The organism is Enterobacter sp. HSTU-ASh6, from assembly GCF_026319105.1.
Classification (GTDB): domain Bacteria; phylum Pseudomonadota; class Gammaproteobacteria; order Enterobacterales; family Enterobacteriaceae; genus Enterobacter; species Enterobacter sichuanensis.
Map to the genome: position 1 here is coordinate 1 of NZ_WSPD01000015.1, position 106,699 is coordinate 106,699.

108 protein-coding genes, 1 tRNA gene, 1 other RNA gene and 9 pseudogenes are annotated in these 106,699 nt (G+C 51.1%); 93 read left to right on the plus strand and 26 right to left on the minus strand.

The window, feature by feature from the left end; all coding sequences use genetic code 11:
- The 52 genes and pseudogenes from GM298_RS17145 to GM298_RS17385 form a co-directional block, all read left to right on the plus strand.
- Window positions 1-518: bacteriophage T4 gp5 trimerisation domain-containing protein (locus tag GM298_RS17145; protein WP_416347242.1), on the plus strand; the 518-nt coding region annotated here is incomplete at its 5' end.
- Window positions 511-1,005: a hypothetical protein gene (locus GM298_RS17150; protein WP_266154688.1), complete on the plus strand. Its 495-nt coding sequence runs from the start codon at window positions 511-513 to the stop codon at window positions 1,003-1,005. The genes GM298_RS17145 and GM298_RS17150, both read left to right, overlap by 8 nt.
- Window positions 1,006-1,072: 67 nt before the next feature.
- Entirely contained in the window at window positions 1,073-1,636 is a 564-nt protein-coding gene (locus GM298_RS17155) for a hypothetical protein (protein ID WP_266154690.1), read from the plus strand.
- 3 nt (window positions 1,637-1,639) lie between these two features.
- Window positions 1,640-2,716, plus strand: coding sequence for a hypothetical protein (locus GM298_RS17160; RefSeq protein ID WP_266154692.1), 1,077 nt, complete (start codon window positions 1,640-1,642; stop codon window positions 2,714-2,716).
- Between the two features lie 60 nt (window positions 2,717-2,776).
- A complete protein-coding gene (locus GM298_RS17165) occupies window positions 2,777-3,217 on the plus strand; it encodes a DcrB-related protein (protein ID WP_025760310.1) in 441 nt (146 codons plus the stop codon).
- 3 nt (window positions 3,218-3,220) lie between these two features.
- The gene (locus GM298_RS17170) at window positions 3,221-7,606 is read left to right on the plus strand and encodes an RHS repeat-associated core domain-containing protein (protein ID WP_266154696.1); all 4,386 of its coding nucleotides are present in this window, start codon (window positions 3,221-3,223) and stop codon (window positions 7,604-7,606) included.
- Window positions 7,603-8,082, plus strand: a complete 480-nt coding sequence (locus GM298_RS17175) for a hypothetical protein (RefSeq protein ID WP_259566168.1) — start codon at window positions 7,603-7,605, stop codon at window positions 8,080-8,082. Before GM298_RS17170 ends, GM298_RS17175 begins: the two co-directional genes overlap by 4 nt.
- Window positions 8,083-8,107: 25 nt before the next feature.
- Window positions 8,108-9,286: pseudogene (locus GM298_RS17180) on the plus strand (RHS repeat-associated core domain-containing protein); the annotation flags it as partial.
- Between the two features lie 6 nt (window positions 9,287-9,292).
- Entirely contained in the window at window positions 9,293-9,649 is a 357-nt protein-coding gene (locus GM298_RS17185) for a hypothetical protein (protein WP_047958882.1), read from the plus strand.
- Between the two features lie 221 nt (window positions 9,650-9,870).
- Window positions 9,871-10,165, plus strand: a pseudogene (locus GM298_RS17190) (YciI family protein).
- A 101-nt stretch (window positions 10,166-10,266) separates the two neighbouring features.
- Window positions 10,267-11,108 (plus strand): annotated as a pseudogene (locus GM298_RS17195) (RHS repeat-associated core domain-containing protein); the annotation flags it as partial.
- Window positions 11,108-11,368 (plus strand): hypothetical protein, encoded by a 261-nt coding sequence (locus tag GM298_RS17200; RefSeq protein WP_059387181.1) that lies wholly within the window; start codon window positions 11,108-11,110, stop codon window positions 11,366-11,368. The pseudogene GM298_RS17195 and the gene GM298_RS17200, both read left to right, overlap by 1 nt.
- A gap of 427 nt (window positions 11,369-11,795) precedes the next feature.
- Window positions 11,796-11,993 (plus strand): hypothetical protein, encoded by a 198-nt coding sequence (locus tag GM298_RS23375; RefSeq protein ID WP_072049167.1) that lies wholly within the window; start codon window positions 11,796-11,798, stop codon window positions 11,991-11,993.
- Between the two features lie 82 nt (window positions 11,994-12,075).
- Complete coding sequence (locus tag GM298_RS17205; RefSeq protein ID WP_229293898.1) at window positions 12,076-12,768, plus strand: Imm43 family immunity protein; 693 nt, start codon at window positions 12,076-12,078, stop codon at window positions 12,766-12,768.
- Window positions 12,769-12,955: 187 nt separating this feature from the next.
- On the plus strand, window positions 12,956-13,474 hold the full coding sequence (locus tag GM298_RS17210; protein WP_224752844.1) for a hypothetical protein: 519 nt from the start codon (window positions 12,956-12,958) through the stop codon (window positions 13,472-13,474).
- 229 nt (window positions 13,475-13,703) lie between these two features.
- Complete coding sequence (locus GM298_RS17215) at window positions 13,704-14,024, plus strand: hypothetical protein (RefSeq protein ID WP_228117518.1); 321 nt, start codon at window positions 13,704-13,706, stop codon at window positions 14,022-14,024.
- A gap of 102 nt (window positions 14,025-14,126) precedes the next feature.
- On the plus strand, window positions 14,127-14,228 hold the full coding sequence (locus GM298_RS17220; RefSeq protein ID WP_266154817.1) for a hypothetical protein: 102 nt from the start codon (window positions 14,127-14,129) through the stop codon (window positions 14,226-14,228).
- An 81-nt stretch (window positions 14,229-14,309) separates the two neighbouring features.
- Window positions 14,310-14,627, plus strand: a complete 318-nt coding sequence (locus GM298_RS17225; RefSeq protein ID WP_266154700.1) for a hypothetical protein — start codon at window positions 14,310-14,312, stop codon at window positions 14,625-14,627.
- 2 nt (window positions 14,628-14,629) lie between these two features.
- On the plus strand, window positions 14,630-15,079 hold the full coding sequence (locus GM298_RS17230) for a hypothetical protein (protein ID WP_266154701.1): 450 nt from the start codon (window positions 14,630-14,632) through the stop codon (window positions 15,077-15,079).
- Window positions 15,080-15,281: 202 nt separating this feature from the next.
- Entirely contained in the window at window positions 15,282-16,070 is a 789-nt protein-coding gene (locus tag GM298_RS17235) for an Appr-1-p processing protein (RefSeq protein ID WP_047958877.1), read from the plus strand.
- A gap of 87 nt (window positions 16,071-16,157) precedes the next feature.
- Entirely contained in the window at window positions 16,158-16,559 is a 402-nt protein-coding gene (locus GM298_RS17240) for a hypothetical protein (protein ID WP_126801766.1), read from the plus strand.
- 147 nt (window positions 16,560-16,706) lie between these two features.
- A pseudogene (locus GM298_RS17245) lies at window positions 16,707-17,223 on the plus strand (HNH/endonuclease VII fold putative polymorphic toxin); the annotation flags it as partial.
- A 3-nt stretch (window positions 17,224-17,226) separates the two neighbouring features.
- Window positions 17,227-17,616: an Imm50 family immunity protein gene (locus tag GM298_RS17250; RefSeq protein ID WP_266154707.1), complete on the plus strand. Its 390-nt coding sequence runs from the start codon at window positions 17,227-17,229 to the stop codon at window positions 17,614-17,616.
- A gap of 390 nt (window positions 17,617-18,006) precedes the next feature.
- Window positions 18,007-18,613 (plus strand): annotated as a pseudogene (locus GM298_RS17255) (RHS repeat domain-containing protein); the annotation flags it as partial.
- A 381-nt stretch (window positions 18,614-18,994) separates the two neighbouring features.
- Window positions 18,995-19,468, plus strand: a complete 474-nt coding sequence (locus GM298_RS17260) for a hypothetical protein (RefSeq protein WP_266154710.1) — start codon at window positions 18,995-18,997, stop codon at window positions 19,466-19,468.
- Between the two features lie 107 nt (window positions 19,469-19,575).
- A pseudogene (locus GM298_RS17265) lies at window positions 19,576-19,971 on the plus strand (RHS repeat protein); the annotation flags it as partial.
- Between the two features lie 445 nt (window positions 19,972-20,416).
- The gene (locus tag GM298_RS17270) at window positions 20,417-20,887 is read left to right on the plus strand and encodes an Imm26 family immunity protein (protein WP_266154711.1); all 471 of its coding nucleotides are present in this window, start codon (window positions 20,417-20,419) and stop codon (window positions 20,885-20,887) included.
- A gap of 95 nt (window positions 20,888-20,982) precedes the next feature.
- On the plus strand, window positions 20,983-21,150 hold the full coding sequence (locus GM298_RS17275; RefSeq protein ID WP_323138638.1) for a DUF6386 family protein: 168 nt from the start codon (window positions 20,983-20,985) through the stop codon (window positions 21,148-21,150).
- Window positions 21,147-21,815 carry an HNH endonuclease gene (locus GM298_RS17280; RefSeq protein WP_262746495.1) on the plus strand — a complete coding sequence of 223 codons (669 nt, stop codon included), beginning with the start codon at window positions 21,147-21,149 and terminating at the stop codon, window positions 21,813-21,815. Before GM298_RS17275 ends, GM298_RS17280 begins: the two co-directional genes overlap by 4 nt.
- Window positions 21,816-21,898: 83 nt before the next feature.
- Entirely contained in the window at window positions 21,899-22,069 is a 171-nt protein-coding gene (locus tag GM298_RS23380) for a hypothetical protein (RefSeq protein WP_416347243.1), read from the plus strand.
- A gap of 8 nt (window positions 22,070-22,077) precedes the next feature.
- A complete protein-coding gene (locus GM298_RS17285) occupies window positions 22,078-22,275 on the plus strand; it encodes a hypothetical protein (RefSeq protein ID WP_266154715.1) in 198 nt (65 codons plus the stop codon).
- Between the two features lie 129 nt (window positions 22,276-22,404).
- A pseudogene (locus GM298_RS17290) lies at window positions 22,405-23,450 on the plus strand (RHS repeat domain-containing protein); the annotation flags it as partial.
- Window positions 23,450-24,451 (plus strand): hypothetical protein, encoded by a 1,002-nt coding sequence (locus tag GM298_RS17295; RefSeq protein ID WP_266154717.1) that lies wholly within the window; start codon window positions 23,450-23,452, stop codon window positions 24,449-24,451. The pseudogene GM298_RS17290 and the gene GM298_RS17295, both read left to right, overlap by 1 nt.
- A 255-nt stretch (window positions 24,452-24,706) precedes the next feature.
- The gene (locus tag GM298_RS17300; protein ID WP_266154718.1) at window positions 24,707-24,976 is read left to right on the plus strand and encodes a hypothetical protein; all 270 of its coding nucleotides are present in this window, start codon (window positions 24,707-24,709) and stop codon (window positions 24,974-24,976) included.
- 8 nt (window positions 24,977-24,984) lie between these two features.
- Entirely contained in the window at window positions 24,985-25,503 is a 519-nt protein-coding gene (locus GM298_RS17305; protein ID WP_266154720.1) for a hypothetical protein, read from the plus strand.
- Between the two features lie 137 nt (window positions 25,504-25,640).
- Window positions 25,641-26,111 carry a hypothetical protein gene (locus tag GM298_RS17310; protein WP_266154722.1) on the plus strand — a complete coding sequence of 157 codons (471 nt, stop codon included), beginning with the start codon at window positions 25,641-25,643 and terminating at the stop codon, window positions 26,109-26,111.
- Window positions 26,112-26,203: 92 nt separating this feature from the next.
- The gene (locus GM298_RS17315) at window positions 26,204-26,632 is read left to right on the plus strand and encodes a DUF6386 family protein (RefSeq protein ID WP_266154819.1); all 429 of its coding nucleotides are present in this window, start codon (window positions 26,204-26,206) and stop codon (window positions 26,630-26,632) included.
- 250 nt (window positions 26,633-26,882) lie between these two features.
- A pseudogene (locus GM298_RS23385) lies at window positions 26,883-27,008 on the plus strand (RHS protein); the annotation flags it as partial.
- 73 nt (window positions 27,009-27,081) lie between these two features.
- Window positions 27,082-27,438 carry a hypothetical protein gene (locus GM298_RS17320; protein WP_073961520.1) on the plus strand — a complete coding sequence of 119 codons (357 nt, stop codon included), beginning with the start codon at window positions 27,082-27,084 and terminating at the stop codon, window positions 27,436-27,438.
- 224 nt (window positions 27,439-27,662) lie between these two features.
- On the plus strand, window positions 27,663-28,019 hold the full coding sequence (locus GM298_RS17325) for an SMI1/KNR4 family protein (protein WP_023292198.1): 357 nt from the start codon (window positions 27,663-27,665) through the stop codon (window positions 28,017-28,019).
- 130 nt (window positions 28,020-28,149) lie between these two features.
- Complete coding sequence (locus GM298_RS17330) at window positions 28,150-28,575, plus strand: hypothetical protein (RefSeq protein WP_266154723.1); 426 nt, start codon at window positions 28,150-28,152, stop codon at window positions 28,573-28,575.
- A complete protein-coding gene (locus GM298_RS17335) occupies window positions 28,572-29,027 on the plus strand; it encodes an immunity 26/phosphotriesterase HocA family protein (RefSeq protein ID WP_266154725.1) in 456 nt (151 codons plus the stop codon). Before GM298_RS17330 ends, GM298_RS17335 begins: the two co-directional genes overlap by 4 nt.
- 78 nt (window positions 29,028-29,105) lie before the next feature.
- Window positions 29,106-29,588, plus strand: a complete 483-nt coding sequence (locus GM298_RS17340; protein WP_266154727.1) for an SMI1/KNR4 family protein — start codon at window positions 29,106-29,108, stop codon at window positions 29,586-29,588.
- A gap of 64 nt (window positions 29,589-29,652) precedes the next feature.
- Window positions 29,653-29,973, plus strand: coding sequence for a hypothetical protein (locus GM298_RS17345; RefSeq protein WP_071994458.1), 321 nt, complete (start codon window positions 29,653-29,655; stop codon window positions 29,971-29,973).
- Window positions 29,974-30,603: 630 nt separating this feature from the next.
- The gene (comJ, locus tag GM298_RS17350; RefSeq protein WP_266154729.1) at window positions 30,604-31,086 is read left to right on the plus strand and encodes a competence protein ComJ; all 483 of its coding nucleotides are present in this window, start codon (window positions 30,604-30,606) and stop codon (window positions 31,084-31,086) included.
- 411 nt (window positions 31,087-31,497) lie between these two features.
- On the plus strand, window positions 31,498-31,899 hold the full coding sequence (locus GM298_RS17355; RefSeq protein WP_266154731.1) for a hypothetical protein: 402 nt from the start codon (window positions 31,498-31,500) through the stop codon (window positions 31,897-31,899).
- 150 nt (window positions 31,900-32,049) lie between these two features.
- Window positions 32,050-32,295, plus strand: coding sequence for a hypothetical protein (locus tag GM298_RS17360; RefSeq protein WP_024907057.1), 246 nt, complete (start codon window positions 32,050-32,052; stop codon window positions 32,293-32,295).
- 144 nt (window positions 32,296-32,439) lie between these two features.
- Window positions 32,440-32,922 (plus strand): hypothetical protein, encoded by a 483-nt coding sequence (locus tag GM298_RS17365; RefSeq protein ID WP_266154736.1) that lies wholly within the window; start codon window positions 32,440-32,442, stop codon window positions 32,920-32,922.
- 26 nt (window positions 32,923-32,948) lie between these two features.
- Window positions 32,949-33,425 (plus strand): hypothetical protein, encoded by a 477-nt coding sequence (locus GM298_RS17370; protein WP_061714950.1) that lies wholly within the window; start codon window positions 32,949-32,951, stop codon window positions 33,423-33,425.
- A 44-nt stretch (window positions 33,426-33,469) separates the two neighbouring features.
- The gene (locus tag GM298_RS17375) at window positions 33,470-33,850 is read left to right on the plus strand and encodes a hypothetical protein (protein WP_266154742.1); all 381 of its coding nucleotides are present in this window, start codon (window positions 33,470-33,472) and stop codon (window positions 33,848-33,850) included.
- Window positions 33,851-33,866: 16 nt separating this feature from the next.
- Window positions 33,867-34,232 (plus strand): hypothetical protein, encoded by a 366-nt coding sequence (locus GM298_RS17380; RefSeq protein WP_266154744.1) that lies wholly within the window; start codon window positions 33,867-33,869, stop codon window positions 34,230-34,232.
- Between the two features lie 99 nt (window positions 34,233-34,331).
- Window positions 34,332-34,625 (plus strand): YciI family protein, encoded by a 294-nt coding sequence (locus GM298_RS17385; protein WP_266154746.1) that lies wholly within the window; start codon window positions 34,332-34,334, stop codon window positions 34,623-34,625.
- 53 nt (window positions 34,626-34,678) lie between these two features.
- Here the strand turns inward: GM298_RS17385 and ychF are convergent, their stop codons facing one another.
- On the minus strand, window positions 34,679-35,770 hold the full coding sequence (gene ychF / locus GM298_RS17390; RefSeq protein ID WP_020690896.1) for a redox-regulated ATPase YchF: 1,092 nt from the start codon (window positions 35,768-35,770) through the stop codon (window positions 34,679-34,681).
- Between the two features lie 126 nt (window positions 35,771-35,896).
- Window positions 35,897-36,481 (minus strand): aminoacyl-tRNA hydrolase, encoded by a 585-nt coding sequence (gene pth / locus GM298_RS17395; protein ID WP_023336005.1) that lies wholly within the window; start codon window positions 36,479-36,481, stop codon window positions 35,897-35,899.
- A 274-nt stretch (window positions 36,482-36,755) separates the two neighbouring features.
- Between pth and ychH the strand changes: the two genes are divergently transcribed.
- Window positions 36,756-37,031, plus strand: coding sequence for a stress-induced protein YchH (gene ychH, locus GM298_RS17400; protein WP_008499505.1), 276 nt, complete (start codon window positions 36,756-36,758; stop codon window positions 37,029-37,031).
- Between the two features lie 121 nt (window positions 37,032-37,152).
- Window positions 37,153-38,211: a MerR family transcriptional regulator gene (locus tag GM298_RS17405; RefSeq protein ID WP_266154751.1), complete on the plus strand. Its 1,059-nt coding sequence runs from the start codon at window positions 37,153-37,155 to the stop codon at window positions 38,209-38,211.
- Here the strand turns inward: GM298_RS17405 and dauA are convergent.
- The 4 genes from dauA to lolB all read right to left on the minus strand — a co-directional run bounded on the left by dauA (window position 38,197) and on the right by lolB (window position 42,551).
- Window positions 38,197-39,876, minus strand: coding sequence for a C4-dicarboxylic acid transporter DauA (gene dauA / locus GM298_RS17410; protein WP_045286259.1), 1,680 nt, complete (start codon window positions 39,874-39,876; stop codon window positions 38,197-38,199). The genes GM298_RS17405 and dauA overlap by 15 nt on opposite strands.
- Before the next feature lie 124 nt (window positions 39,877-40,000).
- Window positions 40,001-40,948: a ribose-phosphate diphosphokinase gene (gene prs / locus GM298_RS17415; RefSeq protein WP_003856663.1), complete on the minus strand. Its 948-nt coding sequence runs from the start codon at window positions 40,946-40,948 to the stop codon at window positions 40,001-40,003.
- 125 nt (window positions 40,949-41,073) lie between these two features.
- Window positions 41,074-41,943 carry a 4-(cytidine 5'-diphospho)-2-C-methyl-D-erythritol kinase gene (ispE, locus tag GM298_RS17420; RefSeq protein ID WP_266154756.1) on the minus strand — a complete coding sequence of 290 codons (870 nt, stop codon included), beginning with the start codon at window positions 41,941-41,943 and terminating at the stop codon, window positions 41,074-41,076.
- Window positions 41,940-42,551, minus strand: a complete 612-nt coding sequence (gene lolB / locus GM298_RS17425) for a lipoprotein insertase outer membrane protein LolB (RefSeq protein WP_047958856.1) — start codon at window positions 42,549-42,551, stop codon at window positions 41,940-41,942. Before lolB ends, ispE begins: the two co-directional genes overlap by 4 nt.
- Window positions 42,552-42,752: 201 nt before the next feature.
- Between lolB and hemA the strand changes: the two genes are divergently transcribed.
- The 6 genes and pseudogenes from hemA (at window position 42,753) to kdsA (ending at window position 47,797) form a co-directional block, all read left to right on the plus strand.
- On the plus strand, window positions 42,753-44,009 hold the full coding sequence (gene hemA, locus GM298_RS17430) for a glutamyl-tRNA reductase (RefSeq protein ID WP_025756524.1): 1,257 nt from the start codon (window positions 42,753-42,755) through the stop codon (window positions 44,007-44,009).
- Between the two features lie 41 nt (window positions 44,010-44,050).
- Entirely contained in the window at window positions 44,051-45,133 is a 1,083-nt protein-coding gene (prfA, locus tag GM298_RS17435) for a peptide chain release factor 1 (protein WP_025756525.1), read from the plus strand.
- Entirely contained in the window at window positions 45,133-45,963 is an 831-nt protein-coding gene (gene prmC, locus GM298_RS17440) for a peptide chain release factor N(5)-glutamine methyltransferase (protein ID WP_266154763.1), read from the plus strand. The genes prfA and prmC overlap by 1 nt, the downstream gene beginning before the upstream one ends.
- A gap of 11 nt (window positions 45,964-45,974) precedes the next feature.
- Window positions 45,975-46,064, plus strand: a pseudogene (locus GM298_RS23390) (siroheme synthase); the annotation flags it as partial.
- Window positions 46,065-46,096: 32 nt separating this feature from the next.
- Window positions 46,097-46,906, plus strand: a complete 810-nt coding sequence (gene sirB1 / locus GM298_RS17450) for an invasion regulator SirB1 (RefSeq protein ID WP_014832276.1) — start codon at window positions 46,097-46,099, stop codon at window positions 46,904-46,906.
- Between the two features lie 36 nt (window positions 46,907-46,942).
- On the plus strand, window positions 46,943-47,797 hold the full coding sequence (gene kdsA, locus GM298_RS17455; protein WP_025756528.1) for a 3-deoxy-8-phosphooctulonate synthase: 855 nt from the start codon (window positions 46,943-46,945) through the stop codon (window positions 47,795-47,797).
- A 115-nt stretch (window positions 47,798-47,912) separates the two neighbouring features.
- Here kdsA and chaA read toward each other — a convergent pair whose 3' ends face one another.
- Window positions 47,913-49,013, minus strand: a complete 1,101-nt coding sequence (gene chaA, locus GM298_RS17460; protein ID WP_014832275.1) for a sodium-potassium/proton antiporter ChaA — start codon at window positions 49,011-49,013, stop codon at window positions 47,913-47,915.
- Between the two features lie 270 nt (window positions 49,014-49,283).
- Here chaA and chaB point away from each other — a divergent pair, with 270 nt between their 5' ends.
- Together chaB and GM298_RS17470 are read left to right on the plus strand one after the other, a co-directional pair.
- On the plus strand, window positions 49,284-49,514 hold the full coding sequence (chaB, locus tag GM298_RS17465) for a putative cation transport regulator ChaB (RefSeq protein ID WP_025756529.1): 231 nt from the start codon (window positions 49,284-49,286) through the stop codon (window positions 49,512-49,514).
- 177 nt (window positions 49,515-49,691) lie between these two features.
- A complete protein-coding gene (locus GM298_RS17470; protein ID WP_128339107.1) occupies window positions 49,692-50,387 on the plus strand; it encodes a gamma-glutamylcyclotransferase in 696 nt (231 codons plus the stop codon).
- 30 nt (window positions 50,388-50,417) lie between these two features.
- Here the strand turns inward: GM298_RS17470 and GM298_RS17475 are convergent, their stop codons facing one another.
- From GM298_RS17475 to GM298_RS17485, 3 genes are all read right to left on the minus strand, one after another.
- Window positions 50,418-50,657, minus strand: a complete 240-nt coding sequence (locus GM298_RS17475; protein ID WP_010432930.1) for a DUF1883 domain-containing protein — start codon at window positions 50,655-50,657, stop codon at window positions 50,418-50,420.
- 211 nt (window positions 50,658-50,868) lie between these two features.
- Window positions 50,869-52,653 (minus strand): methyl-accepting chemotaxis protein, encoded by a 1,785-nt coding sequence (locus GM298_RS17480; protein WP_128339106.1) that lies wholly within the window; start codon window positions 52,651-52,653, stop codon window positions 50,869-50,871.
- 106 nt (window positions 52,654-52,759) lie between these two features.
- Window positions 52,760-53,113: a DsrE/DsrF/TusD sulfur relay family protein gene (locus tag GM298_RS17485; protein WP_025756532.1), complete on the minus strand. Its 354-nt coding sequence runs from the start codon at window positions 53,111-53,113 to the stop codon at window positions 52,760-52,762.
- A 72-nt stretch (window positions 53,114-53,185) separates the two neighbouring features.
- Here GM298_RS17485 and nasR point away from each other — a divergent pair, with 72 nt between their 5' ends.
- On the plus strand, window positions 53,186-54,370 hold the full coding sequence (nasR, locus tag GM298_RS17490; protein WP_128339105.1) for a nitrate regulatory protein NasR: 1,185 nt from the start codon (window positions 53,186-53,188) through the stop codon (window positions 54,368-54,370).
- A 109-nt stretch (window positions 54,371-54,479) separates the two neighbouring features.
- Here nasR and GM298_RS17495 read toward each other — a convergent pair whose 3' ends face one another.
- Entirely contained in the window at window positions 54,480-54,602 is a 123-nt protein-coding gene (locus GM298_RS17495; RefSeq protein WP_266154768.1) for a hypothetical protein, read from the minus strand.
- On the opposite strand from GM298_RS17495, the gene GM298_RS17500 reads away from it, so the two are divergent.
- The 6 genes from GM298_RS17500 (at window position 54,601) to GM298_RS17525 (ending at window position 65,532) form a co-directional block, all read left to right on the plus strand.
- On the plus strand, window positions 54,601-55,848 hold the full coding sequence (locus GM298_RS17500; RefSeq protein ID WP_266154770.1) for a CmpA/NrtA family ABC transporter substrate-binding protein: 1,248 nt from the start codon (window positions 54,601-54,603) through the stop codon (window positions 55,846-55,848). The two genes, GM298_RS17495 and GM298_RS17500, sit on opposite strands and share 2 nt — an antisense overlap.
- A gap of 2 nt (window positions 55,849-55,850) precedes the next feature.
- The gene (gene ntrB, locus GM298_RS17505) at window positions 55,851-56,729 is read left to right on the plus strand and encodes a nitrate ABC transporter permease (RefSeq protein ID WP_266154772.1); all 879 of its coding nucleotides are present in this window, start codon (window positions 55,851-55,853) and stop codon (window positions 56,727-56,729) included.
- A gap of 9 nt (window positions 56,730-56,738) precedes the next feature.
- Entirely contained in the window at window positions 56,739-57,527 is a 789-nt protein-coding gene (locus GM298_RS17510; protein WP_045286270.1) for an ABC transporter ATP-binding protein, read from the plus strand.
- 10 nt (window positions 57,528-57,537) lie between these two features.
- On the plus strand, window positions 57,538-61,527 hold the full coding sequence (gene nirB, locus GM298_RS17515) for a nitrite reductase large subunit NirB (protein WP_266154773.1): 3,990 nt from the start codon (window positions 57,538-57,540) through the stop codon (window positions 61,525-61,527).
- A complete protein-coding gene (locus GM298_RS17520; RefSeq protein WP_266154774.1) occupies window positions 61,524-64,001 on the plus strand; it encodes a nitrate reductase in 2,478 nt (825 codons plus the stop codon). Before nirB ends, GM298_RS17520 begins: the two co-directional genes overlap by 4 nt.
- Before the next feature lie 124 nt (window positions 64,002-64,125).
- Complete coding sequence (locus GM298_RS17525; protein WP_266154775.1) at window positions 64,126-65,532, plus strand: YchO/YchP family invasin; 1,407 nt, start codon at window positions 64,126-64,128, stop codon at window positions 65,530-65,532.
- 3 nt (window positions 65,533-65,535) lie between these two features.
- On the opposite strand, the gene narL is transcribed toward GM298_RS17525, so the two are convergent.
- Window positions 65,536-66,186: a two-component system response regulator NarL gene (narL, locus tag GM298_RS17530; protein ID WP_008499531.1), complete on the minus strand. Its 651-nt coding sequence runs from the start codon at window positions 66,184-66,186 to the stop codon at window positions 65,536-65,538.
- Window positions 66,179-67,975 (minus strand): nitrate/nitrite two-component system sensor histidine kinase NarX, encoded by a 1,797-nt coding sequence (narX, locus tag GM298_RS17535; protein WP_266154777.1) that lies wholly within the window; start codon window positions 67,973-67,975, stop codon window positions 66,179-66,181. The genes narL and narX overlap by 8 nt, the downstream gene beginning before the upstream one ends.
- A gap of 309 nt (window positions 67,976-68,284) precedes the next feature.
- On the opposite strand from narX, the gene GM298_RS17540 reads away from it, so the two are divergent.
- From GM298_RS17540 to narI, 5 genes are all read left to right on the plus strand, one after another.
- The gene (locus GM298_RS17540) at window positions 68,285-69,679 is read left to right on the plus strand and encodes a NarK family nitrate/nitrite MFS transporter (protein WP_095449167.1); all 1,395 of its coding nucleotides are present in this window, start codon (window positions 68,285-68,287) and stop codon (window positions 69,677-69,679) included.
- Window positions 69,680-70,062: 383 nt separating this feature from the next.
- On the plus strand, window positions 70,063-73,806 hold the full coding sequence (locus GM298_RS17545) for a nitrate reductase subunit alpha (protein WP_095451162.1): 3,744 nt from the start codon (window positions 70,063-70,065) through the stop codon (window positions 73,804-73,806).
- The gene (gene narH / locus GM298_RS17550; RefSeq protein WP_266154780.1) at window positions 73,803-75,338 is read left to right on the plus strand and encodes a nitrate reductase subunit beta; all 1,536 of its coding nucleotides are present in this window, start codon (window positions 73,803-73,805) and stop codon (window positions 75,336-75,338) included. The genes GM298_RS17545 and narH overlap by 4 nt, the downstream gene beginning before the upstream one ends.
- Window positions 75,335-76,045, plus strand: coding sequence for a nitrate reductase molybdenum cofactor assembly chaperone (gene narJ / locus GM298_RS17555; RefSeq protein WP_025756544.1), 711 nt, complete (start codon window positions 75,335-75,337; stop codon window positions 76,043-76,045). The genes narH and narJ overlap by 4 nt, the downstream gene beginning before the upstream one ends.
- Window positions 76,045-76,722 carry a respiratory nitrate reductase subunit gamma gene (gene narI / locus GM298_RS17560; protein ID WP_266154782.1) on the plus strand — a complete coding sequence of 226 codons (678 nt, stop codon included), beginning with the start codon at window positions 76,045-76,047 and terminating at the stop codon, window positions 76,720-76,722. Before narJ ends, narI begins: the two co-directional genes overlap by 1 nt.
- Here narI and GM298_RS17565 read toward each other — a convergent pair.
- The gene (locus tag GM298_RS17565) at window positions 76,719-77,615 is read right to left on the minus strand and encodes a DMT family transporter (protein ID WP_266154824.1); all 897 of its coding nucleotides are present in this window, start codon (window positions 77,613-77,615) and stop codon (window positions 76,719-76,721) included. The genes narI and GM298_RS17565 overlap by 4 nt on opposite strands.
- Before the next feature lie 107 nt (window positions 77,616-77,722).
- On the opposite strand from GM298_RS17565, the gene GM298_RS17570 reads away from it, so the two are divergent.
- Window positions 77,723-78,166 (plus strand): Lrp/AsnC family transcriptional regulator, encoded by a 444-nt coding sequence (locus GM298_RS17570; RefSeq protein WP_025756547.1) that lies wholly within the window; start codon window positions 77,723-77,725, stop codon window positions 78,164-78,166.
- 107 nt (window positions 78,167-78,273) lie between these two features.
- Here the strand turns inward: GM298_RS17570 and GM298_RS17575 are convergent.
- From GM298_RS17575 to GM298_RS17590, 4 genes are all read right to left on the minus strand, one after another.
- A non-coding RNA gene (locus tag GM298_RS17575) (RtT sRNA) lies at window positions 78,274-78,404 on the minus strand.
- 46 nt (window positions 78,405-78,450) lie between these two features.
- Window positions 78,451-78,535 (minus strand) — tRNA-Tyr (locus tag GM298_RS17580).
- Between the two features lie 156 nt (window positions 78,536-78,691).
- Window positions 78,692-79,534, minus strand: coding sequence for a formyltetrahydrofolate deformylase (gene purU, locus GM298_RS17585; protein WP_014832256.1), 843 nt, complete (start codon window positions 79,532-79,534; stop codon window positions 78,692-78,694).
- 46 nt (window positions 79,535-79,580) lie between these two features.
- Window positions 79,581-80,039: a YchJ family protein gene (locus GM298_RS17590; RefSeq protein WP_047958841.1), complete on the minus strand. Its 459-nt coding sequence runs from the start codon at window positions 80,037-80,039 to the stop codon at window positions 79,581-79,583.
- A gap of 114 nt (window positions 80,040-80,153) precedes the next feature.
- Here GM298_RS17590 and rssA point away from each other — a divergent pair, with 114 nt between their 5' ends.
- The 3 genes from rssA (at window position 80,154) to galU (ending at window position 83,270) form a co-directional block, all read left to right on the plus strand.
- Window positions 80,154-81,056, plus strand: a complete 903-nt coding sequence (rssA, locus tag GM298_RS17595) for a patatin-like phospholipase RssA (RefSeq protein WP_045286277.1) — start codon at window positions 80,154-80,156, stop codon at window positions 81,054-81,056.
- Between the two features lie 91 nt (window positions 81,057-81,147).
- On the plus strand, window positions 81,148-82,161 hold the full coding sequence (rssB, locus tag GM298_RS17600; RefSeq protein WP_045286278.1) for a two-component system response regulator RssB: 1,014 nt from the start codon (window positions 81,148-81,150) through the stop codon (window positions 82,159-82,161).
- 200 nt (window positions 82,162-82,361) lie between these two features.
- Window positions 82,362-83,270: a UTP--glucose-1-phosphate uridylyltransferase GalU gene (gene galU, locus GM298_RS17605; RefSeq protein WP_008502780.1), complete on the plus strand. Its 909-nt coding sequence runs from the start codon at window positions 82,362-82,364 to the stop codon at window positions 83,268-83,270.
- 199 nt (window positions 83,271-83,469) lie between these two features.
- On the opposite strand, the gene hns is transcribed toward galU, so the two are convergent.
- Entirely contained in the window at window positions 83,470-83,883 is a 414-nt protein-coding gene (gene hns / locus GM298_RS17610) for a histone-like nucleoid-structuring protein H-NS (protein WP_008502781.1), read from the minus strand.
- A 548-nt stretch (window positions 83,884-84,431) separates the two neighbouring features.
- On the opposite strand from hns, the gene tdk reads away from it, so the two are divergent.
- Window positions 84,432-85,046, plus strand: coding sequence for a thymidine kinase (tdk, locus tag GM298_RS17615; protein WP_025756552.1), 615 nt, complete (start codon window positions 84,432-84,434; stop codon window positions 85,044-85,046).
- 65 nt (window positions 85,047-85,111) lie between these two features.
- Here the strand turns inward: tdk and adhE are convergent, their stop codons facing one another.
- A complete protein-coding gene (gene adhE / locus GM298_RS17620) occupies window positions 85,112-87,790 on the minus strand; it encodes a bifunctional acetaldehyde-CoA/alcohol dehydrogenase (protein WP_266154792.1) in 2,679 nt (892 codons plus the stop codon).
- A 478-nt stretch (window positions 87,791-88,268) separates the two neighbouring features.
- Here adhE and GM298_RS17625 point away from each other — a divergent pair, with 478 nt between their 5' ends.
- The 7 genes from GM298_RS17625 (at window position 88,269) to GM298_RS17655 (ending at window position 96,157) form a co-directional block, all read left to right on the plus strand.
- The gene (locus tag GM298_RS17625; RefSeq protein ID WP_025756554.1) at window positions 88,269-88,916 is read left to right on the plus strand and encodes a YchE family NAAT transporter; all 648 of its coding nucleotides are present in this window, start codon (window positions 88,269-88,271) and stop codon (window positions 88,914-88,916) included.
- Window positions 88,917-89,687: 771 nt separating this feature from the next.
- Complete coding sequence (oppA, locus tag GM298_RS17630; protein ID WP_025756555.1) at window positions 89,688-91,319, plus strand: oligopeptide ABC transporter substrate-binding protein OppA; 1,632 nt, start codon at window positions 89,688-89,690, stop codon at window positions 91,317-91,319.
- Between the two features lie 84 nt (window positions 91,320-91,403).
- Window positions 91,404-92,324 (plus strand): oligopeptide ABC transporter permease OppB, encoded by a 921-nt coding sequence (oppB, locus tag GM298_RS17635; RefSeq protein WP_008502786.1) that lies wholly within the window; start codon window positions 91,404-91,406, stop codon window positions 92,322-92,324.
- A gap of 14 nt (window positions 92,325-92,338) precedes the next feature.
- A complete protein-coding gene (gene oppC, locus GM298_RS17640; RefSeq protein WP_025756556.1) occupies window positions 92,339-93,247 on the plus strand; it encodes an oligopeptide ABC transporter permease OppC in 909 nt (302 codons plus the stop codon).
- Window positions 93,248-93,258: 11 nt separating this feature from the next.
- Window positions 93,259-94,272 carry an ABC transporter ATP-binding protein gene (locus GM298_RS17645; RefSeq protein ID WP_025756557.1) on the plus strand — a complete coding sequence of 338 codons (1,014 nt, stop codon included), beginning with the start codon at window positions 93,259-93,261 and terminating at the stop codon, window positions 94,270-94,272.
- Window positions 94,269-95,273 carry a murein tripeptide/oligopeptide ABC transporter ATP-binding protein OppF gene (gene oppF / locus GM298_RS17650; protein ID WP_025756558.1) on the plus strand — a complete coding sequence of 335 codons (1,005 nt, stop codon included), beginning with the start codon at window positions 94,269-94,271 and terminating at the stop codon, window positions 95,271-95,273. Before GM298_RS17645 ends, oppF begins: the two co-directional genes overlap by 4 nt.
- 14 nt (window positions 95,274-95,287) lie before the next feature.
- Window positions 95,288-96,157 carry an ion transporter gene (locus GM298_RS17655; RefSeq protein ID WP_252086830.1) on the plus strand — a complete coding sequence of 290 codons (870 nt, stop codon included), beginning with the start codon at window positions 95,288-95,290 and terminating at the stop codon, window positions 96,155-96,157.
- Window positions 96,158-96,188: 31 nt separating this feature from the next.
- On the opposite strand, the gene GM298_RS17660 is transcribed toward GM298_RS17655, so the two are convergent.
- Together GM298_RS17660 and cls are read right to left on the minus strand one after the other, a co-directional pair.
- Window positions 96,189-96,518, minus strand: a complete 330-nt coding sequence (locus GM298_RS17660; protein WP_025756560.1) for an HI1450 family dsDNA-mimic protein — start codon at window positions 96,516-96,518, stop codon at window positions 96,189-96,191.
- Between the two features lie 33 nt (window positions 96,519-96,551).
- Window positions 96,552-98,012, minus strand: coding sequence for a cardiolipin synthase (gene cls / locus GM298_RS17665; protein WP_025756561.1), 1,461 nt, complete (start codon window positions 98,010-98,012; stop codon window positions 96,552-96,554).
- A gap of 144 nt (window positions 98,013-98,156) precedes the next feature.
- Here cls and GM298_RS17670 point away from each other — a divergent pair, with 144 nt between their 5' ends.
- Window positions 98,157-98,330 carry a YciY family protein gene (locus GM298_RS17670; protein ID WP_088244222.1) on the plus strand — a complete coding sequence of 58 codons (174 nt, stop codon included), beginning with the start codon at window positions 98,157-98,159 and terminating at the stop codon, window positions 98,328-98,330.
- A 106-nt stretch (window positions 98,331-98,436) separates the two neighbouring features.
- Entirely contained in the window at window positions 98,437-99,072 is a 636-nt protein-coding gene (gene leuE / locus GM298_RS17675) for a leucine efflux protein LeuE (protein ID WP_025756562.1), read from the plus strand.
- A 110-nt stretch (window positions 99,073-99,182) separates the two neighbouring features.
- Here the strand turns inward: leuE and GM298_RS17680 are convergent, their stop codons facing one another.
- Complete coding sequence (locus tag GM298_RS17680; RefSeq protein ID WP_266154797.1) at window positions 99,183-100,193, minus strand: tyrosine-type recombinase/integrase; 1,011 nt, start codon at window positions 100,191-100,193, stop codon at window positions 99,183-99,185.
- 96 nt (window positions 100,194-100,289) lie between these two features.
- On the minus strand, window positions 100,290-100,586 hold the full coding sequence (locus tag GM298_RS17685; RefSeq protein WP_266154800.1) for a helix-turn-helix domain-containing protein: 297 nt from the start codon (window positions 100,584-100,586) through the stop codon (window positions 100,290-100,292).
- A 135-nt stretch (window positions 100,587-100,721) separates the two neighbouring features.
- Here GM298_RS17685 and GM298_RS17690 point away from each other — a divergent pair, with 135 nt between their 5' ends.
- From GM298_RS17690 to GM298_RS17710, 5 genes are all read left to right on the plus strand, one after another.
- The gene (locus GM298_RS17690; protein ID WP_032658818.1) at window positions 100,722-100,997 is read left to right on the plus strand and encodes a regulatory phage cox family protein; all 276 of its coding nucleotides are present in this window, start codon (window positions 100,722-100,724) and stop codon (window positions 100,995-100,997) included.
- Between the two features lie 166 nt (window positions 100,998-101,163).
- Window positions 101,164-101,664, plus strand: a complete 501-nt coding sequence (locus tag GM298_RS17695) for a replication protein B (RefSeq protein ID WP_266154806.1) — start codon at window positions 101,164-101,166, stop codon at window positions 101,662-101,664.
- A gap of 66 nt (window positions 101,665-101,730) precedes the next feature.
- Window positions 101,731-101,949, plus strand: coding sequence for a DUF2732 family protein (locus GM298_RS17700; protein ID WP_266154808.1), 219 nt, complete (start codon window positions 101,731-101,733; stop codon window positions 101,947-101,949).
- A gap of 22 nt (window positions 101,950-101,971) precedes the next feature.
- Complete coding sequence (locus GM298_RS17705) at window positions 101,972-102,235, plus strand: DUF5405 family protein (RefSeq protein ID WP_266154810.1); 264 nt, start codon at window positions 101,972-101,974, stop codon at window positions 102,233-102,235.
- 1 nt (window position 102,236) lies between these two features.
- Complete coding sequence (locus tag GM298_RS17710; protein ID WP_266154813.1) at window positions 102,237-104,567, plus strand: replication endonuclease; 2,331 nt, start codon at window positions 102,237-102,239, stop codon at window positions 104,565-104,567.
- Here GM298_RS17710 and GM298_RS17715 read toward each other — a convergent pair.
- A complete protein-coding gene (locus tag GM298_RS17715) occupies window positions 104,560-105,933 on the minus strand; it encodes a UvrD-helicase domain-containing protein (RefSeq protein WP_266154815.1) in 1,374 nt (457 codons plus the stop codon). The two genes, GM298_RS17710 and GM298_RS17715, sit on opposite strands and share 8 nt — an antisense overlap.
- On the minus strand, window positions 105,930-106,699 hold a 770-nt coding region (locus tag GM298_RS17720; protein WP_323138644.1), incomplete at its 5' end, for an ATP-dependent nuclease. The genes GM298_RS17720 and GM298_RS17715, both read right to left, overlap by 4 nt.

A 106,699-nucleotide genomic window follows, 5' to 3' on the forward strand; every position in this document is an offset into this window, starting at 1 on the left:
GCCGGACAAAAGACGGCTCGGTCGACAACGCCAACGCCCTGCGGTTTGAGGACAAGGCGGGCGCGGAGCAGGTGTGGATCCAGGCCGAGCGTAATATGGATACCAGCATCAAGAATGATGAAACGCACAGCGTCGGCGGCGAGCGTAGCCATTACGTGAAGAAAAATGAGCTGCATCGCGTGGAGGCGAATCAGATCCAGGCGGTGAAAGGCGGGACTGAGATCCTGACGGGGAAAGGCAAGCTGGACGCGGCGGTGGAGCAGTACGTTATCGCTTCCGGAACAAAACTGAGGCTGGTCTCCGGTGAAAGCGCCATTGAGCTTAACGCGAACGGCAAAATTAGCCTGATCGGCAAAGAGTTTAACTTCTTTGTGGAAGGGGATGGCCATATTACGACGGGCGGTAAGCTACACCTGAATACCTCTGGCACAAAACCGGGTACCACGGCACCGGGCGCGGGACACAAAGGAGACATTGATGCGGCCGTTCAGGCGAAATTCACGACCAAAGGTGAGTAAAGCGGGAGCGGTGCTTGTCGCGTTATTAACGACGGGGATGGGTGGCGGAGACGTAAAAATAAACGATCTTTGGATCTTCGTTTCCAGGATGAGTGCTTCACTCAAAACGTTATCCGTTAAGAATCTGAGCGACGCGCCTCTGCCGTTTAAAATGATCAAAAATAATGAATATATTAACTTTTACAATACTGAAGATATCACTCTCACTGACGGAACGCACATAACCGCGATTGACTTACGTTTAAGTAAAGAACGCGACGGCGCGGCACCATTTCTCAGTTTTTCGCCCTCCGGCCGGTGCATAACGCTTGATGCCGTTAAACAGCACTACCAGCATCTGGAGTTAACTGACTATCCCCGAGGCCGCTCCGGGAATGAAGTGACCAGCTACACCGCGTCAAAAGACAAAAATGGAGAGAAAATAAGCTTTAGTTTCACTGTAAATAAACCTGATTGTCTGGACTCGGTTGTCATTAGCGCCGACTAAGACATCTCATTGTCATAAAAGGCCTTTTTCTCCTTCGGAGAACCGGGTAATAAAAATTCGATGAAAAATGATTAACGTGAAAATTCACATCCCAACATTTCTCGCTTTTACCGTGATATTTCTCTCTCTGAACTACTATGAGGTGCTTGCACACGATATACCACCGGTTTTAGTTAAACAGGATTTTACTGTGCAGCTGAAAGACCAGACGGTCTCATTGGGCGAAAGATGGACAGATGACGTTGCGCGTAAATTTGAGCTGCCGGTAGAGGGCCATTTTGTCGGTGAGGTTCCTTTTGACGAAACCCACTATAAATTCTACCAGCATCAAAAGACGGGGTTCGGCATTTATGTTTCCAATCTCTGGTGGGATAAAGCCGAACGCAGTATTGATGACTATATCGTGTCGCAGATTACGCTGACCGCAGGGGAGGGTAAAACGCCGCGCGGTATTCATGTGGGTTCATCTGCCGGGGAACTCAGCAGGGCATATGGCAATGGTCAGATTGAAAATGATGCCGGGGAACAATGGTGTTTTTATCAATTGGGTAACAGGCTGCTCTCTTTCGAGATTAAAGACGACAAGGTTGTGACAATAACAATGAATTACGACAATGGCGCCCGGGAGTAATTTGTGACCAGGAGATATTTGGCATGCGCATTGTTCACAGCGCTATTACTGGGCTCAGTTGCAACATCAGCCGCGCCTGAGCTATCGCAATATAATGCGCTCGATACCGTAAGCCGTATCGTGAACGACAGCGAAGTGAAAGAGACGCTCAGGAAGACGCTGGGTAGTGATTACGAGACGTTTATTAGCAACTTCGATGTCTTTGGCGAACCCCATGCCACCTCAGACGGAGGGCTGTTTGTTGAAGGCTGGCTAAAAGATCTTTATCTGGAAAATGCGTCCGCTTTGGTCGTTGAACCTGACGGCAAACTCTATACGGCCTGGGTCGTTCCTGAGTCAGACATTGTTCATTATCAGTCATCCGATCGTAGTCAGGTGGTGAATCCCGATATTCAGCAGTGGGCGACCAGATTCAAAGCGATGCATTTTGCAACGAACAGCCCGGCAAGACGCGCATTTGACGGGGTATGGACAGGCGAATCGGGAACCGACTCGACGTTAACCCTGCGGTTAGTGGAATCAGGCGACCGTATTTCCGGGTCTTATTGCTATATCTCTCAGAGAGGAAACCGCATCGATTGTCCTGCAGAGGATGAACGCAACCTAAGCGGTACGATTGCAGGCAATCGGGCGAACGTTAAGTTCGACTCCACGTTTGGCGGCGTAGATGGACAAGCAGTTCTGGAAATTAACGCAAGCAAAATGGAATGGCGTTTAGTGACGCCTCCTCAGAAAGGGAATTATTATGCGCCACTGCGTTATACGTTAAATAAAGCTGATCCCGTTCGTAACGCTGAAACCAGAAAGCTCGATACCGATAAGTTCACTATTTCTCTGGTAAATAAATGTGAGCGTTTCGAGAGTGAATGTAGCCAGATGTATTATCTCGGTGTACGTAAAAGTGATAACAGTACGATCGCCTTAAAAGGAAAAACACTGCAGGATCCCACAGGTAAAGTAATCGGCTCAAGCTATAAGAATAGTGAAGTTACCTATACCGTGACCTATGCACCACTGAAACTGGTTGTCAGCAAAGGCAGCCATATTTTAGTTGAGCAGCAAGGTCACTGGCTTAAATAATAAAATAGCCAGTCAAAAGTTCAACGTATCTCTCTCAATATCAATTATCCCGGATCCCCTATGAAATACACCCTCCAGGAAGGTTCATTTTCCCTTTTTCCTGCGGCCTGGCAGGATAACAGCATGAACATTATTCGCGATGACGAAAGCGGGCTGTCCGTGGTGGTCAGCCGCGGCGCTATCCCGGATGGCAGCGATTATGAGAAAGAGTTTCACCGCCAGTGGGATGTCCTGCGACCTCAAATGGGCGAGGTCGCCCAGAGCGAATTCCGGCACGTGAAAGCCGGGCCTGACGGCAAAATCACCGGTCTGGAAGTTGAAACCCACTTTGACCATAACGGGCAGCGCCTGTGGCAAAAACAGCTGGCCGTGCAGACGCCGGGCAAACCGGTATTGATGATTTTCACTCTCTCAGCACTCAGAGCATTTACCGAAGAGGACGAGGAGCGCTGGAGCGCGCTTAAGCAGAGTCTGACGCTAAACGACAACCGGAATGTGTAAGGCATGAGCGATAACAACGCGGCCCGTAAGGGCGACGAGATTATTCACTCCAGCATTTTTGCGGATATCACCAGCATTGTGGCGGAAGGTGCCGCTTATGCGGTGATCGGCGCGGCGGTGGGGGCAGCAGCTACCGTGGCGGCGCCATTGCTGGGAGCCGGTGCGGCAGCCGCAGGCGTGGCGGCGATTGGCTCCAGCTGTTTGCTCAGCGGCATCATTGGCGGCGTTCTGGCAAACGTGGCGGGGATCACAGACGATATCAGCAACGCCGCAGAGGGGTTAGGCAACGCGCTTTTCCCGCCGTCGCCTGCGGGTAAAATCACCACCGGCTCCAGCAACGTTCTGACCAATGCGCTCCCTGCCGCGCGCGCGGCAGGCACGCTGACGCCAGCAGATACCCCGTCACCTGAGCCGCAGTCACCGGGCAGCTTTGCCGATTACGCAGGCATGCTGCTTTCCGCTGCCGGACAGTTTGGCAGCGAAATGTGGCAGCCGAGCGTGGCGTCAGCCGCCGCGGGGACCTCGCCGCTGGAAGAAGACAAGGTGGCGTGCGAAAAGCACTCCGGACCGCAGTACCTGGCGGAAGGTTCAAAAAGCGTTTTCATCAACGGCCAGCCTGCGGTGCGTGCGAAAGATCGCACCACCTGTGAAGGGACCGTTTCCGATGACGTCTCCCCGAACGTGATTATTGGCGGCGACACGCTCACGGTTCGCGATATTAAAAGCGGCAAAACCCCAGGCCTGGCGCTGGGGATGATTGCGCTCTCGTTGCTGCGCGGTCGTCCGGGCAAGATTTTGAAAAACATGCCCTGCGCGCTGGCGGCAGCCGGCGGCGGGATGCTGGCCGATATGGCCGTCAATGCCGTGTTTGGCTCTTCGCACCCGGTTCACGCCGCCACCGGCGTGAAGGTGCTGAACGACGATGATGAACTCGATTTCTCGCTGCCGGGGCGCTTCCCGCTTCGCTGGCAGCGCAGCTACAACAGCCTGACCACCCGCGAAGGGCTGTTTGGCCTGGGCTGGGCTACCTCTTTTGACAGCTATCTGACGCTGGAAGAGAACAGCGCGACCTGGTTCGACGAAACCGGACGCGAGCTGAGCTTTGAACTGCCTCCTGTCGACCGGGCGTTTTACAGCATCAGCGAAGGCATTATCATCCGCCGCAATGAGAGCGGCGACGTGGCAATTGCCGACGATGACGGCGCGGTGTGGCGTCTGTACAAACCGACCCGCGCCAACCCCTCCATCCTGCGTCTGGCCTCGCTGAGCGATGAATACGGCAACGCCCTGCTGACCGAGTGGGATGAGCACGGACGTCTGGTTGGTCTTCACGATGAGCCACGGGCGATAGATGTCACCCTGCGCTATGAGGACGAACGGTTCCCGCAGCGCGTGACCGCAGCCAGCCATTTCGACGGCGACCGTACCTGGCCGCTGATGCAGTGGGGTTACGACGCACGCGGTCAGCTGTCGAGCGCGACGGATGCCTCCGGCGTCGTCACCCGCGAATACCGCTATAACGACCACTGCCTGATGGTCTGGCACCGCCTGCCGGGTGGGCTGGAGAGCGAGTACCGCTGGCAAAAATTTGACCACTGGCGCGTGGTGGAAAACCGCACCAGCACCGGCGACGGCTGCCGCTTTAGCTACGATTTGGCCGCCGGGCTGACGACCGTCGAGCACTATGATGGTCAGAAGCGTCAGCACTACTGGAATGCGCAGAGCCTGATTGTCCGCTACGTAGACGAGCGCGGTGAAAACTGGCGCTACGAGTGGGATGACAACGAACTTCTGACGCGTCGCATCGATCCGCTGGGTAACGCCGTCACCTTTATTTATGACGAGATGGGCAACCGGGTGCAGGAAATCGACGCCGACGGTAATGCCCGCACCACCACCTGGCTGGAACATCGCGCGTTGCCGTCAGCCATCATTGAAGCCGACGGCAGCGCTACCCGGTTCTGGTACGACGAACATCACGGCCTGCAGCGCGTGGTGGACCCGATGGGGCAGACGACGCTGCTGCACCGGGACGCGTTTGGTCAGGTCGTTGAGGAGGTCGATGCCGCCGGCAACAGCCGCCACCAGGAGTACAACGAGGCGGGACAGGTGGTGCGCGCGACGGACTGCTCTGGCCGCACAACCCGCTATCGCTATTATCCGCTGGGCTGGCTGGAGAGCGAGACGGGCGCTGACGGCGAAGAGACGCGCTATCGCTACGACGCCGCAGGGCGCCCGGTGCAGCTCGATCGTCCCGAAGGCTGGACGGAATCGCTCAAATGGAACGCACGCGGCCTGCCGGTGAAGCATGCCGGCGCTGATGGTAAAGAAAGCGAGTTCAGATACGATGAGGCAGGACGCTTAACCACCACGCGTAATACGCAGGGTGAGGAAGTTCGCCGCCGCTGGGACAGTCGCGGGCGTCTGATTGCCCTTGAAAACGAGAACGGCGAAGCGTATCAGTTCCGCTGGGGGCCAGACTCGCTGCTGCTGGAAGAGGTGGGGCTGGATGGCGTGGCCTCGCAATATCGCTATGACGCCTGCGGACGCACGATTTCGCGCACCTTTGCCGCCGGGCATCCGGAGGCCATCACCCACGCCTTCGCCTGGAGCGCGAGTGGCCAGCTGGTCGCCCGCACCACGCCGGAAGGACAGACCCGCTACCACTACACTCCGTCCGGGCTGTTAAGCCGGATTGGGCTGCATCCTGCGCTTGCAGCCGACGCGTGGAGCACCGAGGCAGAGCAGGAGCTTGCCTTCGAATATGACGCACTCGGTCGCGTGACGCGCGAAGCGGGCGAGCACGGTGAGCTGGCGTGGGAGTATGACGCGCTGGGCAACCGCACCTCCGTCACGCTGCCCGATGGCCGCGAGCTGAAGCAGTTCTACTACGGTAGCGGGCATCTGCTCAGCATTGCTCTCGACAAGCTGTCGGTCTCCGATTTTACTCGCGACGAACTCCACCGTGAGACCAGCCGCACCCAGGGGCTGTTGACCACCCGCAGCGAGTACGACCGCCTCGGCCGACTGCACCGCCGGGACGTCTTTACCGGCAATGCCCAGCGCCCGTCGCCGCGCCGCTGGTCCCGCCGCTGGGATTACGACTACCGCAATAACCTGGTGCGAGAAGAGCGGGACGATAACCCGTTCAGCTGGTACCGCTGGCAGTACGACAGCGCCGGGCGCCTGCTCGTTCAGGACGGCACGCTGCCTGGCCAGGAGCAGTGGCGCTGGGATGCAGCCGGTAACCCGCTGGAAGGTTCTGCTGAGAAGGTCACGCACAACCGCCTGACGCAGCTGAACGGCATTCGCTGGCGTTATGACATCCACGGCCGCACCGTGGAGAAGGATAACGGCCAGACGCGCTGGCACTACCGGTACGACGGCGAACACCGCCTGACGGAGGTTATCAGCCAGCCGCGGGATCGCAACAGGCCGCAGACGCAGGTCAGCTTCCGCTACGACCCGCTCGGACGCCGCATCAGCAAAACGCGCCAGCAGATGCTGGGCGGTCAGCCAACCGGCAAGCCGGTGACCACCCGGTTTGTCTGGGAAGGGTTCCGCCTGCTGCAGGAGCTGCGTGGAGACGTGCCGCTGACCTACGTCTACAGCGACCAGGACAGCTACGACCCGCTGGCGCGTATTGACGGCGTTGATGCCCCGGAGATCTTCTGGTTCCACTGCCAGCCCAACGGCACGCCGGAGCGGATGACGGATAGCGAAGGGCATGTGTGCTGGGAAGGCGTGAACAGCGCCTGGGGCAAGCTGCTGCGGGAAAGCGAAACGCAGTTATCAGGATATTCCCAGAACCTGCGGATGCAGGGGCAATACCTGGACCGAGAGACAGGGCTGCACTACAATCTGTTCCGGTATTATGACCCGGACTGCGGACGGTTTACGCAGCAGGACCCGATAGGGCTGGCGGGGGGGATAAACCTTTACCAGTATGCGCCGAATGCGCTGGGGTGGGTGGATCCGTGGGGGTTGAGCCGTAAATGTAAGGACCCATCTAAAGAAGCTACGAGATGGCAAGGTCAAGGTGATTACAAAGGTATAGATGTCTACAAAAACAGGAAACTGAAAAAAGGCACGATTCTGTATGCATTATATCCAAACGGTGATACTCCTCCATCATATGCAGTGACTTATCCAACCGTTAGGCAAAATAAAGGAAATGCTATAGGCTACCATGAAGCACTTCAGGTTAAAATAGATCCTCATCGTACATTAAGAACGCAAGTTAGAGCTTATTATGTAAGTGAGGATATTGATGTAGCATATGGAAGAGCATTGGCTAATGAGATATATGGTCGAGGGGGTGGGATGCAATTCTTTATCCCTGAGGAATTTAGAAATCTATTGATACCGGGGAAGGTCATTAGCATATGATTAATTTTAAAATTAACGTGGTAAATGGTAAGGTTGAGTTAGACAATAAATGTCTTTTAATACAAAGGGAGGATGAATTTATAACTTCTGATCTTTACAAATATCTTGAATCAGAAAATAAAATGCAGAAATTAATTCCCCATCATTATACAGTTAATACCGTTCTTTGGTCGGGAAAGGAATTCGAGATTATAATACAACCATTATGCTTCAGTAATTTGCCATTTACGGTGCAATTAATTTATAAAGAGGGAGTGTATTATAAAGCAATAAATGATTGGAATAAGGTTTCTAACATTGATATGCTAAATAAAGAAGTCGAATTTTTATATCAATGGGTGTCGGGTGAATATGATCTTGGCAAACCAGATGAAAAAGAAAAACATAGTATAATGTGGCACTTGGAATGGGGTGATATAACTATTTGCTATGATATTAAATCATTTAATTGCGGCATTTATTTAACGTGGAATTAACTATTAAATAAGGTTGTCATATTGTGCTGATAACCCGCTTGAAGGTTCCGCTGAGAAGGTCACGCACAACTGCCTGACGCAGCTGAACGGCATTCGCTGGCGTTATGACATCCACGACCGCACCGTGGAGAAGGATAACGGCCAGACCCGCTGGCACTACCGCTACGACGGCGAACACCGCCTGACGGAAGTCATCAGCCAGCCGCGGGATCGCAACAAACCGCAGACGCAGGCCAGCTTCCGCTACGATCCGCTCGGTCGCCGCATCAGAAAAACGCGCCAGCAGATGCTGGGCGGTCAGCCAACCGGCAAGCCGGTGACCACCCGGTTTGTCTGGGAAGGGTTCCGGCTGCTGCAGGAAGTGCACGGGGATGTGCCGCTGACCTACGTTTACAGCGATCAGGACAGCTACGACCCGCAGGCGCGTATTGACGGCGTTGATGACCCGGAGATCTTCTGGTTCCACTGCCAGCCGAACGGCACGCCGGAGCGGATGACGGATAGCGAAGGGCAGGTGTGCTGGGAAGGGGTCAACAGCGCCTGGGGCAAGCTGCTACGGGAAAGCGAGGCGCAGGTATCAGGATATTCTCAGAACCTGCGTATGCAGGGGCAATACCTGGACCGTGAGACAGGGCTGCACTACAATCTGTTCCGGTATTACGACCCGGACTGCGGACGGTTTACGCAGCAGGACCCGATAGGGCTGGCGGGGGGGATTAATCTTTACCAGTATGCGCCGAATGCGCTGAAATATATTGATCCTCTTGGCTTATCATCAACGACTTTCTATCATGCTGGTGATATTCGGGGCGAGATTAATCCTTCTATGGGGAGGCATGGATTAGATTTTAATCCTTCTAATCAAGGTGGTTTTTACGTAACTACTGATAAATCACAGGCTATTGAATGGGCAGAGCTGAGAGGACATCCAACTATAACGCAATTTGATATACCGAATTCAGAACTCGATAAACTAAATATAAAAGTATTTGAGTCTGCTGATAATGAATGGGCTAAATTTGTAACTCAGGGTAGAGCCAACACACTTGCACATAGTTATGATGCTGTAAGTGGACCAATGTTAGCAAACCCAGGTGCTGTAAAAAAAGGAGGAAAGGCTAAGCCCATAGGTTCACAGCTTGCTATTTTCTCAAATAAAGCAGCAGCCGTGTTTGATCGTTATAAAGTAAAAAAAAAGGTGTAAAGGTCAATGAATATTATCGATGGTATCCAATTCAGTAATTCTAATGAAAGTGTTATTTTTAATTACTATAGTTGGGTTGAGTTGATTAAAGCGATTATTGTTAAATATGCGAATAAAACAGAGAGTGAGGCTGAACGTATAGTATTAGCCTCTCCACTTGTTCGTATTAAGGAAAATGATTACATGTCTGTCGCTTTGCGCAGTCATGAAAGTGAGTATCATTGGGCAATGTTAATTGCTTATGGTGATCAATATTGGACAAAGGGAGTTTCTCCAGATGAACCTGACGGATACTTTGAGTGGGAAAAAGAATACAGAGAAAAAAATAATCTGGCAGAAGATAACTTTATTTTTAGTGATTAGGTTAAATAAAAAATTTAAGAAGTAATATCTTGTCAGTTTTATTGTATATTATGGCATTATTATGTTGAGGCATATAGTAATATCTCGTAGTGATCCCTTTTTAAGACTTAAAGCTCCGCTAAGAATTATAATGTAATCATATGCTATAAGTGGATTCGTCTCTGTAAAACCAACGGAAGATTTAATTATTACTTGCGATAAGACAAACTGAGAGGCAAAGGATGAGCACAGTTTACGAAGTTATTTTAGCCCTATATAAAACCACTCGAAGAAATCGACGAAGCGATACCTGCTCATGTGGAGTGGCTTAAAAAGGGGTACGCAGAGGGGATTTTCCTGACATCCGGTAGAGGGATCCCAAGAAACGGTAGTGTCATTCTCGCTAAATGCGAGAGTCTTGCTTCTCTTGAAGAGCTCTTACGCGAGGATCCTTTTCAGAGGTTAAAGCTTGCGACTGTTGAGATCATTCCCTTTGAACCCAGTATGAAGACAGAACTCTTAGACAATGTGTTTTGACCCCGCAATAAAAAAACACGCCAGGGCGTGGTTTTTTTCATTCAAGACGACTCAGACGTTGAACAGGAAGTTCATCACGTCGCCATCTTTAACGATGTAATCTTTATCGACGGGACATCTTTACCGGCAATGCCCAACGCCCGTCGCCGCGCCTCTGGTCCCGCCGCTGGTAACCCGTTAGAGGGCGCTGGAGAGAAGATTGCCCATAACCGGGTCACGCAACTGAACGGTATTCGCTGGCGCTATGACATCCACGGCCGTACCGTAGAGAAGGATAACGGCCAGATCCGGCACTACCGGTACGATGGCGAACACCGCCTGGGGCAAGCTGTTGCGGGAGAGCGAGACGCAGGGATCAGGATATTCTCAGAACCTGCGGATGCAGGGGCAATACCTGGACCGTGAGACAGGACTGCACGACAATCTGTTCCGGTATTACGACCCGGACTGCGGACGGTTTACGCAGCAGGACCCGATAGGGCTGGCGGGGGGGATAAACCTATACCAGTATGCGCCGAATGCGCTGGGGTGGGTGGATCCGTGGGGGTTAAGCCGAAGCAATACAGGGAAAAAACCAGGGCCGCAACTTCCTGGAGGAATTGCAGAAACATTTGATAAAAGCGTTTATAAAAACAGGCAGCTGAAAAGAAACGAGACTTTTTATAAATATCATGGTGTAAATAATAGAACAGGAAGAAAAATTTCTTGGCTGACAAATGAAAAATACAATTCCGAGGAGGTTTTGCGAGAAAAGCTAGCTATTCGCCATGATTGGGGTGTTAATATTACTAATGTATCAGAGTTTAGAGTTCCTAAAGGAACGTGGGTGAGTGAAGGTCCTGCTGCAGCTCAAGGGGCAGGATATCCTGGGATGGGATACCAGGCTGTGGTATCAAATCTTCCAAGAGCATGGGTGGTTAAAACTTTAAGGGTTCCCTGGTAATGAAATTGAATAACTTAAAAAATGCACTTGAAAAAATAATTTTTGAACTTAATGCCAATGGTAAACATGAATCGGCAAATTTTTTTCAAACTCGTTATGAACAGATAATAATTTTTGGAGACAAAATTCCATTTGAAATAATTGAAAGTCTGTCAACATGCAGAGCTATGGCTCAATACGCAAACTTTTCCCTCAGGGAAGAAAAGCTTTTAGATGATGTTGTTAATTACGCACTTGATATTAAAAAAATGACGCCCTGATATTAAGCAAAGAGAAGGATTGATTTTTGCGAGGTTATAATTAAGCAGCGTCTGTTTTTGAAGTGCTCACTCAAACAACAAAAAAACAGATAATTTTTAATAAAAGAACACTATTGGCTGGCTTAATATATTAAAATCAAAGCCAGCATCAATCAATTCATCTGCGTGCTGGCGAAATTAACCATCGAAGCAGTCTTGCACCATTCCTTTACAATTTCGCACACTAAATCATGATGATAGACACTGTTCTTTTGAGGATTTGTTGGCCTTATTATTTTTGAGTGCGATTAGGCTCTAAAACTGTCTGATAAGAGCTATTGCTGCATACGCGTATTGACGGCGTTGATGCCCCGGAGATTTTCTGGTTCCACTTCCAGCCGAACGGCACGCCGGAGCGAATTCTGCTCACCATGTTATACCCGTTGAGGTGTGGAAAGAGGAGCAATCATTCTTCAATAATATTGGCATCGGAAAAGACATGAACTCTGCGTTTAATGGTATTAATTTTCCAGGTAGCGCATCAGCGATGAAACAAGATGCAGGGAAATGTATGGATATCTTCCATAGCAGTAATTATCATAACTATAGTGACATTCTCCGTCGGCGCATTGCTCGTGTTGAGTAACGATATATTTCTGGAAGATTAGATGCTAAAGGGGCGAGGAGGCGGATCCAGATTGATATGAAGAATAAAATTTGGATGGGTCATGTTCCCACAAAAAAATCAGGGGAATGAATTAATGTCCTATTATGTGATCATGAATGACTTTGAATCATCACTCATGCCAAGAAATTTACAGGGCATGGTTGATGAAAGATTACAGGTTAATGAAAACTGGGAAATAGAAGGCTCTGCCTTTCCCTTCCCTTATCGAATAACAGACGATGCATGCCCAGACCATATTTATTTGTTGTGCAATAAAAATGTTGGGGCTTTGAAATTTGACTATTATAAAAAAGACTTTGGACACTTGATGGATAAGTCTTTATTTTCGATTTTTGAAAATTATAAGCACAATGTTTTTTTTGGCCGAGATATTACACCAGTTTCGATTGGGAATGGTCAAGTTCTTCGGGATGATTTTAAATATGCATATTTTCCAGGCGGCGATGTTATAGATAAGGATAAATCTATTCTCGAAGAGGATAAGTTCGGAGATACCATACCTTTTAAAATTGAATTCAAGGATGATGCACTAGAAAATGATATACTTTCGTTGAACGACACATTGTTAGGTGGTTTTATCATTGTTAAACAAGAGGTCAAGGAAGTTATAGACAGTAAAGGATTCCGGGGGCTGAAACTTGTTCCACTGGAAAATGCTTTAGACGTTTTTTGTGAAGATTATTTCTACGAAATACACTCAAATCGTAAAAGAAAGGGCAATAAACTACCTTAATATTGAAGGGTGTCGTGCCATTATTGATTCTTTGTTTTTTTTTAATGGCGCGAAGAAGTTCTTTGGATTATGAGTACATTTTTCAACTATGGATATGGTAATTTTAAGCGTAGCCAATAATGATAACTCTTAAAGAGGAATAATGCATATAAAAAATACTATCCAAGACTTTGTCAAGAAATTCAAAATGAATGATTTAAATATGGGAGAGATAGACTATGCAGACGATGAAAATGAAACTTCTTTTCCTGTAAATTTAAATGGTGAAATTCGATTTTTTTATAGCCATTTGATTTTAAATGACCACCCAACATTTGATGGCGCATTCATTATACAGATTGTTGAGCCCCAAGAGCTTAATAAAATGTTATCAGGCTGGCGAGTTCAAAATGACACGACCTGGCGCGATGAATATATAATCTTTGCTGAACGAAATGGAGATGTTCTTTTTTGTGATACCCAAAATATCACATCTCCTGTTTATGGTAGTATTCAAAAAAGAAATTTCATTATTTCCAATTCGTTAGCCGACTTTTTGGATGCTTTTTGTTCTGCCATTGAGATCGAACAAAGTAAATATGATGGTGATGCTACAGATGATGATTTTAATTTCAGAGAGGACTTTCTGGAAGATATCGATTTAATGCTAAAAAGCAAGCTTAAGGATGTTGAGGCGGAAGGTTTTAAGCAATTCTTTTTTGGCTAGGTTAATAATAAAAACTAACACTTTTAGAACCCTCCTTACTTCTGACAACATTTTTCGCTTAAAACCACTTTTATATAGGCAAGGAGGTCTCTTTTCGATTGATAATGAATAAGCATATGAAAAACGGTTTCGATAAATTTGATGAAAAAGTTACATCTCTTGTAGAAAAAGGAAACGAGTTCCATTTAAATGGGCCTCACCTAGTGAAGTTGCTGATCAGATGTGGAAAATGACAACAAAAACAGATGGTAAATCGATTATTTTCAAATTGGGTGATGGAATAAAAAAGTACTGGAGTAATATTGTTATGAATACTAAAGGAATAAATACTAGAGACGATTTTATTAAATTTCTTGAGAATTTATCTTCAAATGCCAGAAATAACCTAAGTGAGTGGGAGAGCAAAGACTTACCCTCATATTTTGAATCGATGGCATCTTGGGTTGAAGATATGGATGGATATTATTTAAATCAAAAATTACCTGTTCCAGAAAATGTTAACTGGACATTTATTGCAGATATTTTAATGGCTGCAAGAGTTTATGAATAATATTCAATAATAACTGGCCGGGAAGAGCATCAAATCTTCCCGGCTTTTTATTATTTAACGTGTTAAAAAGTATGATGGCGTCCGAATCGTTCCGATGACCCGATAGGTTTTAATGGCGGTATAAATACTTACGTTTACGCCACTAATCCGTTTAATTGGGTTGATCCATTAGGATTGAAAGCGAAGTGTGCACCGACTCGATAAAATGACCATAACCATGCGGCATTTGGTAAGCAGTGGCAAGGAAGAGGGATTTATCAAGGCCGTTATTCTTGGTCAAACACAATGCTTAAAGAAGGCGATATTGTTTATAGTGGAGCACCTGGTCAGTCAGGATTTTATTTCGACAAAGCCACTTTAGAAGCTGCTAATGGTAGTCGACAAAAATTATGGGAAAGTTTACAAGTTCTACCTCATGAAAAATATGGGTTTAGAAGTAAGATTCAGATGTATAGAGTCAAACGAGATGCTATTGCTGGTACGGGACAAGCTTTGTCACCAGATACTGAAATGTTAGGAAGCGGTGGCGGTACCCAATTCTTCCTTTCGAATTATAAAAAAGTTCTGGAACCTATTGGTCTTCCATTTGATATTGGGATGTAAAAATGAATTTTGACGCAGAAACTGGTGTTCTTAAATTTAATAAAAGGGTTCTATTAGGACCAAGAGTTACTAAGACAGAGTTGTTTAATAATACAAATGTAAGGTGGGAGGGGTGGCCTGAAAAAAAAGACAATAAAACAGTCTCATACAGAACTATCATTAAAGGTGACCATGAGTTCGGAGATATATATCTAATAATTGACTTCTTGGTTCCCAATGATCCTAACTCAATAATTCGCAGTTGGCGCTTCGCCCCAGAAAAATTATTGATGGGAAAACAGAATAGACCCGAAGGGAAAGTCACCCGATGTTTAAGGGAATGGTTCAAAACTAAATCTACTATTGTTCTTCCTGTATCAAGGGAGTGGGGACATGTTGATGCTGCTTATGACCCTCATAACCTAACAGGAACAATTCTCTGCCACTATTGCTTAGACCCTCATGAATTGTAAGTGGAGAACTGGTAAAATATATGATTCAATTGAAGTTACTTATATGACTATATCATAGTGTTTCCAATATAAATTGGACAGTTGCCATCCTAAGCGAGAAAATAAAAAGGTATAAGCCATTTTGTTGACATAGATGTTACTGGCCTGGATGTAATTGAACCCCGGAAAAATACATTCTTTATCTTAAACACAAAAGATCTTGATGTCTCCGAAAGAATTGTTAAAAGTGCGAGGAGTTGTGGTTGATGTGAAAAAATACTATAAAGGTAACGTTGATTTTATTGCAGGTGAAGGAATTATTCTCAATGAATTCATAGGGGAGGTGGCCACACGACAAATAAATATTATAGATGGCGATTGTTATGCATCTTCCTCTTTGCTTGATAAAAACGAGAAAGTTGGTTTTCTGCTGTATGATGGTAAAAAAAGCGATCTGGACTTAAGTGATACTGAAGAAATTTCGAATGAGGAATTTGAAACTTTCTGGAAAACATCAACGAGTTCATTGCAAGAAAAAAAACAAATAAAGCTCTTGTCTGGAAATGCTGTGGAACCTTTGAAAAAATCCATAGTTATTGCTCACATTGTGAATAATAAAGGGAAATGGGGTAAAGGCTTTGTTCTGTCTCTTTCAAATAAATATCCTTCTGCAAAGGAATACTATCTCAATAGCTTCAATGGAAATAACATCCCAGAATTAGGTACGGTTGATTTTGTCTTGGTTGATGCTAAAGAACAGATATTTATTGCTAATATGTATGCACAAGATGGTATTAAGAAAAATGTCAATGACAAAAACCAATACGTATGTTATGCATCCCTGGAAGTTTGTCTTGAAAAGTTATCTGACTTTGCTTTAGTAAATCGCCTTTCAGTACAAATGCCAAGAATAGGCGCTGGCCTCGGTGGAGGTGATTGGGATGTTATAGAGTCATTGATACTTAAAAAGATTTGCTATAAGATGATCGATTGCAATGTAATAATTTTATAATATAAAATGATTATTTAGTAATGCATTTTATTGAATTCGATTGTTACTTAGAAAAGGATTTTTAATTAAAAGGACAGGCGCTTGAGTATGAAAATATCTATAACAAATACTATTGAAAAAGGAAACGAGTTACACGACAGCCAAAAATACGCCGAGGCTTTAGAACAATACCAAAAGGCCTGGCAAGCCCTTCCTGAACCAAAGTCCGAATCAGAATTTGCCAACTGGATCTCTGCATGCATGTACAGCGCATATTTTGATCTTGCGGACTACGTTGAGGCAAAGAAATGGGGAGAGACGGCTTTACGGACACGTGGATCGGATATAGACACTGCACCGTTAATCGACTTGGGTATGGTCTGTTACGAGTTGAATCAATTCGATGAAGCGTATAAATATTTTAACGATGCTTATAACTACGGCAGAGAGCGTGCTTTTCAGGATAGACCTAAAAAATATCTTGAGTTCTATCTGCGTAAGAAGGCGTAAGAACAGTAATTTTTACCATTCAAAACAAACCAAACGTTAAATAAGAAGTGAAGCATTACGTCCCATTCACTATGTAATATTCTTCTCTGGCACGCATTTTCCTGCTTCCTTCGTTCCTTGTTCACCATGTTCTCGACAGACTGTCAGTATAACAGCGACGAACTCCCCCGTGAGAACTGTCGCCCCTATGACTGCTGACCACCCGCAGCGAGTACGACCGTCTCGGCCGCCTGCATCGCCTGGATGTCTTCATCGTCAACGCCCAGCGCCCGTCGCCGCGCCGCTGGTCTTGCGCTTGCATTACGACAGCGCCCGGCACCTTCTGGTTCAGGACGTCACGCTGCCGGGCCAGGAGCAATGGCGCTGGGATACGGCCGGTAACCCGTTAGAGGGCGTTGGAGAGAAGAATGCCCATTCCAGACCAGATCTGTTAGATGGGGAAGGCAACAAAATACTAAATACAAAAGGTTTACCGATAAAAACTCGACAATATGAATTTAGGGACTCAAATAACATGCCTGTTTTTATCCAGGAACATAGTTTAGGGCATGATAAAGCAACCTCAGGTCATGGTGCTGAACCTCATTTCAATGTTAGGCCGCCTCAAAATTTGAATACAGGTAGCGTTCCGGGTAGTCATGGTCATTATAATTTCGAGAGTTAATAAATGTGGTTTGACAACGCAATAGGGAAAGAAAAAATTAATTTCATGTTTGATGGGGAGTTAAGCATGGAATTAGTCGAGTTCGATGGTTTTACCTTCGAAAGGTTTTCTGATATTTCATGTCGATTTTTTACAAGAAAAATCCCATCTTGCTACCCAAAAAAATGGAAAGAGAGTGAATTTAATGCCCTTTGTATTGTGTTGACATTTGGGGATGTAGTTGAACTTGATGTTAAAGGAATGAAGGTGGGTTTTGTTTGCTCTCCTGTAATTATTTCAACAGAAAATCATAGTAAAATATCTATAACAGATGAAAAATTAAATTTCCATTGTCAATCAAAATTTCTTACAATTGAAGGTATCACACCTTATCTGGACGAGCGTTGGGATTGACGAGAATAAAGATGTAGAGCTAATAAATGCATATATGTTTTATGCACGCCATTTGAAATTTAATATTGTTTTTTTGCGTGTGTGTTATCAACGTTTAGTAAAGTATTATCCCCACTGCAATCGTTAGTCATTTACGCTGCGAGATGACCGCGAGTTGAAGCAATCCAACTACGACAGAGGGGGGATATTCAGTATGGTCACAGCGATTACGGCTTTCCTGATTTACCGTATCGTCGAGGCATCCCTCTCTACAATGTACATGTTTATGATCAGCGAAGTTAACCCTCCCGTGGGTATTAAAGTTACCTGTAATACGACTACCGCAATAACCTGGCACGGTAAGAGCGGGACGGTTGCCTGCTTGAAGGATCTGCAGAGAAGGTCACGTACAACCGCCTGACGGAAGTGATCAGCCAGCCGCGGAATCGCAACAGGCCGCAGACGCAGGTCAGCATCCGCTACGACCCGCTCGGACGCTGCATTAGCAAAACGCGCCAGCAGAGGCTGGGCGGACAGCAAATCGGCAAGCCCCTCACCACCCGGTTTTTCTGGGAAGGGTTCCGCCTGCTGCATGAGCTGCATGGAGACGTGCCGGTGATTTACGTCTAAAGCGACCATGACAGCTACGACCCGCTGGCGCGTATTGATGGCGTTGATGCCCCGGAGATCTTCTGGTTCCACTGCCAGTCCAACGGCACGCCAGAGCGGATGACGGATATCGAAGGGCAGGTGCGCTGGGAAGGGGTGAACAGCGCCTGGAGCAAGCTGCTGCGGGAAAGCGAGACGCAGGGATCAGGATATTCCCAGAACCTGCGGATGCAGGGGCAATGCCTGGACCGTGAGACAGGGCTGCACGACAATCTGTTCCGGTATAACGACCCGGACTGCGAACGGTTTACGCAGCAGGACCCGATAGGGCTGGCGGGGGGGGATAAATCTTTACCTGTATGCGCTGAATGCGCTGGGGTGGGTTGATCCGTGGGGGTTGAAATGCAAGTTAAAAAAATGACTTACTGCCTGGACAATCACATCACTTATATCAGGATGCTACATTCCGTGGCATTATACCTACTAATAGTGGAGCGGCGATCAAATTAGAAGGTAATGCGTTTACTCCACCAGGTACTCCGCACTATGAAGCTCATAAATCTTTAGAACAGTTTTGGAATCAATTTAGGAAAGGCGGCGCTTCATACCGAGAAATGCCTTCCAACCTCCAATATACTCAGGCATTGAAGCATTCACTGGAGGCGGCAGGATTACCAGCAAATCAGGTTAAAGAAGCTGTAAGGTATAGTATTCAAAATCGAATAGAACATGGTGCGCTTGGTGGCATGAACGTACCTAGGATCTCCGGAAGAATAAATCAGGTTAAAACATGAAAATATCCCAGTTAGCAATAGACAGGTTAAATAAAATTAATTGGTTTGTTAATCTTGGTATGGCGACGACACTCCTCGGGGTTATCCAAACTAAGTCCCTTAGCTTATTTATAAAAGGCTTGAAAAGTGATGAATGGGAAAGTGCCACTTTGGAGGCTGGTAATGAAATAACGGGTTTTCTCGCAAAAAAACATACTAGCAAATATCAATACTGGAACTCTTTGGTCAAAGACGCTAAGAAAGTTGTGGAGAATGATATTATCCCAAAAATCACTTTCCCACAGTCTGAGATAGTTACAATGACTGAGAGCTTAAAATGGGACCTTATGAATTTCTTGCTTGAAGATGCGTATAGTTCTCTACTACAAGAGCCATTCTTTTTTGACGGATTAATTAGTGTTTATGAAGCTGGGCATATGCCCTGTGGATGGTCAGGTACTTGGCCAGCGGGAAAACTGGTTATTTATTGATACATTGCCCGCAATAAAAAATCCACGCTAAGCTTGGATTATTTCATTCAAAACATATCAAACGTTAAACAAGAAGTTCATCACGTCGCCATCTTTAACGATGTAATCTTTATCGACGGGACATCTTTACCGGCAATGCCCAACGCCCGTCGCCGCGCCGCTGGTCCCGCCGCTGGGATTACGACTACCGTAATAACCTGGTGCGGGAAGTACGGGACGATAACCCGTTTAACTGGTACCGCTGGCAGTACGACAGCGCCGGGCGCCTGCTCGTTAAGGACGGCATGCTGCCCGGTCAGGAGCATTGGCGCTGGGATGCGGCTGGTAATCCGTTAGAGGGCGCTGGAAAGAAGACTGCCCATAACTGGGTCACGCAACTGAACGGTATTCAGTAGCGTTATGACATCCACGGCCGTACCGTAGAGAAGGATAACGGCCAGATCCGGCACTACCGGTACGACGGCGAACACCGCCTGGGGCAAGCAGCTCCGGTAGAGCGAGACGCAGGGATCAGGATATTCCCAGAACGAGCGGATGCAGGGGCAACACCTGCATTGTGAGAGAGTTGCACGACAATCTGTTCATGTATTACGACCGGCTGGCGGGGGGATAAATCTTTACCAGTATGCGCCGAATGCGCTGGGGGGGAGCCTATAGGTTTAACCGCTTGCAAAAATGGAAGCCCTAAACGGTCAGTGAGAAACATGTCATTTGCTGACTGGATTAAAAGAAAGGCAAAAGGTGGGAATAATACCCATGTGTATTTAGGATTTAGAATCACTGAAGAAGGCTAAATCGCGGTCATGCACGGAGCATAGAATAAGCAGTTATTCACAATAATTCCCATTTTGAAAATTCTATCAATAGCATAAGTCCTACAAGAAAGTTATACTCGGATGCTGTTTTGTGGGGTGGAAACTGGCTTAAAAACAATGGGATTAATGTAAAATGGCCGACAGACTTACAGTAGTGTCAGGAAATGAAAAGCAAAAAAATTGGCCAAAAGAAGGCGATGTTTTTTACTTCCAGTTAAATGATGATCGATTAGGCTATGGTATGGTCGCCCTGGGTAAAATAGATGTCGGCCCATTCAAAAATGCTATAGTTATATATATATATGACTATTTTACATCTTCGCTTCAAGAAGATGCTGTATTGGCAAAAGATAATTTGCTATTGCCACCAATTATTACTGATAATTCATGTTGGAAAAACGGTTATTTCGTAACGTTTAAAACTATCGAAACGAGCGAGGTGGATATTTTACCACAGCATTATTTTAAAAATCCTGTCAGAAATAAAATATATGATCAGCATGGAGTGCCAATTGAATCGCCGACTGAGAATATACCAGTCGGTGAAGAGTCGATTCAATTCTGTAAAAGCACTATAAAATCTATAGAAAGCTTTGTTAACTAATAGGCTAGTCCGGGGAGATATTTCCGGCCTTTGCTTACGCAATGAGAAAAATCATAAGCATACAAACAGATACTACCACTTAAGTTATTTATGATTTGATGTTATTAAAGCATAGAATAAATGAAGACGTAGATTGGTGGAGTCTTCCAGAAGATGAAGTAGAAGAGGTAAATAAAGGGAATGTATTATTTCTCAATCTTGGGGATGATGGCGCCTGTAAAGTCAATATTAAAAAAACTTCCCTAAAAACATGTTTGGAATGAGTGACGGAAAACACTTCCAGAAAGCGAACAGACAATTATATTATAAAATGAATAATGACCCATCATATAGAGCTTCCCTTGAGGAAAAATTCCCGGGAATATTTGAAAAGGTTTCACCAGGTAAGCGTGGCGCGCTCCTAAGAACAGCTCCAACAGGTTCTGGTTGGGAAACAACTTGGCATCATCATGAGCGAATTGGTGGGTTGTTACAATTGGTTGATTGGCCAGATCATAACTCAAGGCATCTGGATTATGACCCGAAAGGATATGGTGGAAGAAAAACTTGGGGGGGTCTCGATGCAGACAATTGTGAGGGTATAATGAATACATATACATCTATAGATGAATTAATAGCAAGTCTTTCTCAGTTAGAGCCTGGTGAATGGATTTATACTAATATAAATACATGGGAAGCACGGCCTGAAGGTACTCACTTCTTTTATATTCCTTGGGATTATATCCAAAGTTTGGAGAATGACGAAATATACCTTGATGAAGAGGATCTGGAAATGCCCTTAGCAGTAGAAACTTTTTCTTTGAAAGGATGGATGTTAGTCAGTTCTTTGAACTATATTGTGAAGAATAAAAATAGTGGAGGTCATGGGAATAAATGGTTTATCGATGAAGTAAATTATTATAGGGAAAATGACATATATAGAACATGATTTTAATAATGATGAGCAGTTCGCTTAATTAAGCAACCAATTCGAAATGCCTTGACAAAAGCCCACGCTCTGTCGTTTCTGGAATGCGGGGCGGAAAAGCTCCAGTAGCGCATGATACACAGTGGAGCGGGAAAAATAGATCTTATGTCATACACCAGAGAACCCCTATCCAACATGGAGGCGGGATTGATAATCAAGTAATCGTTACAACAAGATATCACCTTGACATTCAAGATCGTGCTTATCATTTTTGAGGTATAATATGCAAAGACAAGTGCTTATCGAGCTAATAAGGAAAATCCAACACAGCGAAGGGACAGAAGAAGAAGCTGATAATGACATCGACCTCCTTTGTAGAAGTGTCGCAGATCCTCAGGCAGCTAATTATATTTATTATGAGGAACTTAGCGCAGAAGAAATTGCGGATAAAATTTTAAGTTATAAACCACTTCAATTATAAGTAGTATTCGGGGGGCGTAATGAGTCCCCCATATTGAAAAAAACCATCCCAAAGCTTGGTTTTTTTTATTCAAAACAAATCAAACGTTAAACAATAAGTTCATTACGTCGCCATCTTTAACGATGTTATCTTTATCGATGGGACAACTTTACCGTCAATGCCCAGCGCCCGTCGCCGCGCCGCTGGTCCCGCCGCTGGGATTATGACTACCGTAATAACCTGGTGCGGGAAGCGCGGGACGATAATCCGTTCAGCTGGTATCGCTGGCAGTACGACAGCGCCGGGCGCCTGCTGGTTCAGGACGGCACGCTGCCCGGTCAGGAGCAGTGGCGCTGGGATGCGGCTGGTACCCCGTTAGAGGTCGCTGGAGAGAAGATTGCCCATAACCGGGTCACGCAACTGAACGGTATTCAGTGGCGTTATGACATCCACGGCCGTACCGTAGGGAAGGATAACGGCCAGATCCGCTGGCACTATCGGTACGACGGCGAACACCGCCTGACGGAGGTTATCAGCCAGCCGCGGGATCGCAACAGGCCGCAGACGCAGGTCAGCTTCCGCTACGACCCGCTGGCGCGAATTGACGGCGTGGAAGCGCCGGAGATCTTCTGGTTCCACTCCCAGCCTAACGGCACGCCGGAGTGGATGACGGATAGCGAAGGGCATGTGTGCTGGGAAGGCGTGAACAGCGCCTGGGGCAAGCTGCTGCGGGAGAGCGAGACGCAGGGATTAGGATATTCCCAGACCTGCGGATGCAGGGGCAATACCTGCATCTCGAGACAGGGCTGCGCGACAATCTGTTCCGGTATTACCACCCGGACTGCGGACGGTTTACGCAGCAGGACCCGATAGGGCTGGCGGGGGGATAAATCTTTACCTGTATGGTGCAAATAGTCTTACGCGAATAGACCTTTTAGGATTAAAACAAGAGGAAGTTATACGCTATACGAGTAAAGATGAAGCGATTGCATCAGCTTCTGAGCACGGTGGTAAAGGCGGATTGGTCCCAAATAATCGTGGTGATAAAGCCATATGGGTTAATCATGATAGCCGACCAGGATTTAACCCTGGATAAAAATATCCTTTCTCGTTTTAATGATAAAATCACTTCATTCCAGATTGAAAAGAAAGATGCTAAAGGTAATTGGAAGAAATGTGGTAAGAGGATTACGTAATGATTTTTGAAATGTTTATACATAAAATTGAACACTTCACTAATGCGAGAGCAGAGATTGAAAGTTTTGGAAAATATATCTATGTTCAGGATGAACCGGACCTTTTCCCCGTTTGTTTTAAAAAAGAAAATGGGAAGCATGTAGAGTTGAGTCGTTGGCAAACTTGCTTTCCTAAAGTTATGTTTCAGCGTGCGTTAAACAAGTTAGGCCTAAGTGAAGATGGTAAGTATGCATTTGAAGTTTTCCTTTCTCGATTAGGTTATCTATTTCAAATAGATAACCGACAGCGTATAGATAAAGATATCTTTATCTTGTTTTATATCTATCAACTGTTTTCTTTAAAAGATAACGAAGAAGATTACGCTATAAAAGCAAAAATCTTTTTTTTAAGATTTTTGTGTTTTGAAATGGGCATGGATGATGACTCTTATAATTTGCTATGCATTACTAAAGATGGGATTTGTATAAATACTTCTCAGCATGGTAATGTCTCAATATTGTCTTTGCTTGAGCAATTTTATGTGCAATTTGAAAAAAGGAAAAACTTTGAAGATATTAAGTCTATAAAACATTATCAATCATCAGTGCTGAATTTTTTGTTTGTTGCGAACAATGATATAAATCACCTGTCTTTTAATGATAAAAACTGCTACCTTTGCCATCCTGATAGTTTTATTAATACTTATGAGAAATCTAAAGAAACAATTTATAGAGCCTTGGAACAGTGTTTTGACAAGTATCAATCCACGAAGAATTTACTAATATCAAATTTCATTCTAATGAATTATTCGTATTATATTGTTAGAAATAATTTGGCTGATCTCAAAACTTTAAGAAGACATGTTTCTTCAGATATGTTTAGACAAATAATTTCCTCAATAGTGTACAGAGGTTTTTTTGTGAATGAAGACGAGATATTTAAGGTGGTTGGCAATCAATATGACATCAGCCTTGAAAAAAAAGAAGGTCGAGTACTTTTTAATTTAATATATTCGATTTAAGGCATTAATGTTAGATCACTGTCGGGGGCATTAGGTTTTGAATCTTCAAACCGCTGTAGAGCCCTCGATTCTTGAAGGCCAAACTATGGCAGGACAATAGATTTACGGTTTGCTCGTTGTAAGTTGAAAACTTGGTATCTCTCATACCGTGCCTTGGCGGATGCCTCTATTAATCGTGCGGATTATTTTCTCAACCAGAGGATACTTTATTGGAAAAAATAATTTGTTATTTCCGCCAGGTATTACGGATAATTCATGTGGGAAAAGGGTCAGTTTGTAACTTTTAAAAATATCTACATGAGCGAGGCTAATGTATTCTCCTTTAAAGTCCCTAAGCGGATGGCGGATTTAAAAGAAGAAAGTGCAATACCTCAAGTTGGTCATCGTACTAATCCGTTACATCAAGAGGGATTAATTCCTAAGCGTGTGGATCCGACAACGCCAGGTAGATCGTATGAATTACCATCAATATGGGCAGAATGGCTTGAAGAAGTAGCGATTCCAGTCTCGGGGAGTGTAAAATAGGTTATTATATGAATATTAATAAAGATGAAGAACTCCTTGTGATAATAAAGAACGAAGGAAGATTTTATTGGTTCGTGGCCTTTAAAGAAATGTGGGTTTTAGACAGAGCAAAATGGGTAGAAGATTTTGTGAGAAGTGGGATGGAAATAAACCTACAGGATATCCATAAGGAAAGATATAACATACCAGTTGTAAATGAAGAAAACGCAAAGATATTCATTGATGGTTTAATTAAAGATGCTTATTTATATAATAAGGATGATATAGCTGAGGAGTTTTATAATAGGCTTACGCAAAAAACCACCTGGTGGGATATATATGATCTAATGCCAGATTTGTTTATAGACTTTGATAATAAAAGACTATATTCCCAATATGTCGAAAGTATGCATTATCACAAATATGTTCCTGATGATTGGCAAGGTGAACTTGTAGATTTCTGCAGTGATGGATCGTTACCTCAAGATGAAATGTTTTGGATAAAAAATGAGACAGATCATAGGAGCATTGTAATCTCTAAAGGGTAAAAATATATTTCCAACATACCATTTTTTTTTAGTGTGCAATGGTAGATGCATCATGTTAATCTTTAACCATTGTGCTGAATTGTGAATGAGATGGAATTTACTATAATTTAATTCTTCTTCCGAATGGATGGGTGTAAATGATTGATTTTTATGCTGGTATTTTATCAGGGAGAGCACTAGGTAACGTGTTTTTGGGTGAAAATATAAGTAAATATATTAATGAGTTATATACCGATTTTAAGGTAAATTACTTTGATTATTTTTTGCCTGATGATGAGAAAAGGCTTGCATATATTGTAGATGACACTATCACAATCGCTACCCTTGAAGATGGAACGATCATTTCGATTGGTTGTAATGTAAGCTATAAGGGGAGGTATAATAACATATTACAAACAGGTCAAACGATGAGGCAAATAATCGACTTGACTAATAAACAACGCATTTTTAATGGTTTCATTATTATAAATGACGACTTTGGTTTTTCATTTGAGTTGCCAGCGCCTTATGATGAAATCGCAGATAGCATTGCACATGTTCCACTGGATCTCGTTCTTAATGAAATCCGTGTAGCTGATTACTCTGACTGGAATCCTCAAAAAATATAACGCTGAAATGTGAGTTGGGATTGATACTACCGATTATAACTTGACATAATAGTATTTTTAATTATTTCATAAAAGATTAAGTATTGAAAATTATGCATGCAATAATACATTTCCAAACAAATACAGCAACAATTGTGATTTATGATTTAATGTCACTAAAACATAGACTTAACGATGATGTAGATTGGTGGAGCCTTCCAGAAGATGAAGTTGAAGAAATAAATAAAGGTAATGTGTTATTTCTCAATCTTGGAGATGATGGAACCTATAAAGTCCATATTAAAAGAGATGTTGATGAATGTACCGGGTCGCTATTTTTAAACGTACCTTCTGGAAAGGTTTTCATTGGGGCGGGAGAAGATGTCACTGGCGGAGATCTTGAGCCTGACGACTCAGATGCCATTTCAGGTGAGTTTATTACTTTAGAACCTGGTAGTTACGAAGTTAAATATAAAAAGCAAGATTCAAATATTCTAATTTCCTTTGCAAAAGCAACGATTACTGAAAACTCATTAGAATAGGGAGTTTATCTTTGAATGAAAAAATAGAATAATACAAGTAGTTCATCACATAGTCATTTTAATAATTTTCTTTTTCCTTCTGCACGCACCTTGCTTGCTTTTTTGCACTTTGCTTACTCTTAACCTCAATAATCGGTTATTATATTGCGACGAATAACCCCAACCTCAGGATAGTCCCCGTAGTTGCTGACCACCCGCAGCGAGTACGACCTCCTCGGGCTTTTGCATTGTCGGGATGTTTTACCCGGCAACGAGCCGCCAGGTGCTGGGCGGACAGCCCACCTGTAAGCCGGTGACCACCTGGTTTGTCCGGGAAGGGTTCAGCCTGCTGCAGGAACTGCATGGAGACGTGCCGCTGACCTACGTCTACACTGATTTGAGAGATATAGTTTAGCGAGGTAACACAGGACTTGATGCTCATCAAGCGGGGCAAAAATGTAGGAGATAATGTGAATAAAGATGAGTTAGTTGTGAGATCATTACTTGCCGAGCTTTTAGGTGATACGCTAAATTATTATATTGATAATCTATCTGATTTATCCAAGTCAAATGGTGATGAAGATCCTTATTCGCGGGCAAGAAGTGTAATTCATAAACTATCCCCAGAAGAACAGGAGAAAATTTTCAATTTCCTTAGGTTGGTCATTGTAGATACAACTTCTACTGTTCTCGGAACAATCGATGGTTCACGTTTCCCTCCAAATATTGATGGAGATTTTAAACTTGAATATGACGGCGATGAAATACAAGGCTCCTTACAAGATGAATTAATTTCAAGATCTGAAGAGCTTGGTGTTTATAAATAAAGATTCTATCAATCTTTAACCATTGCGCTGAATATATAGAGCATTGATAAGAAAAATTGGGTTTTTATTCCATTTTTTATTATGCAATTAATGGCTGGTTAGTTTCAGGAAAGAAACAATAATTGCCCTTATTAATAATTACAACTAATTCATCAATAAATGCGAACCTAATGGAGATAATATTTATCTTAACATAGGATTTATTCATTTATAGGTAAGCCGATATGGAAAAGCAAGATTTAATTGATCAGTTAAATGAAGTTGAAAAGATTATACACACGTCTTTACCTTCTGAATATAAGCGCTTTATGATTGAGAACGTCAAAGATAGCTACTCTTATGAAATTCAACGAGCAAATGGTGGCCAGCTTTATGTTTTCAATTGTTTTGACTTGCTTGAAAGAAATAATACATACACAATTCAATCGGTGGAGCCTGACGTTTTATTGATTGGTCAAGATGGTGATTTGGGATACTTTTTGAATTTGCGTAAAGGTACTGATGAGATTTATTCTTTAGATCTTGGAGCGTTAGGAAGTCTGGACATGGATAAAGAAAGTAATAGCATATTTAGGCTATAATGTTTGATTTATTAATCATCTAGTTCAGAACATTGAAAAATCCACGTCAAATCGTGAATTTTTTTCAAAACAAATCAAATATTGAAAAGTAGTTTATCACATCGCATTTTTTAATGATATAATCTTCCCCTTGCACACCCAGCGCTGCGCCGCTGGTCCCTCTGCCTGGATTAAGATTGCCGCAATAACCTGGTGTGGGAAGAGCGGGACGATAACCCTTCACGATGAAAAGAATATTATCTATGGAGGACGTGGGGAAGCTCCAGCTCGTTTGGATAGCCATGCGAATACACCGGGTAAATCACATTTGCAACAGTTGATTATATTTGATAATAATTTGACCAAAGCGGAAATTAAATTCCTGGTACAAAGGATTATGGTTCTTAATGGTGGAGCTAAGTCAGTGATCTCCTTAAAAAATCTCATAAATAAAATCAGATCATTTAGTCCTTATAACCTAAATGCTAGCACATATGATATTGCGGGTCATAACAGTGATTGGGGTGGAAAAGTATTGAAAGATGCGTTATCAATTCTGAAAGGTAATAGCTTATGAAAGTAAAATACAAAGAGGGTGACATCTTTGTCATTCCGATGAGTAATGGGAAATTTGCGATTTGCCAGATTGTATTTGCTCCAAAAGAAAAGTTTAAGCAAGCAATAGGTTTCTGCATTTTATCATTACAGAATACGGAGGAGCTTGAAGATAACAGTTCACTGAGACCTTTATCTTTTGAAAAGTTTGGCAAAGAGATGAAGGTTGTTTTCACTGGCAATCAGAATATTAGCAAAGGCATTTGGAAAATTATTGGCCACGCTAATCTTACTGAAGAAAAAAAAGAATTAAAAATATTTAATTATGCTGGCGGCTTATATGATGGAGAGGACGAAATCAGGCGTTTATCTGTTGCTGAATATCCAAATTACACAACAATGGGGGTTTCAGGCTTTGAGCTTGTCGACAATGTTCTGATAAATACTGATCATCAGGGGAGGCGGGCTTCCTAAGCTAATTTTCATACAGCAACAGCTCATAAACACCTTAAATAAATTCGCGATTTTTTTGATCATCTGGCCAAATAATATATGAATCATTTCAGTAACTGTGAAAAAAAGATTGGACGTGCAGATATTGCTAAAAATGAAGAAGAATTATCTATTATTCTTCCTGATGATTTCATTTCACATTATCTGCAATTTAATGGTGGCACTCCTGAGAAAAGTTGGTGGGCCGATGATGAAGATTTTGAACCAGTAGAGGTGGCTGGGTTTAAACCGTTTATTTATAATAGTCAGACAAATGATGACCCTAGATCTTTAATTGATGGTTGCTATGTCAGCATGTTGGATAGGCAAGTGATCCCAAAAAACCTTTTTCCCTTCGCAAATGATTGGGGAGGGAATTTCTTCTGTCTGGATTTAGATAATTACTCAATTGTATACTTTGCTACAGATTCTTTTGATGAGTATTTGACTATGCAAGAGAATCACATAAAACTTCAAAGATACCTGACAAATTCATTTTCCATCTTTGTTAATGGATTGGTAAAAGAAGAAGATCTTTCCTAAGAAGCCATTGAATGTTAGCAATATATTCACTACAATTAATAAGGGTAAATGTAAATTGAATAAGATGCCAGATAATTCAATTGTTGTTATTGATGTGGCTGGGACTAGTATAAAAATACGTGTTTTGGGAAGTGGTTTAATTAAAAAAATGCAGGCGATAGGTTTTTCATTAAAAGATGAGTTTATGGTTATACCTGTAATTGACGAACAGAATAAACAAAGAATAATAAGACTGTTAGTTGACGAAGGTGCTCTTTTTTTATTTGGACATGGTTGGTATCCATCTGAAGTAATAGAGTATTATAAAGAACAAAACATCAAATTTGGTAAATATAAAATTATTTACTGGAGTAATAGAAATACATACCATATAGAGGAAAGATAATCCCTCATAAAATAAATCCTGGAGAGCACTAATCAACCATTTTGATAATCTTCAAAGTACAGGAAGAAAAAATACTTTTGTTTTACTGGCTGAAGGCGTTTTTTTACTTAAAATTGAAAAAGTCAAAGGAAGTGAATGTTGTCTGTAGCTTCACAGTTCATACCCTGAATACGACCAGGGTAGTATTCAACAGCTGCATGCTGAAAATAGAGTTATTAATTACGACAAGATTGATATTTTCTCAGAGGAACTATGATAAATTTGCAATCTTATAATGAAGCATTGGATTTTCTGGAATTATTTTTTCAAAAATATATTCTTGATTATAATTGCCTCCAGGATATGCAATCTATTTTAGAGGGTTGTCGAAAAGAAAAAACAGTTTCTATTCGATCTATAGACTCATGCTTTATGGTATATAGACGAAAGACTCAAGATTATAGAGTCCTTGCTCATGAGGAACAGGAGATATGGAGGCAGTTGTTCAATATATGGCAATAAATTTTTATAAGCAAAACTGGCAAGAGATGACGGATATCAAAGAGCAGTAACTGTGGTGCAGGGTGTAATATTGGTAACGTTTTTATCAGAGCAGTCAGGTGTAACGAGAATAAAAATCGAGGTAAGGTAATGAACAATAAAAACATACAAATAGTTAATCTACTGATTTCGCATAGTCAAATATTGTTACGATCCCGAGACTATGATGAGAAACTGAGTCAGTGGGGGAAAGGAAATATTTCACAAGGTGCTGTACTTCATAAGGATTATGTAATATTTGATCCATTGCCAGATGATGCATTTGGCGCAAACGTGAATATTAAAGTAGAACAATCTTTCAATTTAGATGATAATTCTCAGCGCTGCATCGTTGTGCCATTTTTTGTTACGGAACAACATAAATTACAAATAGCTTCAGCAACTGAAAAATTTGATTTAAGCTTAGGATTAAATGATAAAATTTATTCACTGTTTTATGAAGTTTGTGAAGGAGATGAAATTTATTATAATTTCACGCTCGTACCGACAAAAGAAACTGTTGCAGCTAAGTTTTTGCTAGACGATCCCTGGGGTGGAATAAAAAACCATCCTCTTAAAGAAGGTATTTTTTAAATTTAAAACTAACCAAAGAAAATTAATTTATAAAGAATCAGACGTAAAGAAGGCGATCATTATGTCGCCATCTTTAACGATGCAATTTTTCCCTTCCGCACGCAGGGCTGTTGAGCGCACGCGATGAATTCTACCGTCTCGATCGCTCATTGCCGCGTATTGACGGCGATGATGCACCGGCAGGGTTGCACGACAATCAGTTTCGGTATTTTTTGAACTGGCCGATTACACTGAGGTACAGAAATGAAGAGAGATGACAGCGCGGTCGCGTGGATCAGATATAGACACTGCACTTTCAATAGACTCCTTCACAAGGTGATTCGTGGTCGTGGGAGTCTTCTTTTGATGCATGAAGGAACATGAAATCATTCTGAAAGGACTTCTAAGAGGCTACATTGAGGCGATTTTACCATGATAAATGATGACCTTATTGAGTATGCGCGAGAAAAAATACCGGATGAAAATAGTTCTTCTCTAAATAAAAAGAATAATATTCAATGTGCATCATTTATAAACAATACTCAAGATGAGTTGCGAATAATGAAAGCGCATAAAAATAATACAAAACTTACAGGATTGAAGGTAGAAGGTCTTGATGAATTAATTATTGCTCTTGAAAGCTATGATGAAGAAACTGTCTTAGTAATTAATATCCGAACTAAGTCCTTTTCCTTTAAAATTTATTCAGATAAAAACAATACTCTACTGGGTGTTATAATCCTTAAATTAAAAAAGAAAACCAACGAAGAAATTCGATTTGGGCGAGATGTTCTTGGCATTACGACTCCTCCTCCTGACATAGAAAATGATTAGTTTTTATTGCTTAAACTGGTGTACAAACCAACCAGAATCTCCATGCGCTTGCATACATGACTCCTTTGTTAAATGGAAACACAGTTTTAGGCGCAACCAAAAGTTGGATGTGCTAAAATAAATGGAAATAAGAGCTCAGAGAAGCCTGTCATGAATTACGATTCATATAACGAAGTACTCGATTACCTCATTGTTTTTTTCAACGAAAGAGTGAATTCTTCAATTTATTTAGAAAAAATAATGACTTTGATTGAAGGATCTCGCTCAGAAAAAACGGTGATGATAAGAGCTATTTATGAAACATACATGCAGTATGTAAAACAAAATAAAGATGGCATAAAAGTTATCGCTGGGGAAAAAGAAATGTGGATTGACTTATTGCACCATTGGCAATAAGACTTTATTGCTATGTGGATATTATTGTAAATGTTATAACAAATGTGATTTTACACGGAAAATTATCGTCATATGGTTGTTATCATGTTAAGTAGACTATATCATTAAGATCTTGTTAGACAGTCAAAAGTAAAGCAGGGGAACATGATTGAATTCAATTTAAATCCGATTGCCGGTGATCTGACATTTGATGATCTTCCTTTGGGAATTGATACTGAAGAAGGATTTTGTAAGAGTGGATTATACCACGAATTAATCAAGCGAAAAGCTGTAAATAAAACCATGCCGAATCACTACCTTGTTGACTCAGTAGCGTTTTTCGACAAAGAATTTCAAGTTACTATACGCCCGTTGTGCTATGGTTTTCCTTTTATGCTTCATCTTGTTGATAAAAACAGTCAGTATTATAACGCATTAAATGACTGGAATGCGCGAGCTAATATTCACATGCTAAATGAATCAGTGAAAAGCTTATCTGATTGGCTAAAAGAATCACTCAATCTGGACACGCCTGATACCATGGAAACAGACATGATTAGGTGGCGCTTTGAATGGGGGCGGGTTTCTGTCTCATATGAGATAAAATCATTTAATCACGGGATATATTTAACCTGGAATATAATGTAGTCACTTCCAGACAAGGTGGTTTAGATATGTTAGAAATGAATTTTGATGTTAATAGTGGCTTTGTGGCTATTAACAATTACCCCCTCGAGTTAAAGGATGTTGAGACTTTTAAAAACTCCGAATTTTACATGTTATTCTCTCCGTTGAATACAATAGGCTCTTATTATTTCTCTATTGATAATATCGATTGGAAAGATCAAACTTTCATATTAGAACTGAGGCCTTCTGTGTTTTCTTTTTCTCCTTGCATATTCCTTACCAGTAAGAATGGGAATTTTTATAAAACTTTATGGGATTGGGATAAAAGAGCCAATTTGCGTAATTTATCTGAAGAAGAACAGCGCTTGACAGCATGGGTTGATAGTGAAATAACCTCACGCCCTAAACTTAAAATTAGTACGCCTCCATATGGAACTCAGTGGCATCATGAGTGGGGAAGCATTATTGTACAGTCTAATGAGAAAAGCTTCGACTGTGGAATTTATATCGAATGGAATGTTTGACTGAATGACATTATTGATTAATAAAAATTAAAAGGTTATAAAAAATGAGAATAACTAATCGACTGAAAAAGAAGGTACTAGTCCTGGATGGCATAGATAATGACTTTTTAGATTCTGGCGCAGAAATAGCATGCCCTGAATGCGAGGGAGTAATAATCTATTCTATCGTAAACTCATATGAATTTGACTCGCTCTCTGAAGAGGTAAAAAACTTTTTGGTTAAGAAAATGAGAGGTGTAAAGTTTGTTAGTGAACATAAGAAGTATATCTACGATGAAAGCCAATTATATGTTTCGAAAAACACATGTTCAAAGTGTGTAAAGGAGTTTTCTACTATATTAACGTATAAAGAAGTGCAGCCAGCCCGATACCGGGTATATCTTGTGGGGCTTTTTGAAGGTGATTTGAAACAGATCGAACTTTAAACGTTGAGGTTTACCGATGATTGAAAATCTCATTTGTATTAAAGAAAATGACCTGCTTCAGTGGGCGTGTGGTGAAAGTAACATACTGGTTAGTATGCCATTTTTAGACTCTGCAATGGTCGACTCAACACGCCAGTTAGTCTTTGCGTTAAGCGAGCCAAAGCCACTACCAACCGTTTTGACCATCTTCAATGCGCAGGGTGAAAAACTATTTTGGTCTGCACCTCCTGAAGGCGCATTTTTCTATTACTTAACTTTCAACCTGTCAAAGGAAGTGGTTGTGGTCTGTAGCTATGCGGAAAAGCAAAACGGCTGGCATGATTGGTTTTATTCCTGGGAGATGAAGCGTAACGCTTTGTCTCGATCGGGCCCTGCGTATTAACATCAAAAGCGCCAAAAAACGATAACAATAATCGGTGGCAAAAGAGGGCTGCATAAGCAGTTCCAACAAGCAGTTTAAAACAGAGCTAAGAGGCAAAGGATGAGCACGGTTTATATTGTCATTTTAACCTATATCAAACCACTCGAAGAGATTGACGCAGCAATATCTGCGCATGTCGAGTGGCTAAAAAAAGGGTATGCAGAGGGAATTTTCCTCGCATCCGGAAGACGGGTGCCGAGAAACGGTGGGGTCATTCTCGCGAAATGTGAGAGTCTTGCCTCTCTTGAAGAGCGATTACGCGAGGATCCTTTTCAGAGGTTAAAGCTTGCGACGGCTGAAATCATTCCTTTTGAACCCAGCATGAAAACAGAACTCTTAGACAATGTGTTTTGACCCCGCAATAAAAAAACCACGCCAGGGCGTGGTTTTTTTTCATTCAAGACGACTCAGACGTTGAACAGGAAGTTCATCACATCGCCATCTTTAACGATGTATTCTTTCCCTTCCGCACGCATCTTGCCGGCTTCCTTCGCGCCTTGCTCACCCTTGTAGGTGATGAAATCTTCAAACGCGATGGTCTGCGCACGAATAAAGCCTTTCTCGAAGTCGGTGTGGATTTTACCCGCAGCCTGAGGCGCAGTTGCACCCACTGGAATGGTCCAGGCACGCACTTCTTTCACGCCAGCGGTGAAGTAGGTCTGCAGGTTGAGCAGGGCATAACCAGCACGGATAACGCGATTCAGCCCGGGCTCTTCCAGGCCCAGTTCTGCCATAAACTCATCACGCTCTTCGTCATCCAGTTCGGCGATATCGGCTTCTACTGCGGCACAAACCGGAACCACGACAGAACCTTCTTTCTCGGCGATAGCACGCACCTGATCGAGGTACGGGTTATTTTCAAAACCGTCTTCGTTCACGTTGGCAATGTACATGGTTGGCTTCAGCGTCAGGAAGCTCAGGTAGCGGATGAGCTCTTTCTCGTCTTTGCTCAGATCCAGAGAACGCAGCATGCCCGCGTTTTCCAGCTGTGGCAGACATTTTTCCAGCACCGCCAACTCGGCTTTGGCATCTTTATCGCCACCTTTGGCTTTCTTGGAGATACGGTGGATCGCACGCTCGCAGGTATCAAGATCCGACAGCGCCAGCTCGGTGTTGATGACATCAATATCTTCAGCCGGGTTTACTTTACCCGCTACGTGAATGATGTTGTCGTTCTCGAAGCAGCGTACAACGTGGCCGATCGCTTCGGTCTCACGGATGTTGGTCAGGAACTGGTTACCCAGGCCTTCACCTTTGGATGCGCCTTTTACCAGGCCCGCGATGTCCACGAACTCCATGGTGGTCGGCAGAATACGCTGCGGCTTCACGATTTCCGCGAGCTGATCCAGGCGCGGGTCAGGCATTGGCACAACGCCAGTGTTAGGTTCGATGGTACAGAACGGGAAGTTCGCCGCTTCGATACCCGCTTTGGTAAGCGCGTTAAACAGGGTGGATTTGCCCACGTTTGGCAGACCGACGATACCGCATTTGAATCCCATTTCTAAATCACCTTAATATCTTGATAATCAATCCGTTAACGATAACCGATTGATGAAAAGTAAATAACTACGCCTATTATACACGTAACCCGCATCACGCGCGGTAAAAAAGCCGTACTGGATGGATTATTGCGCTTTAAAAGCGTGCAAGCGGTTTGTCGCTTTGGTTAAGCCATCTTTCAGCCAGATTTCGGTGCAGCGCGCCGCTTCGTCTACCGCCTCGTCTATCAGTTTCTGCTCTGAAACCGGGGGCTTACCTAGCACAAAACCGACAACTTTGTTTTTATCGCCCGGATGGCCGATTCCCACGCGTAAACGGTGGAAATTCGGGTTATTGCCCAGCTTGCTGATGATGTCTTTCAGACCGTTGTGACCGCCGTGCCCGCCGCCCAGCTTGAATTTCGCTACGCCTGGCGGAAGATCCAGCTCATCGTGGGCCACCAGAATCTCATCCGGATTAATACGATAAAACGTTGCCATCGCTGCCACCGCTTTACCGCTCAGGTTCATAAAGGTGGTGGGCACCAGTAAGCGAACATCCGCGCCTGCGAGGTTGATACGTGAGGTATACCCGAAGAATTTAGGTTCTTCACGCAGGGGTGCACGTAACCGCTCGGCCAGCAGATCGACGTACCATGCTCCGGCATTGTGGCGGGTCGCCGCATACTCTGCGCCGGGGTTGGCGAGGCCGACAATCAGTTTAATCGTCACGATTCAATTCCTAATGGGTTCCAGATCTGGCGCGTAGTTTACTGTCTGGCGCGCCGCTTGACAAAATTCTGCGATCGTCTCAGCGAAATACGAATAATTTCTTATTTGAACAATTAGAATTTCAAGCTGTTCAAAGCCTTATTTGTAAACTTTTGTTTGGGAGTTATCTGTAATTGTGATCATTCACGCAACTCATAAAAGGGGCGTTGTCTATACTTTACACACAAGGATTAGGGGGTTTTCCCCTGACAACCCAAAGTTCCGGAGGTGACATATGAAACGCAAAAACGCTTCGCTACTCGGTAACGTGCTGATGGGTTTGGGGCTGTTTGTGATGGTTGTCGGCGTAGGTTATTCAATATTAAACCAGCTGCCGCAGCTTGATCTCCCGCAATACTTCGCGCATGGCGCGGTTCTGAGCATCTTCCTCGGTGCGGTATTGTGGCTCGCCGGGGCACGCGTGAGCGGCCATGAGGAAGTGTGCGATAAATACTGGTGGGTGCGCCATTACGATAAACGCTGCCGTCGCGACCAGCATAAGCACAGCTAGTGCCAGGACGAAAGAACACCGAAACGACTCCCCAGGGAGTCGTTTTTTTTTGCATCAAGGGTTGACCCTCACGTAACGTAAGGCACCAGAGTGGCGGCACTGGCAAAGAAAAGGAGCAGTTATGTTGATTCAGGTGGGTGAGCTGGCGAAGCGGGCCGGCATCACCGTGCGAACATTGCACCACTATGAGCAAACAGGGGTGTTGCTGCCTTCTGCCAGAAGCGCGGCAGGTTACCGGCTTTATAACCTGGCGGATGTCCAGCGTCTGCACATGATTCAGGCGCTGGCAAAAGCGGGGCTGGAACTTGCTGAAATCAGGGATTTTCTGGAACAAAAGTCGCTGTCGTTAACGGAACTCCTCGATGCGCAAATCAGCCTGCTGGATAAGCAGTTGCGCAGCATACACACGCTGCGTGAACGGCTGGTGGATTTGCGTACCGGGCTTACCGCCGATGAGACGCCCGATCTGGAATCCTGGCTACAGACTCTGGAGTTAATGAATATGTACGATCGCTGGTTTACGAAAGAAGAGTTACAGCAGCTGCCGTTTGCCCTGCAGAAGGATGCGCTGGCGGCTATCTGGTCGGGGCTGGTTGCAGAGGTCAATACCCTGCTGGAACAGCACATACCCGTTACAGACCCGCGGGCGATGGACCTGGCCACGCGCTGGATGGAACGCCTGGAGCAGGACACGGCAGGCAAGCCGGAGTTTCTGACCCGGCTGAACGAAATGCACAGCGCAGAGCCGCAGATGCAGGCGCAAACCGGCATCACGCCGGAGATGACCGACTATATTACGCGGGCGTTTGCCGAGTCGAAGCTCATTATCTGGGAGAACTATCTCTCTGCCGAAGAGATGGCGTTTACCCGGGCACATTACTTTGACCGCATGATGGAGTGGCCGCCGCTGGTGGCGAAACTGCATCAGGCGCAGCAGGAAAACCTCGACCCCGCCTCTGACGATGCGCAAAAGCTTGCCGAAAACTGGCTGGCGCTGTTCCAGTCGTACGCGGGCGCGAACCCGGAGACGCAGCAAAAGTTTCGCGTGGCCATGCAGCAGGAGCCGCATCTGATGAAGGGAACATGGATGACGCCTGCCGTGCTTGAATGGCTCCAGCAGGCGATTGGGGTGATGATGCAGAGACGCTTCTCTGCATCAGGGGGCTCACAGATCCGCTAACGCGGCATCACGATTAGGGTAGAAGGCAAGGCGGCCAGGGATCGGCTGCACCCCCGCCCGCGCCATGGTGCGCAGAGGCTGGAACTCAAGATTACTTACCCGCAGTTCACAGCCTTCCGGCAGACGTTTCACAAAACGCTGGAAGGCGTCCAGCCCGCCCGCATCCAGCACCGGCACGGCATCCCATTTCAGGACCACTATCCGCTTGCCCGCAATGCGGGACTCCAGATCGCTGAACAGACCTTCCGCCGCGGCGAAGAACAACGGACCAATCACGCGCAGAACCAGCACATCATCTGGCACCTCCACGTTAACCGGGGAGAGGCGCGTCATCTGCGCAATACGGCGCATAAACAGCAGGGAAGCGAGCACGATCCCGACGCTGATGGCAATGACCATATCGAACAGCACGGTCAGCGACATGCAGATCAGCATGACGATGATGTCGTCTTTCGGGGCGCGGCGCAGCAGGTTTACCACCTTATGCGCCTCACTCATGTTCCAGGCCACCATCAGCAGCAGGGCGGCCATGGCGGAAAGCGGCAGCCAGGAGAGCAGCGGAGCGAGGATCAGCAGGGCTAAGATCACCAGCACAGAGTGGATTACCGCTGAAACCGGCGAGGTGGCCCCGGCGCGCACGTTGGCCGCAGAACGGGCGATGGCCGCGGTGGCCGTAATGCCGCCAAAGAACGGTGCGATGAGGTTGCCTAACCCCTGGCCGACCAGCTCGCTGTTGGCTTTGTGCTTGGTGCCAGTCATGCCGTCGAGCACGACGGCACAGAGCAGAGATTCAATCGCCCCGAGCATTGCCATGGAGAAGGCCGCAGGAAGCAGCGCGCGCAGGGAATCCCAGCTTAAGGTAAAGCTGGAGCCGGGCATGTCCCACGGCAGCACCAGCTGCGGTAACAGTTGCGGTATGCCGCTACCCTGTGAACCGTCCGCCAGAACATAGTGGAACTGCGAGCCAATGGTGGCGACATGGCCGCCGAACATATTCACGACAGCCATCACCGCGCAGCCCAGCAGCAGCGCGGGCAGATGGCCCGGCAGACGAATGCCCAGACGAGGCCAGACGATCAGCGTACCCAGCGTCACAATCCCGATGGCGGCGTCGCCCAGGTTGGCAGTTGGCAGCGCCATAAACAGCGCCCCCACTTTTTGCAGGTAGTGTTCAGGAACGTGAGCCATCTGCAGGCCCAGGAAATCCTTGATTTGCATCGTTCCGATGGTGATACCGATCCCGGAGGTGAACCCCAGCGTAACGGAAAGGGGAATGTACTCTATCAGGCGGCCAAAGCGGGCCAGGCCAAACAGAATTAAAAAGAGCCCGGACATCAGGGTGGCGACAAGCAGGCCTGCCAGACCAAACTGCTGTGAAACGGGGTAGAGGATCACCACAAAAGCGGCAGTCGGGCCGGAAACGCTGAAACGTGAACCGCCGGTCAGAGCAATGACGATCCCGGCAACGGCTGAGGTGTACAGACCGTACTGCGGCGCAACGCCGCTACCAATCGCCAGCGCCATCGCCAGCGGGATGGCGATAATGCCGACGGTGATCCCGGCAATCAGGTCACGCACAAAACGTGATGAGGTGTACTTCTCTTTCCAGCAGGCGTCGATGAGGGCGCGAAAGGGCAGAACATGTGAGGAAGTTACGTTTTTCACAATTATCTATCATCCGTATGCGCATCATCTGTCATGTGAATGGCAGGTGAAGGAGGCATTAATCATACAAATAAAACCCAGAGACAAAAAAACCCGCCGCAGCGGGTTTTTTGGCCGTGTCCGATTAGTGTTCGAACATTGCAGAGATGGATTCTTCGTTGCTGATACGACGAATCGCTTCGGCCAGCATCCCGGACAGGGTCAGGGTACGCACGTTTGGCAGTGCCTTGATCTCGTCGCTCAGTGGGATGGTATCGCATACCACCACTTCGTCAATAACGGAGTTGCGCAGGTTGTTCACCGCATTGCCGGAGAAGATCGGATGGGTCGCGTAAGCGAACACGCGCTTGGCACCACGCTCTTTCAGCGCTTCAGCAGCTTTACACAGCGTACCGCCGGTATCGATCATGTCGTCAACCAGTACGCAGTCACGGCCAGCCACGTCACCGATGATGTGCATCACCTGAGAAACGTTAGCGCGCGGACGGCGTTTGTCGATGATCGCCATGTCGGTATCGTTCAGCAGCTTAGCGATAGCACGAGCGCGTACCACGCCGCCGATGTCCGGAGAAACCACGATTGGGTTGTCCAGGTTCAGCTGCAGCATGTCTTCCAGCAGAATTGGGCTGCCGAATACGTTATCAACCGGGACGTCGAAGAAGCCCTGGATCTGCTCTGCGTGCAGGTCAACGGTCAGTACGCGGTCAACGCCAACGCTGGACAGGAAGTCAGCGACAACTTTAGCGGTGATTGGCACACGCGCAGAACGAACGCGACGGTCCTGACGGGCATAGCCGAAGTAAGGGATTACAGCAGTGATACGGCCTGCTGAAGCACGACGCAGGGCGTCGACCATAACAACCAGTTCCATCAGGTTGTCGTTTGTTGGAGCACAGGTGGACTGGATGATGAAAATATCACCACCGCGTACATTTTCGTTGATTTGTACGCTGACTTCGCCGTCGCTAAAGCGACCTACGGCGGCGTCGCCGAGGGAAGTGTACAGGCGGTTGGCAATACGTTGTGCTAGTTCCGGGGTGGCGTTACCAGCAAAAAGCTTCATATCAGGCACGAGAAGAACCTCAGGCATGCGTCCAGTGGTGGATAGCGTTCGCCGTAAACTGTGCGGGCCAGGCAAAGGCTATCCAGGCGGTGTATTAAAGAGCGCGATGCAACGTCTGGAACAGGGTGACGTTGTCACCGAAACTCAGTCTGCGCCAGAATGGCGTGCTGTAGGGGGGAGGTGTTCATCCCGCGCGCTACAAAACCATGCAGCCAAACCGGCGCTTGCTCAAGCACCTGACGAGCGGCGGATTCGGTGTCAAATTCAGCAAAGACACAGGCCCCTGTACCAGTCAGGCGCGACGGCGCGTATTCTAACAGCCAGGAAAGCACCGCATCAACCTCGCGAAAACGTTTTCTTGCGATATCCTCGCAATCGTTGCTGAATTCACAATTTAATAACGTTTCTATTGACCGCACCGGGGTATTTCTTTTCAGGTCAGGATCTTTAAAGATGACCGGGGTCGGAATGCTCACCCCAGGGTGGGCAACCAGGTACCATTTTTCCGGCGGTTCAACCGGAGAGAGGATCTCACCCACGCCCTCGGCAAACGCCGCATGCCCGCGCACAAACACCGGGACATCTGCGCCCAGCGTCAAACCTAAGGCCGCCAGTTCGTCCTGCGACAGCCCGCAACCCCAGAGATGGTTCAGCGCAACCAGCACGGTGGCAGCGTTAGAGGAGCCTCCGCCCAGCCCGCCGCCCATTGGCAGACGCTTCTCGATACGGATGTCCGCACCGCTACCCGCCGGCAGGCGACCGGATTGCGCCGCGGCGTTCATCAACAGACGTCCAGCGCGCACAATCAGGTTGTCCTCATGTGCCACGCCGTCGACCGGCGTCAGGAGGCAAATTTGTCCGTCCTGGCGCGGTTCAATGGAGATCGTGTCGCCATAGTCAATGAACTGAAACAGCGTCTGCAGGGTGTGATACCCGTCAGCGCGCTGGCCGGTAATGTATAAAAACAGGTTCAGTTTTGCCGGAGAGGGCCAGTGGGTCATCATTTAACGATCCAGTTATCCATCTTCAGCTTGATGCGCTGGCTGCCCTGAGTCAGCTCCATGTTGGATGGCAGCGCCGGTTTACTCTTACTGTCATAGTCGTTGTACACCACTTTCCAGGTTTTGCCGTTCTGGGTGTAATTGACCTGGCTCAGACGGTATTGATCGTCAAGCGTGTAGTCGGTCGCCTCACCCGGCAGGCCAAGGATCCACTGGCGCAGGCTGTTGAGCGGAATAGGCATTCCCGTCAGTTTGCCAATCATCTCTTCGGCATCGGTCGCGGTGTAGTGCTGGCCTTTGTTATCGGTGATCTGCGCTTCGCCCGGTTTGGCAATAAGCTCCAGTTCGGTACTGCCCAGCGGGTTCAGCAGCAGCAGGCGATAGTTGTCCTGGCCGGTCTGCTGCCAGAAGAAGCGCGCATAAACTTTTTGTTCGTCAGAGAGATAAGCGAAGGCGCCGCGGGTCTGGTACTGGCTCAAATTACGGACATCCTGCTGGTGCTGACGCCACTGCGGTGAATCAGGGCTTTTGCCCGGGCCTTTTGGTTGGGTGACGGTACATGCGGTCAGAACCAGTGCCGCCAGCGGCAGCAGGCGAATCAGTCGGGTCATAATGAGGACAAATCCTTGAGATACGTTGCAGTTATAACTGTTAATGCTAGCGTTGATGGTCCCCACCGTCTACGTTCAAATTATCTCAAAGCGTTGTGTAACCTATTACTCCGAAAGGGGGCAGTCCCTTTTATTGATCTCGCGCATCCTGTATGATGCGTTCTGCTAACCTTATTAACGCTGGTACTACTCCCGCTCAACATGACCCTATTAGCACTCGGTATTAACCACAAAACAGCCCCGGTTTCGCTGCGAGAACGCGTTACGTTTTCGCCGGATACGCTTGACCTGGCGCTGGACAGCCTGCTTGCCCAGCCGATGGTGCAGGGTGGCGTGGTGCTCTCGACGTGCAACCGTACCGAGCTCTATTTAAGCGTGGAAGAGCAGGATAACCTGCACGAAGCGCTGATCCGCTGGTTATGCGACTACCACAACCTCAATGAAGACGAGCTGCGCAACAGCCTGTACTGGCATCAGGATAACGATGCCGTCAGCCATCTGATGCGCGTCGCCAGCGGGCTGGATTCGCTGGTGCTGGGCGAGCCGCAAATTCTGGGTCAGGTGAAAAAAGCCTTTGCGGATTCGCAAAAAGGGCATCTGAAGGCCAGCGAACTGGAGCGTATGTTCCAGAAGTCATTCTCCGTGGCAAAGCGTGTGCGAACCGAAACCGACATTGGTGCCAGTGCGGTTTCTGTTGCTTTCGCGGCCTGCACCCTTGCACGCCAAATCTTTGAATCCCTGTCAACCGTCACCGTGATGCTGGTGGGCGCGGGCGAAACCATCGAACTTGTGGCGCGCCATCTGCGCGAGCATAAAGTGAAAAAGATGATTATCGCTAACCGCACCCGCGAACGTGCGCAGGTGCTGGCGGATGAAGTGGGGGCAGAGGTGGTTGCCCTGAGCGACATCGATGAACGCCTGAAAGAGGCGGATATTATTATCAGCTCGACCGCCAGCCCGCTGCCGATCATCGGTAAAGGGATGGTGGAGCGCGCGCTCAAATCCCGTCGTAATCAGCCGATGCTGCTGGTGGACATCGCCGTTCCGCGCGATGTGGAGCCAGAAGTTGGCAAGCTGGCTAACGCCTACCTTTACAGCGTGGATGACCTGCAAAGCATCATTTCGCATAACCTCGCTCAGCGTAAAGCGGCGGCGGTGCAGGCGGAAACCATTGTCGAGCAGGAAACCAGTGAGTTTATGGCCTGGCTGCGCGCGCAAAGCGTCAGCGAGACCATCCGCGAGTACCGCGGACAGGCGGAACAGGTGCGTGATGACCTGACTGCCAAAGCGTTAGCGGCCCTTGACCAGGGCGGCGATGCACACGCGATTATGCAGGATCTGGCATGGAAACTGACCAACCGCCTGATCCATGCACCAACCAAATCTCTTCAGCAGGCTGCCCGTGACGGGGATGATGAACGCCTGACTATTCTGCGCAACAGCCTCGGGCTGGAATAGCGCCCTATACCCATTTTCTAAGACAAGGTGCACTTACGCCTATGAAGCCTTCTATCGTCGCTAAACTGGAAGCTCTGCACGAGCGCCATGAAGAAGTCCAGGCGCTGCTCGGCGATGCCGGGACCATTGCGGACCAGGAACGTTTTCGCGCGCTCTCACGTGAATACGCGCAGTTAAGTGATGTTTCTAAATGCTATACCGACTGGCGACAGGTTCAGGAAGATATTGAAACCGCGCAGATGATGCTCGACGATCCTGAAATGCGCGAGATGGCGCAGGAAGAGTTACAGGATGCGAAAGCGCGTTCAGAAGAGATGGAGCAGCAGCTTCAGGTACTTCTGCTGCCGAAAGATCCGGACGATGAGCGTAACGCCTTTGTGGAAGTCCGCGCCGGTACCGGCGGTGACGAAGCGGCCCTGTTTGCCGGGGACCTGTTCCGCATGTACAGCCGCTACGCCGAGTCACGCCGCTGGCGTGTGGAGATCATGAGCGCCAACGAAGGCGAACACGGTGGCTACAAAGAGGTTATCGCCAAGATCAGCGGCGACGGCGTGTACGGTCGTCTCAAGTTTGAATCTGGCGGTCACCGCGTACAGCGCGTGCCGGCTACCGAATCTCAGGGTCGCATTCATACCTCCGCCTGTACGGTGGCGGTAATGCCGGAGCTGCCGGAAGCGGAACTGCCGGACATCAACCCGGCCGATCTGCGCATCGACACCTTCCGCTCCTCCGGGGCGGGCGGTCAGCACGTTAACACCACCGACTCCGCCATCCGTATTACCCACCTGCCAACCGGCATTGTGGTGGAGTGCCAGGACGAACGTTCCCAGCACAAAAACAAAGCCAAAGCGCTTTCCGTGCTGGGGGCGCGTATTCACGCGGCAGAAATGGCGAAACGCCAGCAGGCGGAAGCGTCAACCCGTCGTAATCTGCTGGGCAGCGGCGATCGCAGTGACCGCAACCGCACCTACAATTTTCCGCAGGGTCGCGTGACGGACCACCGCATTAACCTGACGCTCTACCGTCTGGACGAGGTGATGGAAGGGAAACTGGACATGCTGATTGAGCCTATCGTGCAGGAATACCAGGCCGACCAGCTGGCGGCACTGTCCGAGCAGGAATAATGGATTTTCAGCACTGGTTACGCCATGCCTCCGGTGAGCTTTCCGGGAGTGAAAGCCCAAAGCGTGATGCCGAAATTTTGCTTGAGTACGTAACGGGCAAAGCTCGCACGTATCTGCTGGCGTTCGGTGAAACCGAACTGACCGCTGATCAGGAAGCGCAGCTCGCCGCGCTGCTTGCCCGCCGAAAAACCGGAGAACCGGTGGCGCATCTCGTCGGAGAGCGTGAGTTCTGGTCGTTACCCTTGTTCGTCTCTGCGGCGACGCTGATCCCGCGTCCTGACACCGAGTGTCTGGTGGAGCAGGCGCTGGCGCGTTTACCCGCAGAGGCCTGCCGCATTCTCGATCTCGGTACGGGGACCGGGGCCATCGCCCTGGCGCTCGCCAGCGAACGGCCCGATTGCGCGGTCACGGCGGTGGATGTGATGCCCGACGCGGTGGCGCTGGCGCAGCGTAACGTGGAACGTCTTGGTCTGGCTAACGTGACCGTGCTGCAAAGCAGCTGGTTTAGCGCGCTGGAGAAGCAAACGTTCGGGATGATTGTCAGTAACCCGCCCTATATTGACGAGCATGACCCACACCTCTCGCAGGGGGATGTGCGCTTCGAACCGCTGTCTGCGCTGGTTGCCGCCAGGGAGGGATTAGCCGATCTCGATCACATTGTGACAACGTCACGACAGCATTTACTTCCCGGTGGCTGGCTGCTGGTGGAGCATGGCTGGACGCAGGGGGATGCCGTACGGGCGCTGTTTACACAGGCAGGCTACACGGCGGTTGAAACCTGCCGCGACTACGGCGGTAACGAGCGTCTGACGCTGGGGCAATGGGCATGACGCCTGGCTATCTGCCATTTACTGATAAAGGCGCAGGGCTGACTGAAAAGCCGTTTGGCGTTATCATTGACATCGTTTTGGGTTTTATCGCGTCTGGACGTCATTGTACGCGCAGTCGTTACTGGGGTAAGTCATGAGGTCCTTAGCCGATTTCGAATTTAATAAAGTGCCGCTCTGCGATGGCATGATCCTGATTTCGGAGATGATTCGCGACGATTTTACGTCGCAGTATGTCTACGATGAACTGGAGAATCTGGTCAGCCTGGCGCGCGAAGAGATCAATCAGGCGCGTCCGCAGGACTGGCAGCTGGAGAAGCTGCTTGAGCTTTTCTACGGCGAATGGGGTTTCTGCGACACGCGGGGCGTGTATCGCCTGTCTGACGCATTATGGCTGGACCAGGTCTTAAAAAATCGTCAGGGCAGCGCGGTCGCGCTGGGCTCTATTTTGCTGTGGATCGCGCACCGTCTGGATATTCCACTGGTGCCCGTCATTTTCCCGACGCAGATGATCCTGCGTGCCGAGTGGCTGGACGGTGAAATGTGGCTGATTAATCCGTTTAACGGCGACACGCTGGACGAGCATACGCTGGACGTCTGGCTGAAAGGCAATATCAGCCCGGTGGCCGAGCTCTTTAATGAAGATCTCGACGAAGCCGACAATGCCGAAGTTATTCGTAAGCTGCTGGATACGCTGAAATCGGCGCTGATGGAAGAGCGTCAGATGGAGCTGGCCCTGCGTGCCAGCGAAGTGTTGCTGCAGTTTAATCCGGAAGATCCGTACGAAATTCGCGACCGCGGGCTTATTTATGCCCAGCTCGACTGTGAGCACGTGGCGCTGAACGATTTAAGCTATTTCGTCGAACAATGTCCGGAAGATCCGATCAGCGAAATGATTCGGGCGCAGATCAACGCGATCTCGCACAAACAAATTACACTGCATTAATCTTAATTCCGATTCACACCTGAATAAGGCGATCCTATGAAACAAAAAGTGGTTAGCATTGGTGATATCAACGTGGCAAACGACCTGCCGTTCGTGCTGTTTGGCGGTATGAACGTGCTGGAATCCCGCGATCTCGCCATGCGTATCTGCGAGCACTACGTGACCGTGACCCAGAAGCTGGGCATCCCGTACGTGTTTAAGGCCTCTTTTGACAAAGCCAACCGCTCCTCAATTCGCTCTTACCGTGGCCCGGGCCTGGAAGAGGGGATGAAAATTTTCCAGGAGCTGAAACAGACGTTTGGCGTGAAAGTGATCACCGACGTGCATGAAGCTTCTCAGGCGCAGCCAGTGGCTGATGTGGTCGACGTGATCCAGCTTCCGGCGTTTCTCGCTCGCCAGACTGACCTGGTGGAAGCGATGGCGAAAACCGGTGCGGTCATTAACGTGAAAAAACCGCAGTTCGTGAGCCCGGGCCAGATGGGCAACATCGTCGATAAATTTATCGAAGGTGGCAACGACAAAGTTATCCTGTGCGACCGTGGCGCTAACTTCGGCTACGACAACCTGGTGGTGGATATGCTGGGCTTCAGCGTGATGAAGAACGTCTCTAACCAGTCGCCGGTGATCTTCGACGTAACCCACGCGCTGCAGTGCCGCGACCCGTTTGGCGCGGCGTCGGGTGGCCGTCGTGCGCAGGTGACCGAGCTGGCGCGTGCCGGGATGGCGACCGGCCTGGCGGGTCTGTTCATTGAAGCGCACCCGGATCCGGATAACGCGAAATGCGACGGTCCTTCCGCGCTGCCGCTGGATAAACTGGAGCCGTTCCTGAAGCAGATCAAAGCAATTGACGATCTGGTGAAAAGCTTCGACGAGCTGGATACCAGCAAATAATAAAAAAACCCGCTTCGGCGGGTTTTTTTATGGGGCATATTGCCGGGTGGCGCTGCGCTTACCCGGCCTACAGAACCCGTAGGCCCTGCAAGCGAAGCGCCGCTGGGCAAAAAGGCTACGCAAAAATCGTCATCAGATACGCAACAAACAAGGCCATATGCGCCGCCCCGTTCAGCACATTGGTGCGTCCGGTGGAGAACGAAATCTGGCACAGCAGCAATGATGCCACCATCACAATCATCTCCGGCGCGCCCAGCGCAAACTGCAGTTCGTTGCCGGTCATAAAGGCAATCAGCGTCACTACCGGTACGGTGAGTGAAATGGTCGCCAGTACCGAGCCGAAGAACAGGTTCATCGCGCGCTGCACCTGATTGTTCAGCACCGCTTTCAGCGCCCCCAGCCCTTCAGGGGACAGAATCAACAGCGCCACCAGGAAACCGGTAAACGCCACTGGCGCGTTCAGCTCGGTCAGCAGTGTCTCCAGCGGGTTGGCATTCATCTTGGTGACGGCAATCACCGCAATCAGATGTACGATCAGCCAAACCGTATGCCACGCGCTGCTGTGGGCCGACGGCTTACCGTGGTGCGGGTCATCGTCGTCGCTGTCATCTTCATGCTCATACACAAACAGGCTCTGGTGCGTTTTGGTCTGAATCAGCAGAAACACGCCGTACATGGCTGCGGAAATGAGCGCGACCAATAACGCCTGACCGGTAGAAAAATTGGCGCCCGGCAGCGCCATCGGAAAGACCAGCACAATAATCGCCAGCGGGAAGAGCGCAATCAGATACTGTTTAATGCCGAACAGGTTCATATACTGGGTCGCGAATTTGCGTCCGCCCAGTAACAGAGAAAAGCCCACCAGACCACCCGTGACAATCATGATGATCGAATAGAGCGTGTCGCGCATCAGCGTCGGCGCGGCGTCACCGGTCGCCATGAGTGCGGAAATAAGACTGACTTCAAGAATAACAACGGAAAGGCTGAGAATTAACGAACCGTAAGGCTCACCAAGGCGGTGGGCTAATACGTCCGCATGGCGAACCACGCTAAATGCGCTGGTTAAGATACCGACCAGGGCCAGAATATTGATACCAACCACCACTGGCAGTGACTGACTGCTTCCCCAGAAGAGCAGCACAGCCAGTGCCAGAACCGGGAAAATGAGTGACGTCTCCTTGTGGCGGGTCTTCACCGCCTCGTGTGCTGCTGTCATGTGCTTCTCCATCAATGCAGGTGCTTGTCATTATAGATAGATTTTTGAGGCCGTTACATTAACAGCTCTCTGTTAAATACCCTTTATTTTTTACTCAAATTTACCCTTTGTGATGATATTGCATCATGATGCGCATAATGCGTTATCTTTATTTTATATTCCTTAAATAACAGTAGATTATCATTATAATTTACGCATAAATTATTCCTGACTGGCACCATGGCGTATCGTCGTCCACACTTATCTCTTTAAGCAAAAGAGAGGTTAGTGATGCCCTATAAAACGAAACGCGAATTACCGGATAACGTACAAAACGTACTCCCTGAACACGCGCAGGAGATCTACAAAGAGGCGTTTAACAGCGCCTGGGATCAATACAAAGATAAGGACGATCGCCGGGATGATGCCAGCCGGGAAGAGACGGCGCACAAGGTCGCCTGGGCCGCAGTCAAACATGATTATGAGAAAGGAGACGATGATAAATGGCATAAAAAGAAATAGCCGTGAAATTATTCGCTGCCTTCATTTTGACTTTTCAGGCGGTTGAACTGCTGTTGTATTGCAACGGGTCCGCTAATTGCTTATCGTAATTTGACTGCTGGCAAAATGACCAGCACAGAATGCCGGGAAGGCGAATTACAGATGTCGCAAGGAAGCATGCAGTGGCGGAGGTGTAAAGTGTTAACGCGTGATTTCTTAATGAAGGCAGATTGTAAGACGGCATTTGGTGCTATTGAGGAATCGCTTCTCTGGTCAGCTGAACAACGTGCGGCGTCTCTCGCTGCCACGCTTGCCTGCCGCCCGGATGATGGCCCGGTATGGATTTTTGGCTACGGTTCACTGATGTGGAACCCGGCTCTGGAATTTGTCGAATCGGCGACGGGTACGCTCCCCGGATGGCATCGCGCATTTTGCCTGCGATTAACCGCCGGACGCGGCAGCGCGTGTCAGCCGGGACGCATGCTTGCACTGAAAGAGGGCGGTCGCACCACGGGAGTGGCCTATCGTCTTCCTGATGCCACGCTGGAAGAGGAGCTGACGCTGCTCTGGAAGCGTGAGATGATCACCGGCTGTTATATGCCGAGCTGGTGCAAGCTGGACCTCGACGACGGACGCACCGTCAATGCGCTGGTCTTTATTATGGATCCGCGTCATCCGCTGTACGAAGCGGACACCCGCACGCAGGTGATTGCGCCGTTAATTGCCGCCGCCAGCGGGCCGCTGGGCACCAACGCGCAGTATCTTTTCTCCCTCGATCAGGAACTGACCCGCCTCGGCATGAAGGACGATTGTCTGAATGAGCTGGTGGTAAAGGTGAAGGCGCTGCTGGAAGGAAACTCGGTCAACAGCACGCTGCGACCGGGCTTTGCCTGATAATACGCCCGGCTTGCCGGGCGTGTGACGTTATGCTGCCACGTAACTGACGGAATGCTCCAGTGACTGACTGTGGCTGTCGATCAGCACATCCCATGTGCCGGTATAGGGCACGGTAAGCCAGGCTTTGTCATCCTGCACGGTCAGAATATCCGCCTGTGACTGTTTCTGTGCCTTTGAACTCATCAGATGAATACGACAGCGCTCTGAGCAGCGCACCACGACCGTATCCCCGCCAAACAGCTTCAAACTTGTTTTTACCAGTGCCATTTTTTACCCCGTAGTCTTAAACAACGCTCTCCCTGCAGCCATATCCGAGCGTGATGTTGTTCACAATTCACTCATGGCATAACACCAAAGGGGAGGGGGTGGGATGCTGATTTTGATCAAAAAATGGCATAACGATTAAACAAAAATGACAATATTCCTCAAAATGTCAGCTGGCGCGCGTTTTAGCCGCTAAACGCGCGCCGGATTAACATTAAATGCGGAAATGGCCGGCGGTTTCAGCAAGGTCGCCCGCCTGGCTCTGCAGGGCACCAGCCGCGGCGGCAGATTGCACGACCAGTTCGGCGTTCTGCTGTACCATGCGGTCGAGATGGGTTACCGCGTGGTTAATCTCGTGAATGCCTTTCATCTGCTCGCTGGTGGCGATGGAGATTTCGCGCATGATGCCGGAGACGCTGCCGATGCTGGAGCGGATCTCATCCATGCTTTCCCCGGCCAGATGTACGTAGCGAGAGCCGGTCGCCACGCTGTCGGTGGTGGAATCAATCAGTGATTTAATCTCCTTCGCCGCCTGGGCGCTACGGCTGGCCAGGTTGCGCACTTCGCCCGCCACCACGGCAAACCCGCGACCCTGCTCGCCGGCGCGGGCCGCTTCGACGGAAGCGTTCAGCGCCAGAATGTTGGTCTGGAAAGCAATACCGTCAATCACGCTGGTGATATCGCCAATTTTGGCCGACGCCACTTCGATGGACTGCATAGTGCTGATCGCCTGTGATACCACCTCGCCGCCGCGGGCCGCGGCCGCTGAGGCCTTGCTCGCCTGGTCGTTCGCTTCCGCCGCCGACTCATTTGACTGGGTCACGGAGGCGGTGATCTGCTCCACGGCGCTGGCCGTCTCGCGCAGACTGGATGCTGCCTGCTCGGTACGTCCGGAAAGATCCTGGTTACCGGCGGCAATCTCCTGCGCGGCATTTTTCACCGACTCGCTGGCATCACGGAGTTGCACCATCACCACCGCGAGCTTATCGCTGAAGGCGTTAAAGGCCTGGGCGATCTGCGCGACTTCGTCCTCGCCGGCGTCCGGCAGGCGCTGCGACAGATCGTTGGTGCCGTTGGCAATGTTGTGCATCGCGTCGCGAATGTCAGACAGACGCTTCAGCAGACGGGCAATCAGGAAATGGACAATGGCCGCGCTCAGCAGCGCCAGGATCACCAGCGAAATCGCCGATGCTTTAAGCAGGGAACGCATGCCGGAGGTGGCGTCACCGTTGTCGAGGGCGACCACTAACAGCCAGTTGGTGCCCGGCACGGCGGTCGCCACGAAGGTTTTCTCGACGTCATTCAGGGTTCCGTCGACCAGATTGCCGCTTTTCAGTGCGGCAAAATCGATGCCTTTGATGGTCTCAGCAAACGGTTTGAGCGTCAGGGCCGGATCGTTAGCCGCAATCACGCTGCCATCGCTGTTAAGAAGTAACCCGCTGCTGGCCGGGGTAGGATGGATCCCACGCACGTTCGCCACCACGCTGTCCATGGCCACATCACCCGCCACGACCGCTTTCAGGGTGCCATTTTCTTTCACCGGTACGGCGAAGGTCACCACCAGTTTCCCGGTTCCGGCGTCGACATACGGCGCAGTCACAACCGGACCGTCGGTGCTGACCACCTGCTGATACCACGGACGAATGGTCGGATCATAATCCGCAGGTACACCGGCAGGCTCGGAGAATTTTGCCGTTTTGCTGGCGTAGCCCACATAGACGTTGGTGAACCCACCCGCCTGGGCAAGCTGTTTAAACACCGGAACCGGATCGTCACTCAGCGCCACGCTCCGGGCGGAGGCGATCACGGTCATCTTGCTTTTGACCCAGTCGGCAATCGCCATATTATGGCTGGCGCTGGTGCTGGTCAGGATATCGCGCTGGGACTGCTGGTTATCCTGGCGCGTGACCTGGAAGTTGATAACCGTATTGAGGAGAAGGGCGACGACCAGGCAGCCTGTCGTCGCGGCAATAATGCGAGCACGAATCGATCTGAACATAAGTGAAATACCTGCTGTGTTGTTTCCATGCCTATCGGCAACCCAGCAGGTAAACTTGATGCTGAAACCGCGTCCATAAGAAAAAAATATTTTTACGGGTTTATTATTAAAAAGTTAATACTTTATCAGCGGTCAGAGTCCATTCGGCCAGTTCAACCAGGGTACCGATCTCCACGCCGTCAATCAGCGGCAGGCCGGTGACGCCCCGCCCGTCGGTGCAGGTTTTACACAGTTTCACCGGCACGTTTTGCGCGGTCAGGATCTCCAGCATCTGCTGAATGTTATAGCCCTCTGCGGGTCTCTGCCCCTTCAGACCTGCAGTGACCGCGTCCGACATTAAAAAGAGTCGCAACGCCAGGTCGCTCTCCTTTTCGCGCAGCGCAATGGCCAGACGCAGGCTGTTAAAAAGGGATTCGCTGCCGTAGGCCGCACCGTTGGCGACAATCACAATCTTTTGCATGTTGACTCCTGTTCTTATAAAGGCACGAATATTGCTTAGCTTTCACGGGTTTCGCTGTTCCGGAGAGTAAGCATGACATTAATGGCTGGCATTTCACCAGGGGCTAACGAATGGCTCCAGCGCGCAAGGACGATGCGCCGGGAGCAGCTCAGCAAACTGGCACAGCTGGGCGTGCTTGTGCATGGCATCAGCCAGCTGGTGCACATGTTACAGTGCGAGCGCGGGGCTTCCAACGTCTGGCTCTGCTCACAGGGTCAGCTTTACGCCCCCGAATGCAAAGCCAGCCGGGCGCTGGTGGATGAAAACCTGGCTGCCCTGTATGGCATTCTCGACAAACAGTCCCCCGTTCCGGGAAGTGCCGTTTGTGAACGCATCGGCGGCGCGCTGCAAAGCCTGGATACGCTTCCCGCCCTGCGTGACGGCGTGCGCCAGCAAACCCTTACGGCGCCGCAGGCGATGGAGCACTACTCGCGCATGCTTCGCCATCTGCTCAGTATCGTGCCGCAGCTTAATGACAGCATCGACGATCCGCACATCGCCGGGCGTTTTGTCGCCCTGTATAGCCTGATGCAGGGGAAAGAGCTGGCGGGACAAGAGCGGGCCCTGGGGGCGATTGGCTTCACGCAGGGCTTTTTCGATGATGTCACCCGCCAGAGGCTGGTTGACCGCATTGACGGACAGCAGGCCTGTTTTGAGATCTTTCTCTCGCACAGCCACGCTGAGGTGCAGACCACCTTTACCCTGAACTGCCAGCCCGATCGTGAAACGGAGCAACTCCGGCGCGTGGCCTGTACCCGCCAGCCTGCCGCCGATAATGGCACTACCGCATTGACCTGGTTCGCCCTGCAAACCTCGCGCCTTGAACACCTGCGCGCGCTGGAAGAGACCATGATTGCCGATCTGATGCTCGCCGTGGACGCGCGTATTCACCGTGACGACGACTACGCACCGCCCGCCGATGAGCAGGACGATCCGTTGATCCACTATCCGGAAAAACCGTTGCTCACCCTGGTGCGCCAGCAGGCGCGCGAGATAGAGCAACTCTCCCGTCAGCTTGCGTCGCTGCGCGATACGCTTGAAGAGCGTAAAACCATTGATAAAGCGAAAAGCGTGCTGATGACCCACCAGAATATGAGTGAAGAACAGGCCTGGACGGCGCTGCGCAAAATGGCGATGGACAAGAACCAGAGAATGGTGGATATCGCCCGCGCGCTGCTCATGGTGAAGCACCTCTGGGAAGTAACACCAAAGGAGTAGCTGCACAATCCGTGGGCATTTTGTGCCTGATTGAGGTGCGTAAACGTGAGGGTAAGGCGGTTGGCACCGCGAAAACTGCGCGTTAAAACCTGGCATTCACTTTGCATTATCAGATTAACCATTTTTGACGGTGCGCCAACGGCGGTGCACCTGTCTTCGGGATAAAGGCGTCCAGCGGTGCTTCGGCACTGTCGGGCGCTTTTTTTTTGGTTTTTTTTTCAGGAGTGGTCATGGCGGATTTGTCGAGACGGCGGTTTTTGCAGGCCAGCATGCTGGCGAGTGGGGCAATGCTGCTACCGGGGGTCATGCAGGCCGCATGGGCGGCAGGCTCGGATAAACCGGAGCAGGAAACAGTGCGCATCGGGTTTATCCCGCTGACCGACTGCGCGCCGGTGATTATCGCAGCGCTGAAAGGGTTTGATAGAAAGTACGGCATCACCATCGTGCCCACTAAAGAGGCGAGCTGGGCGGCGGTGCGCGACAAGCTGGTAGCGGGCGAACTGGATGCCGCGCACATTCTCTACGGCCTGCTGTACGGGCTGGAGCTGGGGATCGCCGGAAAGCCGAAGCAGATGGCCAACCTGATGACCCTCAACCAGAACGGGCAGGCGATTACGCTCTCCGCCGATCTGGCCGAAAAGGGGGTACGCGATCTCGACGGGCTGAAAAAGCTGACCGGGCAGCAGGCGCCGGGGACATACACCTTTGCGCATACCTTCCCGACCGGCACGCATGCCATGTGGCTCTACTACTGGCTGGCCAGCGCGGGCATTCATCCGTTTGACGATGTCCGCACCGTGGTGGTACCGCCTCCGCAAATGGTGATGAACATGCGCATTGGCAACATGGTCGGCTTTTGCGTCGGCGAGCCGTGGAACGCGCGGGCCATCAACGATCGTATCGGTTTTACCGCTGCGACGTCTCAGTCCATCTGGGCCGATCATCCGGAAAAAATCCTCGGCACGCGTCGCGAGTGGGTGGAGAAAAACCCGCACACCGCGCGGGCGCTGGTCAGCGCGGTACTGGAGGCGGCGCGCTGGATTGACGCGTCCCCGGAAAACAAACGCGAGACCGCGCAGATCCTCTCCCGCCGCGCGTGGCTGAACACCAAAGAGCAGTACCTCACCGGGCGGATGCTGGGCGAGTACGACAACGGCGTGGGTTCGCGCTGGCAGGACGCCCATCCGATTCGCTTCTTCAACGACGGTGCCGTCAGCTACCCGTATCTTTCCGACGGCATGTGGTTCTTAACCCAGTTCCGCCGCTGGGGGTTGCTCAAATCCGCCCCGGACTATGCGGGCATTGCGCAGCGCATTAACCAGACCGCAGTCTGGCAGGATGCCGCCACGGCGGTGGGGGGCATTACCGCCCCGGCGTCACCGCTGCGCAGCAGCACATTGATGGACGGCACCGTCTGGAACGGTACCGACCCGGAAGGATACGCCAACCGTTTCGCTATTCACCGTAGAGGGGCCTGATTATGCAGCATCTGCAAAAGACGACATCACACGAGACGCCGGAGAGTGGGGAGGTGATTATTCTGCCTCCGGTGCAGGTTCGCCGCCGTACCCCGACGTTTGCCCGCCGGATGAACGCGATCTTTCAGCGCATCATTCCGGCGTTTCTGGGGCTGGGGCTGCTGGTCGTGCTCTGGCAACTGGCCGCAATCAACAGTAAAGGATTCCCGACACCGCTCAGCACCCTCGACTCTGCGTTAACGCTGTTCGCCGATCCCTTTTACCGTGACGGCCCCAACGACATGGGCATCGGCTGGAACGTGCTCGCCTCACTGCAGCGCGTGGCGGTGGGCTTTGGCCTGGCCGCGCTCGCCGGGATCCCGCTCGGCTTTCTGATTGGTCGTTTCACCTTTTTCTCGCGCATGTTCAGCCCGCTCATCGCGCTGTTGCGCCCGGTTAGCCCGCTGGCCTGGCTGCCTATCGGCCTGCTGTTGTTCCAGAAAGCGGAGCCGGCTTCCAGCTGGACCATTTTTATCTGCTCGATCTGGCCGATGGTGATCAACACCGCTGAAGGGGTGCGCAGTATTCCACAGGACTACCTCAACGTTGCCCGCGTGCTGCAGCTCTCCGAGTGGACCATCCTGCGCCGTATTCTCTTTCCGGCCGTGCTGCCGGCGGTGTTGACCGGGGTGCGCCTGTCCATCGGCATTGCCTGGCTGGTCATTGTCGCCGCCGAGATGCTGACCGGCGGTTTAGGGATCGGCTTCTGGATCTGGAATGAGTGGAACAACCTCAACGTCGAAAACATTCTCATCGCCATCGTCATCATTGGCGTGGTTGGGTTACTGCTGGAGCAGGGGCTGATGCTGATCGCCCGCCGCTTTAGCTGGCAGGAAAAATAAGGAGCGAAGATGAAACCGATAATTCAGGTCCAGGCCGTGAGCCAGCGTTTTTCCACCGCCAGCGGTGAGTTTCTGGCGCTGCAAAACGTCTCGTTTGATATTCACGAAGGTGAAACCGTGAGCCTGATTGGCCACTCCGGCTGCGGTAAATCGACGCTGCTGAACCTTATCGCCGGAATAACGCTGCCGACGGAAGGCGGGCTGATTTGCGATAACCGTGAAATCGCCGGGCCGGGTCCGGAGCGCGCGGTCGTGTTCCAGAACCATTCCCTGCTGCCGTGGCTTACCTGCTTCGACAACGTGGCCCTGGCGGTGGATCACGTGTTCCGCCACACCATGAGCAAGGCGGAGCGTCGGGAGTGGATTGAACACAACCTCGATCGCGTGCAGATGGGGCACGCCCTGCATAAGCGGCCGGGAGAGATCTCCGGCGGCATGAAGCAGCGCGTCGGCATTGCCCGCGCACTGGCGATGAAGCCGAAGGTGTTGCTGATGGATGAGCCGTTTGGCGCGCTGGATGCGCTGACCCGCGCACATCTGCAGGACTCGGTGATGCAGATCCAGCAGGCGCTGAACACCACCATTGTGCTTATCACCCACGATGTGGATGAAGCAGTACTGCTCTCCGATCGCGTGCTGATGATGACCAACGGCCCGGCGGCGACCGTCGGGGAGATCCTGCACGTTGACCTGCCGCGCCCGCGTAATCGGGTGCAGCTGGCGGACGACAGCCGCTATCACCATCTGCGTCAGCAGATCCTGCATTTCCTTTATGAAAAACAGCCCAAAGCGGCGTAAAGGGGCAGCCATGACGCGACTGATCGTTATCGGCAATGGCATGGCAGCAACGCGGCTGATCGCCTCGCTGACCGCGCGTGCTCCCGGTCGCTTCGCGATTACCGTGCTGGGCGATGAGCCTGTACACGCCTACAACCGCATCCAGCTCTCGCCGGTGCTGGGTGGGGAAAAACAGGCGGAACAGATCCGCCTGCAGGATGACGCCTGGTATGAGGCCCGCGGTGTGACGGTTATAAGGGGGGAAAAGGTGCTCGCGGTAGATGTTGAGAAGCGGCTGATCCGTACGGCACAAACCACGCTGGCCTGGGAGGAGCTGGTGTTTGCCACCGGATCAACGCCCGTTGTGCCGCCTATCCCTGGCGGGGATGCCTCTCACGTCTTTACCTTCCGTCGGCTGACGGACATCGGCGCGATTCAGGCTATCCCGGGCCCGGTGGTGGTGCTGGGCGGTGGGGTGCTCGGCGTTGAGGCTGCCGCCGCGCTTGCCAGTACCTGTGACAACGTCACGCTGGTACATCGCGGTGCGTGGTTAATGGAACAGCAGCTGGACCAGCAGGCTGGCGTCCTGCTGGAAGAGGCGCTGGCAGCGCGCGGGGTGCGCTGCGCACTTTCGTCCGGGATTGCATCCATTGCGGCGGAGTCGGTCACGCTGTCTGACGGCAAGCGGATTCGCGCCACCCGCGTGGTGTTGGCCACTGGCGTTCAGCCCAACATCTCGCTGGCCAAAGCCAGCGGCGTTCGCTGCGCCCGCGGCATTTTGGTGAATCCGCAGATGCAGACCTCCGCGGCGAACGTCAGCGCCATTGGCGAATGCTGTGAAATCGACGGCCAGACGTTTGGCCTGGTGGCGCCCTGTCTGGCGCAGGCGGATATCCTCGCCGCCCGGCTGGCCGGGGAAGCCGTAGCCTCTTTTGCCCCAACGGACAGCGGGATGCGGCTCAAGGTGACGGGCATCGAACTGTTTACCGCCGGTCGCGCCTCAGTGCAGCCGGAGGACGTGGTCTGGAGCGCATGGGATCCCCTCACGCGCCACTACCGACGCCTATTGATTCACCGCGGTGCGCTGGCTGGCGTGCTGCTGATGGGGGACTGCCGCAGCGCGGCAACCTTTACCGATTTACTGGCAACGGCTGCGCCCGCCCATGCGGACTGGCTGTTCGATCGTTTCACTACGCAACCGCAGGTTGCAGGACAGAACGCTATGACAAAACCTACACTGGTGGTGGTTGGGCACGGTATGGTCGGCCACCATTTCCTCGAAGATTGCGTTAGCCGCAATCTGCATCAGCAGTATCAGATTGTTGTCTTTGGCGAGGAGCGCTATGCCGCCTATGACCGCGTGCATCTGTCGGAATATTTCGGCGGCCGCAGCGCGGCGTCGCTCTCGCTGGTGGAAGGGGATTTCTTTGCCGACCACGGCATTGAGCTGCGCCTGTCGCAGCAGATCGTTGCACTCGATCGCGATGCACACGTGGTGCGCACCGCCAGCGGGCATGAAACCCACTGGGACAAACTGGTGCTGGCGACTGGCTCATACCCGTTTGTTCCGCCCGTTCCGGGTAACGATTTACCGGGCTGTTTTGTCTACCGCACCCTTGACGATCTGGACGCGATTGCGGCGCATGCGGCGGGCTCTCGCCGCGGGGTGGTGATTGGCGGCGGGCTGCTGGGTCTGGAGGCGGCAAATGCGCTGAAGCAGCTCGGGCTTGAAACCCACGTGGTGGAGTTTGCGCCCAACCTGATGGCGGTCCAGCTCGACAACGACGGCGCGGCAATGCTGCGCAGGAAAATCGAGGCGCTGTGCGTCAGCGTTCACACCAGCAAAGCGACGACGGAAATCGCCCCTTCGGACGGCGGGCTGGTGCTGCGCTTTGCGGATGGAGAACAGCTGGAAACGGACATGGTGGTCTTCTCTGCGGGCATACGTCCGCAGGACGCGCTGGCGCGCAGCAGCGGGCTGGCTATCGGCGAGCGTGGCGGGATCAGCATTGACGATCGCTGTCAGACCTCCGACCCGAACGTATTTGCCATCGGCGAATGCGCTCTGTGGGAGGGGAAAATCTTTGGTCTGGTCGCGCCCGGCTACCAGATGGCGCGGGTGGCCGCCGCTGCGCTGGTGGGAGAGGATAAAACATTCACTGGCGCGGATATGAGCACCAAACTCAAGCTGCTGGGCGTGGACGTCGCCTCGTTCGGCGACGCTCACGGGCGCACGCCGGGTGCGCTGAGCTACCAGTGGACGCACGGCCCGCAGCAGATCTACAAGAAAATGGTGGTGAGCCACGACGGAAAAACGCTGCTCGGCGGCGTGCTGGTCGGCGATGCCAGCGAATACGCCACGCTGGTGCAGATGATGCTCAACGGCATCGCCCTGCCAAAAGAGCCGGAGACGCTGATTTTACCCGCATCGTCAGGCAGTGCGCCAAAAGCGCTCGGCGTGGCGGCGCTGCCGGAAAGCGCGCAAATCTGCTCCTGCCATAACGTCAGCAAAGGCGATATCTGCCGGGCGGTGAGTGCCGGTGCGACGGACATCGGCGCCGTCAAGCAGTGCACCAAAGCGGCAACCGGCTGCGGCGGGTGCAGCGCGCTGGTGAAGCAGGTGATGGAGTGCCAGCTGGCCGAGCAGGGCGTGGAGGTGAAAAAGGATATCTGCGAACACTTCCCGTACTCGCGCCAGGAGATTTACCACCTGGTGCGCGTCAACCATATTCGCACCTTCGACCAGCTGATTAGCCGCTACGGGCAGGGGCACGGGTGTGAGATCTGCAAGCCGCTGGTGGGCTCAGTACTGGCCTCCTGCTGGAATGAATACCTGCTGAAACCGTCACACCTGCCGCTGCAGGACACCAACGACCGCTACTTTGCCAACATCCAGAAGGACGGCACTTACTCCATCGTGCCGCGGATGCCCGCAGGGGAAGTGACGGCAGACGGGCTAATTGCTATCGGTCAGATTGCCAAACGCTACAACCTGTACAGCAAAATCACCGGCGGCCAGCGTATCGACCTTTTCGGCGCCACCCTTGATCAACTGCCGGCGATCTGGCAGGTGCTGGTGGAGGCCGGGTTTGAAACCGGGCACGCTTACGGCAAATCCCTGCGCACGGTGAAATCCTGCGTCGGGTCGACGTGGTGTCGCTACGGCGTGCAGGACTCCACCAGCCTCGCGGTCAGGCTGGAGCACCGCTACAAAGGCCTGCGCGCGCCGCACAAAATCAAAATGGCCGTCTCAGGCTGTACCCGCGAATGCGCAGAGGCGCAGAGTAAAGACGTCGGGGTCATCGCCACGGACAAAGGCTGGAACCTCTATCTGTGCGGCAACGGCGGTATGAAGCCGCGCCACGCGGATCTCTTTGCCAGCGATCTTGATGATGAAACGCTGATCCGCACCGTCGATCGCTTCCTGATGTTTTACATCCGCACGGCGGATCGCCTGCAGCGCACCAGCACCTGGATGGACAACCTGGAAGGCGGTCTCGACTACCTGCGGGAGGTGATTCTCGACGACAGCCTGGGCATTGCTCACGAGCTGGAGCAGGAGATGGCCCGGGTGGTGGAAACCTACCAGTGTGAATGGCAGACCACGCTTAACGATCCCAACCGCCTGGCGCTGTTCCGCAGCGCCGTGAACGACACCGCCGCGGAGAACAACAAGCGCTGGCAGGAAATTTGCGGCATCGACGACATCCCGGAGCAGGCGGGCATTGGCGCGCGGCTTGGGCGTAAGCCAATTGCGCTGTTCCGCTTTGGTGAGTTCGTCTATGCCCTCGACGATCGGGAGCCGGGCAGCAGTGCGAACGTGCTCTCCCGCGGCATTCTTGGCGATGCGGCGGGCGAGCCGGTGGTGATTTCGCCGCTCTACAAACAGCGTATTCGCCTGCGCGACGGCTGTCAGGTGGATAACGGCGAACCTGCGGTTCGTGCCTGGCCGGTGAAAATTGAAGACGGCAAAGTGTGGGTTGGCAACGATGCCCTGGTGTTGCGCGCGGAGGCCTCATGATGGAAACCCGGACAACGTGCCCCTACTGTGGGGTCGGCTGCGGCGTGGTCGCCCGCGTGGAAGGTGAAACGGTAAGCGTTCGGGGGGATGAAAGCCATCCTGCGAATTTTGGCCGCCTGTGCGTGAAGGGATCGGCCCTGGGAGAAACGACGGGTCTGCAGGGGCGGTTGCTGCACCCCGTGGTTGACGGTGTTGAAGGGGACTGGACGCAGGCGCTGGGCGCGGCTGGCGAGCGGTTGCGGGCGATCATCGACACCTGGGGGCCGCAGGCGGTGGCCTTTTACGCCTCCGGGCAATTGCTCACGGAGGATTACTACGCCGCCAATAAGTTGATGAAGGGGTTTATCGGCGCGGCGAACATCGATACCAACTCCCGGCTCTGTATGTCGTCGGCAGTGGTGGGCTATAAACGCGCCTTCGGTGAAGACGTCGTGCCGTGCAATTACGAGGATGTGGAAAACAGTGACCTGGTGGTGCTGGTTGGCTCAAACGCGGCCTGGACGCATCCGGTGCTGTACCAGCGGCTGGTGCAGGCGCGGCACGCCAGTCCCGAGATGAAAGTGGTGGTCATTGACCCGCGCAGAACCGCCACCTGTGATATTGCCGACCTGCATCTGGCGCTCGCCCCCGGGAGCGACGCCGGGCTGTTTGTCGGTCTGCTGGATGTGATTCAGGGTACGGACGCGTGGCCGGTATCCCGCGTGGCGGCGTTTTGCGGCCTCACGCCGCAGGAGATTGCCACCTTTTACGACTGGTTTATGACGGCGCCCCGGGTCATCACGCTCTACACCATGGGGATCAACCAGTCTTCCAGCGGCAGCGACAAATGCAGCGCCATCATTAACGTTCATCTTGCCAGCGGGAAATTTAACCGTCCGGGCTGCGGCCCGTTCTCGCTTACCGGCCAGCCAAACGCGATGGGCGGAAGGGAAGTGGGCGGGCTGGCGAATCAACTGGCGGCGCACATGAACTTCGAGCCGGACGATCTTTCGCGGGTGGCGCGTTTCTGGGGAACGGAGCGGCTGGCGCAAACTCCGGGTCTGATGGCGGTAGAGCTGTTTGACGCCATCGCCCGCGGCGAGGTGAAAGCGGTGTGGATCATGGGCACCAACCCTGCCGTCTCGCTGCCGGACAGCCACGTGGTGTGCCAGGCGCTGGCGAACTGTCCGCTGGTGATTGTCTCTGAGGTGATGAGAGATACCGACACCAGCCGCTTCGCCCATATTCGCTTTCCGGCGCTGGGCTGGGGAGAAAAAGAGGGAACGGTGACGAACTCGGAGCGGCGTATTTCCCGCCAGCGCGCGTTTCTGCCAGCGCCGGGCGAAGCGAAGCCGGACTGGTGGATTGTCGCGCAGGTGGCGAAACAACTGGGGCACGGTGACGCCTTTGCCTGGCAGCATCCCCACGAGATTTTTTGCGAGCATGCGGCGCTGACGGCCTTTGAAAATGACGGCGCGCGGGCGTTAAACCTTCACGATCTGGCTACGCTGACCCGTGATGCGTGGGATCAGCTTGAGCCTTATCAGTGGCCGACGGGGGATTTTCCGCGCCGGAACATCGTTCCGGTTACCCCTCAGCCGCACGGTGCGACGGTCAGCGCATTCTACCCGCTGATCCTTAACACCGGGCGCATTCGCGACCAGTGGCACACCATGACCCGCACGGGATATGTGGCCAGACTGATGCAGCATATCGCCGAACCGTTTGTTGAGGTTTGCCCTGCAGACGCCGCTCGGTTCTCCCTGTGCGACGGCCAGCTGGCGCGCATCAGCTCGCCGCGCGGCGTGATGGTGGCCCGAGTGTGCGTCCGAGACGGTCAGCGGGAAGGTGAGGTTTTTGCCCCGATGCACTGGAACGCGCAGTTTTCCCGTCAGGGAAAGGTGAATGCGCTGGTGGAAGGGCGCTGCGATCCGGTTTCGGGCCAGCCGGAGAGTAAACAAACCGCCGTCAGGATCATGCCCTGGCAGCCCGCCTGGCAGGGAGAACTGTATGCCCGTGCGCTACCGGAGCTGCCGCCATCGGCGCACGGGTGGCGTAAAGCCTCACGCCTGACGGTGGCGGGGGATACGCCGCTGTTCTCCTGGGTCGCGGATTACGCCCGCGCCCGCGGCTGGCAGTTGCAGACTGCGCAAACGGATGCACGCAGCAGCGTACTGGCCTGGCATGAAGGCCAGCTGATGCTCGGGTTCTGGGAAGGTACCGCGTTACCGGCGCTGGCGCATACGGTCATCGAGGCCGCTTTTCAGTCCCCACCCCTGACGCCTGCTGCGCGCCATGCGCTGCTGAACGGGCAGGGCGTGGGGAAGCACCGCGATCCGGGGCGCATTATCTGCACCTGTTTCAGCGTTGGGGAAAATACGATACGGGAGGCGATTGCCGGAGGCTGTGATTCCGTCAGCGCGCTGGGGGCGAAGCTGCGCTGTGGTACTAACTGCGGTTCGTGCGTGCCGGAGCTGAAAGGGCTGTGTGGATAGGGTGTAAGGGCGACAATCTGTTTCAGGATAATCCTGAAATGTCCGCCAGGACTGCATTTCAGGGCTTATCGCGTTAACATAATAAGAGTTTATTCATAAACACAGGTTCTTATTGACGACGCTGATGGCTGTACCGTCCCGCTTTCGTTTGCTGTTTTTACTCTCCTTTCTTACGGTCGGAGCCGTTCACGGTGCGCCGAATTCCTTTATGCATCAGGCTCTGAATCCCTTTGATAATAACGGGGACAGTTTGCCCGACCTCGGTATGGCGACGCCCACAGGAGAGGGGGAAAAACACCTGGCCGAAATGGCGAAAGCCTTTGGCGAAGCCAGTATGACCGACAACGGCCTGACAACCGGCGAGCAGGCACGTCAGTTTGCCTTTGGTCAGGTGCGCGACGCGGTGAGCGGCGAAGTGAACCAGCAGATTGAGTCCTGGCTGTCGCCCTGGGGGAACGCCAGCGTGAACGTGCTGGTGGATAACGAGGGCAAATTCAACGGCAGCAGCGGGAGCTGGTTTATCCCCTGGAACGATAACAACCGCTACCTGAGCTGGAGCCAGCTTGGCCTGACGCAGCAGACGGATGGTCTGGTCAGTAACGCCGGCATCGGGCAGCGCTGGATCGCCGGGAAATGGCTGCTGGGCTATAACACCTTTTACGATAATCTGCTGGATGAAAACCTGCAGCGTGCCGGGCTGGGCGCGGAAGTGTGGGGGGAAAATCTGCACCTGTCGGCGAACTATTATCAGCCCTTTGCCAGCTGGCGTGAGCGCTCGGACATTCAGGAGCAGCGCATGGCGCGCGGATATGACGTGACGGCCAACGCCTGGCTGCCGTGGTTCCATCACCTGAATACCAGCCTCAGCGTTGAGCAATATTTTGGTGATAACGTCGACCTGTTCAATAGCGGCACCGGCTATCACAACCCGGTGGCAGTCAACCTGGGACTTAACTATACCCCCGTTCCGCTGGTGACGTTGACCGCCGCGCATAAGCAGGGTGAGAGTGGCGAGAGCCAGAATAACCTCGGGCTGAAGCTCAACTACCGCTTTGGCGTGCCGCTGGCCAAACAGCTTTCAGCCAGTGAAGTCGCCGCCACGCGCTCCCTGCGCGGAAGCCGCTATGATTCGCCGGAGCGCAACAGCCTGCCGGTGATTGAGTTCCGCCATCGCAAAACGCTGTCCGTCTGGCTGGCCACGCCGCCGTGGGATCTGAAAGGGGGCGAAACCGTCATGCTGAAGCTGCAGATTCGCAGCACGCACGGCATCCGCCAGATCCACTGGCAGGGGGATACGCAGGCGTTGAGTCTGACATCGCCGGCTAAAAGCAACAGCAGCGACGGCTGGAGCGTGATCATGCCTGCCTGGGATGACCGGGAAGGGGCGTCAAACCGCTGGCACCTGTCGGCGGTTGTGGAAGATGAGAAAGGCCAGCGCGTCTCGTCTAATGAAATCACGCTGACCGTGGTGCAACCGCTGGTCGCATTGCCTGACGACGACCCGCGCTGGAAGCTGCTGCCGGATGAATAACCCTTAAAAAATGCGTTCCTGGTGAACCCATACCGCGGCTTCCACGCGCGATTTTAGCTTCATTTTCTTCAGCATATGCTTCACATGCACTTTGACCGTGCTTTCGGTGATATCCAGGCGGCGGGCGATCATTTTGTTCGGCAGCCCCTGGGCAATGAGCTTGAGAATATCGCGCTCGCGCGGGGTTAACTGGCTGACGTCACGGTCCGAGGTGGCGCGGTTTGCCCGCAGGCTGGCGGCGAGGACCGGCGTTAAGGCTTCGCTGAGCACCATCTCGCCCGCCGCCGCCTGCTGCAGTGCCTTAAGCAGATCTTCCGGCTCCATATCTTTCAGCAGATAGCCATCCGCCCCGCGCTTGAGCGCCGTGACCACATCCTCTTCGTGGTTCGACACGCTAAAGACGACAATGCGCCCGGAGAGCGATTTTTCCCGCAGCTTGTCGAGGGTTTCCAGACCGTTCATGCCCGGCATATTCAGATCGAGCAGGATCAGATCGGGATCGAGGGATTCGGCAAGCTCAATGCCCTGTTCGCCGTTGCTGGCTTCGCCGACCACGGTGATATCGGGTGCCATGCTGACCAGCTGTTTCACGCCAGTACGCAGCATCGGATGGTCGTCGATCAGCAGGATGGATGCCGGTTCCTGATTAGTCATGGGTATCTCCTTGAGCAATTGTGAGCGGTTTCTCGGGAATAAAGGTGACGACAACTTCCGTGCCACCCGTCTCTCTCCGGCGAACCTGGCAATCACCGCGCAGGCTTTGGGCGCGGTCTCGCATAATAATTAAACCATAGTGGTTCGTGCGTTCGGCATTTTCCGGCACGCCGCGGCCGTTGTCGTGAACCGTCAGCTTCACCTGATTGTTGTGCTGGCTGACGGTGACCGTTACCGCCGTCGCGCCGGCATGCTTAAGCACGTTGCTCAGCGCTTCGCGGGCGATCTGCAGTAAATGGATGGCCTGATGGGAGGGGACAAACCGCGGCGGCAGCTGGTAATCCAGCTTCACCGGGAACCCCAGCCGGGCGCTAAATTCGTGACAGCTGGCTTCCAGCGCCGGGCGCAGGCCCGGCTCGGTCAGCTGCAGACGGAAGGTGGTCAGCAGCTCGCGAAGCTGGATCCAGGAGGTATTCAGCTCGTTGCGGATCTGGCTCAGCAGCTGCTTGTTGCTTTCCGGCATCTCAGCATCCTGCATCTGCAGGCAACTGACCTGCATTTTCATACAGGAGAGCGACTGGGCGATGGAGTCGTGCAGTTCGCGGGCGATGGTCGCGCGCTCTTCCATGACGATCAGCTGCTGCTGTTTTTCCTGATGCCTGTCGAGCGCCAGCGTGGCCGTTAACTGTTCCACCAGCGTATCCACCAGCTGCTGCTGGTCGTGGCTCAGGTGGCGTCCGGTTGGCAGGGTGGCCAGCAGAATGCCGTACTGGGTGTGGCTGTCCGTCAGACGCCACTTCAGGGTGGTGCCGCCGGAGGTCAGCGGCGGCAGGCCGCGAGGGCAAAGATGGCAGCCTTTGTCATCGCAGGACATATCCGACTGACAGGTAAATTCCTGATGGTTCTCTTCGTCTTCCACATCGTAGACCCGCAGCTCCAGGTCGCGCAGCAGGGTCAGATTTTGCAAACCGTTCAGCACCGGCGAGAGACGTTCGCATAACGGCACCTGCATGTGCAGGCGGCGGTTGGCCTGCCACAGGAAGGAGAGGATCTCGTTTTTCTGCTCAAGGCCCGCCGTTTTTTCCTGCACGCGCTGTTCCAGCACCGCGTAGCTCTCGGAAAGCTCTGCCGACATGGTGTTGAGCGCCTGGCCGAGCATCGCCATCTCGTTGCGTCCGCTGATGTGCGTGCGCTGGGTGAAATCGCGCGCGGTGACCGCGCGGGCCATCGCCAGCAGCTGTTTCCAGGGATTCAACAGCCGGGCGCGAAGCCAGACGATAGTGAAGATCAGCAGCAGCCCCATAAACAGCGCCATTGCCCGGTGCACCATTACCACCCGGTCGATGCGTAGTTCGGTGGTCTGGTCGAACGCGGAGACCAGCGCGTCAATGCGTGTAACGAACCCCGCCACGTCCTGGGCTACCGCCTCTGTACTGTGCGCCTGTTTCAGGCCCGGCTGCAGTTGGGTGTGCCAGTACCCCTGAAGGGCTTTAAGCTGGGATTGTTGACCGGCGCGAATGGCGGCATTTCCCAGCTCGGGGCTGAACGCGGTGCGCTCCATTTCATCAATTAAGGGCCGATCGGCCTGCGTCAGGGGAACCGATGCCAGCAGGCGATAACTCTGCATGCGTAGTGAGCCTGCCTCATTAATGGCATGCGCATTACCCTGTACCCCCTGTACCAGCCAGCCGGAGATCGCCATGCCGGTCACGCCAATGGCGGTGGACAGCAAAACAATCAGGGCGAGCTGATTCACGAGCGTCAGCGGAGATAAACATCTTTTTAACATAGAGTTGGCGTGCTCCTGACGTGGCCTGCTTGCAGGAATGGCGCTATTCTGGTGCATACCCTGGAGTATACCCATACCAATAAAGGATTACCCCTAAATTGCCAACGGAGTAGGGGGCAGAACGCGGGGGTGGCAGGAACGCGTCAGCGCCGTGAAAAACCACGTCTTTTTTGTCGAATTAGCCTACTCACTAAGGATAAGCCCTTTTTTTGTGCCGCAAATCCTCCCACTTTTCCTTTGATTTATATCAACTTACCGCCGCTCTAAAACCCTAATGTTTGCAGCATCATTCGAGAATCAGAGGTGTCTATGAGTCACTCATCCGCTCCCGAAAGGGAAAGTGGTGCCGTTATTACAGACTGGCGTCCAGAGGATCCGGCGTTCTGGCAACAGCGCGGCCATCGTGTTGCAAGCCGGAATCTGTGGATTTCCGTTCCGTGCTTGCTGTTAGCGTTTTGCGTATGGATGTTGTTTAGTGCAGTGGCGGTCAACCTGCCGAAAGTTGGGTTTACGTTTACGACCGATCAGCTGTTTATGTTGACGGCGTTACCGTCGCTGTCGGGTGCGCTGCTGCGTGTCCCTTACGCGTTTATGGTACCGGTCTTTGGCGGTCGTCGCTGGACGGCGTTCAGCACGGGCATCATGATCGTTCCTTGCGTCTGGCTCGGCTTCGCGGTGCAGGATACCTCCACGCCGTTCAGCGTGTTCGTGATTATCTCTCTGCTGTGCGGCTTTGCCGGGGCGAACTTCGCCTCCAGTATGGCAAACATCAGCTTCTTCTTCCCGAAAGCGAAGCAGGGCGGTGCGCTGGGCATTAACGGCGGTCTGGGGAATATGGGTGTCAGCGTGATGCAGCTGATTGCGCCGCTGGCGATTTCGGTTTCCATTTTTGCGGCCTTTGGCGGCGGTGGCGTTGAGCAGGCGGATGGTTCATCCCTGTACCTGCAAAATGCGGCCTGGATTTGGGTGCCGTTCCTGGTGGTGTTCACCCTTGCAGCCTGGTTCTTTATGAATGACCTGTCCGCGTCGAAAGCGTCGCTGAGCGAACAGCTGCCGGTGCTGAAGCGTGGGCACCTGTGGGTGATGGCGCTGCTGTATCTGGCCACCTTCGGTTCGTTTATCGGTTTCTCTGCGGGCTTCGCCATGCTGTCGAAAACGCAGTTCCCGGAAATTCAGATCCTGCACTTTGCCTTCTTCGGGCCGTTTATTGGTGCCCTGGCGCGTTCCGTTGGCGGCATGATCTCTGACCGTCTCGGCGGGACGCGCGTAACGCTGGTTAACTTCGTCGTGATGGCGGTCTTCTGTGCGCTGCTGTTCCTGACGCTGCCGGCAGACGGACAGGGCGGTAACTTCATCGCTTTCTTCGGGGTGTTTATGGTGCTGTTCCTGACGGCCGGGCTGGGGAGTGCGTCCACCTTCCAGATGATCTCCGTGATCTTCCGTAAGCTGACCATGGATCGCGTGAAGGCGCAGGGGGGAAGCGAAGAGCAGGCCATGCGTGAAGCGGCGACCGATACGGCGGCGGCACTGGGCTTTATCTCTGCGATTGGCGCGATCGGCGGCTTCTTTATCCCGAAAGCGTTTGGTATTTCGCTGGAGCTGACCGGCTCTCCGGCGGGCGCAATGAAAGTTTTCCTTGTCTTCTATATCGCCTGCGTCGTGATCACGTGGCTGGTATATGGGCGTAATACTAAGAAAAAATAAGTAAGTGTGATTATCCGTTTACGCGGCCTTCGGGTCGCGTTTTTTTTGCTGATAATTAGTTACAACATACTGAAAGAGGCGCAGAGGAAACCAGCGGGTAACACTGTGATCGCCATCGCTTTACAGGGGGGTCTACCCCTTAATACCTGAGATGTTAACGAGCGCCCTGTTTTGTGTACGGTAGAAAACAAATAATCTTATATATCAATAGGATGATAGATTTCAAAAAATACCGCTTTGGTGGTATTCAGCGTAACCCCACCCCGGAAAGTCCCGCGTCGTCTTGATCGTTATCAATTCTCCCCCTCTTTCAGGGCGTTACCTTCGCTGCAAATCAGCAATGTCGATTTAGAGAGCCACAGGCTCCACACAGGAGATACCCGATGAGCAAATTTTTGGACCGGTTTCGCTACTTCAAACAGAAGGGCGAAACTTTTGCCGATGGGCACGGCCAGGTTCTGGATACCAACCGGGACTGGGAAGACGGTTACCGCCAGCGCTGGCAGCATGACAAAGTCGTCCGTTCAACCCACGGCGTGAACTGTACTGGCTCATGTAGCTGGAAGATTTTCGTTAAAAACGGTCTGGTGACCTGGGAAATGCAGCAGACCGACTATCCGCGTACCCGTCCGGATATGCCAAACCACGAACCGCGCGGCTGCCCGCGTGGCGCCAGCTACTCCTGGTATCTCTACAGCGCGAACCGCCTCAAATACCCGCTGATGCGCAAGCGCCTGATGAAAATGTGGCGCGAAGCGAAGGTACAGCACAGCGATCCGGTTGATGCCTGGGCCTCCATTATTGAAGATGCGGACAAAGCGAAAAGCTTTAAGCAGGCCCGCGGCCGCGGTGGCTTTGTGCGTTCTTCCTGGAAAGAGGTCAACGAGCTGATTGCCGCTTCCAACGTCTACACCGTTAAAACCTACGGTCCTGACCGCGTGGCGGGCTTCTCGCCGATCCCGGCGATGTCGATGGTCTCTTATGCCTCCGGCGCGCGCTATCTCTCCTTAATCGGCGGCACCTGCCTGAGCTTCTACGACTGGTACTGCGACCTGCCGCCAGCCTCTCCGCAGACCTGGGGCGAGCAGACCGACGTGCCGGAATCCGCGGACTGGTACAACTCCAGCTACATCATCGCCTGGGGCTCTAACGTGCCGCAGACCCGTACGCCGGATGCGCACTTCTTTACCGAAGTGCGTTACAAAGGCACCAAAACCGTGGCGGTAACCCCGGACTACGCCGAAATCGCCAAGCTGTGCGACCTGTGGCTGGCACCGAAGCAGGGTACCGATGCCGCGATGGCGATGGCGATGGGCCACGTCATGCTGCGCGAGTTCCACCTGGATAAGCCTAGCCAGTACTTCACCGACTACGTCCGCCGCTACACCGACATGCCGATGCTGGTGATGCTGGAAGAACGTGACGGGTACTACGCCGCGGGCCGCACCCTGCGCGCCGCCGATCTGGTGGATGCGCTGGGTCAGGAAAATAACCCTGAGTGGAAAACCGTCGCGTACAACAGCAACGGCGAGCTGGTGGCGCCAAACGGCTCTATCGGCTTCCGCTGGGGCGAGAAGGGCAAGTGGAACCTTGAGCAGCGTAACGGCACGACGGGCGAAGAGACGGAACTGCGTCTGAGCATGCTGGGTAGCCAGGACGAGATCGCCGAGGTCGGCTTCCCGTACTTCGGCGGCGAAGGTTCCGAACATTTCAACAAGGTTGAGCTGCAGAACGTCCTGATGCATAAGCTGCCGGTGAAACGCCTGCAGCTGGCCGACGGCTCTACCGCGCTGGTCACTACCGTTTATGACCTGACCATGGCGAACTACGGCCTGGAGCGTGGTCTGAACGATGAAAACTGTGCGACCAGCTATGACGACGTGAAAGCCTACACCCCGGCATGGGCGGAACAGATCACCGGCGTACCTCGCGCGCAGATCGTGCGTATCGCCCGTGAGTTCGCTGAAAACGCCGACAAGACCCATGGCCGTTCGATGATCATCGTCGGTGCGGGTCTGAACCACTGGTATCACCTGGATATGAACTACCGTGGTCTGATCAACATGCTGATTTTCTGCGGCTGTGTCGGTCAGAGCGGCGGCGGCTGGGCGCATTACGTAGGCCAGGAAAAACTGCGTCCGCAGACTGGCTGGCAGCCGCTGGCGTTTGCCCTCGACTGGCAGCGCCCGGCACGCCATATGAACAGCACCTCTTACTTCTATAACCACTCCAGCCAGTGGCGCTACGAAACGGTCACCGCCCAGGAGCTGCTGTCGCCGATGGCGGATAAATCCCGCTACAGCGGCCACCTGATTGACTTCAACGTGCGTGCTGAGCGCATGGGCTGGCTGCCGTCTGCACCTCAGCTGGGCACCAACCCGCTGCGCATCGCGGAAGAGGCGAAGAAGGCGGGGATGTCGCCGGTGGATTACACCGTGAAATCACTGAAGGATGGCTCAATCCGTTTCGCGGCAGAACAGCCGGAAAACGGGAAAAACCATCCGCGTAACCTGTTTATCTGGCGCTCCAACCTGCTGGGCTCGTCCGGTAAAGGTCACGAGTACATGCTGAAATACCTGCTGGGTACTGAAAACGGCATTCAGGGGAAAGATCTCGGCAAGCAGGGCGGCGTGAAGCCGGAAGAGGTGGAGTGGAAAGACAATGGTCTCGACGGCAAGCTGGATCTGGTGGTGACCCTCGACTTCCGTCTCTCCAGTACCTGCCTGTACTCCGACATCGTGCTGCCAACCGCGACCTGGTACGAAAAAGACGACATGAATACCTCGGATATGCATCCGTTTATTCATCCGCTGTCTGCGGCCGTTGACCCGGCGTGGGAATCGAAAAGCGACTGGGATATCTACAAGGACATCGCGAAGAAATTCTCTGAGGTCTGCGTAGGGCACCTCGGCAAAGAGACCGACGTGGTGACGCTGCCAATCCAGCACGACTCCGCTGCCGAACTGGCTCAACCGCTGGACGTGAAGGACTGGAAAAAAGGCGAGTGCGATCTGATCCCGGGCGTGACTGCGCCGCACATTATTCCGGTTGAACGTGATTACCCGGCAACGTACGAACGCTTTACCTCTATCGGCCCGCTGATGGAGAAAATCGGTAACGGCGGGAAAGGGATTGCCTGGAACACCCAGAGCGAAATGGATCTGCTGCGCAAGCTTAACTACACCAAAGCGGACGGCCCGGCGAAAGGTCAGCCCTGCCTTAACACGGCGATTGATGCCGCAGAGATGATCCTGACCCTGGCACCGGAAACCAACGGCCACGTCGCGGTGAAAGCCTGGGCCGCGCTGAGTGAGTTTACCGGTCGCGACCATACGCACCTGGCGAAGAATAAAGAGGAAGAGAAAATCCGCTTCCGCGATATTCAGGCGCAGCCGCGCAAGATTATCTCCAGCCCGACCTGGTCTGGCCTCGAAGATGAGCATGTCTCTTACAACGCTGGCTACACCAACGTTCACGAGCTGATCCCATGGCGCACCCTCTCCGGTCGTCAGTCGCTGTATCAGGATCACCAGTGGATGCGCGACTTCGGTGAAAGCCTGCTGGTTTACCGTCCGCCAATCGACACCCGCTCCGTGAAAACCGTAATGGGTGCGAAATCGAACGGTAACCCGGAGAAGGCGCTGAACTTCCTGACGCCGCACCAGAAGTGGGGGATCCACTCCACCTACAGCGACAACCTGCTGATGCTGACCCTGTCGCGCGGTGGTCCGATTGTCTGGATGAGCGAAACGGACGCCAAAGATCTGGGTATCGAAGATAACGACTGGATCGAAGTGTTCAACAGTAACGGTGCCCTGACGGCGCGGGCGGTGGTGAGCCAGCGCGTACCGGCCGGGATGACCATGATGTACCACGCGCAGGAGCGTATCGTGAACCTGCCGGGGTCAGAGATCACCGAGCAGCGCGGCGGGATCCACAACTCCGTGACCCGTATTACGCCGAAACCGACCCATATGATCGGTGGCTATGCCCAGCTGGCCTACGGCTTTAACTACTACGGTACCGTAGGTTCGAACCGCGATGAGTTCGTGGTGGTACGTAAGATGAAGAATATTAACTGGTTAGACGGCGAAGGTAATGACCAGGTACAGGAGAGCGTAAAATGAAAATTCGTTCACAAGTCGGCATGGTGCTGAATCTGGATAAATGCATCGGCTGTCATACCTGCTCGGTCACCTGTAAAAACGTCTGGACCAGCCGTGAAGGTATGGAGTATGCCTGGTTCAACAACGTGGAAAGTAAGCCGGGCACCGGCTTCCCGACCGACTGGGAAAACCAGGAGAAGTGGAAGGGCGGCTGGATCCGCAAAATCAACGGTAAGCTGCAGCCGCGCATGGGTAACCGCGCTTTGCTTCTGGGAAAAATCTTCGCTAACCCGCATCTGCCGGGCATTGAGGATTATTACGAGCCGTTTGACTACGACTATCAGAACCTGCATAACGCGCCGGAAAGCAAACACCAGCCGATCGCCCGTCCTCGCTCGCTGATCACCGGCCAGCGCATGGACAAAATTACCAGCGGTCCAAACTGGGAAGAGATCCTGGGCGGCGAGTTCGAAAAACGCGCCAAAGACCAGAATTTCGAGAACATGCAGAAGGCGATGTACGGCCAGTTCGAAAACACCTTCATGATGTATCTGCCGCGCCTGTGCGAGCACTGCCTCAACCCGGCGTGCGTGGCGACCTGCCCGAGCGGTGCCATCTACAAGCGTGAAGAAGACGGCATTGTCCTTATCGACCAGGACAAGTGCCGCGGCTGGCGGATGTGCATCACCGGCTGCCCGTACAAAAAAATCTACTTCAACTGGAAGAGCGGCAAGTCTGAGAAGTGCATCTTCTGCTACCCGCGTATTGAAGCCGGTATGCCGACCGTTTGCTCCGAGAGCTGCGTAGGCCGTATCCGCTACCTCGGCGTGCTGCTGTACGACGCGGACGCAATTGAAAACGCTGCCAGCACCGAGCACGAGAAAGATCTCTATCAGCGTCAGCTGGACGTGTTCCTCGACCCGAACGATCCGAAGGTGATTGAGCAGGCGCTGAAGGACGGCATTCCGCAGAGCGTGATTGACGCCGCGCAGCAGTCTCCGGTGTACAAAATGGCGATGGACTGGAAACTGGCCCTGCCGCTGCACCCGGAATACCGCACGCTGCCGATGGTCTGGTACGTGCCGCCTCTGTCGCCGATTCAGTCAGCCGCGGATGCGGGTGAGCTGGGCAGTAACGGCATTCTGCCGGACGTGGAAAGCCTGCGTATCCCGGTTCAGTATCTGGCAAACCTGCTGACCGCAGGCGATACCCAGCCGGTACTGCTGGCGCTGAAACGTATGCTGGCGATGCGCCACTTCAAACGTGCCGAAACCGTGGACGGCGTGACCGATACCCGCGCGCTGGAAGAGGTCGGTCTGACCGAAGCGCAGGCGCAGGAGATGTACCGCTACCTGGCGATTGCCAACTACGAAGATCGTTTCGTGGTGCCGAGCAGCCACCGTGAACTGGCCCGCGAAGCCTTCCCGGAGAAAAATGGCTGTGGCTTTACCTTTGGCGACGGCTGCTACGGGTCAGACAGCAAATTCAATCTGTTCAACAGCCGCCGCATCGACGCCATGGATGTGACCAGTAAAACGGAGCCGCACTCATGATTGAACTCGTCATTGTTTCGCGACTGCTGGAGTACCCGGATGCTGCACTGGTGCAGCATCAGCAGGAGCTGTTTGATGCACTCGCGTCTTCCGAAAACCTGGATAAAGAGGATGCCCAGCGGCTTGGGGTTTTCCTCCGCGACCTGTTAGCGCGCGATCTTCTCGATGCGCAGGCGGACTACAGCCAGCTGTTTGACCGCGGGCGGGCAACCTCGCTGCTGCTGTTTGAACATGTTCACGGTGAGTCCCGCGACCGCGGTCAGGCGATGGTTGACCTGATGGCGCAGTACGAGCAGCACGGCCTGCAGCTCGACAGCCGCGAGCTGCCGGACCATCTGCCGCTCTATCTGGAGTATCTGGCGCAGCTGCCGAAAGAGGAGGCGCTGGGGGGGCTGCAGGACATCGCGCCGATCCTGGCGCTGCTCGGCGCGCGGCTTCAGCAGCGCGAGAGCCGCTACGCGGTGCTGTTCGACCTGCTGGTGAAGCTGGCCAACGCGTCGGTCGACAGTGAAAAAGTGGCGGAGAAAATCGCCGATGAAGCCCGGGACGATACCCCGCAGGCGCTGGATGCCGTCTGGGAGGAAGAACAAGTGAAATTCTTTGCTGACCAGAGCTGTGGCGAGTCTGAAATCTCTGCTCACCAGCGTCGTTTTGCCGGTGCCGTTGCCCCGCAATATTTGAATATCTCTAACGGAGGACAGCAATAATGCACTTCCTGAATATGTTCTTCTTTGATATCTACCCGTATATCGCGGGCACCGTGTTCCTGGTGGGAAGTTGGCTGCGTTATGACTACGGCCAGTATACCTGGCGCGCTGGCTCCAGCCAGATGCTGGATCGTAAAGGGATGCATGTGGCCTCTAACCTGTTCCACATCGGTATTCTGGGCATTTTTGCCGGCCACTTCCTCGGCATGCTGACGCCGCACTGGATGTACGAAGCGTGGCTGCCCATTGAGGTGAAGCAGAAGATGGCGATGATCGCCGGTGGGGCCTGCGGGGTGATGACCCTGGTGGGGGGCCTGCTGTTGTTGAAACGTCGTCTGTTCAGCCCCCCCGTGCGGGCAACCACCACCGGGGCGGACATCCTGATCCTTTCCCTTTTGATGGTACAGTGCGCGCTGGGTCTGCTGACCATTCCGTTCTCGGCGCAGCATATGGACGGCAGTGAAATGATGAAGCTGGTGGGCTGGGCGCAGTCTGTGGTGACTTTCCACGGTGGTGCATCTGAACATCTGGACGGCGTGGCGTTTATCTTCCGCGTTCACCTGGTGCTGGGGATGACGCTGTTTGTGTTATTCCCGTTCTCTCGCCTGGTGCACATCTGGAGCGCGCCGGTGGAATACCTGACGCGCAAATACCAGATTGTACGCGCCCGTCGCTAATTTGCCGTTTTGATACCAACCCCGCACTCGCGGGGTTTTTTTTCGCCCCAGCCCAGGTTGTTGCCCGCTGCAGCAAACAGGATCAGCGCGCCGCCCGCCAGTTGCGTCAGGTTGAGCGAGTGTCCGAATACCAGATTATCAACAACGATCGCCACTACCGGATAGATAAACGACAGCGAGCCGGTAATGGGCGTCGGCAGCTTCTGAATCGCACTGTAGAGCAGTTGATACATAATGCCGGTATGGACAATGCCCAGCGTCAGCAAGATCGGCCAGGGGAAATCGGCGGAAAATGACGGCATGCGGGCAAACGGCAGAAGCATGACGACGCCCGTCAGCACCTGGATGAAGGCAATGTGCTGCGGCGCAACCGATCGCAGCTTGCGGGCAATGATGGCTGTTACCGCATAGAAGAAGGCTGCGGCCATTGCCAGCCCGATCCCGGCGAGCCAGTCGGCGCCCTGTGCGCTGGTCAACTCACTGGAGAGCAAAATGACCACGCCGCCAAAGGCGAGCACCAGCCAGCCCCATTTCACCATGCTGACACGCTCGCCGAAAAGCATCCCCATCAGTACCAGCATAAACGGCTGGGTGTTATACACCACGGTCGAAAGACCAATCGAGATCCGTTCATAGGCGGCGAAGAGCAGCAGCCAGTTCACCACTAATGCCGCTCCGCCGAGGATCGCCAGCAGCAGCGTCGTGCGGGTGAGGGGGCTAAACGGCTTTCGACTCATGCGAATAAAAATGAACAGTGCCAGTGCCCCTATCAGGCAGCGCCAGAACACCACTTCCGTTACCGGCAGACCGGATAGTAAAACAAACGCGCCAATTGAGCCGGAAATTAACATCGCCAGGCTCATTTGCCAGACGCCTTTATGGAAATCACGCATCATCCACCTCCTGATTGATGACGTTATTGTCGAAAATGGCTGTCGTGTTTTACAGGGGTGATATAAGGTTGAAGAGCTGAATGACTTTTTAAAATTAGGTGAAAACGATGGAATGCCTTCTTGATGATATCGACCGACAAATCTTAGCCTGTCTGGTTGAGGATGCGCGTATGTCCCTGAAGGTGCTCAGCGGGCGTATCGGGCTGACGTCACCCAGCACGGCAGAGCGCCTGAAAAGGCTGGAAGAGCGCGGTGTGATTCAGGGGTATGGCGCGCGGGTGAACCTGGCGGCGTTGGGGTATACGCTGCAGGCGCTGGTGCGCGTACGGCCACTGCCGGGGCTGTTGCATAAAGTGGATAAGTACATCCAGGCAATGCCGGAGTGTATTGAGAGCGACAAAGTGACCGGGGAGGACTGCTTTGTTATCCGGCTGGTGGTGCGGTCAATCGAACAGCTTGATGCGCTGCTGGACGGGCTGGCGGAGCATGCCCAGTGCAATACGTCGATTGTGAAAAGCACGCCGGTGACGCGACGTTTGCCACCGATGTAGCCATCTGTCGCCGGGTGGCGGCTGCGCCTTACCCGGCCTACAACGGATTCATATCGAAAAATTATGGAGCGTTGAGGTAAGAAAGATTTTACAGCGCATGGAATTGATGGTGGTGGGGGAAGGATGACTCGGCGCGTTGCGCCTCGCCCTTCGGGTCGTTGCCTGCGGCAACGCTTTCTCGCTACGCTCGAATCGAACCTTAGTCGAAGCTTCTCATCCTTCCCCGTTACGGAAATTCATGATGCCCGGTGCGAACAGAGAGTTTAGAGTCGTATGGGAATTGATGGTGGTGGGGGAAGGATTCGAACCTTCGAAGTCGATGACGGCAGATTTACAGTCTGCTCCCTTTGGCCGCTCGGGAACCCCACCACGGGGTAATGCTATTAACTGGCCTGCTTCCTGCTGGAAGCGGGGCGCATCATATCAAATGAGGCGCCCCTGTAAAGCATTCCTTTAGTGAAATGACGTCGTTTGCCTGCTTTTTATCCGTAAAGGTGCAAAGCTAATCAATTCATTTCCCTGGGATTAAAGAATAATGGTTCTGTTACCGTAAACGAAGACCCGCTGCGCCAGCACCTGATACAGCGCACGGCTGAGCACATTCTTCTCAACGTCGCGCCCGGCGCGCATCATGTCCTCAGCCGTGTAGGTGTGATCCACATGAATCACGTCCTGCATGATGATAGGACCTTCATCCAGGTTGTCATTCACGTAGTGCGCCGTGGCTCCGATGATCTTCACGCCACGCTCATAGGCCTGATGGTAAGGACGCGCACCGATAAAGGCCGGCAGGAACGAGTGGTGAATGTTGATAATCTTATTCGGGAAGCGCGCCACGAAGGATGGCGTCAGCACGCGCATATATTTCGCCAGCACCACGTAGTCCGGGTTGTGCGCTTCAATGGCCTGCGCCATCAGGTTGTCATGTTCTTCACGGGTGTGGCCTTCATGGCTGACCAGCTCGAACGGAATATCAAAACGCTCTACCAGCGTGCGCAGCGTCTCGTGGTTGCCGATAACGGCGGCAATTTCGACGTCCAGACCGCCGTAGTTGGCTTTCATCAGCAGATCGCCCAGGCAATGTGCCTCTTTGGTCACCAGAATCACGATGCGGCGTCGGCCTGCGGGGGTCAGTTCACGCACGGAGCCTTCCGGCAGCGCGCTGTCCAGATCGGCAAGCAGGGTGGTGTCGTTGAAAATACCTTCCAGTTCGGTACGCATGAAGAAACGTCCGGTACGGTGGTCAACGAACTCGTTGTTCTGCACGATATTCAGTTCATGCTTGTAACAAATGTTGGTAATTCGTGCGATCAGTCCTTTTTGATCGGGACAGATGGTGCGCAGAACTTTACGTTGTAGTGATTGCATCGCCGGGAAATCCTGTTTGTATTTGCGAAGTCTGGGTTGTCAGGCGTTACTGCCCGCAACACTTTTTAAATTTTTTACCTGAACCACACGGGCAGGGATCGTTACGACCAAACTGTGGGCGCGTTCCGTCAATATAATACCATTGCCCGCTTTCCTTTAAGAACCGGGAACGTTCGATAATGGCGCCAGGCTTATTATTCTCGGTAAAGCGGGCCACAAAGCTGACATAACCCTCATCAGCATGACTCCCGGTTGAGGATTCATAGACGGTAAGGCCAAGCCATTGCGTACTGGCGAACCCGGCTTCGATCTCCTGTCTGAATTCCGCCGCGTGGCAGGACGGGTGCCAGGTTTTAATCAGGTAGTCTGCGTCTTTGATCACAAAAGCAGTGTACCGTGAACGCATGAGGTGTGACGGGTCTGGTGCAACCTGATCGCCAGAAAGATATCGCTGGCAACATAGGCTATACTCCAGAGCGCTACCACAAGGGCAGAGTTGAGACACGATTCTCTTCCTGGAACAATAAATAAAGGCGTTAAACGCTTCGGGTAGCACTATGTTAACTGAGCTGTTGCGTTGATGCTATGTCAGGAATCCAGGGGACGTAAAACAGGGCTAATGAGAAAGGTTAAAATAGGACTGGCGCTGGGCTCAGGTGCAGCCCGCGGATGGTCACACATCGGCGTGATTAACGCGTTAAAACAGATGGGTGTTGACGTCGATATTGTTGCAGGGTGTTCAATCGGCTCGCTTGTCGGCTCCGCTTACGCGTGCGGGAAGCTGCCGGAGCTCGAGACCTGGGTGCGTTCCTTCAGTTACTGGGACGTGCTTCGTCTGATGGATCTCTCATGGCAGCGTGGCGGACTCTTACGCGGCGAACGCGTCTTTAACCAGTTCCGCCAGGTTATGCCTCTCGAAGACTTCACGGATTGCCAGATGCCGTTCGGCGCCGTCGCGACGAACCTTAGCACCGGTCGCGAGCTTTGGCTGACTGAAGGGGATATCCATCTTGCCGTTCGCGCCTCCTGCAGTATACCGGGCTTAATGGCGCCCGTGCCGCATAACGGCTACTGGCTTGTCGACGGTGGCGTCGTTAATCCGGTCCCCATCTCTCTGACGCGTGCCATGGGGGCAGACATCGTGATTGCCGTGGACCTGCAGCATGATGCCCACCTGATGCAACAGGATCTTATGCCGGTCAATCTGCAGAGCGACGAACCTGAGGGCGAAAAACTGGCCTGGCATGAGCGTCTGCGTGGTCGAATCGGGCGTATGACTGCACGACGCGCAGTGGCGGCCCCGACAGCCATCGAAATCATGACTACCTCAATCCAGGTACTTGAGAACCGCCTCAAGCGAAATCGTATGGCCGGCGACCCGCCAGACATTCTTATTCAACCGTACTGTCCACAAATCTCTACCCTCGATTTCCATCGGGCTGAGGCCGCCATCGCAGCGGGCTCGTTAGCCGTCGAAAAGAAAATGAACGAACTGTTGCCTTTTGTGCGAACAGCACGTTAAGCACCTTTTTTTGACTACTTCAGCAAAATCTGACAGGCGATAGTGCCGATCGCATGCCACTATTTAGTTACTGTCAGCCAGGGGAGGAACCATGACGCAGCCATTGGCCGGAAAACATATTTTGATTGTAGAAGACGAGCCCGTTTTCCGATCGCTACTGGATTCGTGGTTATCCTCACTGGGCGCAAACACGTCACTGGCTGAAGATGGCATCGACGCCCTGGAGAAAATGAACAGCATCACGCCCGATTTGATGATTTGCGACATTGCGATGCCGCGGATGAATGGGCTGAAGCTGGTTGAACATCTGCGTAACGAAGGCAACCAGACGCCGATTCTGGTGATATCCGCCACTGAGAATATGGCGGATATCGCGAAAGCGTTGCGTCTTGGGGTGCAGGATATTCTGCTTAAGCCGGTCAAGGATCTGAACCGGTTACGGGAAACGGTATTAGCCTGTCTTTATCCGAATATGTTTAATTCCCGGGTAGAAGAAGAGGAGCGCCTTTTCCAGGACTGGGATGCCCTGGTCAGCGATCCGCCCGCTGCGGCGAAGCTTTTACAAGAACTCCAGCCGCCCGTTCAGCAAACCATTTCGCATTGCCGTATCAATTATCGTCAGCTGGTGGCGGCAGACCAGCCTGGGCTGGTGCTGGATATTGCGCCATTGTCGGATGTCGATCTTGCGTTTTATTCCCTGGATGTCACCCGGGCGGGGGATAACGGCGTATTAGCGGCGTTACTCCTTCGTGCGTTATTTAACGGTTTGCTGCAGGAACAGTTATCGCATCAGGGGCAACGGTTGCCGGAGTTAGGCAGTTTACTCAAACAAGTCAACCAGCTTTTTCGTCAGGCGAATTTACCCGGACAGTTTCCGCTGCTGGTCGGTTATTACCACAGCGGTTTAAAAAATCTTATCCTCGTTTCAGCCGGCCTCAACGCTTCACTGAATACCGGTGAGCACCATATTCAGGTGAGTAACGGTGTGCCGCTTGGGACATTGGGAACGGCGTATCTTAATCAAATAAGCCACCGCTGTTCCTCCTGGCAGTGCCAAATTTGGGGCGCCGGGGGACGGCTACGCTTAATGTTGTCCACGGAATAAGCAATTGGATCTTAATTTTAAGATTGCTTTACCTGTGTTTTACGGGGAGTGCTACTATCGCTGCCCAGATTCATGCGTATTTATCCTAATTGATCGGCAACGCGTTCTTTTCAGACCCGAACTGCGGGGCGAGACTGATATACTCAACGCGTTATTTATTGCATAAAAGTTCAAAACTTGAACAGCTCAGGAGAATTTGAATGGCTGCCCTAAATTCGAAAGTCAGAAAGGCCGTCATCCCGGTAGCGGGATTGGGGACCAGGATGTTACCAGCAACTAAGGCGATTCCTAAAGAGATGCTGCCTCTGGTTGATAAGCCATTAATCCAGTATGTCGTCAACGAATGTATCGCAGCCGGCATTACGGAAATTGTGCTGGTTACACATTCATCAAAAAACTCTATCGAAAACCATTTCGATACAAGCTTTGAACTTGAAGCCATGCTGGAAAAACGTGTTAAGCGTCAGCTGTTAGAGGAAGTTCAGTCTATTTGTCCTCCGCATGTTACTATTATGCAGGTTCGTCAGGGGCTGGCGAAAGGTCTGGGCCACGCCGTCATGTGTGCACACCCTGTTGTGGGTGACGAGCCTGTGGCGGTGATTCTGCCAGACGTAATTCTGGATGAATACGAATCCGATCTCTCTCAGGATAACCTTGCTGAGATGATCAAACGTTTCGACGAAACAGGCAGCAGCCAGATCATGGTTGAGCCGGTGGAAGACGTGACGGCTTACGGTGTGGTTGACTGCAAAGGCGTTAACCTTGAGCCGGGTGAAAGTGTGCCAATGGTTGGCGTCGTAGAGAAGCCTAAAGCCGACGTAGCGCCTTCAAACCTGGCTGTAGTGGGTCGCTATGTCCTGAGCGCCGAAATCTGGCCTCTGCTGGCAAAAACGCCTCCAGGCGCGGGTGATGAGATCCAGCTGACCGATGCCATTGATATGCTGATCGAGAAAGAGACCGTTGAGGCTTACCATATGAAAGGTAAGAGCCATGACTGCGGTAATAAGCTCGGTTATATGCAGGCATTCGTAGAATATGGCATTCGCCACAATACCCTGGGTGAAGAATTTAAAACCTGGCTCAAAGAGAGCGTAGGTATTAAGAAATAAGCCATAGTGGTAAATGTTCAAAACCGGTGAGGCCTGGCCCACCGGTTTTTTTATGCCCATAACATCCAGAGACCAGCCGGGAGTAACTGCGGCGAAACAGGTGAATAACGCTTTATGACAGAGTGTAAGGGGATGTTTGCGACAAATTTTGGTTAAAAAAAATCCCGCATTATGCGGGATTTTTCTGAATGCGGCTTGATTAATCCTTGATCAGGAAGTCATCCAGCTGTTTACCTTGCTCATCCATGGCTTTCTTGATAACAGCAGGAGTACGACCCTGGCCAGTCCAGGTTTTAGTTTCGCCGTTCTCGTCAACATAGCTATATTTAGCAGGACGAGCAGCACGCTTAGCTTTAGTACCGGTTTTAGCTGCAGCCATGCTGTTCAGCAATTCATTTGGATCGATACCATCAGCAATCAGCATTTCACGATATTGCTGCAGTTTACGAGTACGTTCTTCGATTTCAGCAGCAGCAGCGCTTTCTTCTTCACGACGTTCATTAACTACAACTTCTAATTTTTCCAGCATTTCTTCAAGCGTTTCGAGGGTGCATTCTCTTGCCTGCGCACGAAGAGTACGGATGTTGTTCAGAATTTTAAGTGCTTCGCTCATTGTAGTAATCTCAAACTTATAATGGGGGGTGGTTTGTTGACCTAATAATAGAGCCATAAATTCAGATGTGCAATAGCTAGGAATGTAAGGAATTCAAAAAATACTAAATAATGCCGCTATTATTAATTACGCTAACTTAAATTTCATCGCCCGACAGTCTCGCTTGTTATCACGCAAACCAGCTTTACCCGGCCGCTCGCCTGTTTTTTTGTGACATTTACCGCAGGAATTATAGTTGCGGCGGAGAAATATCAGCCTTTCGTATTAGTTCCCGTCAGGGATGCTAAGACTGGAATAGTTAATAAATAGTGAATTTTAATGAACGATGATTCCACTATAAAAAGAAGTGTTATGTTTGGTTGAACTTATAACATATCAGCCGTGCTGAATGGGTTTACCTCCTGTTTTAACGCACTATTTTCGTCAACCGTCGATCCTGAAAACCGCCCTCGACCGCAGGGGCTGTGCGCCGCATCGCGGATGACCAGACAAAATATGGTACAATCAATCATTGGGAATATTACACATTGATTAGGGTTTTACGGCCAATGGCACAACTTTATTTCTACTATTCGGCAATGAATGCCGGGAAATCCACCGCATTGCTGCAATCCTCATACAATTACCAGGAACGAGGAATGCGTACCGTTGTTTATACGGCAGAAATTGACGACCGCTTTGGAGCAGGGAAGGTAAGCTCCAGAATAGGACTCTCGTCGCCTGCGAGACTGTTTAATCCCAAGACGGACCTGTATGAGGACATTCGCACAGCCCATGCCGCGCAGCCCATTCACTGCGTTCTGGTGGATGAGAGCCAGTTTCTGACGCGTGAACAGGTTCATGCGCTTTCAGAGGTGGTGGATGAACTCGATATTCCCGTGCTTTGTTACGGGCTGCGTACGGATTTCCGCGGTGAACTCTTTGCCGGGAGCCAGTATTTGCTCGCCTGGTCGGATAAACTCGTTGAACTGAAGACTATCTGTTTTTGCGGTCGTAAAGCCAGCATGGTGCTTCGTCTCGACCAGGCCGGGAAACCTTATGCAGATGGTGAGCAGGTGGTGATAGGCGGGAATGAACGTTATGTATCGGTCTGCCGTAAGCACTATAAGGAAGCGCTGGCCGTAGGCTCGCTGACGGCGATTCAGCACGACAACAGAAAGTAACGTCGGCCTTATCATTCAGACATAAAAAAACCCGCCATAAAGGCGGGTTTTTCATCAGCAGTCAATTAAGCGCTTTTCTTCGCTTTCTTGTCAGCTTTAATGACAGGCGCTTCTGTTTTCACAGTGGCAACGTCACCTTCTTTGAACTCACGACCGTAGTAGGTATCCAGCAGGATCTGTTTCAGCTCGGAGATCAGTGGGTAGCGTGGGTTAGCACCGGTACACTGGTCATCGAATGCATCTTCAGACAGCTTATCTACGTGAGCGAGGAAGTCAGCTTCCTGCACGCCCGCTTCACGGATTGATTTAGGAATACCCAGTTCAGCTTTCAGGCTTTCCAGCCATGCCAGCAGTTTCTCGATCTTAGCAGCAGTACGGTCGCCCGGTGCGCTCAGACCCAGGTGGTCAGCGATTTCAGCATAACGACGACGAGCTTGCGGACGGTCGTACTGGCTGAAAGCAGTCTGCTTGGTTGGGTTGTCGTTCGCGTTATAACGAATAACGTTGCTGATCAACAGGGCGTTCGCCAGACCGTGAGGAATATGGAACTGTGAGCCCAATTTGTGCGCCATTGAGTGACAAACACCCAGGAAGGCGTTAGCAAACGCGATACCGGCGATGGTTGCGGCACTGTGGACACGTTCACGAGCAACCGGGTTTTTAGAGCCTTCGTTGTAAGACGCTGGCAGGTTTTCTTTCAGCAGTTTAAGTGCCTGCAGAGCCTGACCGTCAGAGAACTCAGATGCCAGCACTGAAACATAAGCTTCCAGGGCGTGAGTCACGGCATCCAGACCACCGAACGCACACAGTGACTTCGGCATATCCATGACCAGGTTCGCATCGACGATAGCCATATCTGGCGTCAGCGCGTAGTCAGCCAGTGGGTATTTCTGGCCTGTTGCATCGTCGGTTACAACCGCAAATGGAGTGACTTCTGAACCGGTACCGGAAGTGGTCGTTACCGCGATCATCTTGGCTTTCACGCCCATTTTCGGGAATTTGTAGATACGTTTACGGATGTCCATAAAGCGCAGCGCCAGTTCTTCGAAGTGGGTTTCTGGATGCTCGTACATCACCCACATGATTTTCGCGGCGTCCATTGGGGAACCACCACCCAGTGCGATAATCACATCAGGCTTGAAGGAGTTAGCCAGTTCAGCACCTTTACGTACTACGCTCAGGGTTGGGTCAGCTTCAACTTCAAAGAACACTTCAGTTTCAACGCCAGCTGCTTTCAGCACAGAGGTGATCTGGTCAGCATAGCCGTTGTTGAACAGGAAACGGTCAGTCACGATGAGCGCACGTTTGTGGCCATCAGTAATCACTTCATCCAGCGCGATTGGCAGAGAGCCACGGCGGAAGTAGATAGATTTCGGAAGTTTGTGCCACAACATGTTTTCAGCTCGCTTAGCAACGGTTTTCTTGTTGATCAGGTGTTTTGGACCAACGTTTTCAGAGATGGAGTTACCACCCCAGGAACCACAACCCAGAGTCAGGGAAGGTGCGAGTTTGAAGTTGTAAAGGTCACCGATACCACCCTGAGAAGCAGGGGTGTTGATCAGGATACGCGCCGTTTTCATCATCTGGCCGAAGTGAGCCACACGTTCTGGCTGGTTATCCTGGTCGGTGTACAGGCAAGAGGTATGACCGATACCGCCCATAGCAACCAGTTTCTCGGCTTTCTCTACCGCGTCTTCGAAATCTTTTGCACGGTACATGGCAAGCGTAGGAGACAGTTTTTCGTGTGCAAACGGCTCGCTTTCGTCGACAACTTTCACTTCACCGATCAGGATTTTGGTGGTTGCCGGCACAGTAAAGCCTGCCAGTTCAGCGATTTTATACGCTGGCTGACCGACGATAGCGGCGTTCAGCGCGCCATTTTTCAGGATGATGTCCTGAACCGCTTTCAGCTCTTTACCCTGCAGCAGGTAGCCGCCGTGGCTGGCGAAACGTTCGCGAACGGCATCGTACACGGAGTCTACAACGACCACAGACTGTTCAGATGCGCAGATCACGCCGTTATCGAAGGTTTTAGACATCAGTACAGACGCAACAGCACGTTTGATATCAGCAGTTTCGTCGATGACTACAGGCGTGTTACCCGCACCCACACCGATAGCCGGTTTACCGGAGCTGTATGCTGCTTTAACCATGCCTGGACCACCGGTCGCGAGGATCAGGTTAATGTCAGGGTGATGCATCAGCGCGTTGGACAGCTCAACAGAAGGTTGGTCGATCCAGCCAATCAGATCTTTTGGTGCGCCCGCAGCGATAGCAGCCTGCAGAACGATATCCGCAGCTTTGTTGGTCGCGTCTTTCGCACGTGGGTGTGGAGAGAAGATGATTGCGTTACGGGTCTTCAGGCTGATCAGCGATTTGAAGATGGCAGTAGAGGTTGGGTTGGTTGTCGGAACAATACCGCAAATGATGCCGATAGGTTCGGCGATAGTGATAGTACCGAAGGTGTCGTCTTCGGACAGCACGCCACAGGTTTTCTCATCTTTATAGGCGTTGTAGATATACTCAGAAGCGAAGTGGTTTTTAATCACTTTATCTTCAACGATACCCATGCCGGATTCGGCAACGGCCATTTTAGCGAGAGGGATTCGAGCATCTGCAGCAGCCAGTGCGGCCGCGCGGAAGATTTTATCAACCTGTTCTTGGGTGAAATTGGCATATTCACGCTGGGCTTTTTTAACGCGCTCGACGAGGGCGTTCAGTTCAGCGATATTAGTAACAGCCATAATGCTCTCCTGATAATGTTTAAACTCTTTTAGTAAACCAGCGCTCGATACGTCACACAGTATAGACAGAGCCGAAACCACTTGCGTAACTTAAAATAAAACAAAGAGTTACTTTCTGCACCAGCACACTAATTTACTAAAAGAGCCTTACCTTAGCATCATCCTTTTTTGGCAGGTGACCTCCCTGGGGGCGTAACCAAGATTACTCACTTCTGAGTACGGAAATCATGATCTGCGTCAATTTTCCCCCAAGCTGATACCTTTCAGCAGGGTTATTTTGTTGAGATTTTTCCAGTGTTAAATAATTACGTAAGTATTGGAAGCAGCGCTATCATTGATTATACAAATGTTTAACATCCTGAAATGATAACGTTTTGGTACAGATTTCAAGTGAAGTATGCTGATAAAAAAGGTATCTTCAGCGCGATTTCTCATGACAACCTGTCAGTCCCGGGCATCTGTATAAGCGGAGCAAAACGTGATCCAAACGCTCTTTGATTTTCCAACGTATTTTAAATTTTTTATTGGTTTGTTTGCCCTGGTCAACCCGGTGGGGATCATTCCTGTCTTCATTAGTATGACGAGTTACCAGACGGCGGCGGCCAGGAATAAAACCAACCTGACCGCTAACCTGTCAGTGGCGATCATATTGCTGACCTCCCTTTTTCTCGGGGACGCGATTCTTCAGTTGTTCGGGATTTCGATTGATTCTTTCCGCATTGCGGGTGGGATCCTGGTGGTGACCATCGCCATGTCTATGATCAGCGGAAAACTGGGTGAGGATAAACAGAACAAACAGGAGAAGTCGGAAACCGCCATCAGAGAAAGCATTGGCGTGGTACCGCTGGCATTACCGCTGATGGCCGGGCCTGGTGCCATCAGTTCAACCATTGTCTGGGGCACGCGTTACCATAGCCTGATGCACCTGATTGGCTTTTCTGTCGCCATTGCCATTTTCGCGCTCTGCTGCTGGGGAGTATTCCGCATGGCCCCCTGGCTGGTGCGCCTGCTGGGGCAGACGGGCATCAACGTCATTACCCGTATCATGGGCCTGTTGTTGATGGCGTTAGGCATTGAATTCATCGTTACGGGGATTAAAAGCATTTTCCCCGGCCTGTTAAACTAATATTTCGGATGAAAGAACGGGGCGACGGCTCCGTTTTTTTACGTGATTATCAGCAAATCATATAACTAAAGTTGAAATGCTCACATGTCATAATAAATTCTACTAATAATGTTCACTTCTTGTATTTCAATAAGTTATTAAACCCGCCTGACTTCCTCTGTGCAGAAAACCTGCGATCGCTCTGTTATTTTACTCACATGATACTCTGGGGCTTGCTGAGAGATAACCGAAATGATATTAGTAATTTCAACATTCCCTTAGAGGAATGTGCTAAATAATAACCAGTTGTTAAATTTTTGTACAAAACCACTCGTTGAGAGCGCAACGACGCGCTCGCAGAGAAAATTTTCTCTATCACATTGAATATCTGATGTTTTTAAGGGTATTCAATGTCTGGCAGGGCTGCCCACAAAGATACGGTGTTCACCGTAAAAGAGAATTGCTTAACAAATTTGCAAAATGTATTGGCGCGCGTTTACACCATTTGATACTTTCCGGCCTAATATTTTGCAGCATAAAACAACCAGATGAGAATTATTTTCATATTGTTCTCTTCTCAGATATCCAGCACGGGTCTCAAACAGGGGAGGCCTGTGAAGAATCGACGCAAGACGGCCATACGAGCGGTCAGTAATAAAAAAAGTCGGTGATAGCAAGCAGTAAAAGAAGAACCTGACAGCAGCAAAAAAAACTCCTGCGCTGTACAGGCCCCAACAGGGGATTACACAGCTGGCGAAGGCCAGTAATTATAATGAGTGGAGTACCAACACAATGTCCATCATCACAAAAAAAAATCTGGTAGCGGCGGGGATTTTAACTGCGCTAATCGCGGGCAACGCTGCAATGGCTGCGGACGTTCCTGCAGGTGTTCAACTGGCTGAGAAGCAGACGCTGGTGCGTAACAACGGTGCGGAAGTTCAGTCTCTTGACCCGCACAAAATTGAAGGTGTTCCTGAGTCTAACGTTAACCGCGATCTGTTCGAAGGTCTGCTGGTCACCGACGTAGACGGCCACCCGGCTCCGGGCGTGGCAGAAAAATGGGAAAACAAAGATTTCAAAGTCTGGACCTTCCATCTGCGTAAAGATGCGAAATGGTCTGACGGTACGCCGGTAACGGCGGAAGATTTCGTTTATAGCTGGCAGCGTCTGGCGAATCCAACGACCGCCTCTCCGTATGCGAGCTACCTGCAATATGGCCACATCGCCAATATTGATGACATCATCGCGGGCAAAAAACCGGTAACCGATCTGGGCGTAAAAGCGATTGATGCCAATACTTTTGAAGTGACGTTGAGCGAACCTGTTCCGTACTTCTATAAGCTGCTGGTTCACCCGTCCGTCTCCCCGGTACCAAAATCCGCTGTGGAAAAATTTGGTGAAAAATGGACCCAGCCTGCCAATATCGTGACCAACGGTGCGTATAAACTGAAAGACTGGGTGGTCAACGAACGTATGGTCCTGGAGCGTAACCCGCAGTACTGGGACAACGCCAAAACCGTGATTAACCAGGTCACCTACCTGCCAATCTCTTCTGAAGTGACTGACGTAAACCGCTACCGCAGCGGCGAAATCGACATGACCTATAACAACATGCCGATTGAACTGTTCCAGAAACTGAAAAAAGAGATCCCGAAAGAAGTTCACGTCGATCCCTACCTGTGCACCTATTACTATGAGATCAACAACCAGAAAGCACCGTTCACCGACGTACGTGTCCGTACTGCGCTGAAGCTGGCACTGGATCGCGACATCATCGTGAATAAAGTGAAAAACCAGGGCGATCTGCCAGCATACAGCTACACCCCGCCATACACCGATGGCGCAAAACTGACCGAGCCAGACTGGTTCAAACAGACGCAGGAACAGCGTAACGCGGAAGCGAAGAAACTGCTGGCCGAAGCAGGCTACACCGCGGACAAACCGCTGACCTTCAGCCTGCTGTACAACACCTCCGATCTGCACAAAAAACTGGCTATCGCTGTCGCCTCGATCTGGAAAAAGAATCTGGGCGCAAACGTGAAGCTGGAGAACCAGGAGTGGAAAACCTTCCTCGACAGCCGTCATCAGGGCACCTTTGATGTGGCGCGTGCAGGCTGGTGTGCGGACTATAACGAGCCGACCTCTTTCCTGAACACCATGCTGAGCGACAGCTCAAACAACACCGCGCACTATAAGAGCCCGGCGTTTGACAAGCTGATTGCCGACACGCTGAAAACCACTGACGAAGCACAACGTACTGAACTGTACTCTAAAGCTGAGCAGCAGCTGGATAAAGATTCCGCGATCGTTCCGGTTTACTACTACGTTAACGCCCGTCTGGTGAAACCGTGGGTAGGTGGCTACACCGGTAAAGACCCGATGGATAATATCTACGTTAAAAACTTGTATATTATCAAGCATTAATGGCAATGAGTGGGGCGAGCTTGCTCGCCCCACGGTGTCTAACCAACGTCACATTATATAGGCACACGCCAGAAGGTACGGGCAATGTTGAAATTTATCCTACGTCGCTGTCTTGAAGCGATTCCAACGTTATTTATTCTCATCACGATTTCCTTCTTCATGATGCGTCTTGCGCCGGGCAGTCCTTTTACCGGTGAACGTACGCTGCCGCCAGAAGTGATGGCGAATATCGAAGCGAAATACCACTTAAACGATCCTATCTCCACCCAGTACTTCAATTATCTGAAGCAGCTGGCTCACGGTGATTTTGGACCGTCATTTAAATATAAAGACTATTCCGTTAACGACCTGGTGGCGTCCAGCTTCCCGGTTTCAGCTAAGCTGGGTGCGGCCGCATTTATTCTGGCTATCGTTTTCGGGGTCACTGCCGGCGTTATCGCCGCGCTCAGACAAAATACCAAATGGGATTATGCCGTAATGGGGGTGGCAATGACCGGGGTAGTAATACCCAGCTTCGTTGTAGCGCCATTACTGGTGATGATATTTGCCATCACGCTGAAGTGGCTGCCGGGCGGCGGCTGGAACGGCGGGGCATTAAAGTTCATGATTTTGCCAATGGTGGCCTTATCTCTGGCGTATATCGCCAGCATCGCGCGTATCACCCGTGGTTCGATGATCGAAGTGCTGCACTCAAACTTCATTCGCACCGCGCGCGCTAAAGGGCTGCCGATGCGCCGGATTATTTTCCGCCACGCGCTTAAACCGGCGCTGTTGCCAGTGCTCTCCTACATGGGACCGGCTTTTGTCGGGATCATCACCGGTTCAATGGTTATCGAAACGATCTACGGTCTGCCGGGGATTGGCCAGCTGTTCGTTAACGGCGCGCTCAACCGCGACTACTCGCTGGTGCTGAGCCTGACTATTCTCGTCGGTGCGCTGACCATCCTCTTTAACGCTATCGTCGATGTGCTGTACGCCGTCATCGATCCGAAAATCCGTTACTAACACTGGAGCACGCCATGATGTTGAGTAAGAAAAACAGCGAGGCGCTGGAAAACTTCAGTGAAAAACTGGAAGTAGAAGGTCGTAGCCTCTGGCAGGATGCGCGCCGTCGTTTTATGCACAACCGTGCTGCGGTTGCCAGCTTGATTGTTCTGGTGATCATCGCCCTGTTTGTGACCCTGGCGCCGATGCTGTCGCAATTTACCTATTTCGACACCGACTGGGGAATGATGTCCAGCGCGCCGGATATGGAATCTGGCCACTATTTTGGCACGGACTCTTCCGGTCGTGACCTGCTGGTACGCGTCGCCATCGGTGGCCGTATCTCGCTGATGGTGGGTATCGCGGCGGCGCTGGTGGCGGTGATCGTGGGGACGCTCTACGGCTCACTTTCCGGCTACCTTGGCGGCAAAGTGGACTCAGTAATGATGCGTCTGCTGGAAATTCTGAACTCCTTCCCGTTTATGTTCTTCGTGATCCTGCTGGTGACCTTCTTCGGCCAGAATATCCTGTTGATCTTCGTGGCCATCGGGATGGTGTCATGGCTGGATATGGCGCGAATTGTTCGCGGCCAGACGCTGAGCCTTAAACGCAAAGAGTTTATCGAAGCCGCGCAGGTGGGTGGCGTATCGACCGGAAATATCGTGGTTCGCCATATCGTTCCTAACGTGCTGGGTGTGGTGGTGGTCTATGCCTCACTGCTGGTGCCAAGCATGATCCTGTTTGAATCCTTCCTGAGCTTCCTCGGTCTGGGTACGCAAGAGCCGCTGAGCAGCTGGGGTGCGCTGCTGAGTGACGGGGCAAACTCAATGGAAGTTTCACCGTGGCTGCTGTTGTATCCGGCTGGCTTCCTGGTCGTTACCCTGTTTTGTTTTAACTTTATCGGCGATGGCCTGCGTGATGCCCTCGACCCGAAAGACCGTTAAGGAGCGCCGTGATGACAATAATTGAAACGGCAACAGCGCCACAGGCGCAACAGCGCAGCGACCTTCTGCTGGATGTAAAAGATCTCCGCGTCACCTTTAAGACGCCGGACGGGGATGTGACCGCCGTAAACGATCTCAACTTCAACCTGCGTGCCGGTGAAACGCTGGGCATCGTGGGCGAATCGGGCTCCGGGAAATCGCAAACGGCCTTCGCGCTGATGGGACTACTGGCGGCTAACGGGGTGATTGGCGGTTCCGCCAGGTTCAACGGCCGTGAGATCCTCAACCTGCCAGAGCATGAGCTGAACAAGCTGCGTGCCGAGCAGATTTCGATGATTTTCCAGGATCCGATGACCTCGCTTAACCCGTACATGCGCGTGGGTGAGCAGCTGATGGAAGTGCTGATGCTGCACAAAGGCCTGAGCAAAGCCGAAGCCTTTGAAGAGTCCGTTAAAATGCTCGATGCGGTAAAAATGCCGGAAGCGCGTAAGCGTATGCGCATGTTCCCGCATGAGTTCTCTGGCGGTATGCGCCAGCGTGTGATGATTGCGATGGCGCTGCTGTGTCGGCCAAAACTGCTGATTGCTGATGAACCAACCACTGCGCTGGACGTGACCGTACAGGCGCAAATCATGACCCTGTTAAACGAGCTGAAGCGTGAGTTCAACACGGCGATTATCATGATCACCCACGATCTGGGGGTAGTGGCGGGCATCTGTGACAAGGTGCTGGTGATGTATGCCGGTCGTACCATGGAATATGGTAAAGCGCGCGATGTCTTCTATCACCCCGCGCATCCGTACTCGATTGGCCTGTTGAATGCGGTTCCGCGCCTCGATGCGGAAGGGGAATCCCTGCTGACCATTCCGGGCAACCCGCCGAACCTGCTGCGTCTGCCGAAAGGCTGTCCGTTCCAGCCGCGTTGTCCGCACGCGATGGAGATCTGCAACAGCGCGCCGCCGCTGGAAGAGTTTGCACCAGGCCGTCTGCGCGCCTGCTTTAAGCCGCAGGAGGAGCTGGTATGAACGCATTAGATGAAAAACGCAACGTGCTGCTCGAAATCGCCGATCTTAAAGTGCATTTCGACATCAAAGATGGCAAACAGTGGTTCTGGCAGCCGCCTAAGACCCTGAAAGCGGTGGACGGTGTTACGCTTCGTCTGTATGAAGGGGAAACCCTGGGCGTGGTGGGCGAGTCTGGCTGCGGCAAATCGACCTTCGCGCGTGCCATTATCGGTCTGGTGAAAGCGACCGGCGGTAAAGTGGCGTGGCTGGGCAAAGATCTGCTGGGCATGAAACCCGACGAGTGGCGCGACGTGCGCAGCGATATCCAGATGATTTTCCAGGATCCGCTGGCGTCATTAAACCCGCGTATGACCATCGGTGAAATCATTGCCGAGCCACTGCGCACCTATCACCCGAAGATGCCGCGCCAGGAAGTCCGCGATCGTGTTAAAGCGATGATGATGAAGGTGGGGCTGTTACCCAACCTCATCAACCGTTATCCGCACGAGTTCTCCGGCGGCCAGTGCCAGCGTATTGGTATTGCGCGTGCGCTGATCCTCGAGCCGAAACTGATCATCTGCGATGAGCCGGTTTCCGCGCTGGACGTGTCCATTCAGGCGCAGGTAGTGAACCTCCTGCAGAAGCTGCAACGGGAGATGGGGCTGTCGCTGATCTTCATTGCGCACGACCTGGCCGTGGTGAAACACATCTCTGACCGCGTGCTGGTGATGTACCTGGGTCATGCCGTGGAGCTGGGCACCTACGATGAGGTGTACCATAATCCGCTGCACCCCTACACCAAAGCGCTGATGTCGGCAGTGCCGATCCCCGATCCCGATCTGGAAAAGAATAAAACGATTCAGCTTCTGGAAGGGGAATTACCTTCACCGATCAACCCGCCGTCGGGCTGCGTGTTCCGTACGCGGTGCCCAATGGCCGGGCCGGAATGCGCCAAAACGCGACCGGTTCTGGAAGGCAGTTTCCGACATGCGGTTTCCTGCCTGAAAGTAGACCCGTTATAATCGCAAGGGCTGACATGATGTCAGCCCTTATTTTTTGCGAGGTCATTGTGTCGCGTATATTCACGTCAGCCCGTCGGCGGCTCTATCATTTATTATTCGATCCTGAAACGCTGTCCGGACGACGCGTCGAAGGGCTCTGCGGATTATTTGCGCTCCTCAGCGTGATTGTCATCTTTATAGAGTCAGGTGCCGGAACGCAATATCATCTGACGTTTGACGAGTGGCATATCTTTGTCTGGCTTGAACTGATAATAACCCTGGTCTTTACCGCGGAATATCTTCTCAGAGTGATAGCCTGGCCCAACCCGGCCCGATATGTTTTCAGCTTTTGGGGATTTATCGATTTAGCCACAATTCTGCCTCTCTATGTAATGTGGCTGTGGCCGGAAATCAGCCTGAGCTATGTCTTTGCCTGGCGCGCGATGCGCGTTATTCGGGTATTACGCATCCTGAAATTACTGCGTTTTATGCCGTCTCTGCACATATTCTGGAGCGCAATCGTCAGCGCCCGCCATCAGCTTATTCTCTTCTACTCGTTTATTGCCATCGTCATGATTGTTTTCGGCGCGCTGATGTACTTGATAGAAGGGCCTAAATATGGTTTCACGACGCTCAACGCCTCTGTCTACTGGGCAATTGTTACCGTCACGACGGTGGGGTATGGGGATATCACACCGCATACGCCGCTGGGACGTATTGTCGCATCGGTACTGATACTGATTGGTTATTCGGTGATTGCCATTCCAACAGGGCTGATTACCACGCACATGAGCAGTGCCTTTCAGACCCGCAAGCAGCAGCGTAAATGTCCGCGCTGCCACCAGGCGGAACATGAGCTTAATGCCCGGTACTGCAACCGGTGCGGAAGTGAGTTAGCGGATTAAATAAAAAAGGCTGCAATCGCAGCCTTTTTTATTATTCGCGCCAGAGAATATGGCACAGCTTGTGGTTTTTTTCGCGACACAGCAGGACGCGGGCGAAGATATCGTTAATTTCGCCGCCGTCTTCATCGGCCAGTCCAATCACCACTTCAGCAAAGAAGTCCGGATTGAGGTCGAAATCCACATGCTCGGCCCAGTCTTCAGCAGGATCGAACAACTCGGCGCCGCCGCGCTCTTCGAACTGCAGATTAAAGAGGATCACGTCCGCGGGATCGAGATTATCAACCGCCAGTTCGAGAAAAATGTCATAGGCCTGCTCGAGCGTTTCGTCTTCGGTCAGGCGATTGTTCAGATCCATTTCCATGATGACTACCTGTTTAACATCGTTGGGCACGTTTTACAGCAACGGACTAAAGAAGTAAAACAGTCGTTCGGCAATTCTCTGCCACAGCGGACGTTTTACCCACAGTCTGGCATCCAGCAGGCGGGAGCGGGAGATATAATCATCCTGCACCGCCGCGAGGTCGCCGCCAAAGCCGGCATCATCAATCACCAGCGTGATTTCAAAGTTTAGCCACAGGCTGCGCATATCCAGGTTCACCGTTCCCACCAGGCTCAGTTCGCCGTCAACCAGCACGCTCTTGGTATGCAGCAACCCGCCCTCAAACTGGTATATTTTTACCCCTGCAGCCAGCAGTTCGCTAAAGAAGGCGCGACTGGCCCAGCCCACCAGCAGCGAGTCATTTTTGCGCGGCAAAATGATGCTCACATCCACACCGCGCTGCGCTGCGGTACAGATCGCGTGCAGGAGATCGTCGCTGGGGACAAAGTAGGGCGTGGTCATGATCAGGTATTCACGCGCGGAGTACGTAGCCGTCAGCAGCGCCTGATGGATCAAATCTTCCGGGAAGCCCGGGCCAGAGGCAATGGTATGAATGGTGTGACCGCTGGCCTCTTCGAACGGCATGATATTGCCGTCGGGTGGCGGCGGCAGGATACGCTTACCGGTCTCGATCTCCCAGTCACAGGAGTAGACGATGCCCATCGAGGTGGCAATAGGCCCCTCCATGCGCGCCATCAAATCCACCCACTGGCCCACGCCCGAGTCCTGTTTGAAGAAACGGGGGTCAACCATGTTCATGCTGCCGGTATAGGCAATATAGTTATCGATCATGACCATCTTGCGGTGCTGGCGGAGATCCATCCGGCGCAGAAACACACGCAGCAGATTGACCTTCAGCGCCTCAACCACCTCGATGCCGGCATTACGCATCATGCCTGCCCAGGGGCTACGGAAGAAGGCCACGCTGCCCGCGGAGTCGAGCATCAGGCGGCAGTGAATACCGCGTCGCGCGGCGGCCATTAGCGATTCTGCCACCTGGTCGGCCATGCCGCCGGGTTGCCAGATATAAAACACCATCTCAATATTGTGCCGGGCCAGCTGGATATCGCGGATCAGCGCCTGCATGACATCATCGGAGGAGGTCAGCAGCTGGAGCTGGTTGCCTTTTACGCCGCCAATTCCCTGACGGCGCTCGCACAGCTTAAACAGCGAGGAGGCTACGCTGCTGTTCTCCTCGGCAAAGATGTGTTTGCAGGCTTTAAGGTCATGGAGCCACTTCGCGGTCGAAGGCCACATGGCGCGGGCCCGCTCGGCGCGGCGTTTCCCCAGATGAAGCTCACCGAAAGAGAGATAGGCAATAATTCCTACCAGCGGCAGGATGTAGATTATCAGAAGCCAGGCCATGGCAGAGGGTACGGCTCTGCGCTTCATCAGGATGCGTAATGTCACACCCGCGATTAACAGCCAGTATCCCAGAATGACCAGCCAACTCACCACGGTGTAGAAGGTTGTCATGAGTGAAAAAATCCTTTTGAAAGCGTATTGTTATGAGTGTACGCATCAGGAATCATCTGGCAAATAAAAACGCCAGCTAAAAGCGCTGGTTTGCTGTGGGGTTGGGTTTATAATGGCCTTTCTTTTAGAGAAAGAGTTGTAGACATGAAGCGCAGTAGAACAGAAGTAGGGCGCTGGCGCATGTTGCGACAGGTGAGTCGTCGCAAGGCTCGTTGGCTGGAAGCACAATCCCGCCGCAATATGCGTATTCACGCCATCAGGAAATGTGGAATGACCCGGCACCGCAACGCGTTGTTGTTCGCCGTCCAGGATTTCTGAGAACCATGAGGGCACCGTAATGGTGCCCACTGTTTTTATAGCGTCTTTTTTTTGAATAGCGTATTTGCAGCGCTGTTCCTGTTGGGTGTAGCAAAAGGAGGGAGAAGTGTTTGCGGAGTTTGGTGTACTGAATTTCTGGACGTACGTGGTCGGCGCATTTTTTATCGTGCTGGTGCCAGGGCCCAATACCCTGTTTGTACTGAAAACCGGGATTGGTCACGGCGTGAAAAAAGGCTATCTTGCCGCGACAGGGGTATTTATCGGTGATGCGGTACTGATGTTTCTGGCCTGGGCGGGCGTTGCTGCTTTAATTCAGACTACCCCGGTGCTGTTTAATATCGTGCGTTATCTCGGCGCGTTTTATCTGCTGTGGCTGGGCGGCAAAATGCTCTGGTCGGTGGTGAACCGTCAGAACAACGCGCACGAGAGCGGCCCCGAGCCTGCCAGTATGATCATGAAGCGCGCGCTGGTATTAAGCCTGACGAATCCCAAAGCGATTCTGTTCTACGTCTCGTTCTTCGTTCAGTTCATTGACGTGAATGCGAAAAACACCGGAACCTCTTTCCTGATCCTCGCGACCACGCTCGAGTTGATTAGCTTTATCTATATGAGCTTCCTGATCTTCTCCGGCGCGTTTGTTACGCGCTATCTGAAAACCAAAAAGAAACTGGCAAAGCTGGGCAATGGCCTGATCGGGCTGCTGTTTGTCGGGTTTGCGGCGAGGCTGGCGTCGCTGCATTGATTGAATGTAAGGCTCCTGCGGGAGCCTTTTTAATGTCTGGCGTAGCTGGAAAGCCGCGCCAGATAAGGCTTCACGTTTTACTACTAGCAGCCAAAAGCAATATAAAGCGGCTAGAGTGTGGACACATTGTGGACACTCTGACCACCATTAGCACCCTTCAGCGGGTTAAGCGAAATCGCGTCCTGCAGGTACTGAGGAGCGAAGTGCGCATAGACCATTGTCTGCGCAATTTTCGTATGACCTAAGATCCTCTGCAGTGTGATGATATTGCCCCCGTTAATCATAAAGTGCGTGGCGAAAGAGTGTCGTAGCGCATGTGTTGCTTGCCCCGCCGGTAAGTCGGGCTTAACTTCTTTGAGGATTCGCCTGAATTCAGCATAACTGGCCTCAGGAAACAGAAAGCCTCGTGCTTTGCCGACTACGTAAGCCGCAACGTCATCAGAGATCGGGACCGTGCGCGGTGTGTTGGTTTTCGTCTTAACGAAAGACACCCGGTTATGAATCACATTCTCCGCCTTCAATCGCGCAGCTTCTCCCCATCTTGCCCCGGTACTCAAACACAAAACCGCAATTTTACGATTATCACCTGAGAGCGCAGCTAGTAAGGCGTCAATTTCCTCAAGAGTGAGATAGCCCGTTTCGGCTGTCTGCTCTTTAAGTTTTTTGAATCCCCTGAATGGATGCTCACCGTTATACAGTTCTGACTCAATCAGGGTTGTGAACATCCCACCTAGCGTGATCAGGTCGCGGTTGATGGTAGTTGGCTTAATACCTTCACCCCGGCGTTGAGCACAATATTGCGTTATCAGGCTCTTGGTGATCTGGAAAGCGCATGGGTTACCGGTCATCGTTTCGAAACGCTCAATTTTCCTGAGATACGATTGACCGTGTTCCTCGTGTTTACCTTTCAGCTTCCACCATAACTCTTTCAGTTCTGACAGTTGGCGTTTGTCCGTGGGTTTTGAAAGCCATTCCTTTGAGTGATGGTTATATTGAGTATGCTTTTCAAAAGCCATCGCCTCGCTTTTCTTGTCGAACTTCCGACGGATGCGTTTTCCGTTACGCCCAGCCGGTCTAATGTCCACTTCATATCGACCATCATCGAGCTTTTTAACAGACATAAAGCCTCCCGATGATGTTACTTCGTACTTCAATTTCCTGATTTAAATAGCAAAAACTCACTGTGCATTTACTGCACAAATAAGCACCATAAATAGTTAGCCAGTTTTCTGGTCTGAGTGGGCTGACGTTGTTTTTTGCTGCCCAAAGTGCGCGAGAGCCGGTGCAATCTGCCCAGCTTCAGGTGATATCGTCTCTGTCATGAACCACATAGTGTATTTTTTGAACTGAGGATGATTCAAAATCTTCATCACCGCCTGTATGCCCATATCTTTTACACCCTTCTCGTAACTCGAAAGAGAGCTGTATGGAACGCCTGTTAAGTCACTGAATTCTTTCCTATTCATACGTTCTGACTCACGCATGATCGCTAGCTTTTCATTTACGGGCATCATCGTAATTAACACTCCACTATTGATAGAAAAACGATAACGGAGTAATCTTCAATTCGTTATCGCAAACTAATGGCTCCAATATGGCAATTAATAGCCATTAGGAGCAATTAAAACACTAACGAGGAATACTCACAAATGAATAGGGTCATTGACAGTGTGAGCGACGCCGTTCCATATCAGGAATTCGCGCGCCTTATTGGTAAAACACCTGCAGCCGTTAAAGGCATGATTGAAAAGGGCAAGCTTCCTGTTGTCGAGATGACTGATCCGCAGTCAACGAGTGGGCGCGCAGGGGAATATTGGGTTTATCTGCCTGCATGGAACAAGGGTATGAAGATGGCATATGACAGCCGCCCGAAGGAAATTCGTGATGGTTGGCTGATGTGGCTCGGATTAGGGGAACCAGTATGAAGAATGAACCTCGCTGTATTGCACAGTTGCTTCGAAGAGAAAGCCCTAATCCAATCAACTTCACTATCACACACGGTCGCGGACGCAAGGGCATCATTATCCGAACCCGTAAGACGGGGGTAATTGAGAAGCTTCGTCGCTTGGTCAAAAAAAGAGGGCTGTGGTTGTGACAGTAATGACACTTGATGTGATCCAGAAACAACCAACAGCGCTCCGCGGTCTGGTCTGCAAGTATCTGGCTCAGCCTCGCTGGCAAGATACATGCGATTTTTACAATCAGATGATGGAGCGGGAGCGTCTTACGGTTTGTTTCCACGCTCAATTAAAACAGCGTCACTCTGTCATGCGCTTAGAGGAAATGACCGAAGCCGATCGTGAGCGTCTTGTTTGTGCGCTTGATGAATTGAGAACTGCATTCACCCGGCATCGTCAACTTGGCGCGTCAAAAGCAACTTTCATCAGCCGCCTGACCGTCAGCCAAAGGCGTTCATTGTTTCTTCATGCTGGACTGACAGAGCAGGAATTTATGATGCCGCACTGGCGTTTGAATGAAGAGAACTGTTACTGGCGTGACAAACTTTTCCGCGCTCTGCGAGAGCTGTTCAGCCTTTTTGAGTACGCACCAACTATTTTAACCTCGGTAAAACCTGAGCAGTATTTACATTAATTAATCTGGATTCGACTAATTACGCGCCTTACAGCGTGGGGACTCCTTTTGCCCGGAGATAGACAAATGCAAGAACAAAATACAGCGCAGCGGGGGATGTATTCGGCACATCTGGCGCAGGCAGTAAGTGAGGCACAGCGCGACACGGCGACCCGTTTCTCTTCTCATTTTGACGGACTTATCGCGTACATCAGTAAGTCAGAACTTAATCGCACCGAGATTATCGAGTTATTAGGCCAGGAGTCGGAAAAGTTACACAACTCAATTTTCGGTAGAGCTGGCTAACCACTTTTAACAGGAAGCAAAAATGAGCATACGCATCGAGATTAATAACCAATACGTCATCACCAGTGATCGCTATCAATTCATTTTGCAGGAAAAAAAGACCGCTACATCCGGGAAGAATGAAGGTAAGGAATGGTTGGACGTTGTGGGTTACTACCCAACTATCCCTAAGCTTGTCTCAGGCTTGGTATTGCATGATCTTTTGACCAGCGATCTTACTGGCCTCTCAGCTCTGGAAGCTCGGATTGAACGCTTGGGGAAGCTATGTCTGGACGCTTTTAAATAATATGTCCAACGAACCTCGGGGGCGTGTTGCCCCCTCGCCACCACCACCATTTTTGAAGGGCACCAGTGATTCATTCGTTGGTGCTTATCCCTGGAATAACGTCACCAAAGAGGCCATTGGCCGCGACAGACCCCTTACACGTGCCGAACTCCGTCAGGTGCAAGGTGTTTTAAACCGGATTGACCGTCTGCCGTTTTTCCTGCAAACGCTGTTTACATCGCGTTATAACTTCATCCGCCGTAAAAAGAGCCCTTTAGGAGGGCTGTATTTCCTTAAAAACACGTTTGAGCGCAAGCTGCTGCCACGTCTTGAGTGTGTTAATGAGCTGTGCGGGATGAATGAATCCGCCTCGATTGGTTTTCTGTCTGCGCGGGATGAATATGCACGCCTACCGGATATGAACGACAAAGAGCTCAGGAAATTTGCCGCCAGATTAGCCTCTCAGCTCTGGAGCAGGTATGAAGAGTTAAGCGACGCATGGGCGCACGCTCACGGCGGCAAAGAAACCCTTTTCTCTGATGAGGCGCAGGCGCATTTATACGGGAAAGTTGCCGAGGTCGCGCGCGCTTTCAACCTCACCCCGATGTACTGGAAAAAATACCTTAAGGGTCAGATGACGATCCGCATGGCATTTTCCGCTATTTCACGACTGATAAAAGACGAGTGGTGGGTTAACCAGCTCAAGGCGCAGCGTATGCGCTGGCGCGAGGGGCTGCTCATCGCTGCCGGTGAGGTCAACAAAGACCGTTCACCCTACGCCAGCAAAATGGCGATCCGCGATGTTCATTCGCGCCGCCTGGCTAATCTCGAATACCTGAAATCCTGCGAGCTTGAAAACAAAGTCACCGGCGAGCGTATAGACCTCATCAGCAAGGTCATGGGGAGTATTTCAAATCCTGAGATACGCCGCATGGAGCTGATGAACACCATCGCCGGGATTGAGCGCTACGCGGCCAGCGCCGGTGACGTGGGGATGTTTATCACCCTGACCACACCCTCGAAATATCATCCGACCCGACAGGTCGGCAAAGGCGAAAGCAAAACGGTGCAGCTCAATCACGGCTGGAACGAAAACGCATTCACACCCAAAGACGGCCAGCGTTACCTCTGCCGAATCTGGAGCCTGATGCGTACCGCGTTCAAAGATAACGATTTAGAGGTTTACGGGTTGCGCGTTGTCGAACCGCACCACGACGGTACGCCTCACTGGCACATGATGCTGTTTTGCAAACCCGGTCAGCGTAAAGCCATTAACGAAATCATGCGTCGATATGCCCTCAAAGAGGACGGACACGAAAAGGGCGCGGCAAAACAGCGCTTTGAGTCACGCCATCTTAATCAGGGCGGAGCGGCGGGTTATATCGCTAAATACATTGCAAAAAATATCGACGGTTACGCACTCGACGGCCAGCTCGATCACGACACCGGCAAGCCTCTGAAAGATACGGCCGCAGCCGTCACCGCATGGGCGTCTACATGGCGTATACCGCAATTTAAACCAATTGGCCTACCGACAATGGGCGCTTACCGAGAACTGCGCAAGCTGCCGCGTGGGGTGAGTATTGCCTGCGAGTTTGACGACAGGGTTGAGGCCGCGCGAGCTGCTGCAGATGAGGGTGACTTTGAGCGGTATATCATCGCGCAGGGTGGGGCAAACATGCCGCGTGATGCTCAGGTCGTCAGGGTGGCCCGTAAGGTGACGGATGAAGTTAACGAGTACGAAGAAGATATCGAGAGGGTGGTCGGTATTTATGCCCCTCATCTCGGGGCTCACCGTGTTCATGTAACCCGTACTGCCGAATGGCGCATCGTTCCAAAGGTTTTGGCCGTTGAGCCTTTGACCTTAAAAAGCGGCTCTGCCGCGCCTCGGAGTCCTGTCAATAACTGTGGAAAGCTCACCGGCGATGGAGATCCAGTTATGACACCCGCACCGTCTGAGCAAGCCGCAGCGGTGTTAAATTTGGTTGATAGCGGAGTAATCCCATGGGATGACAAGTCCGTTTTAGTGGTTCTTAGAAGAGTACTTAAACAAGCTTCAACGACGTCTATTCGAAAGCGAATGAAAAGTGAGTTGAAAAAAATGTATCAGATTGCTCCATCTGGCCGCATGGCTAAAATAGAACGAGCACAAATACCACGAATTCGTTATGAATTGGCAATGCAGGGAATAAAGATTCGGCAATTTGAGCTTGAGGTTTTGGCTCGAGGAGCCGTAGTGATCTTTGGGGATAAAAAATTTCACTTTCCGATAGAGAGTAAATGGGATGGTTTTTCAAACGAGATCAATGATTGTGAGCCTCATAATTATGAAGCTCACATTAAACTTAAATGATATTTTTTGTAAACCCTAAGAGTTCTATTTTTTGTATAAGAGGGGCGATTTCCTCGGTCGAGAATAAATTATGGTCAATTGCCAAAGTTAGCTCGCGTTTAGTGCGGGTCAACGCAACATACATACGCATCCATTCTTTGTTGAAATGAGATTCTTGAGATACTTCACGGAATAAGTACCTTGCAGTATTTCTTGTTAAGATGAAAATACAATGATCAGCGTCCAATCCTTTAGCTGCATCAATACTAGAGACTACTATAAAGTCGTCATTTATATTTTGCTCGTCATCTAAGCAACTGGCTAACTGGCCATATTCTGGAATGGACAGTTGAATGTTGTGTTTTCTTAAAAAAGAATTTAATGCTGGTCTTATTCCCAAGGCCGCAACTAAATCAATGAGGTCTAAGAGTAAAGCGGATTCGAATAATTCTGGGTTTTTGTTATGTTTTATTTGTGATATTTTGTGTTTGATTTCTTTTGGAAAAGTGATTTTTTTGGATTGTTGTCTTGTTAGATATACGCCTTGTTTTTGCTCTATGTAAATTAACGCTGTGGTAGACTTTTCTTTTAAATAAGACTGGTAGTTTTCACTGGAGGATTCTATGTAATTTAGAACTCCAAGGGTGCTGTTTAACGATTCTTGTTCTTGGCCCTGATAACAAAATAAATTAGAGATTGATAGTATATTAGTAGGAACTCTCCGCGTAATGTTATTTATGGGGAGTAAATTAATATGTTCAGAATTGCTTGATTTAGCAATGTAGTCTCGCAACGAACCTGTCCATTTCAATGCTTGCTTAGTATCACCGATCATATAAATATTTATATGTTGACCTAATGCATCAAACGCAATTAGAGCTTCTTCGTCTAGGTCTTGTACCTCATCAATATATATTTTGTCAATAATTGATGCAATGAGTGATAAAATAAAATCCACTCTCGCTTTTTTTGTTCTGTTGCTATGCCGAGAACAATTTTTATCTAAAATCATTCTTGAAATGTGATATACATTTTCAGCATGAATAATATTATTGCTTCTCAAGCGACTGAAAAAAGCATTTTTATATTGAGGGTTCCCGATGGGTTGCAAAGAAATATCATTGTATATTTCATTTAAAGAATAGTTCGAAAAAGGATATATTATTTCATGCAACAAAAAACTATGTACTGTTTGAATGATTAGATTTTGAGGAATGTAACCTAAATTTCTTTTAACTTCTGATTGTATTTTTATTGTGGCTGAATTTGTATAGGTTAAAGCAAATATTTTTTTGCTGTTATCACAAGTTAGTAAGTAATTCGTTATGTCGGCTGCTAAGCCAAAAGTTTTTCCTGCGCCGGCTCCGGCTAATTGTATATCGATCATGACAATGCCTCAACTACTTGCTGAATATGATCTGGTAATACAATTGCTAGAGGGGATTCCTCTCTTGACATTGCATCACACACTTGCAGCATTCGAGATGTTTTTCCAAGAATCATATGACGTGCAACTGCGTCTTCATTTTCGTCAACTTCAAAAAGTGCACTAAGAAGTTTTGTGTTGTTACCAGCACGTGCGAAATCATATTCTAGAGTATACCCCTGTGTAGTTCTAATGAATACGTTTTCATTCTCTGTGTCATATCTGTCATGCGCGGCTTTAGATGTATCCGAATTGTCGAAATCTCGAATGATACCGATTAATTTTTTGGGGTTGTCTTTATTAAGTGTAAGCCATATGTCTAAAAAAGTACGATATCCTCTTTGGCCAACTGCAATGACCTCGATATTGTTAAGGTATGATGATTGCCTTAAAAGAAATGTGTTAATCAATAGTTCTTCACTAGGGCCTTCAACTAAAATTACTTTGTCTGCGAACAACATTTTGAGTATGTCAAAGTTAGGTCTCTTTCTTAAATAATCAAGAAGTTTAGGATCTGCTGAGCTTAAATCAACAGCTTTATTTCCGGTCAAGGCAACTACGTTATTTAATTCAAGTTTGTTTATTATGTTTGGGTTATGAGAGGAAATTAAAGTCTGGAGTAGCGAATTGCTCTCTTTAATTGTTTTGCTTATGAAATCTACAGCAACACGAAGATTATTAACACTCAAATGTGCCTCAGGTTCCTCTATGCAACATAAATTAAAAC

Bases quoted from the DNA above. Each gene is read 5' to 3' on its own strand.
- GM298_RS17375 (WP_266154742.1), top strand. From the start codon at position 33,470: ATGAGAATAACTAATCGACTGAAAAAGAAGGTACTAGTCCTGGATGGC.
- GM298_RS17540 (WP_095449167.1), top strand. From the start codon at position 68,285: ATGAGTCACTCATCCGCTCCCGAAAGGGAAAGTGGTGCCGTTATTACA.
- GM298_RS17660 (WP_025756560.1), bottom strand. From the start codon at position 96,518: ATGGAAATGGATCTGAACAATCGCCTGACCGAAGACGAAACGCTCGAG.
- GM298_RS17170 (WP_266154696.1), top strand. From the start codon at position 3,221: ATGAGCGATAACAACGCGGCCCGTAAGGGCGACGAGATTATTCACTCC.
- GM298_RS17670 (WP_088244222.1), top strand. From the start codon at position 98,157: ATGAAGCGCAGTAGAACAGAAGTAGGGCGCTGGCGCATGTTGCGACAG.
- GM298_RS17155 (WP_266154690.1), top strand. From the start codon at position 1,073: ATGATTAACGTGAAAATTCACATCCCAACATTTCTCGCTTTTACCGTG.
- GM298_RS17690 (WP_032658818.1), top strand. From the start codon at position 100,722: ATGAATAGGGTCATTGACAGTGTGAGCGACGCCGTTCCATATCAGGAA.
- GM298_RS17200 (WP_059387181.1), top strand. From the start codon at position 11,108: ATGAAATTGAATAACTTAAAAAATGCACTTGAAAAAATAATTTTTGAA.
- comJ (WP_266154729.1), top strand. From the start codon at position 30,604: ATGAACAATAAAAACATACAAATAGTTAATCTACTGATTTCGCATAGT.
- hemA (WP_025756524.1), top strand. From the start codon at position 42,753: ATGACCCTATTAGCACTCGGTATTAACCACAAAACAGCCCCGGTTTCG.
- ychH (WP_008499505.1), top strand. From the start codon at position 36,756: ATGAAACGCAAAAACGCTTCGCTACTCGGTAACGTGCTGATGGGTTTG.
- GM298_RS17715 (WP_266154815.1), bottom strand. From the start codon at position 105,933: ATGATCGATATACAATTAGCCGGAGCCGGCGCAGGAAAAACTTTTGGC.
- GM298_RS17570 (WP_025756547.1), top strand. From the start codon at position 77,723: ATGGAATGCCTTCTTGATGATATCGACCGACAAATCTTAGCCTGTCTG.
- GM298_RS17495 (WP_266154768.1), bottom strand. From the start codon at position 54,602: ATGACCACTCCTGAAAAAAAAACCAAAAAAAAAGCGCCCGACAGTGCC.
- GM298_RS17325 (WP_023292198.1), top strand. From the start codon at position 27,663: ATGGAAAAGCAAGATTTAATTGATCAGTTAAATGAAGTTGAAAAGATT.
- cls (WP_025756561.1), bottom strand. From the start codon at position 98,012: ATGACAACCTTCTACACCGTGGTGAGTTGGCTGGTCATTCTGGGATAC.
- lolB (WP_047958856.1), bottom strand. From the start codon at position 42,551: ATGACCCGACTGATTCGCCTGCTGCCGCTGGCGGCACTGGTTCTGACC.
- GM298_RS17520 (WP_266154774.1), top strand. From the start codon at position 61,524: ATGATGGAAACCCGGACAACGTGCCCCTACTGTGGGGTCGGCTGCGGC.
- ntrB (WP_266154772.1), top strand. From the start codon at position 55,851: ATGCAGCATCTGCAAAAGACGACATCACACGAGACGCCGGAGAGTGGG.
- sirB1 (WP_014832276.1), top strand. From the start codon at position 46,097: ATGAGGTCCTTAGCCGATTTCGAATTTAATAAAGTGCCGCTCTGCGAT.
- GM298_RS23380 (WP_416347243.1), top strand. From the start codon at position 21,899: ATGCGGGGCGGAAAAGCTCCAGTAGCGCATGATACACAGTGGAGCGGG.
- GM298_RS17340 (WP_266154727.1), top strand. From the start codon at position 29,106: ATGAATCATTTCAGTAACTGTGAAAAAAAGATTGGACGTGCAGATATT.
- nasR (WP_128339105.1), top strand. From the start codon at position 53,186: ATGACATTAATGGCTGGCATTTCACCAGGGGCTAACGAATGGCTCCAG.
- GM298_RS17710 (WP_266154813.1), top strand. From the start codon at position 102,237: ATGTCCAACGAACCTCGGGGGCGTGTTGCCCCCTCGCCACCACCACCA.
- purU (WP_014832256.1), bottom strand. From the start codon at position 79,534: ATGCAATCACTACAACGTAAAGTTCTGCGCACCATCTGTCCCGATCAA.
- GM298_RS17700 (WP_266154808.1), top strand. From the start codon at position 101,731: ATGCAAGAACAAAATACAGCGCAGCGGGGGATGTATTCGGCACATCTG.
- GM298_RS17285 (WP_266154715.1), top strand. From the start codon at position 22,078: ATGCAAAGACAAGTGCTTATCGAGCTAATAAGGAAAATCCAACACAGC.
- kdsA (WP_025756528.1), top strand. From the start codon at position 46,943: ATGAAACAAAAAGTGGTTAGCATTGGTGATATCAACGTGGCAAACGAC.
- GM298_RS17680 (WP_266154797.1), bottom strand. From the start codon at position 100,193: ATGTCTGTTAAAAAGCTCGATGATGGTCGATATGAAGTGGACATTAGA.
- GM298_RS17405 (WP_266154751.1), top strand. From the start codon at position 37,153: ATGTTGATTCAGGTGGGTGAGCTGGCGAAGCGGGCCGGCATCACCGTG.
- galU (WP_008502780.1), top strand. From the start codon at position 82,362: ATGGCTGCCCTAAATTCGAAAGTCAGAAAGGCCGTCATCCCGGTAGCG.
- GM298_RS17295 (WP_266154717.1), top strand. From the start codon at position 23,450: ATGATTTTTGAAATGTTTATACATAAAATTGAACACTTCACTAATGCG.
- oppB (WP_008502786.1), top strand. From the start codon at position 91,404: ATGTTGAAATTTATCCTACGTCGCTGTCTTGAAGCGATTCCAACGTTA.
- GM298_RS17565 (WP_266154824.1), bottom strand. From the start codon at position 77,615: ATGCGTGATTTCCATAAAGGCGTCTGGCAAATGAGCCTGGCGATGTTA.
- GM298_RS17240 (WP_126801766.1), top strand. From the start codon at position 16,158: ATGAAAATATCTATAACAAATACTATTGAAAAAGGAAACGAGTTACAC.
- ispE (WP_266154756.1), bottom strand. From the start codon at position 41,943: ATGATGACCCACTGGCCCTCTCCGGCAAAACTGAACCTGTTTTTATAC.
- tdk (WP_025756552.1), top strand. From the start codon at position 84,432: ATGGCACAACTTTATTTCTACTATTCGGCAATGAATGCCGGGAAATCC.
- hns (WP_008502781.1), bottom strand. From the start codon at position 83,883: ATGAGCGAAGCACTTAAAATTCTGAACAACATCCGTACTCTTCGTGCG.
- oppC (WP_025756556.1), top strand. From the start codon at position 92,339: ATGATGTTGAGTAAGAAAAACAGCGAGGCGCTGGAAAACTTCAGTGAA.
- GM298_RS17310 (WP_266154722.1), top strand. From the start codon at position 25,641: ATGATTGATTTTTATGCTGGTATTTTATCAGGGAGAGCACTAGGTAAC.
- oppA (WP_025756555.1), top strand. From the start codon at position 89,688: ATGTCCATCATCACAAAAAAAAATCTGGTAGCGGCGGGGATTTTAACT.
- GM298_RS17480 (WP_128339106.1), bottom strand. From the start codon at position 52,653: ATGTTCAGATCGATTCGTGCTCGCATTATTGCCGCGACGACAGGCTGC.
- GM298_RS17225 (WP_266154700.1), top strand. From the start codon at position 14,310: ATGCTTAAAGAAGGCGATATTGTTTATAGTGGAGCACCTGGTCAGTCA.
- chaB (WP_025756529.1), top strand. From the start codon at position 49,284: ATGCCCTATAAAACGAAACGCGAATTACCGGATAACGTACAAAACGTA.
- GM298_RS17205 (WP_229293898.1), top strand. From the start codon at position 12,076: ATGTTCCCACAAAAAAATCAGGGGAATGAATTAATGTCCTATTATGTG.
- GM298_RS17475 (WP_010432930.1), bottom strand. From the start codon at position 50,657: ATGGCACTGGTAAAAACAAGTTTGAAGCTGTTTGGCGGGGATACGGTC.
- GM298_RS17315 (WP_266154819.1), top strand. From the start codon at position 26,204: ATGCATGCAATAATACATTTCCAAACAAATACAGCAACAATTGTGATT.
- narX (WP_266154777.1), bottom strand. From the start codon at position 67,975: ATGTTAAAAAGATGTTTATCTCCGCTGACGCTCGTGAATCAGCTCGCC.
- adhE (WP_266154792.1), bottom strand. From the start codon at position 87,790: ATGGCTGTTACTAATATCGCTGAACTGAACGCCCTCGTCGAGCGCGTT.
- GM298_RS17280 (WP_262746495.1), top strand. From the start codon at position 21,147: ATGAGTGACGGAAAACACTTCCAGAAAGCGAACAGACAATTATATTAT.
- narL (WP_008499531.1), bottom strand. From the start codon at position 66,186: ATGACTAATCAGGAACCGGCATCCATCCTGCTGATCGACGACCATCCG.
- chaA (WP_014832275.1), bottom strand. From the start codon at position 49,013: ATGACAGCAGCACACGAGGCGGTGAAGACCCGCCACAAGGAGACGTCA.
- GM298_RS17355 (WP_266154731.1), top strand. From the start codon at position 31,498: ATGATAAATGATGACCTTATTGAGTATGCGCGAGAAAAAATACCGGAT.
- prfA (WP_025756525.1), top strand. From the start codon at position 44,051: ATGAAGCCTTCTATCGTCGCTAAACTGGAAGCTCTGCACGAGCGCCAT.
- GM298_RS17655 (WP_252086830.1), top strand. From the start codon at position 95,288: ATGATGTCAGCCCTTATTTTTTGCGAGGTCATTGTGTCGCGTATATTC.
- GM298_RS17705 (WP_266154810.1), top strand. From the start codon at position 101,972: ATGAGCATACGCATCGAGATTAATAACCAATACGTCATCACCAGTGAT.
- GM298_RS17380 (WP_266154744.1), top strand. From the start codon at position 33,867: ATGATTGAAAATCTCATTTGTATTAAAGAAAATGACCTGCTTCAGTGG.
- GM298_RS17210 (WP_224752844.1), top strand. From the start codon at position 12,956: ATGAATGATTTAAATATGGGAGAGATAGACTATGCAGACGATGAAAAT.
- GM298_RS17270 (WP_266154711.1), top strand. From the start codon at position 20,417: ATGGCCGACAGACTTACAGTAGTGTCAGGAAATGAAAAGCAAAAAAAT.
- GM298_RS17385 (WP_266154746.1), top strand. From the start codon at position 34,332: ATGAGCACGGTTTATATTGTCATTTTAACCTATATCAAACCACTCGAA.
- GM298_RS17230 (WP_266154701.1), top strand. From the start codon at position 14,630: ATGAATTTTGACGCAGAAACTGGTGTTCTTAAATTTAATAAAAGGGTT.
- narJ (WP_025756544.1), top strand. From the start codon at position 75,335: ATGATTGAACTCGTCATTGTTTCGCGACTGCTGGAGTACCCGGATGCT.
- narH (WP_266154780.1), top strand. From the start codon at position 73,803: ATGAAAATTCGTTCACAAGTCGGCATGGTGCTGAATCTGGATAAATGC.
- GM298_RS17250 (WP_266154707.1), top strand. From the start codon at position 17,227: ATGTGGTTTGACAACGCAATAGGGAAAGAAAAAATTAATTTCATGTTT.
- GM298_RS17365 (WP_266154736.1), top strand. From the start codon at position 32,440: ATGATTGAATTCAATTTAAATCCGATTGCCGGTGATCTGACATTTGAT.
- narI (WP_266154782.1), top strand. From the start codon at position 76,045: ATGCACTTCCTGAATATGTTCTTCTTTGATATCTACCCGTATATCGCG.
- GM298_RS17685 (WP_266154800.1), bottom strand. From the start codon at position 100,586: ATGATGCCCGTAAATGAAAAGCTAGCGATCATGCGTGAGTCAGAACGT.
- GM298_RS17370 (WP_061714950.1), top strand. From the start codon at position 32,949: ATGTTAGAAATGAATTTTGATGTTAATAGTGGCTTTGTGGCTATTAAC.
- GM298_RS17305 (WP_266154720.1), top strand. From the start codon at position 24,985: ATGAATATTAATAAAGATGAAGAACTCCTTGTGATAATAAAGAACGAA.
- GM298_RS17485 (WP_025756532.1), bottom strand. From the start codon at position 53,113: ATGCAAAAGATTGTGATTGTCGCCAACGGTGCGGCCTACGGCAGCGAA.
- GM298_RS17545 (WP_095451162.1), top strand. From the start codon at position 70,063: ATGAGCAAATTTTTGGACCGGTTTCGCTACTTCAAACAGAAGGGCGAA.
- GM298_RS17235 (WP_047958877.1), top strand. From the start codon at position 15,282: ATGTCTCCGAAAGAATTGTTAAAAGTGCGAGGAGTTGTGGTTGATGTG.
- oppF (WP_025756558.1), top strand. From the start codon at position 94,269: ATGAACGCATTAGATGAAAAACGCAACGTGCTGCTCGAAATCGCCGAT.
- ychF (WP_020690896.1), bottom strand. From the start codon at position 35,770: ATGGGATTCAAATGCGGTATCGTCGGTCTGCCAAACGTGGGCAAATCC.
- GM298_RS17175 (WP_259566168.1), top strand. From the start codon at position 7,603: ATGATTAATTTTAAAATTAACGTGGTAAATGGTAAGGTTGAGTTAGAC.
- GM298_RS17500 (WP_266154770.1), top strand. From the start codon at position 54,601: ATGGCGGATTTGTCGAGACGGCGGTTTTTGCAGGCCAGCATGCTGGCG.
- GM298_RS17510 (WP_045286270.1), top strand. From the start codon at position 56,739: ATGAAACCGATAATTCAGGTCCAGGCCGTGAGCCAGCGTTTTTCCACC.
- GM298_RS17345 (WP_071994458.1), top strand. From the start codon at position 29,653: ATGCCAGATAATTCAATTGTTGTTATTGATGTGGCTGGGACTAGTATA.
- rssB (WP_045286278.1), top strand. From the start codon at position 81,148: ATGACGCAGCCATTGGCCGGAAAACATATTTTGATTGTAGAAGACGAG.
- GM298_RS17525 (WP_266154775.1), top strand. From the start codon at position 64,126: ATGGCTGTACCGTCCCGCTTTCGTTTGCTGTTTTTACTCTCCTTTCTT.
- GM298_RS17185 (WP_047958882.1), top strand. From the start codon at position 9,293: ATGAATATTATCGATGGTATCCAATTCAGTAATTCTAATGAAAGTGTT.
- GM298_RS17260 (WP_266154710.1), top strand. From the start codon at position 18,995: ATGAAAATATCCCAGTTAGCAATAGACAGGTTAAATAAAATTAATTGG.
- prmC (WP_266154763.1), top strand. From the start codon at position 45,133: ATGGATTTTCAGCACTGGTTACGCCATGCCTCCGGTGAGCTTTCCGGG.
- GM298_RS17645 (WP_025756557.1), top strand. From the start codon at position 93,259: ATGACAATAATTGAAACGGCAACAGCGCCACAGGCGCAACAGCGCAGC.
- GM298_RS17165 (WP_025760310.1), top strand. From the start codon at position 2,777: ATGAAATACACCCTCCAGGAAGGTTCATTTTCCCTTTTTCCTGCGGCC.
- rssA (WP_045286277.1), top strand. From the start codon at position 80,154: ATGAGAAAGGTTAAAATAGGACTGGCGCTGGGCTCAGGTGCAGCCCGC.
- GM298_RS17335 (WP_266154725.1), top strand. From the start codon at position 28,572: ATGAAAGTAAAATACAAAGAGGGTGACATCTTTGTCATTCCGATGAGT.
- GM298_RS17360 (WP_024907057.1), top strand. From the start codon at position 32,050: ATGAATTACGATTCATATAACGAAGTACTCGATTACCTCATTGTTTTT.
- GM298_RS17215 (WP_228117518.1), top strand. From the start codon at position 13,704: ATGACAACAAAAACAGATGGTAAATCGATTATTTTCAAATTGGGTGAT.
- GM298_RS17300 (WP_266154718.1), top strand. From the start codon at position 24,707: ATGTGGGAAAAGGGTCAGTTTGTAACTTTTAAAAATATCTACATGAGC.
- nirB (WP_266154773.1), top strand. From the start codon at position 57,538: ATGACGCGACTGATCGTTATCGGCAATGGCATGGCAGCAACGCGGCTG.